General features: G+C 65.4%; 73 protein-coding genes, 3 pseudogenes and 1 riboswitch. Of the genes and pseudogenes, 32 read left to right on the forward strand and 44 right to left on the reverse strand.

Going from position 1 to position 82,465, the window contains the following annotated elements:
- From IN820_RS22620 to IN820_RS10595, 7 genes are all read right to left on the reverse strand, one after another.
- Positions 1-514, reverse strand: a 514-nt coding sequence (locus IN820_RS22620) for a gamma-glutamyltransferase (RefSeq protein WP_235989130.1), incomplete at its 3' end; no start/stop codon positions are given.
- Complete coding sequence (locus IN820_RS10570) at positions 514-765, reverse strand: YfhL family 4Fe-4S dicluster ferredoxin (protein WP_193680939.1); 252 nt, start codon at positions 763-765, stop codon at positions 514-516. The genes IN820_RS10570 and IN820_RS22620, both read right to left, overlap by 1 nt.
- Before the next feature lie 109 nt (positions 766-874).
- Entirely contained in the window at positions 875-1,357 is a 483-nt protein-coding gene (gene coaD / locus IN820_RS10575) for a pantetheine-phosphate adenylyltransferase (protein ID WP_193680940.1), read from the reverse strand.
- A gap of 175 nt (positions 1,358-1,532) precedes the next feature.
- The gene (locus IN820_RS10580; RefSeq protein ID WP_193680941.1) at positions 1,533-2,513 is read right to left on the reverse strand and encodes a hydrolase; all 981 of its coding nucleotides are present in this window, start codon (positions 2,511-2,513) and stop codon (positions 1,533-1,535) included.
- A gap of 145 nt (positions 2,514-2,658) precedes the next feature.
- Complete coding sequence (locus IN820_RS10585) at positions 2,659-3,693, reverse strand: isopenicillin N synthase family dioxygenase (protein WP_193680942.1); 1,035 nt, start codon at positions 3,691-3,693, stop codon at positions 2,659-2,661.
- A 27-nt stretch (positions 3,694-3,720) separates the two neighbouring features.
- Positions 3,721-4,779 carry a putative urea ABC transporter substrate-binding protein gene (locus IN820_RS10590; protein ID WP_193680943.1) on the reverse strand — a complete coding sequence of 353 codons (1,059 nt, stop codon included), beginning with the start codon at positions 4,777-4,779 and terminating at the stop codon, positions 3,721-3,723.
- Positions 4,776-5,663 carry a sugar phosphate isomerase/epimerase family protein gene (locus IN820_RS10595; protein ID WP_193680944.1) on the reverse strand — a complete coding sequence of 296 codons (888 nt, stop codon included), beginning with the start codon at positions 5,661-5,663 and terminating at the stop codon, positions 4,776-4,778. The genes IN820_RS10590 and IN820_RS10595 overlap by 4 nt, the downstream gene beginning before the upstream one ends.
- A gap of 205 nt (positions 5,664-5,868) precedes the next feature.
- Between IN820_RS10595 and IN820_RS10600 the strand changes: the two genes are divergently transcribed.
- On the forward strand, positions 5,869-6,228 hold the full coding sequence (locus IN820_RS10600) for a MarR family transcriptional regulator (RefSeq protein WP_193680945.1): 360 nt from the start codon (positions 5,869-5,871) through the stop codon (positions 6,226-6,228).
- Positions 6,229-6,255: 27 nt separating this feature from the next.
- On the opposite strand, the gene rsmD is transcribed toward IN820_RS10600, so the two are convergent.
- From rsmD to IN820_RS10615, 3 genes are read right to left on the reverse strand one after another with little or no spacing between them, the layout of a single operon-like run.
- Positions 6,256-6,855, reverse strand: coding sequence for a 16S rRNA (guanine(966)-N(2))-methyltransferase RsmD (gene rsmD, locus IN820_RS10605; protein WP_193680946.1), 600 nt, complete (start codon positions 6,853-6,855; stop codon positions 6,256-6,258).
- A complete protein-coding gene (locus tag IN820_RS10610; protein ID WP_193680947.1) occupies positions 6,855-8,387 on the reverse strand; it encodes a M16 family metallopeptidase in 1,533 nt (510 codons plus the stop codon). Before IN820_RS10610 ends, rsmD begins: the two co-directional genes overlap by 1 nt.
- Complete coding sequence (locus IN820_RS10615; RefSeq protein ID WP_193680948.1) at positions 8,380-9,732, reverse strand: M16 family metallopeptidase; 1,353 nt, start codon at positions 9,730-9,732, stop codon at positions 8,380-8,382. Before IN820_RS10615 ends, IN820_RS10610 begins: the two co-directional genes overlap by 8 nt.
- Before the next feature lie 231 nt (positions 9,733-9,963).
- On the opposite strand from IN820_RS10615, the gene ftsY reads away from it, so the two are divergent.
- From ftsY to rpoH, 4 genes are all read left to right on the forward strand, one after another.
- A complete protein-coding gene (gene ftsY, locus IN820_RS10620; RefSeq protein WP_193680949.1) occupies positions 9,964-11,232 on the forward strand; it encodes a signal recognition particle-docking protein FtsY in 1,269 nt (422 codons plus the stop codon).
- Positions 11,229-11,897 carry a cell division ATP-binding protein FtsE gene (gene ftsE, locus IN820_RS10625; protein WP_193680950.1) on the forward strand — a complete coding sequence of 223 codons (669 nt, stop codon included), beginning with the start codon at positions 11,229-11,231 and terminating at the stop codon, positions 11,895-11,897. Before ftsY ends, ftsE begins: the two co-directional genes overlap by 4 nt.
- Complete coding sequence (ftsX, locus tag IN820_RS10630; RefSeq protein WP_193680951.1) at positions 11,897-12,916, forward strand: permease-like cell division protein FtsX; 1,020 nt, start codon at positions 11,897-11,899, stop codon at positions 12,914-12,916. The genes ftsE and ftsX overlap by 1 nt, the downstream gene beginning before the upstream one ends.
- Positions 12,917-13,026: 110 nt before the next feature.
- Positions 13,027-13,881 (forward strand): RNA polymerase sigma factor RpoH, encoded by an 855-nt coding sequence (gene rpoH / locus IN820_RS10635; protein ID WP_193680952.1) that lies wholly within the window; start codon positions 13,027-13,029, stop codon positions 13,879-13,881.
- Positions 13,882-14,123: 242 nt separating this feature from the next.
- Here the strand turns inward: rpoH and IN820_RS10640 are convergent, their stop codons facing one another.
- From IN820_RS10640 to mtgA, 3 genes are all read right to left on the reverse strand, one after another.
- On the reverse strand, positions 14,124-16,682 hold the full coding sequence (locus IN820_RS10640; RefSeq protein ID WP_193680953.1) for a hybrid sensor histidine kinase/response regulator: 2,559 nt from the start codon (positions 16,680-16,682) through the stop codon (positions 14,124-14,126).
- Positions 16,683-16,887: 205 nt separating this feature from the next.
- A complete protein-coding gene (gene dibA, locus IN820_RS10645; protein WP_193680954.1) occupies positions 16,888-18,816 on the reverse strand; it encodes a phosphodiesterase DibA in 1,929 nt (642 codons plus the stop codon).
- 135 nt (positions 18,817-18,951) lie between these two features.
- The gene (gene mtgA, locus IN820_RS10650) at positions 18,952-19,680 is read right to left on the reverse strand and encodes a monofunctional biosynthetic peptidoglycan transglycosylase (protein WP_193680955.1); all 729 of its coding nucleotides are present in this window, start codon (positions 19,678-19,680) and stop codon (positions 18,952-18,954) included.
- A 71-nt stretch (positions 19,681-19,751) separates the two neighbouring features.
- Here mtgA and IN820_RS10655 point away from each other — a divergent pair, with 71 nt between their 5' ends.
- The 5 genes from IN820_RS10655 (at position 19,752) to IN820_RS10675 (ending at position 23,742) form a co-directional block, all read left to right on the forward strand.
- Complete coding sequence (locus IN820_RS10655) at positions 19,752-20,126, forward strand: DUF423 domain-containing protein (protein WP_193680956.1); 375 nt, start codon at positions 19,752-19,754, stop codon at positions 20,124-20,126.
- Between the two features lie 88 nt (positions 20,127-20,214).
- Positions 20,215-20,415 (forward strand): sulfur carrier protein ThiS, encoded by a 201-nt coding sequence (gene thiS / locus IN820_RS10660; protein ID WP_193680957.1) that lies wholly within the window; start codon positions 20,215-20,217, stop codon positions 20,413-20,415.
- An 83-nt stretch (positions 20,416-20,498) separates the two neighbouring features.
- A complete protein-coding gene (locus IN820_RS10665) occupies positions 20,499-21,293 on the forward strand; it encodes a thiazole synthase (RefSeq protein WP_193680958.1) in 795 nt (264 codons plus the stop codon).
- A 171-nt stretch (positions 21,294-21,464) separates the two neighbouring features.
- A complete protein-coding gene (gene trmB, locus IN820_RS10670; protein WP_193680959.1) occupies positions 21,465-22,181 on the forward strand; it encodes a tRNA (guanosine(46)-N7)-methyltransferase TrmB in 717 nt (238 codons plus the stop codon).
- A gap of 223 nt (positions 22,182-22,404) precedes the next feature.
- Positions 22,405-23,742 carry a DUF1329 domain-containing protein gene (locus tag IN820_RS10675; RefSeq protein WP_193680960.1) on the forward strand — a complete coding sequence of 446 codons (1,338 nt, stop codon included), beginning with the start codon at positions 22,405-22,407 and terminating at the stop codon, positions 23,740-23,742.
- Positions 23,743-23,789: 47 nt separating this feature from the next.
- Here IN820_RS10675 and arcC read toward each other — a convergent pair whose 3' ends face one another.
- The 5 genes and pseudogenes from arcC to IN820_RS10700 all read right to left on the reverse strand — a co-directional run.
- Positions 23,790-24,719, reverse strand: a complete 930-nt coding sequence (arcC, locus tag IN820_RS10680; RefSeq protein WP_193680961.1) for a carbamate kinase — start codon at positions 24,717-24,719, stop codon at positions 23,790-23,792.
- Between the two features lie 42 nt (positions 24,720-24,761).
- On the reverse strand, positions 24,762-25,772 hold the full coding sequence (locus tag IN820_RS10685; protein ID WP_193680962.1) for an ornithine carbamoyltransferase: 1,011 nt from the start codon (positions 25,770-25,772) through the stop codon (positions 24,762-24,764).
- Between the two features lie 49 nt (positions 25,773-25,821).
- Complete coding sequence (gene arcA, locus IN820_RS10690) at positions 25,822-27,081, reverse strand: arginine deiminase (protein WP_193680963.1); 1,260 nt, start codon at positions 27,079-27,081, stop codon at positions 25,822-25,824.
- 86 nt (positions 27,082-27,167) lie between these two features.
- Positions 27,168-28,262 (reverse strand): annotated as a pseudogene (locus IN820_RS10695) (basic amino acid/polyamine antiporter); the annotation flags it as partial.
- A 258-nt stretch (positions 28,263-28,520) separates the two neighbouring features.
- Positions 28,521-28,862: pseudogene (locus IN820_RS10700) on the reverse strand (amino acid permease); the annotation flags it as partial.
- 144 nt (positions 28,863-29,006) lie between these two features.
- Here IN820_RS10700 and IN820_RS10705 point away from each other — a divergent pair.
- Positions 29,007-29,411: a DUF5064 family protein gene (locus tag IN820_RS10705; RefSeq protein ID WP_235989131.1), complete on the forward strand. Its 405-nt coding sequence runs from the start codon at positions 29,007-29,009 to the stop codon at positions 29,409-29,411.
- A gap of 6 nt (positions 29,412-29,417) precedes the next feature.
- On the opposite strand, the gene IN820_RS10710 is transcribed toward IN820_RS10705, so the two are convergent.
- The 10 genes from IN820_RS10710 to IN820_RS10755 all read right to left on the reverse strand — a co-directional run bounded on the left by IN820_RS10710 (position 29,418) and on the right by IN820_RS10755 (position 38,181).
- Positions 29,418-29,741, reverse strand: a complete 324-nt coding sequence (locus IN820_RS10710) for a DUF3392 domain-containing protein (RefSeq protein WP_193680964.1) — start codon at positions 29,739-29,741, stop codon at positions 29,418-29,420.
- Positions 29,742-29,749: 8 nt separating this feature from the next.
- On the reverse strand, positions 29,750-30,964 hold the full coding sequence (hemW, locus tag IN820_RS10715; protein ID WP_235989132.1) for a radical SAM family heme chaperone HemW: 1,215 nt from the start codon (positions 30,962-30,964) through the stop codon (positions 29,750-29,752).
- Positions 30,961-31,554, reverse strand: coding sequence for an RdgB/HAM1 family non-canonical purine NTP pyrophosphatase (gene rdgB, locus IN820_RS10720; protein WP_193680965.1), 594 nt, complete (start codon positions 31,552-31,554; stop codon positions 30,961-30,963). The genes hemW and rdgB overlap by 4 nt, the downstream gene beginning before the upstream one ends.
- Positions 31,551-31,973, reverse strand: coding sequence for a DUF4426 domain-containing protein (locus IN820_RS10725; RefSeq protein ID WP_193680966.1), 423 nt, complete (start codon positions 31,971-31,973; stop codon positions 31,551-31,553). The genes rdgB and IN820_RS10725 overlap by 4 nt, the downstream gene beginning before the upstream one ends.
- 28 nt (positions 31,974-32,001) lie before the next feature.
- The gene (gene metW / locus IN820_RS10730; protein WP_193680967.1) at positions 32,002-32,601 is read right to left on the reverse strand and encodes a methionine biosynthesis protein MetW; all 600 of its coding nucleotides are present in this window, start codon (positions 32,599-32,601) and stop codon (positions 32,002-32,004) included.
- 9 nt (positions 32,602-32,610) lie between these two features.
- Positions 32,611-33,750 carry a homoserine O-succinyltransferase MetX gene (gene metX, locus IN820_RS10735; protein ID WP_193680968.1) on the reverse strand — a complete coding sequence of 380 codons (1,140 nt, stop codon included), beginning with the start codon at positions 33,748-33,750 and terminating at the stop codon, positions 32,611-32,613.
- Positions 33,751-33,828: 78 nt separating this feature from the next.
- Positions 33,829-35,796 carry a dynamin-like GTPase family protein gene (locus tag IN820_RS10740; protein ID WP_193680969.1) on the reverse strand — a complete coding sequence of 656 codons (1,968 nt, stop codon included), beginning with the start codon at positions 35,794-35,796 and terminating at the stop codon, positions 33,829-33,831.
- Positions 35,797-36,053: 257 nt separating this feature from the next.
- On the reverse strand, positions 36,054-36,644 hold the full coding sequence (locus IN820_RS10745) for a YggT family protein (protein ID WP_193680970.1): 591 nt from the start codon (positions 36,642-36,644) through the stop codon (positions 36,054-36,056).
- Positions 36,645-36,653: 9 nt separating this feature from the next.
- Entirely contained in the window at positions 36,654-37,478 is an 825-nt protein-coding gene (proC, locus tag IN820_RS10750; protein WP_193680971.1) for a pyrroline-5-carboxylate reductase, read from the reverse strand.
- Positions 37,479-37,491: 13 nt separating this feature from the next.
- A complete protein-coding gene (locus IN820_RS10755) occupies positions 37,492-38,181 on the reverse strand; it encodes a YggS family pyridoxal phosphate-dependent enzyme (protein WP_193680972.1) in 690 nt (229 codons plus the stop codon).
- Between the two features lie 66 nt (positions 38,182-38,247).
- Between IN820_RS10755 and pilT the strand changes: the two genes are divergently transcribed.
- The 3 genes from pilT (at position 38,248) to IN820_RS10770 (ending at position 41,006) form a co-directional block, all read left to right on the forward strand.
- On the forward strand, positions 38,248-39,282 hold the full coding sequence (gene pilT, locus IN820_RS10760; protein WP_193680973.1) for a type IV pilus twitching motility protein PilT: 1,035 nt from the start codon (positions 38,248-38,250) through the stop codon (positions 39,280-39,282).
- Between the two features lie 59 nt (positions 39,283-39,341).
- Positions 39,342-40,487 carry a PilT/PilU family type 4a pilus ATPase gene (locus tag IN820_RS10765; RefSeq protein ID WP_193680974.1) on the forward strand — a complete coding sequence of 382 codons (1,146 nt, stop codon included), beginning with the start codon at positions 39,342-39,344 and terminating at the stop codon, positions 40,485-40,487.
- Between the two features lie 120 nt (positions 40,488-40,607).
- Positions 40,608-41,006 (forward strand): NINE protein, encoded by a 399-nt coding sequence (locus IN820_RS10770; RefSeq protein WP_193680975.1) that lies wholly within the window; start codon positions 40,608-40,610, stop codon positions 41,004-41,006.
- Between the two features lie 125 nt (positions 41,007-41,131).
- Here IN820_RS10770 and IN820_RS10775 read toward each other — a convergent pair whose 3' ends face one another.
- From IN820_RS10775 to gshB, 7 genes are all read right to left on the reverse strand, one after another.
- On the reverse strand, positions 41,132-42,406 hold the full coding sequence (locus IN820_RS10775; protein ID WP_193680976.1) for a dihydroorotase: 1,275 nt from the start codon (positions 42,404-42,406) through the stop codon (positions 41,132-41,134).
- Positions 42,406-43,422, reverse strand: a complete 1,017-nt coding sequence (locus IN820_RS10780) for an aspartate carbamoyltransferase catalytic subunit (RefSeq protein WP_193680977.1) — start codon at positions 43,420-43,422, stop codon at positions 42,406-42,408. Before IN820_RS10780 ends, IN820_RS10775 begins: the two co-directional genes overlap by 1 nt.
- A 58-nt stretch (positions 43,423-43,480) precedes the next feature.
- Positions 43,481-43,996, reverse strand: a complete 516-nt coding sequence (pyrR, locus tag IN820_RS10785) for a bifunctional pyr operon transcriptional regulator/uracil phosphoribosyltransferase PyrR (RefSeq protein ID WP_193680978.1) — start codon at positions 43,994-43,996, stop codon at positions 43,481-43,483.
- A gap of 22 nt (positions 43,997-44,018) precedes the next feature.
- Positions 44,019-44,447 carry a Holliday junction resolvase RuvX gene (gene ruvX / locus IN820_RS10790; RefSeq protein WP_193680979.1) on the reverse strand — a complete coding sequence of 143 codons (429 nt, stop codon included), beginning with the start codon at positions 44,445-44,447 and terminating at the stop codon, positions 44,019-44,021.
- The gene (locus IN820_RS10795; RefSeq protein WP_193680980.1) at positions 44,444-45,013 is read right to left on the reverse strand and encodes a YqgE/AlgH family protein; all 570 of its coding nucleotides are present in this window, start codon (positions 45,011-45,013) and stop codon (positions 44,444-44,446) included. The genes ruvX and IN820_RS10795 overlap by 4 nt, the downstream gene beginning before the upstream one ends.
- Positions 45,014-45,079: 66 nt before the next feature.
- A complete protein-coding gene (locus tag IN820_RS10800; RefSeq protein WP_193680981.1) occupies positions 45,080-45,973 on the reverse strand; it encodes an energy transducer TonB in 894 nt (297 codons plus the stop codon).
- A 243-nt stretch (positions 45,974-46,216) separates the two neighbouring features.
- On the reverse strand, positions 46,217-47,158 hold the full coding sequence (gene gshB / locus IN820_RS10805) for a glutathione synthase (RefSeq protein ID WP_193680982.1): 942 nt from the start codon (positions 47,156-47,158) through the stop codon (positions 46,217-46,219).
- A 236-nt stretch (positions 47,159-47,394) separates the two neighbouring features.
- Here gshB and pilG point away from each other — a divergent pair, with 236 nt between their 5' ends.
- The 8 genes from pilG (at position 47,395) to IN820_RS10845 (ending at position 60,541) form a co-directional block, all read left to right on the forward strand.
- On the forward strand, positions 47,395-47,802 hold the full coding sequence (gene pilG / locus IN820_RS10810) for a twitching motility response regulator PilG (protein ID WP_003282729.1): 408 nt from the start codon (positions 47,395-47,397) through the stop codon (positions 47,800-47,802).
- Positions 47,803-47,845: 43 nt separating this feature from the next.
- Positions 47,846-48,211: a twitching motility response regulator PilH gene (pilH, locus tag IN820_RS10815; protein WP_021206021.1), complete on the forward strand. Its 366-nt coding sequence runs from the start codon at positions 47,846-47,848 to the stop codon at positions 48,209-48,211.
- Positions 48,212-48,252: 41 nt separating this feature from the next.
- Entirely contained in the window at positions 48,253-48,789 is a 537-nt protein-coding gene (locus IN820_RS10820) for a chemotaxis protein CheW (RefSeq protein WP_193680983.1), read from the forward strand.
- A 77-nt stretch (positions 48,790-48,866) separates the two neighbouring features.
- The gene (locus IN820_RS10825) at positions 48,867-50,915 is read left to right on the forward strand and encodes a methyl-accepting chemotaxis protein (RefSeq protein ID WP_193680984.1); all 2,049 of its coding nucleotides are present in this window, start codon (positions 48,867-48,869) and stop codon (positions 50,913-50,915) included.
- Positions 50,916-50,975: 60 nt separating this feature from the next.
- Positions 50,976-51,842 carry a protein-glutamate O-methyltransferase gene (locus tag IN820_RS10830; RefSeq protein WP_193680985.1) on the forward strand — a complete coding sequence of 289 codons (867 nt, stop codon included), beginning with the start codon at positions 50,976-50,978 and terminating at the stop codon, positions 51,840-51,842.
- Between the two features lie 11 nt (positions 51,843-51,853).
- Entirely contained in the window at positions 51,854-59,026 is a 7,173-nt protein-coding gene (locus IN820_RS10835) for an Hpt domain-containing protein (RefSeq protein ID WP_193681010.1), read from the forward strand.
- Complete coding sequence (locus IN820_RS10840) at positions 59,019-60,071, forward strand: chemotaxis protein CheB (RefSeq protein ID WP_193680986.1); 1,053 nt, start codon at positions 59,019-59,021, stop codon at positions 60,069-60,071. Before IN820_RS10835 ends, IN820_RS10840 begins: the two co-directional genes overlap by 8 nt.
- Positions 60,068-60,541 carry a chemotaxis protein CheW gene (locus IN820_RS10845; RefSeq protein WP_193680987.1) on the forward strand — a complete coding sequence of 158 codons (474 nt, stop codon included), beginning with the start codon at positions 60,068-60,070 and terminating at the stop codon, positions 60,539-60,541. The genes IN820_RS10840 and IN820_RS10845 overlap by 4 nt, the downstream gene beginning before the upstream one ends.
- A gap of 259 nt (positions 60,542-60,800) precedes the next feature.
- Here IN820_RS10845 and IN820_RS10850 read toward each other — a convergent pair whose 3' ends face one another.
- Both IN820_RS10850 and IN820_RS10855 read right to left on the reverse strand, forming a co-directional pair.
- Entirely contained in the window at positions 60,801-61,517 is a 717-nt protein-coding gene (locus tag IN820_RS10850) for a 16S rRNA (uracil(1498)-N(3))-methyltransferase (protein WP_193680988.1), read from the reverse strand.
- A 112-nt stretch (positions 61,518-61,629) separates the two neighbouring features.
- Complete coding sequence (locus tag IN820_RS10855) at positions 61,630-63,036, reverse strand: adenosylmethionine--8-amino-7-oxononanoate transaminase (protein WP_193680989.1); 1,407 nt, start codon at positions 63,034-63,036, stop codon at positions 61,630-61,632.
- Between the two features lie 164 nt (positions 63,037-63,200).
- On the opposite strand from IN820_RS10855, the gene IN820_RS10860 reads away from it, so the two are divergent.
- The 5 genes from IN820_RS10860 to adeC all read left to right on the forward strand — a co-directional run bounded on the left by IN820_RS10860 (position 63,201) and on the right by adeC (position 70,308).
- A complete protein-coding gene (locus IN820_RS10860) occupies positions 63,201-63,755 on the forward strand; it encodes a cytochrome b (protein WP_193680990.1) in 555 nt (184 codons plus the stop codon).
- Positions 63,756-63,781: 26 nt separating this feature from the next.
- Positions 63,782-64,357, forward strand: a complete 576-nt coding sequence (locus IN820_RS10865; protein WP_193680991.1) for a YceI family protein — start codon at positions 63,782-63,784, stop codon at positions 64,355-64,357.
- A gap of 244 nt (positions 64,358-64,601) precedes the next feature.
- Positions 64,602-65,741, forward strand: a complete 1,140-nt coding sequence (locus tag IN820_RS10870; RefSeq protein ID WP_193680992.1) for an efflux RND transporter periplasmic adaptor subunit — start codon at positions 64,602-64,604, stop codon at positions 65,739-65,741.
- A gap of 14 nt (positions 65,742-65,755) precedes the next feature.
- Complete coding sequence (locus IN820_RS10875; protein WP_193680993.1) at positions 65,756-68,890, forward strand: efflux RND transporter permease subunit; 3,135 nt, start codon at positions 65,756-65,758, stop codon at positions 68,888-68,890.
- Entirely contained in the window at positions 68,887-70,308 is a 1,422-nt protein-coding gene (adeC, locus tag IN820_RS10880; RefSeq protein WP_193680994.1) for an AdeC/AdeK/OprM family multidrug efflux complex outer membrane factor, read from the forward strand. Before IN820_RS10875 ends, adeC begins: the two co-directional genes overlap by 4 nt.
- Positions 70,309-70,445: 137 nt before the next feature.
- Here adeC and IN820_RS10885 read toward each other — a convergent pair whose 3' ends face one another.
- The 3 genes from IN820_RS10885 to ahcY form a co-directional block, all read right to left on the reverse strand.
- Positions 70,446-72,254: a DEAD/DEAH box helicase gene (locus IN820_RS10885; protein ID WP_193680995.1), complete on the reverse strand. Its 1,809-nt coding sequence runs from the start codon at positions 72,252-72,254 to the stop codon at positions 70,446-70,448.
- 232 nt (positions 72,255-72,486) lie between these two features.
- Positions 72,487-73,338 (reverse strand): methylenetetrahydrofolate reductase [NAD(P)H], encoded by an 852-nt coding sequence (gene metF / locus IN820_RS10890; RefSeq protein ID WP_193680996.1) that lies wholly within the window; start codon positions 73,336-73,338, stop codon positions 72,487-72,489.
- A gap of 97 nt (positions 73,339-73,435) precedes the next feature.
- Positions 73,436-74,842: an adenosylhomocysteinase gene (gene ahcY, locus IN820_RS10895; RefSeq protein WP_193680997.1), complete on the reverse strand. Its 1,407-nt coding sequence runs from the start codon at positions 74,840-74,842 to the stop codon at positions 73,436-73,438.
- A gap of 25 nt (positions 74,843-74,867) precedes the next feature.
- Positions 74,868-74,995: riboswitch (S-adenosyl-L-homocysteine riboswitch) on the reverse strand.
- 167 nt (positions 74,996-75,162) lie between these two features.
- On the opposite strand from ahcY, the gene IN820_RS10900 reads away from it, so the two are divergent.
- Together IN820_RS10900 and IN820_RS10905 are read left to right on the forward strand one after the other, a co-directional pair.
- Positions 75,163-75,600 (forward strand): hypothetical protein, encoded by a 438-nt coding sequence (locus tag IN820_RS10900; protein WP_193680998.1) that lies wholly within the window; start codon positions 75,163-75,165, stop codon positions 75,598-75,600.
- A 124-nt stretch (positions 75,601-75,724) separates the two neighbouring features.
- Positions 75,725-76,171: a c-type cytochrome gene (locus IN820_RS10905; RefSeq protein ID WP_193680999.1), complete on the forward strand. Its 447-nt coding sequence runs from the start codon at positions 75,725-75,727 to the stop codon at positions 76,169-76,171.
- Positions 76,172-76,180: 9 nt separating this feature from the next.
- Here the strand turns inward: IN820_RS10905 and IN820_RS10910 are convergent, their stop codons facing one another.
- The 3 genes from IN820_RS10910 to IN820_RS10920 form a co-directional block, all read right to left on the reverse strand.
- Positions 76,181-76,558 carry a DUF1090 domain-containing protein gene (locus IN820_RS10910; RefSeq protein WP_193681000.1) on the reverse strand — a complete coding sequence of 126 codons (378 nt, stop codon included), beginning with the start codon at positions 76,556-76,558 and terminating at the stop codon, positions 76,181-76,183.
- A gap of 114 nt (positions 76,559-76,672) precedes the next feature.
- Complete coding sequence (ligB, locus tag IN820_RS10915) at positions 76,673-78,340, reverse strand: NAD-dependent DNA ligase LigB (RefSeq protein ID WP_193681001.1); 1,668 nt, start codon at positions 78,338-78,340, stop codon at positions 76,673-76,675.
- A gap of 94 nt (positions 78,341-78,434) precedes the next feature.
- Positions 78,435-79,763, reverse strand: a complete 1,329-nt coding sequence (locus tag IN820_RS10920) for a ferredoxin reductase family protein (RefSeq protein WP_193681002.1) — start codon at positions 79,761-79,763, stop codon at positions 78,435-78,437.
- 160 nt (positions 79,764-79,923) lie between these two features.
- On the opposite strand from IN820_RS10920, the gene IN820_RS10925 reads away from it, so the two are divergent.
- The 3 genes from IN820_RS10925 to IN820_RS10935 all read left to right on the forward strand — a co-directional run bounded on the left by IN820_RS10925 (position 79,924) and on the right by IN820_RS10935 (position 82,251).
- Positions 79,924-80,853, forward strand: coding sequence for an ABC transporter ATP-binding protein (locus IN820_RS10925; protein ID WP_193681003.1), 930 nt, complete (start codon positions 79,924-79,926; stop codon positions 80,851-80,853).
- A complete protein-coding gene (locus IN820_RS10930; protein WP_193681004.1) occupies positions 80,850-81,611 on the forward strand; it encodes an ABC transporter permease in 762 nt (253 codons plus the stop codon). The genes IN820_RS10925 and IN820_RS10930 overlap by 4 nt, the downstream gene beginning before the upstream one ends.
- Before the next feature lie 70 nt (positions 81,612-81,681).
- Positions 81,682-82,251, forward strand: coding sequence for a DUF2780 domain-containing protein (locus IN820_RS10935; RefSeq protein WP_193681005.1), 570 nt, complete (start codon positions 81,682-81,684; stop codon positions 82,249-82,251).
- A 72-nt stretch (positions 82,252-82,323) separates the two neighbouring features.
- Here IN820_RS10935 and IN820_RS23110 read toward each other — a convergent pair.
- A pseudogene (locus IN820_RS23110) lies at positions 82,324-82,465 on the reverse strand (DUF2931 family protein); the annotation flags it as partial.

Consider the following 82,465-nt stretch of genomic DNA (forward strand, 5'->3'; position numbering starts at 1 on the left):
AGCCGTCGCGCGCCAGGGCGATGGCCGGTGCCAGCGTAGTTTTCAGCGGCAGGCGTCCGCGCTTCTCGGCGAGCTCGACCAGCGCCGCCGGCGTGCCGGGGATTGCCGCGGCGAGCGGGCCGTCGAGGGTCAGCTGGCGCTGGAATTCACCGTCGCGCAGGTACATCTCCGGCGTGGCGGCGCGCGGCGCGCGTTCGCGGGCATCGAGGAACAGGTGGCGGGCCGGCTCGCCCGCGTCGCGCAGGAGGAAGAAGCCGCCGCCGCCGAGGCCCGAGCCGTAGGGCTCGACCACGGCCAGGGCGGCGCTGACTGCGACGCTGGCGTCGAAGGCGTTGCCGCCGGCCTGGAGGATCTGCCGGCCGACCTCGCTGGCCAGCGGGTGGGCGGTGGCGACGGCGCCGTTCTCGAGGGGGCGGGCCTGGGCCGTGCAGACCAGCAGGAGCAGGAGCGCGAGAGAGGCCTGGAGGCCCGTCTGCAGGCGTGAGGTGCGGCGGGTCCGTCGCCGGTGAATCATCAGGCCTTGCCGGTGATGATCAGGTATTTCTGCATCAGTTCATCCTTGCTCTCGACGTTGTTTTCGTCGAGCGGGATGCAGTCGACCGGACATACCTGCTGGCACTGCGGCTCGTCATAGTGGCCGACGCATTCGGTGCAGAGGTTGGGATCGATGACGTAGATTTCCTCGCCTTGGGAAATGGCGCTGTTCGGGCACTCGGGCTCGCACACATCGCAGTTGATGCAGTCATCGGTGATTATCAGGGACATCCAGCGAACTCCAGCCGTGGCACGAGCCACGGCATAGCTAACATAACGACCGGCCAATTGTGCCGCATCGGCAGCGCGCGTGCACCTCGCTGCCGAGCAACGGCGCGCCTCAGGCCTGGCCGAAGCGCTCCTTCAGCGCTTGCATCACCGCTGGATGAACGAATTTGGAGACATCCCCTCCGAGCGAGGCGATTTCGCGCACCAACGTCGAGGAAATGTAGGAATACTTTTCCGACGGGGTGAGGAACAGGCTCTCCACTTCGGGTGCCAGCTGGCGGTTCATGTTGGCCAGCTGGAATTCGTATTCGAAATCGGAAACCGCGCGCAATCCACGCAGCAGGACATTGGCGTTCTGCTCCTTGACGAAGTGCGCCAGCAGGGTGGAAAAGCCCATGACCTCGACGTTCGGCAGGTGCTTGGTGACTTCGCGGGCCAGTTCCACGCGTTGCTCCAGGGGGAACAGCGGGTTCTTCTTCGGATTGGCCGCCACGGCGATGATGATGTGATCGAACAGGCGCGAGGCGCGTTCGACCAGGTCGGCGTGGCCCATGGTGATGGGATCGAAGGTTCCCGGATACAACACTCGATTCATCGCGGCGTCCTGACGCATGCGTGGGGTGTGGATGGTAGCGGCTCGGTGTCGGCAGCGTAAAGCCTGAATGGCCGTGCGGCGATCTGCCTGGATACATAGCCGATCTCAGGCCTTCTGCGGGCGAACGCTCGACTGACTGGTGAGTTCTACGCGATGGCGCGCGGCGATGGTGCATTCAGCCCTCGTACAGCCACTGCGGAATGCGCCGCTCCAGGTAGTAGCCTGGCCTGCTCGGCGGGCCCTCGATAAAGCCGACGTGGCCGCCCCGGGCATGCAGCTCGAGGGTGGTGGAGGGCGACAGTTCGGCGGCTTCCGGCACGCTATGGCGGAACACGAAGGGATCGTCGGCGGCCTGGATCAGCAGGGTCGGGATCGCGATGTCGGGGAGGAAATAGCGGCTCGAGGCGCGCCGATAGTAGTCCTGGGCGTCGCTGAAACCGTGCAGCGGCGCGGTGACGCGGCCGTCGAAGTCCCAGAAGGTGCGCATGCCCTGCAGCGGGCCGAGGCGGTGCAGGGCGCCGAGGTGCTCGGCAAGGCCTTCGCGCTGGAAGCGCTGCTGCTTGTCCTTCACGTAGGCGACCATGGCCTTCATGAAGTGCGCCTGGTAGATCCGCGAAAAGCCCAGGCTGATGCGGTCGGCGCACTGATCCAGGCGGAACGGTACGGATACCGCCACCGCCTTGCGCAATGGGCAGCCGGCCGCGGTTTCGCCCAGGTACTTGAGCAGCACGTTGCCGCCCAGCGAATAGCCCACGGCATGCAGCGGCGCCAGCGGGCGGCTGGCCTGCAGATGGGCGATCACCTCGGCGAGGTCGTCGCTGGCGCCGGAGTGGTAGGCGCGCGGCAGCAGGTTCGGTTCGCCCGAGCAGCCGCGCCAGTTGATCGCCACGCTGGCCCAGCCGCGCGCGGCCAGTTGCTGCTGCAGGCCGAGCACGTAGAGCGAGCTGGACGACCCGGTGAGGCCGTGCAGCACCAGTACCAGCGGCACCGTTGCGTCGTGCGGGCCATGCCAGTCGAGGTCGATGAAGTCGCCATCGGCCAGCCACAGCCGCTCGCGCCGACGCGCGAGCCGTGGCGCCGCACGGAAGAACGGGTTCCACAGGGTCTGCAGATGAGGGCCCGGCAGCCACCAGGCGGGTTGGAACGACGCTGTCATGGCATGGGGGCGACTGGCCGTGACGGGAGTGGCGTCAACATACGGCAACGGGAGGCAAGCTGCCACGTCGAACCATTCGCGGACGAACCCTCTCCCGTAAGGAAGAGGGAAGACGCTGGCCCGGCGGGCATCGGGCGGACGGTTTTCAATGTGCCAGCGTTTCCGCCTCACGGCCCAGCGAGTAGTAGGGCAGAGCCCCATCCGGCAAGGCTATTTCGCCACGTTCGAGACGTTCCAGCTGATAGCGGAAGCTTTGCATCGTTTGCGCCAGCAGGTGGTCGCCGGAAACCAGCCCTTCCTTGTCTGTGCTGCCTGGTTTCCTGAAGCTGTCGAGCGGGCTGACCACGGTTTCAAAGTCGACGGTGAAGAACAGCGGGAAGGCGTAGCGCTCTTCCTTGACCTTTCTGACGCGATGGCTGGTAGCCACGTAATAGCCGCTGGTCCACAGCTCGAGCAGGTCGCCGATATTCAGGACCAGCGCATCAGGGTTATAGGGTACCGGGATCCATTTCCCGTCGGTACTGAACACTTCCAGGCCGGGCGCCGTGGGTTTCAGAAGCGTGAAGCATTCGTAGTCGGTGTGCTCGCCGATGCCAGGGCGATCGACTGCCGCTTCGTTGGTGGGGTAGTGCAGCAGGCGCAACTGGGAGGGTGGTGTGGTCACATGGCGCAGGAACAACTCCGGGTCCTGATCGAGGCCGACCGCGAAGGCTCTGAATATCTCGCGGCCCAGCCCGAATACCGCGTCGTAATAGTCCAGTACGGCTTCCCTGAAACCGTCCAGCTCCGGCCATTGGTTCGGTCCGATCAGCGGTGTTCCGGCCAGCACGGCCGGGTGTTCAACTGACAGGTCCATGGACAGGTCGAAGGCTTCCTTGGTGTCCGGCTGGCCAGAGGCCATGATTTCTTCGCCGAACGGAACATATCCACGGTGATTGCTGGATTTGCCAATGTAGACCTTCATTTTTTCTTCTGCGGGCAGTGCGAAGAAGCGCTTCGTCACTTCCAGAAGACGTGCCTGTTTTTCACCCAGACCGTGGCCGGTCAATTGGGCGAAGCCTACGTGGTGTGCCGCGTCTGCGAGCTGCCGGACGGTTTTCAGGTAGTCCGGGCCGGTATGGCCCGCAAGCAGCGGGCCGATGTCCAGAGTCGGGATCTCTTTGAAAGATGTTGTGCTCATTGCAGGCTCCGGTGCTGGTGCGTTGCTCTAGAGTTCGCCGTCCGCCGCCAGGCGGGCGTAGGTATCGTCGAAACGCAGTTTGATGTTGTTGTGGTCCCCGCGGATTGCGCCGGCCGGGTAGGCGAGACCGATCGTCTCGGAGGACTGTGCGCCGCTGCCGAACAGCCCGTTCTCGAAGGAAAAGTCGGCGATGCTGGCCATGGTGTCCTGCAACCGGCGGTCGGCCATCAGCGCGACGACTTCGCCGGGATCGTCGTACAGATGGGTGGCCTGCAGCTGGGCTTCATAGCCGGCACGGTCGGTTCCTGCTGCCAGGCCCATGATTTCGCGGGCCTTGCGGCCTTCTTCGTCATCCTTTTGCATGACGGCGAGGGTTTCGAACCAGGCGCCGACCAGCGCCTTGCCGAGGGCTGGGTGTCGTTCCAGGGTCTTGCTGTTGACGACAATGCTGTCGGTCAGCTCGCTGGGCATCTTCCGTGAGTCGAACACGTTGACCGCGTCCTTGCTCTCGAGGATTTTGCTGGCCATCGGGTTCCAGGTCACCATGGCGCTGACGGAGGGCTGGGCGAACAGGGCTGCCATGTCGGCATCCGAGGTGTTGACCAGGGTGACGTCACGCTCGCTCATGCCGACGCTTTGCAGGGCCCGGGCCAGGAAATAGTGGGATATGGAGTACTCGATCAGGTTGACCTTCTCGCCGCGCAGGTCCTCCAGGCTCTTGCCATTCTTCACGATGATCACGTCGTTGCCGTTGGAATAGTCGGCGATGGCCAGTACGGTGGAATCCGTGCCGGCGGCAGCGGGGATGGTCAGGGCATCCATCGTCGCCATCATGCAGGCATCGAAATCGCCGGTGGTGTACTGGTTGATGGCCTCGACATAATCATTGACCTGTACGGCCTCGATTTCGATGCCATACTTCTTCGCCCATTTTTCCAGGATTCCGGAACCTTGCGCATACTCCCAAGGCATGTAGGCGGGGTAGAGGGTCCAGGCGATGCGGAATTGTTCGGCAGCCTGGGCGCTGACGGCCGACAGCCCCAGCATGAGGATGGCGACATGACGGGCGATGCGGGACAGGTTCATTGACAGGCACCTTTCTGGGAGACGGCAAGTGGGCGGAACGTGCTGGTGTACGTCTGGAAATGCGCTCGTTCGGTATCCCCGATCCAGCGATTGATCTGCCAGAGGTCGGCTATCGGCTGGTCGGTGAACGGCAGGGTGTGCAGGTAGCCGTCCGGACCGAACTCCGGGGTCAGGGTGCTGGTGCCGTAGCCGCGCAGATGCTGCGAGTGCCAGACGGCTTCCCAGAACCGCTGGTGGAAGGCCAGGCAACCGGCGTATTCGGGCGCTGCGGGGTGCGGTACCTGAGGCCCTTGCGGGTAGCCCACCCGGCCGTGTACGTGGTGTACTTGTGCGGCGACGGCCAGCAGGGTCTGCCAGTCCGAATCGTCGTCGAGCAGCCGCTCGGCGACCACGATCCAGTGGCTGATGTCGGCGGTGAGGCGCAGATCCGGCAGACGTTCGATCAATGCCTCGGTCAGCCAGGGGTTGAACGTCGAGCGGCTGCGATGCGTCTCGAAGCTCAGCACGACATCGTGGCGGGCGCCTAGCTCCTGGGCGGCGGCGAAAAAGTCGTACTGGACCTGCAATGGCCAGGCGTCGCAGCCGGCCATGACATTGATCAGGCGGGGGCGCAGGGGCCGCGCGATGCGGATCTTGCTTTCCAGATCGCTCAGGTGTACCGCAGGCGTGGCCTTGCGATCCGGCACATAAGACCCGCCGGTGCAGATCTCCGCGATGTAATCGAGGTGGTGCTCTTCCAGGACGGCAGCCAATCCGTCACGCGTTTCGGGGGCGGCGGGTGCCGGGCCTTCGATGCCATCGAAGCCGGCCTCTACCGCTTCCCGGGCCGCTTGCCGGGGGGGGCCGGAAAATCCCCAAAGGGTCTTGAATACCTTGAACTGCATTTTCTTCTCCACATCGAGCTGGCGAAGGAGAAGAGCAAGCCGTATGCCAGATAGTGGAGTTTTTTGCTAAGGTGTTAATTTACATGTATTTTTGCAGGAAAAGGCCAGGGGATGACGACGATGGAGATGCTCCCGCTGCTTTGATAGAGTGCTATTGCATGCATATTTGCACCATAGTGAGCCGCCACCGGAAGGTATCGACACCATGACTCGAGATAACCTCGGCCGTCGCCAAGCCATCGCCCAGGCACTGATTGCGATGGATGAGAGCTGGATTTCCCTGTTCGACGATATCGGCCTCCGGGACCTGAGTTACAGCGACCTGCTGACGCACATGTGGCTGCGTCGCGACCAGGCCTTGCATAAGACGGATCTGTACGCCTTCATGCCAAGTATCAGCAGGCGTACCGCCGTCAAGTACGTGCAACAGATGATCGATCAGGGGTTGCTGAAGGAAACCGGCTCGCGTGAGGACAAGCGCGTTCGGCAGGTGTGCCTTGGCGAACAGCTGATCGAGCGGCTGGAACGGTTCTATGATGAAACCGGCCGACATTTCTCCGACTGAGCGGAGCGCCCGGCCAGCTGCAGTAGATTACCCGGCCGGTATCCGCTCCCAGAGTGCGTAATGCACCTTGCCGGCCTTCTTTTCGCGGTGCAGCCGCCAGTTCCCCGGCAGGCCGAGGCTGGAGGGCACCGCTTCGCTCTCGGTATAGACCCAGGCGTGCTCGGCCAGCCAGCCCTTGCCTTCCAGCAGCTCGCATGCCGGTTGCAGCAGGTTCTTGTTGAACGGCGGATCGAGAAAGACCAGGTCGAAGGTCGCCGGCGACTGGGTTTCCAAGTAGCGCAGCGCGTCGCTCTGCAGCAGTTGCCCGTGGCCGCAGTTCAGCGTGTCCAGGTGTTTGCGCAGGCTGGCGATGGCATTGGCGTTGACGTCCAGCGCCAGGGCCATGCTGGCGCCACGCGACAGCGCTTCCAGGTAGAGCGCGCCGCTGCCGGTGAACGGATCGAACACGCGAGCGCCGGAGAGGTAGGGCGCCAGCCAGTTGAACAGGGTTTCGCGGACCCGGTCCGGGGTCGGGCGCAGGCCCTCGGCATCGGGGAAGCCGAAGCGGCGCGAGCGCCATTCGCCACCGATGATGCGCAACTGGCCCTGGCCGCCGTGGGCGCTGGGGCGAATGGGTGGATTGGCCATCAATGCTCCGGAACCGCGCTGGGCTGTTCGACTGGTTTCTCGGTGGGCGGCGGCAGCGGCTGCTGCTCGACGCTGGGGCCGGCGGTGACGATGACGAAGCCGTCGCTCTGCAGATGCTTGTTCATCGCTGCCTTCACCTGTTCGACCGTCAGCGCCTGGACTTCGCTCATGAAGTCCTCCAGGTAGCTCAGCGGCAGGTCGTAGAAGCCGATGCTGCCGAGCTGGCCGACGATGTCGGCGTTGCTCGCCGTGGACAGCGGGAAACTGCCGGCGATCTCGCGCTTGCTGCGCTCCAGTTCGGCCTCGGTCGGGCCGTCGGCGAGGTAGTCGCGCACCAGTTGCTGGACCAGCTCCAGGGCTCCGTCGGTGAGTTCGGCGCGGGTCTGCATGCTGATCATGAACGGGCCGTTGGCGCGCATCGGGCTGAAGCCTGAATAGATGCCGTAGGTCAGGCCGCGTTTCTCGCGCACCTCTTCCATCAACCGGGTGCCGAAGCCGCCGCCGCCGAGGATCTGGTTGCCCAGGTAGAGCGCCGCGTAGTCCGGGTCGCCACGCGGGATGCCGAGCTGGGCCAGCATCAGGTGGCTCTGGTTGGAGGGGAAGTCGATATGGTGCGTGCCGGCCACGGGCGCTGCGGGGGCGGGCGTCGGCGGCAACGCGGGGCCCTGCGGCAGGGCGGCGGAGACCTGCGCGGCCAGCGCCTCGGCCTCTTCGCGGGAGAGGTCGCCGACCAGAGCGATCACCGCATTGCCGGCCGCGTAGGCGCGGGCATGAAAGGCGCGCAGCTGCTCGACGCCGATCGCCGGGATCGACGCCGGCGTGCCTTCGCTGGGGTGGGCATAGGGGTGCTCGCCGTAGAGCTGGGCGAACAGCTCCAGGCTGGCCAGCTTGCCGGGATTCTGCTTCTGGAATTCGAAGCCGGCCAGCAGCTGGTTCTTGATCCGCTGCAGCGAGTCCTCGGGGAATGTCGGCTGGCCGATCACCTGGCTGAACAGCGCCAGCGCCGGCTCGCGCTTGTCGGGGGCGCTCAGGCTGCGCAGGCTGGCTACCGCCATGTCGCGGTAGGAGCCGTTGCCGAAGTCCGCGCCGAGGCCTTCGAAACCGCGGGCGATGGCGCTGACATCCTTGCCTTCGACGCCCTCGTTGAGCATGGCGTTGGTCAGCAGTGCCAGCCCGGGTACGTCGCCGTCCTGGCTGCTGCCGGCGGCGAAGGTCAGGCGCAGGTCGAACATCGGTAGTTCACGCGCCTCGACGAACAGCACCTTGGCGCCTTCGGCGGTCTGCCAGCTCTGGATGTCCAGGGTGCGGCGCGCCAGCGGCTGGTCGCCCAGCTTGGCCAGCGACTCCAGGCGCGGCTTATGCTCGGCAGCGTTCGGCACGGCAGGCTGGGTCGCCTCGCGGGCGACATCCTGCTCGACCGGTTGGCCCGGCTGTGGCAGCGCACTGGAGCCTTCGTCGCACCCCGCCAGGCCGAAGCTGGCCGCCAGCAACAGGCCGAACAGGCCATGGCGCAGGGCTTTGGATTCACTCATCACGGGCTTCCTCGGGCAGAACATGGGCGACGCTCAGGCGCGTGCGGGAAAAATAGCTGCGGGCGGCCTGCTGGATGTCCTCGGGGGTGACCGCCTCCAGGGCGCTCAGCTCCTCGTCCATCAGGCGCCAGGACAGGCCAACGGTTTCCAGCTTGCCGATGGTGGTGGCCTGCTGGGTGATGGAGTCGCGCTCGTAGACCAGCCCGGCGATGACCTGCGCACGCACGCGCTCGAGTTCGTCTGCCGAAGGCGGGTTCTGCTTGAGCGCGTTCAGCTCCTGCCACAGGCCGGCTTCGACTTCTTCCAGCGTGCGGCCCTTCTGCAGGTTCGGCGCGGCGCTGAGGACGAACAGGCTGTCGCCGCGGGCGTAGGCGTCGTACCAGGCCGAGGCGCTGGTCACCAGTTCCTCGCCTCGCTCCAGGCGCTCCGGCAGGCGGGCGCTGTAGCCGCCGTCGAGCAGGGCGGAGATCAGCCGCAGCGCGTGCACCTGGCGGGCGTTCTCCTCGGTGGCCAGGCTCGGTACGTTGAAAGCCATGAGCAGGGTCGGCAACTGGGTCTTGACGTGCAGCCTGAGCCGCCGCTCGCCCGGCTCGGCCAGCTCCAGCGGGCGCTTGGCGGTCGGCACGGTGCGCTGCTCGATCGGCCCGAAGTAACGCTCGGCGAGATCGCGCACCTCGTCCAGCGAGACGTCGCCGACCACCACCAGGGTGGCGTTGCCGGGCGTGTACCAGCGTTCGTACCAGGCGCGCAGTTCGTCGGCCTGCATGCGTTCGAGGTCGGCCATCCAGCCGATGGTCGGGTTGCGGTAGCCGCTGGCCGGGTAGGCGATGGTCTTGAAGCGTTCGTAGGCGAGCGAACTGGGCTTGTCGTCGGTGCGCAGGCGACGTTCTTCCTTGATCACCTCGATCTCGCGCGCGAATTCCTCGGGCGGCAGCCTGAGGCTGGCCAGGCGATCGGCTTCCAGCTCGAAGGCCACCGCCAGGCGGTCACGCGCCAGTACCTGGTAATAGGCGGTGTAGTCATCGCTGGTGAAGGCGTTTTCCTCCGCGCCCAGTTCGCGCAGGATGCGCGAGGCCTCGCCGGCGTCGAGCTTGCGGCTGCCCTTGAACATCATGTGTTCGAGGGCATGGGACAGCCCGGTCTGGCCGGCGGTCTCGTAGCTGGAGCCGACCTTGTACCAGAGCTGGGACACCACCACGGGGGCGCGATGATCCTCGCGAACGATGACCTTCAGGCCGTTGTCGAGGAAGAACTCGTGGGTCGGCTGGTTGTCTGCTGCTGCCAGCAGGGGCAGATAGAAGGCTCCGAGCAGCAGGGCGGCGGCGCGGCGTAACATCAGGGGCATAGTCGGGACTCGTCCAGGTGGGTATCCGCCACGGCAGACTGGCAGGGCGGCGACACGGCAGCCATGGTACTGGCGTGCGCGGATCAGGCAAAGCCGGGATATCCGCAGTGAGCGCCGGCCCTGATGCAGGAAACCGTGCTTAGCGCACCCGCTTTGCGAGGTGCTAGGATAGGGCCCGTTTGGCCGACGGCGTGGCCGCCGGCGTTTCGCACCTTTGAGAATACCTTCTCCATGTTTGGTTCCAACGACGACAAGAAGACGCCGGCCGAGCCCGGCGAGAAGAAAGGCCTGTTCGGCTGGCTGCGCAAGAAGCCGCAGCCCCCGGTGGCCGAGCAACCTGCCGCCGAGCCGCAGGAAGACGGCTTGCCGCGCGCCGAGCAGCCCGAGATCGAGGCTGAGCAGCCGGCGATCATTGCGCCCGAGGTGTTGCCAGAGCCGCCCGTCGCCGCCGAAATCCTGCCAGAGCCAGAGCCAGAGCCAGAGCCAGAGCCAGAGCCAGAGCCAGAGCCGGAAATCGCGCCGCCCCCGGCGCCCGTCGTAGCGGCCGCGCCTGCCGAAGCGCCCGCCAAGCTGGGTTTCTTCGCCCGCCTCAAGCAGGGGCTGTCGAAGACCAGTTCGAGCATCGGCGAAGGCATGGCCAGCCTGTTTCTCGGCAAGAAGGCCATCGATGACGACCTGCTCGACGAGCTGGAAACCCGTTTGCTGACCGCCGACGTCGGTGTCGAGGCGACCACGGCGATCATGCAGAACCTCACCCGGCGTGTCTCGCGCAAGGAGCTGGCCGACAGCGGCGCGCTCTACACGGCGCTGCAGGAAGAGCTCACCGGTCTGCTCGAGCCGGTCGAGCAGCCGCTGGTGGTCGACGGCGACAAGCGCCCGTACGTGATCCTGGTGGTCGGTGTGAACGGCGTCGGCAAGACCACGACCATCGGCAAGCTGGCCAAGAAGCTGCAGCTCGACGGCAAGAAGGTCATGCTCGCCGCCGGCGATACCTTCCGTGCCGCGGCGGTCGAGCAATTGCAGGTGTGGGGCGAGCGCAACGGCATTGCGGTGATCGCCCAGCACACCGGTGCCGATTCCGCCTCGGTGATCTTCGATGCGGTGCAGGCGGCCAAGGCGCGCGGCATCGACGTGCTGATCGCCGATACCGCCGGCCGCCTGCACACCAAGGACAACCTGATGGAAGAGCTGAAGAAAGTCCGTCGGGTGATGGGCAAGCTGGACGAGACGGCGCCGCACGAAGTGCTGCTGGTGCTCGACGCCGGCACCGGGCAGAACGCCATCAACCAGACCCGCCAGTTCAACCAGGCGGTCGAACTGACCGGCCTGGCGCTGACCAAGCTCGACGGCACCGCCAAGGGTGGGGTGATCTTCGCCCTGGCCAAGCAGTTCGGCACGCCGATCCGCTACATCGGCGTCGGCGAGGGTATCGACGATCTGCGCACCTTCGAGGCCGATGCCTTCGTCAAAGCGTTGTTCGCCCAACGGGACGGCGCATGATTCGCTTCGAACAGGTCGGCAAGCGCTACCCCAATGGCCACATCGGGTTGCACGAGCTTTCCTTCCAGGTACGCCGCGGCGAGTTCCTCTTCGTCACCGGCCATTCCGGCGCCGGCAAGAGCACCCTGCTGCGCCTGCTGCTGGCGATGGAGCGCCCCACCAGCGGCAAGCTGCTGCTGGCCGGGCAGGACCTGTCGCGCATCACCAATGCGCAGATTCCCTTCCTGCGCCGGCAGATCGGCGTGGTGTTCCAGAACCACCAGTTGCTGTTCGACCGCACGGTGTTCGACAACGTCGCCCTGCCGCTGCAGATTCTCGGCCTGAACAAGCGCGAGATCGGCCAGCGGGTGATGACCGCGCTGGAGCGCGTCAGCCTCAAGGACAAGGCGCTGCAGTACCCGGCGGACCTGTCCACCGGCCAGCAGCAGCGCGTCGGCATCGCCCGCGCCGTGGTGCACCGACCGGCACTGCTGCTGGCCGACGAGCCCACCGGTAATCTCGATCCGCGTCTGGCCGCCGAGATCATGGGTGTTTTCGAAGACATCAATCGCCTGGGCACCACCGTGCTGATCGCCAGCCACGACCTGGCGCTGATCGCGCGCATGCGTCACCGCATGCTGACCCTGCAGCGTGGCCGCCTGATCGGCGATGGGGAGGCCGGCTGATGAGTGCCGAACGCAAACCCAAAACGAACCCACGCACCGCCGAACGCGTCGGCGGTTCGGTGAAAAAGCCCGAGCGGCACAACGGCGACGAGCCGGAATTCAAGGCGCTGTTCCACGCCTGGCTGGAAAGCCATCGCGCCAGCCTGGTCGACAGCGTCAGCCGTCTGTTCAAGCAGCCGATCGGCAGTTTCTTCACCTGCCTGGTGATGGCCGTCGCGCTGAGCCTGCCGATGGGCCTCGCCCTGCTGCTGGACAACGTCGAGCGGCTCGGTGGTTCCTGGCAGCGCGCCGCGCAGATCTCGCTGTTCATGCAACTGGAGGTGGACGCCGAGGCGGGGACGAAGCTGCGCGATGAAGTCGCCGCCATGCCGGACGTGGCCGAGGCGCAGTGGGTCGGCCGCGAGCAGGCGCTGGAGGAGTTCCAGCAGCTCTCCGGGCTCGGCGAGGCGCTCAAGGAATTGCCGGAAAACCCGCTGCCCGGGGTGATCCTGGTGACCCCCGAGGAAGTCGACAAGGACAAGCTGGAGGCGCTGCGCCAGCGACTGGCCGACCTGCCGGGCGTGCAGCAGGCGCAGCTGGACCTGCTCTGGGTCGAGCGGTTGACTGCGATCCTCACGCTGGGCGATCGTTTCGTCTTCGGCCTGACCCTGTTGCTGGTGGCCACGCTGCTGCTGGTGATCGGCAACACCATCCGCCTGCACATCGAGAATCGCCGCACCGAGATCGAGGTGGTCAAGCTGGTGGGCGGCACCGACGGCTACGTGCGTCGTCCATTCCTGTACATGGGCGCGCTCTACGGTCTCGGCGCCGGACTGATCGCCTGGCTGTTGCTGGCCTACGGGCTGGGTTGGCTGAACGAGGCCGTGGTGCGTCTGGCCGGCCTCTACGGCAGCGATTTCGGGCTGCAAGGCGTTCCGGCGGGCGATGGCCTGTCATTGGTGGTCGGGGCCGTGCTGCTCGGCTATATCGGTGCCTGGCTGGCGGTCGCGAGGCATCTGAGTGAACTGGCGCCAAGGTAAAAAAGCTTTAAAAACAACCGGTTGTTCGTTGCGTAAGGGAACTTTTCCACTGGCTTGCAGTCTGATGCGGCAATGCTAAACTGCTGCAGCTTCATCATCGGAGGAACTGCATGACTACTACTCTGCAACCTGTTCAAGCCCTGGTCCCGGGAGCCAATCTCGAGGCCTACGTGCAGACCGTGAACAGCCTCCCGCTGCTCACCGTCGAGCAGGAGCGCGAGCTGGCCGAGCGTCTCTTCTATCATCAGGATCTCGAGGCCGCCCGGCAGATGGTGCTGGCGCACCTGCGTTTCGTCGTTCACATCGCCCGCAGCTACTCCGGCTACGGGCTGGCCCAGGCCGACCTGATCCAGGAAGGCAACGTCGGTCTGATGAAGGCGGTCAAGCGCTTCAACCCCGAGATGGGCGTGCGCCTGGTGTCCTTCGCGGTGCACTGGATTCGCGCCGAGATCCACGAGTTCATCCTGCGCAACTGGCGCATCGTCAAGGTCGCGACCACCAAAGCGCAGCGCAAGCTGTTCTTCAACCTGCGCAGCCAGAAGAAGCGTCTGGCCTGGCTGAACAACGACGAAGTGAGCGCCGTGGCCGACAGCCTGGGCGTCGAGCCGCACGAAGTGCGCGAGATGGAAAGCCGCCTGACCGGCCACGACATGGCCTTCGACCCGGCGACCGATGCCGACGACGACAGTGCCTACCAGTCGCCGGCGCACTACCTGGAAGATCATCGTTACGATCCGGCTCGCCAGCTCGAAGACGCCGACTGGAGCGACAGTTCCAGCTCCAGCCTGCATGAAGCGCTCGAGAGGCTGGACGAGCGCAGCCGCGACATCCTGCAGCAGCGCTGGCTGAGCGAGGACAAGGCGACCCTGCATGACCTGGCGGCCAAGTACAACGTCTCGGCCGAACGGATTCGCCAGCTGGAAAAGAATGCGATGAACAAGCTCAAGGGTTCGATGCAGGCCTGAGGCCCGTAGCCGAACGGCGAATCGCGGGATGGCTGGCGCCTCCCCGCGATTTTTTTTGCGCTGCAAGCCGGGTGCGACGTTGGGCTGGCCGGTTGTGCCGCAAGCATCGCCTGGTGTGGGGTGGGCTGAAGCCCGCACGATTTCCTGTAGGAGCGAGCCTTGCTCGCGATGCTCCTGCGTGGCCGGTGTTCGCGGGCATGGCCCGCTCCTACGGGGACGCACGATCGGTCCCGTGCGTCGCTTCAGATCCTGCTCCGGGCACGCTCCAGCGCCTTGTCGAGTGCCGCCAGCAACTGCGCATTGGTGATCGGCTTGTGCAGCCAGACGACCCGCTCCGGGAACAGCGCCTCGTCGAATTGATGGGCGGCGGAAATGACGATGATCGGCAGGCCTTGCATCGTCGGCTTGTCGCGTAATTCCTCGATCAACTGGACGCCGCTGCCGTCGGGTAGATGCAGATCCAGCGTCATCGCCTCGTAGCGCCCGCTGGCAAGCTTTTCTCGCGCCTGGTGCAGGCTTTGCACGCGCTCCGCGGCGTAGCCGCCTTCGCGCAGCATCAGGTGCAGCAGGCGACCGGTGTCCGGCTCGTCCTCCACCACCAGGATGCGCGGCAGCCCCTCGCGGCTCTCCGTCTCGCTGGAGGGCGTCTGGATCGGCAATTCGCACCAGAAGGTGGTGCCCCGGCCTTCTTCGCAGTCGAAGCCGACGGTACCGCCCATGCGTTCGATCAGTTCCTTGGTGATCGCCAGGCCGAGTCCGGTGCCGGATTTCTGCCGGCTGTCGGAGGCATCGGCCTGGGCGAATTTTTCGAATACGCGCGCGCGGAAGGCCTCCGGGATGCCCGGCCCCTGATCCGTGACGCTGATGCGCACCCGCGAACCGCGCAGACTGCTGTGTACCCTGATCTCTCCGCCTTCGGGGGTGAACTTGATGGCGTTGGAGAGGAAATTGCCCAACACCTGCTGCAGGCGCAAGCCGTCGACCCAGACCAGCGCATCCGTCGAATGCTTCAGCGTGCAGCGCACGCCGTGCTGTTCGCAGAGCGCCTGATTGTTCGCCAAGGCCTCTTCGAGCAGGCGGCCGAGGGGGTGTTCGCGCAGCTCGAAGGTCATCTTGCCGGCGGCGATCTTTTCCATGTCCAGCAGGTCGTTGATCAGGTGGCCCAGGCGCAGGCTGTTGCGATAGGCGATCTCGAGCATCTGCTGCATGGTCGGCGGCGTCTCGCCGAGTGCGCCGCCGACGATCAGCCCGAGTGCGCCGCTGATGGACGTCAGTGGTGTGCGCAGTTCGTGGCTGACGGTGGAGACGAAGTCGTTCTTCATCTGCTCGACGCGCTTGCGCTCGGTCAAGTCCATGAGGGTGCCGCTGATGCGCTGGGCCATGCTCTGGGCATCGCGCTGGATGTAGCCGCGGACCAGCACCGGGACGACGTGGCCCTCCTTGTGCCGCAGGCGCAGTTCGGTGGTGAAGCGATCGACTTTGGCGAGCATGGTCTGCGCCAATCGGGCCTTCTGTTGGGCGAGGTCTTCCTCGAGCATTACCCGCTCCCATAGCCTGAGATCGGACTGCAGCTCGTTCGGCCGGTAGCCGAGCATGTCCCAGGCGCGTGGCGAGGCATACATGGTGCCGGCTTCCAGGTCCAGGTCCCAGAGACCGTCGTTGCTGCCCTTGAGCGCCAGCGACAAGCGTTCTTCGCTCTGGCGCAGGTCATGCTTGCTCTTGTGGATATGCCGGGTCATTTCCTCGGCCAGCGCCTTGGCACGGCTGTGGCGCAGCGCGAGCGACGAGGTGAGGAAGAACAGCAGCAGGCTCAGGCCCAGCCCGAGGCCGATCACCAGCGTTTCGTTGGCGTGAAAGCGCGCCTCGAACGCCGGCAGGCTGTCCAGGCGCAGGGTCCAGGTCTGGCCGTAGAGATCCAGCCGCTGCACCTGGCTGTACTGCGCGGTCCCGGCTTCGGGTATTTCCTCGGTGGAATGGATCAGGTGCTGCGGCTGCTCACCGGGGCTGGCATAGATGCGCAGGGCCAGTGGCAGATTGGCCGCCTGAAGGATGCCGCGCATCAGGTCGTCGACCCGGTAGGGGCTGTAGACGAAGCCGAGCAGCGCCTGCATGCGCTGTTCCGGCGTGGTCAGAGGCAACCCGGGTTCATACACCGGCACGTAGAGCAGGATGCCGGCCTGTACCTCGCCATGGGTCTCCTGCATCAGCCTGACCTTGGCGGTGATGCTGGTTTCGCCCAGCCGCGCGGCGCGGCGCATCGCCTCGTGGCGGGTGGGTTCGGCGTACATGTCGTAGCCGAAGGCGGCCAGGTTGCGGTCGGCGAAGGGCTCGAGGTAGATGATCGAGGTATAGAGTTCACGCTGGCCGGGCGGGCGGATGTCGTAGTCGGGAAAGCCTTCGGCGCGGATCCCGGCGACGTGCGCGGGGCGCTCCTCGGGACGAATGGCCCGGGCGAACCCGACGCCCTGGATGCCGGGGTAGCGATCCGGCAGCCGCAGGCGCTCGACGTAGATGCGCCACTGCTCGCGGTCGACGTGCCCGGCGGCATCGAACAGGCCGGCACCGCCCAGCAGTATCTGTTCATGATCGACCAGGCGCTTGCGAATCGCTTCGGTGACTTTCTCGCGCAGCATGTCGAACTGTTGTTCGGCGGCGCGGTTTTCATAGGCGCGCAGGTTCTGCAGGACGACCAGCTGTACCAGCAGCGTGAACACCAGTACCACCCAGGCGATACCGTTTCGCCAGGTGAAGTACTGTCGTAGGCCCTGTTCCGGGCGGTGGTCCATCGCTGGGTCGCTCATCATCTTCGCTGCAGTATGCGGTGAAACCGGTTTGCTATCTGCCGAGGCGAGCGTTGCCGTTGGAGCGAACGCCTACTGGCAGGCCGAGGCCAGTATGCCGCAATGCGCGCCACCTCAGGCCCTTGCCGGGTCAGTCTGCGACTGGGCGCACTGTGGCAGGCTCGCTAGCTTACTTGTCGTGATGGCATTTTGATATATGAGTTTGTCAGCTCCGCGTCGCGTGGCAGTTCTGGCCATAATCAAGTTCAGCCGCTTGCCAGTCGATTTCGGCCGCCGGTTGCGGGCGGGCAAAGCCGTAGCCCTGGCCGAAGTCGCAGTCGTGGGCCAGGAGGAAGGCCGCCTGGTCGACTGCCTCGATACCTTCCGCGACCACTTGCAGGCCCAGGTTGTGGGCGAGGCTGATGACCGAGCGAGTGATGGCCGCATCCTCGCGGTCCTCCGGCAACCCTCTGACGAAGCCCTGGTCGATCTTCAGCTTGTGCACGTTCATCCGCTTGAGGCGCTGCAGTGACGAATAGCCGGTGCCGAAGTCGTCGATGGCCAGGCGCACGCCGAGCGCACGTAGCCGCTGCAGCAACTCCAGCGCGGCATCGGGGTCTTGCATCACCGCGCTTTCGGTAATCTCCAGTTCCAGGTGGCGGGCGTCCAGGCCGCAGTCGGCCAGAGTCGTGGCGACCTGCAGGTCGAGTTCGCCCAGCCCGAACAGCCGGCTGGAAATGTTCACCGCGACGAATCCCAGCGACCGGCCCTGCGCCAGCCAGTCGCGTGCCTGGTTGCAGGCCTGCGCGAGTACCCAGCGGTCGATGGCGCTGATCAGCCCGCTCTCTTCGGCGATGGGAATGAAGGCCGCCGGGGAGATCAGGCCCTTCTCCGGATGCTGCCAGCGTACCAGGGCCTCGAAGCCGGCGATCTCGCCCCGGCGCAGATCGTAGATCGGCTGGTAGTGCAGGCGCAGTTGTCCCTGTTCCAGCGCCTGGCGTAACGCGGTAGCCAGCTCGACCCGCTGGCGAGCCTGGCTGGTCAACTCCTCGGAATAGAACGCGTAGGTCGAACGGCCGCTGTTCTTGGCCTTGAACAGCGCCGAGTCGGCGTTGCGCATCAATTGTTCGACGTTCTGTATGTCGTTCGGGTAGGGGTACAGCACGATGCCGATGCTGGCGCTGCTGAACAACTGCTGGCCATCGATCTGGAACGGCTCGTTCAGCCTGTCGAGGATACACAGGGCCAGGGCGGTAGCTTTCTCGGCGCCATGACCTTCGCAGAGCAGGGCGAACTCGTCGCCGCCCAGGCGGCCGAGGGTCATGTCGTCTTTCAGGTATTCATTGAGGCGCGCGGTGACGGCCTGCAGCAGGGCGTCGCCGAGGCTGTGTCCGAGGCTTTCGTTGATGTCCTTGAAGTGATCGAGGTCGATCAGCAGCAGTGCGCCGCTGTGTCTTTGCGAACGGGCGCGCTCGAGCGCCTGCTTGGCGCGTTCGGTGAACAGCAGGCGATTGGGCAAATTGACCAACGGATCGTAATGGGCGAGCAGGTCCACCTCTTCGCGCGAGCGCTTGAGTGCCGAGAGGTCGGAAAAGACCGCCACGTAATGGCTGAGCTGGCCCTTGTCATCATGGATGCTGCGCAGGTTCTGCCACACCGGATAGATCTCGCCGCTCTTGCGGCGGTTCCAGATCTCGCCGCTCCAGGCGCCTTCGCTGCCCAGCGCCTGCCACATCCGCTGATAGAAGGCGGCGTCGTGCTTGCCGGAGGCGAACAGCCGTGGCGTCTGCCCGAGCACTTCTTCGGCGCTGTAGCCGGTGATACGGCTGAAGGCCGGGTTGACATGCACGATGTGCTGCTGCGGATCGGTCACCAGCACGCCTTCCTGGGTCGTGGCGAAGACCGCCGCGGCTTGCCGCAGGCTGGCTTCCTGCTGGCTCTGGGTATTCTGCTGCTCGGCCAGGCGGAGAAAAAGCCGGCGGCTGATCAGGTACAGCAGAATACTGGTGACCGCCACGAAGAACGCGCCTTTGCCGATATCCCAGGCCCGGCTGCTGTCGGCGGTCAGGTGCTCCAGCAGTACGTCGCCGAGCAGGACCCAAAGCATCGAAAGGACGAAATAGCCCAGGCTCAGCCGAAGGAGGTGCGTATTCATTTCTCTTCAAATCCGATCGAGGTGCTGCATGAAGAAACCCGCCTGCGCCAGGGCGCGCGGAGGTCGGTTGCGGCAGGCCGGCGATGTCTCACTAGACGCCGGGCCGGGAGTGGGTGTCACCGCCGCTCATCGCATTCAGAGCCAGGCGGGCCACCCGTTCGGGTGGTTCGGCGCGAGTCGCTGCAGATAGTGACTGCCGCCGAGCTGGCGCATCTGCTGGCGAATCCAGGCGGCACGGTTGTTCACATAGCCGCTCGGCTGGCCGGCGCTCCATTGCCGCGGGTTCGGCAGCACCGCGGCCAGCAGGCTGGCCTGGCGTGTCGACAGATAGGGGGCGGCCGTGCCGAAGTGATGCCGCGCCGCCGCCTCCGCACCGAAGATGCCCTCGCCCCATTCGACGCTGTTGAGGTAGACCTCGAGAATGCGCTGCTTCGGCCAGAACAGTTCGATCAAGGCGGTGAACCAGGCTTCCAGCCCCTTGCGCGGCCAGCTGCGGCCGGACCAGAGAAACAGGTTCTTGGCCACCTGCTGGCTCAGCGTGCTGGCCCCGCGCAGCGAACCACCGCTTTCGTTGTGGCTCAGTGCCGCGCGGATCGCGGCGATGTCGAAGCCCCAATGCTCGGCGAACTTCTGGTCCTCGGCGGCGATCACCGCCATCTTCAGATCGTCCGGCAGTTCGCGCCAGGGGCGCCAGTCACGCGTCAGGTCGATGGCCTGGCCGCTGCGCCAGGACTCGAGCTTGCGTTCGACCATCAGTGCGGTGAAGGGGGGCGGCACCCAGCGCAACAGCAACACCAGCAGCGCCGAGAGGGTGAGCAGCCAGAGCAGCAGTTTGGACAGGCGGCGCAGCAGGGGTCGGAGCATGTCGCAGATGGCCGTGGGCGAAAAGAGCGGGCATTATAGCGACCGCATTTGGCCATCGAACGGAAAAGGGAATGATTCGTCCTTATCTCGTGCTTGCCGCCCTGTTCGGCTTGAGCGGCGTCGCCCTCGGCGCATTCGCCGCCCACGGGCTGAAGAGTCGACTGAGCGCCGACTACCTGGCGATTTTCCAGACCGGCGTGCATTACCAATTGATCCATGCGCTGGCGCTGTTCGGTGTCGCGCTGCTGGCGCTGCACCTGCCGAGCCGCCTGCTGACATGGGCGGGTGGGCTGTTCATCCTGGGCATCGCACTGTTTTCCGGCAGTCTCTACCTGTTGACGCTGACCGGTGTCGGCAAGCTCGGCATCATCACGCCGCTGGGGGGCACGGCTTTCCTCGCCGGCTGGCTGTGCCTGGCGCTGGCCGGCTGGCGCGCGCGCCGCTGAGCGGGACGAACGGCCGCGGCCTTCGCCTTGGTGCAGGGGGTGGTTCGGGCTAGAATGCCGACCCCTTTCGCAATGGCGGCGGAACAGTATGCAGATTCAGTTGAATGGTGAACCTTACGAGCTGCCCGCCGGCCAGACGGTGGCCGAGCTGCTCGTGCGTCTGGAGCTGAGCGGGCGCCGGCTGGCGGTCGAGCTCAACCGCGATATCGTGCCGCGCAGCGCGCATGCATCGACCGCGCTTAGGGACGGCGACCAGGTCGAGGTGGTGCACGCCATCGGCGGCGGCTAGCCCGCCCGCGTCGGCATCCCTTACCCGAAGCGTCNGCGGTGCGGCGGGCGTTGTGCTGTACCACGTCTGAACGAGGATTTCCCATGCGCCCAGTTCCGAACGACAAACCCTTCACCCTGGCCGGTCGCACCTATCAATCGCGGCTGCTGGTGGGAACCGGCAAATACAAGGATCTTGAGGAGACGCGCGCGGCCATCGAGGCCTCCGGGGCGGAGATCGTCACCGTCGCGGTGCGTCGCACCAACATCGGCCAGAATCCCGGCGAGCCGAACCTGCTCGACGTGATCAGCCCCGAGCGCTACACCATCCTGCCGAACACCGCCGGCTGCTTCACCGCCGAGGATGCGGTGCGCACCTGCCGCCTGGCCCGCGAACTGCTCGACGGCCACAAGCTGGTCAAACTGGAGGTGCTGGCCGATCAGAAGACCCTGTTCCCCAACGTCATCGAGACCCTCAAGGCCGCCGAAGTGCTGATCAAGGACGGCTTCGACGTGATGGTCTACACCAGCGACGATCCGATCATCGCCCGCCAACTGGCCGAGATGGGCTGCATCGCGGTGATGCCGCTGGCCGGTCTGATCGGCACCGGGCTGGGCATCTGCAACCCCTACAACCTGCGCATCATCCTCGAGGAAGCGAGCGTGCCGGTGCTGGTGGATGCCGGGGTCGGCACCGCCTCGGACGCCACCATCGCCATGGAACTGGGCTGCGAGGCGGTGCTGATGAATAGCGCCATCGCCCATGCGCAGAATCCGCTGCTGATGGCCGAGGCGATGAAATACGCCATCGAGGCCGGGCGCCTGGCCTATCTCGCCGGGCGCATGCCGAAGAAGCTCTACGCCAGCGCCTCGTCGCCGCTGGACGGATTGATTCGCTGAAACGATTCGTGGCCGGCCCCGGCGGCATGATCGCCGGGGCCGGCTTTTTTATGGCGGTGTCTGAGTTGGCTGTTGTGGATAGACGTACCCTCCTACGGACTTTCAGAGCACCTCGGCACTTCGAGCAACACGCAATCGGGGCAGAGCCTTTTTATCCCCCGCAGGTACCCCATGACTGAGCAGACCCCCGCGGCCGAAGAGCTGCAAACCGAGCACCGCCGCACCATCAAGAGCTTCGTGATGCGCGCCGGGCGCATGACCGAGGGCCAGCAACGCGGGCTGGAGCAGGGCTGGCCGAAGTTCGGCCTGGCCCTCGAGGATGGATTGCGCGATTTCGACGAAGTATTCGGCCGCAGCGCGCCGCGGACATTCGAAATCGGTTTCGGTATGGGGCACTCCACGCTGGAAATGGCGGTGGCGGCGCCGGAACAGGACTTCATCGGCGTCGAAGTGCATAAACCGGGCGTCGGGGCGTTGCTCAGCGGACTTCTGTCACAGAAATCGACCAACGTCCGGGTCTACAGTTGTGACGCCCTGGAGGTGCTGCGCGATTGCGTGGCCGACGCCAGCCTGGACCGGGTCCTGCTGTTCTTTCCCGACCCCTGGCACAAGAGCCGCCATCACAAGCGGCGCATCGTCCAGCCGGCCTTCGCCGAACGGGTGCGCAGGAAACTGAAGATCGGCGGCGTGCTGCACATGGCCACCGACTGGGAGCCCTATGCCGAGCACATGCTCGAGGTGATGAACGCCGCTCCGGGCTACCGCAACCTGGCTGAAGATGGGCGCTGCGTACCGCGCCCTGCAGAGCGGCCGGTGACCAAGTTCGAGCGTCGTGGTGAACGCCTCGGGCATGGCGTCTGGGATCTGAAGTTCCAGCGCGTCGACTGAACGAAGCGATGAGAGGCAGTAGCCGGAGCTACTGCTGTCACGCCGCCTGCTGGCGGTACCAGGTCAGCAGCGCTGGCCGGATCCAATCGAAGAGCCGCGACAGCGGTCAGGGACGAGTGTCGGCCAGGAAGGCATGCCTGCCCACGCCATATAACAATGCAACGCCGATGCCTGGGCATGCCTGGCAGTGCCCATCATCGTGCGTAATTGGGGGGAGTAGACGATGGACGCAAAGATTGGAATCTTCCTGCTGGCGGTCTGCGCCGCGCTGCCGGTACAGGCCAAGGTGGACAGTACCCAGGCCGCCCGGCTGGGGCAGGACCTGACGCCGCTGGGGGCCGAGCGAGCCGGGAATGCGGCCGGCACCATCCCGGCCTGGACTGGAGGGATCACCCCGCCGGCCAGCTACGAGCGAGGCATGCACCACCCGGACCCTTTTGCCGCCGATTCGATGCTCTATCGAGTCGACCGCAACAACCTGACCGCGTACAGCGAGCAGCTCTCCGAAGGGCTCAAAGCACTGCTTGAGCGCAATCCCGAGTACTACCTGCGGGTGTTTCCGACCCGGCGCAGCGCGTCGGTACCGCAGCGCATCTATGACGCCACCCGCTTCAACGCGATGAGCGCCGAGCTGATCGCCAACGGCAACGGCATCCAGGGTGCGGCGGCCGGTATTCCCTTCCCGATACCGCAAAGCGGAATCGAGGTCATCTGGAACCACATCCTGCATTACAAGGGTGACCAGAGCCACATGATCAACAACCAGGCGGTGGTGATCGGCGGCAGGGCCCACTACATCAAGCGCGACCGCCATATCTACTACGTCTACAACCGCGAGGGGATGACCCATGCGGATCTGGACAACACCGTCCTGTATTACAAGTACCGTGTCACCGCGCCGGCCAAGCTCTCCGGCACCGCGTTGGTGGTCCAGGATCCGCTGGACCAGGTGCTGACCACGCGCAAGGCCTGGCGCTACAGCGCGGATGATCGACGGGTTCGCCGTCTGCCTTCGCTGGCATACGATTCCCTGCAGCCGGATACCAGCGGCCTGGCGACCGCCGATGTGGTCGACTCGTTCAATGGCGCACCGGACCGCTATGAGTGGCAGCTACTCGGCAAGCGCGAAATGCTGGTGCCGTACAACAGCTATGCGGTGCATCAGCAAGGCATCCCCTACGACGCCATCGTCCAGCCGCGTACGCTGACCCCGGAACTGCTGCGCTATGAGCTGCATCGCGTATGGGTCGTCGAGGCCACGCTGCGCAAGGGCTTCAGCCATCTCTACGACAAGCGCCGGTTCTATATTGACGAGGACAGCTGGGCGATCCTGGCGGTCGATCTGTATGACGAACACAACCAACTGATCGGCCTGCAGGAAAGCCATCCGGTCAGCTATTACGAGGTGCCGATGTTCAACAGCACGCTCGAGACGCTCTATCACCTCAAGGAGGGGAACTATTTCGTCGATGGCCTGGACAACAACGAGCCGATGTACGACTTCGACGTCAAGCTCAGCCCGCGTGACTTCTCGCCTCAGGCGCTGCGCCGCGGTAACTGAGGCCCCTCCCTGGAAAAAAAAGAAGGGCGTCGCAGGCGCCCTTTTTTTCATGCGTGACGCAGGCCAGCGGCCGCCAGGCTGACGCGGGTGCCAGCTTCGCCTCGGACGATGGCCTCGATCTGTCCGAGCGAGCCGATCACCGCGACCTTGCCGGTATTGCGGGCGAACTGACAGGCTGCCTCGACCTTCGGCCCCATGGAACCGGCGGCGAAGCCAAGGTATTCCAGCTGCTGGGGATGGGCTTCGGCGATCCGCCGCTGCTGGGGAGCGCCCCAATCCAGGTAGGCGCCGTCGACATCGGTGGCGATCACCAGCAGATCGGCACCGAGCTGCTCGGCCAGCAGCGCCGAACACAGGTCCTTGTCGATCACCGCTTCGACTCCTTGCAGTCGCCCGTGCTGGTCGTAAACGGTTGGAATACCTCCGCCGCCGGCGCAGATCACCACGCAGCCCTTCTCAAGCAGCCAACTGATCGGTCTGATCTCGAAGATCCGCTTCGGACGCGGGCTGGGCACCACGCGGCGGAAACGCTCGCCATCGGGTGCGATGCTCCAGCCCCATTGTTCGGCCAGACGCTGTGCCTCTTCGCGATCGTAGACCGGGCCGATCGGCTTGCTCGGCGCCTGGAAGGCCGGGTCTTTCGGGTCCACTTCGACTTGGGTCAGCAGGGTGGCGAAGGGCACCTCGAACGGCAGCAGGTTGCCCAGTTCCTGCTCGATGATGTAGCCGATCATGCCTTCGGTTTCGGCACCCAGTACGTCCAGAGGATAGCTGGGAACATCCTTGTAGGCGGCCCCCTGCAGGGCCAGCAGTCCGACTTGCGGGCCGTTGCCGTGAGCCACCACCAGTTCGTTGCCCGGTGCGATCTGCGCGATCTGCGCGCAGGCCAGGCGGATGTTCTCACGCTGATTCTCGGCGCTCAGCGGCTCCCCCCGGCGAAGCAGGGCATTGCCGCCCAGTGCGATGACGATGCGCATGTCGCGTCCTCCGTGCGCCCCCGACCGCGGACAGCGGTCGGTTCAGATATCGGCAAGGGTGGAGACCAGGATCGCCTTGATGGTGTGCATGCGGTTCTCCGCCTGCTCGAAGGCGATGCAGGTCGGGGATTCGAAGACCTCCTCGGTCACCTCGATGCCGTTGGCCAGGTGCGGATAGCGCATGGCGATCTCCTTGCCGACCTTGGTTTCGCTGTTGTGGAACGCCGGCAGGCAGTGCATGAACTTCACCCGCGGATTGTTACTGGCCTGCACCAGCGCTGCGTTCACCTGGTAGGGCAGCAGCTGCTGGATACGCTCGGCCCAGGCTTCCATCGGCTCGCCCATCGAAACCCAGACGTCGGTGTGGATGAAGTCGACACCCTGCACCGCTGCCTGCGTATCTTCGGTGAGCAGCAGGCGCGCACCGCTCTGCGCGGCGAATTCCTCGCAGGCCTTTACATGCTGTTCGCTGGGCCACAGCGCACGCGGCGCGGCGATGCGGACGTCCATGCCCAGCTTGGCCCCGATCAGCAGCAGTGAGTTGCCCATGTTGTTGCGTGCGTCGCCCAGATAGGCATAGCTGATCTGCTGTAGCGGCTTGTCGCTGTGTTCGCGCATGGTCATGACGTCAGCGATCATCTGCGTGGGGTGGTACTCATCGGTCAGGCCGTTGAATACCGGCACGCCAGCGTAACGGGCGAGTTCTTCGACGATTTCCTGGGCGAAGCCGCGGTACTCGATGGCGTCGTACATCCTGCCGAGCACCCGGGCGGTGTCTTTCATCGTTTCCTTGTGGCCGATCTGCGAGGAGTTGGGATCGATATAGGTGACATTCGCGCCCTGATCGTAGGCCGCCACCTCGAAGGCGCAGCGGGTGCGCGTCGAGGTCTTCTCGAAGATCAGCGCGATGTTCTTGCCCTTGAGGTGCTGGCGTTCGGTGCCGCTGTACTTGGCCCGTTTGAGATCGCGGGACAGGTCGAGCAGATAGCGCAGCTCGCGCTCGCTGTGGTGCATCAGGCTGAGCAGGCTGCGGTTGTGCGTGTTGAAAGGCATCGTTCGCTTCCTCTTTCCACGGGGCACCGGAAGGTGCCGCCTGGCGCTGTCAGTAGTCGATGGCGTCGCGGATGATCGGGCAGGTCATGCAGTGCCCACCGCCGCGGCCGCGGCCCAGTTCGCTGGCGCTGATGGTGATGACCTCGACGCCGGCTTTGCGCAGCAGGGTATTGGTGAAAGTGTTGCGGTCGTAGCCGATGACCACGCCGGGTTCCAGAGCGACGACGTTGTTGCCGTCGTCCCACTGTTCGCGCTCGACTTCATAACTGTCGCCGCCGGTCTCCACCACTCGCAGCGCCGGCAGACCGAGCGCCTGCGCGACCACGTCGAGGAAGGGCGCTTCTTCGCGCCGCAAGTCGATGCCGTCCGGCTTCCGCTCATCGGGGCGCAGACTGAACGCGACGATGCCTTGCACCACGTCGGGGAAGATCGTCACCAGGTCGCGATCACAGAAGCTGAAGACGGTGTCCAGGTGCATGGCCGATCGCGAGCGGGGCAGACCGGCGACGATCACCCGCTCGGCGGCGCCGTTGCGGAACAGTGACTGGGCCAGCTGGCCGATAGCCTGGCGAGAGCTGCGCTCGCCCATGCCGATCAGCACGACGCCCTTGCCGATCGGCATGACGTCCCCGCCTTCCAGCGTGGCGAGGCCGTGATCGCGTTCAGGATCGCCGTACCAGACCTTGAAGTCCTGATCGCGAAACTGCGGATGAAAGCGGTAGATGGCGGCGGTCAGCAGGGTTTCCTGGCGCCGCGCCGTCCAGTGCATCGGATTGAGCGACACGCCGCCATAGATCCAGCAGGTGGTGTCGCGGGTGAAAAGGGTGTTGGGTAGCGGTGGCAGGATGAAGCTCGAGTGGCCCAGGTAGTCGCGGAATAGGCTGACGATCTCGCCGCTCCGGGTGCCCGGAATATCACTGCCGGACACGCCGCCGATCAGGTAGTCGGCAAGCTGTCTGGGTTGCTGTTCTTCAAGCCAGCTGCGCACCTCGCCCTGCAGGCCGATGCCGACCTGGTTGGCGGTGATCTTGCGGTCGAGAATCCATTTCAGGGCCTCTGGATTGCTCACCGTCTCGGTCAGCAAATTGTGCATTTCCAGCACCTCGACGCCGCGCTCGCGCATCTTGCTGACGAAGTCGAAGTGGTCGCGTTTGGCCTGGCTCACCCAGAGCACGTCGTCGAACAGCAGCTCGCCGCAGTTGGTGGGCGTCAGTCGCTGATGGGCCAGGCCGGGCGCGCAGACCATCACCTTGCGCAGCTTGCCTGCTTCGGAGTGAACGCCGAGCTTCGGTAGTTGCAGCGTCGTCATCGTATTGCCTCCATGAGCGGCGCACCTGTAGGGCGCCAGTGACTTGCCGCGACTCGTGGTCGTGGCAAGTGGGCGCGGTAGTGTCTTCAGAGAGAGAGGAAGCCGTCGTAGAGCCCGTAGGCGGCGATCGCCGCGCCTATGAGTACCGCCACGAAGATCAGCTTCTCGATAGTGGTGAACAGCTGCTGTCCCAGCTCATGCTTGGCCTTGGCGAAGAACAGTACGCCCGGGGCATAGAGCAGTGCGGACAACAGCACGTACTGCAAGCCGCCGGCGTACACCAGCCACAACGCGTAGAGCGTGGCGATGGCGGCTATCACGCCCTCCTTGCGGCGCTCGCCCGGGGCGCCCTCGTATCCTTCGCCGCGTATGCCGAGCAGCAGCGCATAGGCCGCCGACCACAAGTAAGGCACCAGGATCATCGACGTAGCGAGGTAGAGCAGGCTCAGGTAGGTGGATGCGTTGAACAGGGTGATGACCAGGAACAGCTGGATCAGCCCGTTCGACAACCACAGCGCGTTGACCGGAACCTGTCTGGCGTTTTCCTTGCGCAGGAAGCGCGGCATGGTGTGGTCGCGCGCCGCGGCAAACAGAATCTCGGCGCACAGCAAGGTCCAGGACAGCAGGGCACCGGCCAGCGAAACCACCAGCCCGACACTGATCAGCACTGCGCCCCAGCGTCCGACCACCTGTTCCAGCACGCCCGCCATCGAAGGGTTCTTCAGGCCCGCCAGTTCGGCCTGGCTCATGATGCCCATCGACAGCACGTTCACCAGCACCAGCAGGGCGAGCACGCTGCAGAAACCGATCACCGTGGCCCGGCCGACATCGCTGCGGCGTTCCGCACGGGCCGAGAAGATGCTGGCGCCTTCGATGCCGATGAATACCCACACCGTCACCAGCATCATGTTGCGCACCTGCTGCATGACGCTGCCGAGCTCGAGGTTGCCGCGGCCCCAGAAGTCGGTGGTGAATACCTCCAGGCGGAAGGCCAGCACGGTGATCACGATGAACAGGATCAACGGCACGATCTTGGCGATGGTGGTGACCAGGTTGACAAACGCCGCTTCTCGGATACCGCGCAGGACCAGGAAGTGCACGCCCCAAAGCACCAGCGAGGCGCCGATCACCGCCGGCAGGGTGTTGCCCTCGCCGAACATCGGAACGAAGTAGCCTAGGGTCTGCTGACGTTTCAGCGCGAACCGCGTTGCTGCGCCAAATGGCGCCAGGCAAGGCGCGGGACGCAGGTAATGGTCGTTTCCTTGCCAAGTCCCGCAACGCCGCATGGCGACATTTGCCGCGCAACCCTTTGGGCCGGGCCTGTTTTTGCGCGATGCGGCGTTACTCGTCGCTTATTTGGAATGACCAAACTTCGCTCCTCGTGCCTTGCCTCGCGCAAAAACAGGCTCCGGCGCGGCCGCGAACGAAACGTCAACAGACCCTAGCGTGCTGAACAGCAGCACGAAGTAGCTGACGTTGCCGATCCACGCGCTGATCCAGTAGCCCCACGCCGAAGAGAAGCCCATGTAATCGCCGAAGCCGGCCTTGGCATAGGCGTAGACGCCAGCATCCAGTTCCGGCTTGCGGTTGGCCAGGCTCTGGAAGACGAAGGCCAGGGTCAGCATGCCAATGGCCGTGATGGCCCAGCCAATCAGAATGGCGCCGGCACTGGCACTGGCTGCCATGTTCTGCGGCAGGGAAAAGATTCCGCCACCGATCATCGAGCCCACGACGAGAGCCACCAGCGCTCCGAGCTTGAGTTGCTTCGAGTCTGCGGCCATGGCTACCCTCCTGGAAAGTTTGCGGCACTGGCTCGATTAAAGTCCGCGGCGAATGGCTACGTAATGATCTCGCTCAAGTAGTCGGGACTTGGTTGCAGGGATGATCGCCCCCGGAAACCGTCGCGATAACCGCTGGAAAGCGCCATGAGCGGCGTGCCAGCCAAAAGCAACAGAGGTGTTCATTGCGTGTTCAGACCTGGTCATCTGCAGCTGCACGACCTTCCTTCGCCGGGAAGGCCAGCCTATCGCCTGCTGCTCGATTACCGTGTGGAGGGTGGCCCGGAGGCGCCGCAGTGGGCCTGTTTCCATCTGCGCGGTGAGATCGGCCAGATCCGGGTAGACGAGCAGTTTCGCATGCACCGGGATGTGGCCTGCAATTTCCTGCAGCGGATTCGCCAATGCCTGCGCCGACACGGCGTGCCCGTCCGCTCGGACGTCGTGTTCGGTTTTCACCGCCTATACGATCCGCTGTTCGAGGATCTGCGCCGGCAGCTGCATTGCCGTGCCGGTGAGCCTGTGGACCTCGACCGCTTCCTGCGTGAAGGCTGAACGGCGCTAGTTGCGGTCGGCGATCACCCCGATGATGAACAACACCAACAGCAACACCGGGGCCAGGGTGTAGTTGTTGAAGTGGGCCAGCCCCTTGGCCAGCCAGGGGCTCAGGTAGATGATGCCGAGGCCGTAGACCAGCGCGCAGAACAGCACGAACAACAGCGTGCGCAGTATGAAGTTCAAGCCGCCGATGTTCTTCTGCACCCAGGCATTGAGCGCCGGGCCGAACAGCACGAACAGGGTGGCCATGATCGCCAGGGAGATATCGGACAGGTGGCTGCGGCTCCAGCGCGACAGGGTGGCGATCAGGTCGAGTAGCAAATCCATGCGGGGTCCTATGGCAGAAAGCGTTGCAGCAGGTCGTTGAGGAACAGCTGGCCCTTGGGCGTGGCGACCAGGCGCTGCGGATCGGCGAGCAGCAGCCCGCGGGTCTCGGCCTCGCGACGGGCCGAGGCGAGCGCGCTCAGCGGCAGGCCGGTGCGCTGAGTGAACAACAGCGCGGGCACGCCGTCGGTGAGGCGCAGCACATTCATCAGGAATTCGAAGGGCAACTCGTCCGCCTGCAACTGTTTTTCACCGGCGCGGAAGGCCTTGGCCGGGTCGAGGTAGTCCTTTGGCAGGCGGGTCTTCCAGCTGCGCAGGATGCGCCCGTCGGCCTGGCTGAGCTTGGCGTGGGCGCCGGCGCCGATGCCGAGGAAGTCGCCGAAGGTCCAGTAGTTCAGGTTGTGCCGCGCCTGCCGTCCGGGCTGCGCATAGGCGGAGGTCTCGTACTGGCGGTAGCCCTGCTCGGCCAGCAGCGCCTGGCCGGCCTCCTGGATGTCCCAGAGGGTGTCGTCTTCCGGCAGTTGCGGCGGCTGGCTCCAGAATACCGTGTTCGGTTCCAGGGTCAGCTGGTACCACGACAGGTGTGCCGGCTGCTGGGCGATGGCGATGCGCAGATCGCTCAGCGCATCGTCCAGGCTCTGATTCGGCAGGCCGTGCATGAGGTCGAGGTTGAAATTGTCGAAACCGGCGGCGCGCGCCATGTCTGCGGCGCGGATGGCTTCGTCACCGTCGTGGATGCGTCCCAGCGCCTCGAGCTTGTCGGCCTGGAAGCTCTGCACGCCGATGGACAGCCGGTTGATACCGAGCTGGCGATAGTCGCGGAACTTGGCCTGCTCGAACGTTCCCGGATTGGCTTCCAGGGTGATCTCGATATCCCCGGCGAAACCGACCCGTCGCTCCAGGCCGTCGACGATGGCTGCCAGTGCCTTGGCGGAAAACAGGCTCGGCGTGCCACCGCCGAAGAAGATCGAGCTCAGCCGGCGGCCCTGGACGTGTTCGAGGTCAGCGCGAAGATCGGCCAGCAGCGCGGCGACGTAGGCATCCTCGGGCAGCTCGGGACCGGCGGTGTGGGAGTTGAAATCGCAGTACGGGCACTTGCGCACGCACCAGGGGATATGGATGTAGGCCGCCAGGGGCGGCAGCTCGAAGCGGCAAGCCTCAAGCGGCAAGTTGTCGGAGTCGCCTTCTCTTGTTGCTTGCAGCTTGTCGCTTGCAGCTTCTTTCATATTTCCAGCCGCGCCTTGAGCTGCGCCATGGCGCGGGCGCGGTGGCTGAGCTGGTTCTTCTCGGCGGCCGGCAGTTCGGCGCTGGAACACGCGCGTTCCGGCACCCAGAACAGCGGGTCGTAGCCGAAGCCGTGTTCGCCGCGCGGGGCATGCAGGATGCGCCCGTGCCAGAGGCCTTCGCAGAGGATCGGCAGCGGGTCGTCGGCGTGCCGCACCAGCGCCAGGGCGCAGACGAACTGCGCGCCGCGCTCGGCGTCCGGGACGTTCGCGAGCACCTCCAGCAGCTTGGCATTGTTCGCCGCATCGCCCTGGCCGCCGGCATAGCGCGCCGAGTAGATGCCCGGCGCGCCGCCCAGGGCGTCCACCGCCAGGCCGGAATCGTCGGCCAGCGCCGGCAGCCCGGAAATCCGTGCTGCATGGCGTGCCTTGAGAATGGCGTTCTCGACGAAGGACAGGCCGGTTTCTTCCGGCTCGATGTCACTGAATTCGGCCACCGAGCGCACGCGCACGGCGTCGCCGAGCATGGCCTGCAGTTCCTTGAGTTTGCCGGCGTTGTGGCTGGCCAGCACCAGTTCGTGGAAAGGCGTCATCGGTCGGGGAAGAATTCCTGGTTGAAGTCGAAGCTGAACGGCTCGGCACCGGTCGGTTGCACGGTCAGGCTGAAGCGCAGGGTTTCCTGCGAATCGAAGGGGAACTGGGCCAGGTAGTAGATCGCTTCATCGCCTTCCTTGAGCTGCTTGAAGCTCAATGGCCGATCCTGGCCGAGCAGGTTCTTCACCTGGCCGCTGACCTGCGCCGCGACCGGCGTGCCGCCCTTGAGCACCGAGACGTTGACCACGCCCCGGGTCTTGCTGCGTACCAGGCCCGCGGCGGCGGCGATGTCGGGCTGCAGGAAGCCGGAGTTGAAGGCGATGTAGTGGATATCGTATTCGCCGACGCTGTGCTTGCGTTCGGCGAGCGCCGGCAGCGTGAGTAGCGCGGCCAGCAGCCCGATCAGGACAGCTTTCATGATGATTTACCTCCAGCGTTGAAGCCGCTCAGCGGGACGGTCCCGTGACGCGGTAGATGCCGATCTCCCCGAGCAGATTCGGCCACAGGCGACTGGCCCAGCCATGCTTGTGCTCACGGTCGACGGCCAGGCGTTCGAGCACTCTGGCGCCGCGCTCCTGGCACAGTCGCTCGAAGTCCTCGAAGGTGCAGAAGTGAATGTTCGGCGTGTTGTACCAAGTGTAGGGGAGGAACTCGGAAACCGGCATGCGACCCTTGCTCGCAAGGTACCAGCGACAGCGCCAGTGGCCGAAGTTGGGAAAGGTGATGATGCATTCGCGGCCGACCCGCAGCATTTCCTTCAGCAGTTTGTCGGGGTAGTGCACGGCCTGCAGGGCCTGGGTCATCACCACCATGTCGAAGCTGTCGCTGGCGAAGTTGCCCAGGCCCAGGTCGAGGTCCTGCTCGATGACGTTGACGCCTTTTTCGATGCAGGCGGCGATGTTGTCGGGGTCGATCTCCAGCCCGTAGCCGCTGACCTGCTTGTGCTCGCGCAGCCAGGCCAGCAGCTCGCCGTTGCCGCAGCCGAGATCCAGCACTCGGCTGCCGGCCGGAATCCAGTCTTGGATGATGTCCAGATCGGCGCGCATCTTCGTTCCTTATACGGCTATGCGGTTCATGTAACCGCGGAAAGCTTGCAGATAGCGGGGATTCGGGATGAGGAAGGCGTCATGGCCCTGGGGCGCTTCGATTTCCAGATAGCAGACGTTCTTGCGCGCGGCCAGCAGCGCATCGACGATCTCCCGCGAGCGCTCCGGCGAGAAGCGCCAGTCGGTGGTGAACGACATCACGCAGAAATTCGCCTTGGCTGCCGCCAGGGTCTTGGCCAGGTCGTCGTCGTGGGCCGCTGCCGGGTCGAAGTAGTCCAGCGCCTTGGTCATCAGCAGGTAGGTGTTGGCGTCGAAGCGGCCGGAAAACTCCTCGCCCTGGTAGCGCAGGTAGCTCTCGACCTGGAATTCGACGCTGTTGAAATCGTAGTTGAGCTTCTCGCTCTTCAGTCCGCGACCGAACTTGGTGCCCATGGCATCGTCGGACAGGTAGGTGATGTGCCCGACCATGCGTGCCAGCATCAGCCCACGCTTGGGGATCACGCCCTGTTCCTGGAAATGCCCGCCATGGAATTCGGGGTCGGAGAGGATCGCCTGCCGCGCGACTTCGTTGAAGGCGATGTTCTGTGCCGACAGCTTGGGCGCCGAGGCGATCGCCAGGCAGTGGCGCACCCGCTCGGGGTAGCTGATGGTCCACTGCAGGGCCTGCATGCCGCCAAGGCTGCCGCCGACCACGGCGGCCCACTGCTCGACGCCAAGACGGTCGGCCAGGCGTGCCTGGCTGTGCACCCAGTCCTCCACGGTGACCACCGGAAAGTCCGCGCCGTAGGGCTTGCCGGTCGCCGGGTTGGTACTGCAGGGCCCGGTCGAGCCGTTGCAGCCGCCCAGGTTGTTCAGGCTGACGACGAAGAAGCGCTCGGTGTCGATGGCCTTGCCCGGGCCGATGCACGAATCCCACCAGCCCGGCTTGCGGTCGTCCAGGCTGTGGTAGCCGGCCGCGTGATGATGGCCCGACAGGGCATGGCAGATCAGCACGGCGTTGCTGCGCGCGGCGTTCAGTTCACCGTAGGTTTCATAGATCAGCTGGTAATCGGCCAGCGTGCGGCCGCAGGCGAGTGACAATGGTTCGGCGAAATGCGCGACCTGCGGACTCACCAGGCCAACGGAATCGGCGGGAATTGCAGTGGGCATCGACCCTGGCTCTTGCTTGAAGAAGGCGGCAAAGTCTAAAGGTATGCGCGCTGCAATTCATCCTGAATCGCAACGGCGCTACCCGATCTGGGCGTTGCCCAGGCTGACCACCTTGCCCTGGCGGCGGATCGGTGCCGGCCGGCGTAGGGCCCGGAGCATTTCCGCGGCCTGCGCCAGTTGCTGCTCCAGCTCGCCGCTGTAACGGGTCAGCAACTGTCCGCGCTGGCTGTTCTGCTGGCTTTCCTGGGCCAGGGTCTTGAGCCGCAGAATGTGGGTTTCCAGCTGTTGCTTGTGCTCCAGGGAGAACTGCAGCAGTGGCGTCAGGGCATCGCCGGACCATTGTTCGGCCTCCTGGCGCAGGCGCTGGTGCAAGCCGATGACCTCCTGTACCAGGGTGGCGAAGAAGCGCCGGGTCAGGGTGCGCTGCTCGGTGAGCAGGGTCTTGAGCTGCAGGCGGAATTGATCGGCCTTGCCCTGCAGGCTCCTGAGTTCGTGCTGATAGGGCCGCAGCAGGAACTGCGGCGGATCGATGCCGTGCAGTGGGCTTTCCTCGTTGTGCCGACGATAGATGGCCGCGACCATCTTGTTGGCGCGCTCGGCTTCCTGTTCGAGGATGCTCAGGTCCTGCTCCATGGAGCGGAAGAAGTGCAGGATGGCGAGATTGATGCCCAGCGTGGTCAGGCTGCCGGTGAGGCTGCGACGCAGGCGCGCCAGATGTTCCTCCAGGCGCTCGGCACGAATCGCCGTCCGCAGCAGTTCGCCCTGGCGCTGCAGCAGGCGCTGGTTGGTCTTCAGATCGAGCAGGCGCTTGTGGTGGCGGTTATGGTCGTGGCGAGTGCGGGCGGTGAGTTCGAGGAGCATCTGGCCGCTGCCCTGCTGGTGGCTGGCCAGCAGGTCGCGCTGCTCGATGACTTTTTCCTGGCGCAGCTTGAGCACGTGCTGGCTGTTCTGTACCAGCGCCAGCACCTGGCGCACCACCTGGTCTTCCAGCAGGCGTTCCTTCTGCGTCAGGATGCGCTCGGCAAGCAGCTTTTCCAGTCGCTCCAACTGGCTGCGGTCGAGCAGCGCCTGATCGCCGCGAATCTTCGCCATCAGTGCCTGCTTGGCCGACAACGGCAGCACGTCGGCGCTGTCGATGCCCAACTGTTGGGCGGTGGCGGCCTGGATTTCACCGATGGCGTCGTGCACGAAGTCCTCGCCGGCCAGGTCGTCCCAGAGCACGTCGATCTTGTTCAGTACGGCGAACAGGCTGTTCTGGGTGTTTTCGTCGAGCTGGCGGATGTGCTGCTGCCAGATCTGCATGTCGCTGGCGGTGACCCCGGTGTCGGCCGACAGCAGGAATATGATCGCCTGGGCATTGGGCAGCATCGACAGGGTCAGTTCCGGCTCGCTGCCCAGGGCGTTGAGGCCGGGCGTGTCGAGAATGCGCAGGCCCTGGCGCAGCAGCGGATGGTCGAAGTTGACCATGGCATGTCGCCAGGCCGGCACCAGCACCCTGTCCGCGCTGCCGGCGCTCTCCAGCGCGCCCGGGTCGAAGCCGAGCTGGATCGCCTGCTCCACCGGCATGGCCTTGGTCAGCGCGACCTGGGTGAAGGCTTCGACCATGCTGTCGGGGTCCTGCGGGTCCAGCGGCAGGTTCAGCCAGTGCCGCGGGGTGCGCTTGAGCTGGGCGATGCCGGTGTCTTCCAGGCGTGACTCGATGGGCAGCAGGCGGATGTAGGAGCGCTCCGAGCGCGGATCGAACAGCAGTTCGGTCGGACACATGGTGGTGCGTCCGGCGCGCGACGGCAGGATGCGCTGGCCGTAGCTGGAAAAGAACAGGCTGTTGATCAGTTCGGTCTTGCCGCGCGAATACTCACCGACGAAAGCCAGCGTGATGTGGTCGGTGCGCAGTACCCGCAGTGCGCGTTCCAGGCGGGTCTCGACGGCCTCGCTGCTGAGCCGGTTGTGCACCAGCCAGCTGCGGTAACGGGTGATCTCGCGAATGAGGTCGCGCTTCCAGGCTACGTAGGCATCCACCTGTCGATCGAGTCGTTCCATGCTCATCCTGCCCCTGGGGAAGTGGGTCGGCGAATTATCGGATTCGCTCTCGCGCGGTCAATCGAGCCGGAGTCGCTAGCCGCCGAAAGGGCCGGGAAGGCGCCTGGGCGGTCGCGGCCCGCTCGAAAAGTCCTGTCGTCCTCGTTCACCCCGCCAGGCAGGTTGGAAACAGCCGAGAAGGCCGAGTCTAGGTGCTACCAGGCGGCAATCCGAACGGGTTTCTCGTTTCCGTCGCCGCTTGGCCGCAAAGCATGAGCGGTGTCTCAGATCAGCATGCGCAGGATGTTCGGCATGTGGGTCATGGTGGCCAGGTTGTTGATCACCAGCATGTCCAGCAGCTTGATCGCGAGGAAGGCGAAGATCGGCGAGATGTCCAGTCCACCGAGGTTCGGCAGCAGCCGGCGGAAGGGTGCCAGCACCGGTTCGCAGAGCTGGTTGACCAGTTGCGCGCCGGGGTTGTGGCTGCCCGGTGCGACCCAGGAGAGGATCACGCTGATGATCAGCGCCCAGAAGAAGATGTTGAGGAACAGCCCGGTGATGCCGACCAGCCCCCAGATCAGCAGCAGCGCCGGATTGCCGGTGGTGCCGTAGGCCACCAGCAGGATCAGCGCCATCAGCACCATCTGCACGATCAGCGCCAGTACCAGCGACGACAGGTCCAGCGTGCCCATGCTCGGAATGATGCGGCGCATCGGCCGCAGCAGCGGGTGGGTCGCCTTGACGATGAACTGGCTGAGCGGGTTGTAGAAGTCGGCGCGCACCAGTTGCAGGATGAAGCGCAGCAGTACGATCAGCAGATAGAGGCTGCCCAGGGTCTGGATGACGAGGATCAGGGCTTGCGAGAGTTGGGACATGAATGCTCCTTATTGGCCCAGTTGTTCGGCGAGTTCGGCCGAGCGTCGCGCGGCGGCGTTCAATGCCTGTTGCACCAGCTGCTCGAAGCCGCCGGCCTGGAAGGCTTTGATCGCCGCTTCGGTGGTTCCGTTCGGCGAGGTGACGCGACGGCGCAGTTCGGCGGCGTCGACGTCGCTCTCGCAGGCCATGCGCGCCGCGCCGAGGGCGGTCTGCAGGGTCAGCTGGGCAGCGGTCTCCCTGGGCAGACCGAGCTGCTCGCCGGCGGCGGTCATGGCCTCGACGAGCAGGAAGAAGTAGGCCGGACCGCTGCCGGAAACGGCGGTCACCGCATCGATCAGGCGCTCTTCTTCGAGCCACAGCGCCAGCCCGACGGCGGACAGCAGTTGCTCGGCCTGCCGGCGCTGGGCATCGTTGACCCGGGCGTTGGCGAACAGGCCGCTGACGCCCTGGCGCAGCAGCGCCGGGGTGTTCGGCATGCAGCGCACGATCGCCTGCGGCTGCGGGCCGAGCCAGCTTTGCAGGCTGTCGCAGCTGATGCCGGCGGCGATGGAGACGATCAGCGGGGCGTGGCCGAGGTGCCGGGCCAGGTCGCGGCAGACCGCCTGCATCACCTGCGGCTTGACCGCCAGTACGACCACGTCGGCGCCCGCCAGCGCCTGGGCATTCTCGGCGAAGGCCTGGATGCCGTGCTCGGCGGCGATCTTCGCGCGCTGTTCGGCGCCGGGGTCGCTGGCGCGGATGGCGTCGGCGGCGACGCCCTGGGCACGCAGGCCGCCGATCAGACTGGCGGCCATGTTGCCGGCGCCGATGAAGGCGATGCGGGGAGTGCTCATGGAGGGGGTTCCTTCATTGGGGGCGGCCGTAGTCACGGGCGCCGAACAGGGCGGTGCCGATGCGGACCCAGGTCGCGCCTTCGGCGATGGCGGCTTCCAGGTCCTGGCTCATGCCCATGGACAGGGTGTCGAGATCGAGCCCGAGTTCATCGCGCAATGCCCGCAGGCGGGCGAAGGCGGCGTGCTGCTCGGCGGGATCGTCGCTGGGCGCCGGGATGCACATCAGCCCGCGCAGGCGCAGGCGCGGCAAGGCGGCGATGGCCTGCGCCAGCGGCTTCAGTGCTTCCGGCGCGCAGCCGGACTTGCTCGCCTCGCCACTGACGTTCACCTGCAGGCAGACGTTCAGCGGCGGCAGCTCTGCGGGACGCTGGTCGGACAGGCGCTGGGCGATCTTCAGCCGGTCGACCGAATGCACCCAGGCGAAATGCTCGGCGATCGGCTTGGTCTTGTTCGACTGGATGGGGCCGATGAAATGCCAGGTCAGCGCCAGGTCGGCCAGCTCGGCCTGCTTGTCCAGGGCTTCCTGCAGGTAGTTCTCGCCGAAGTCGCGCAGGCCGGCGGCGAACGCTTCGCGGATGGCGGCGGCCGGCTGGGTCTTGCTCACGGCGAGCAGGCCGACGCCAGCGGGCTCGCGCTGCGCAGCTTGCGCCGCCTCACGGATGCGCGCTGCGACCTTTGCAATATTCTTCTCTATCGTGGACATTACGTGCGCCCGCCGCCTCAGGGTCTGCGCGGCATTCTACCTGCTTGCTTGTAATTGGGGAGTCCCATGGATATCACAGAACTGCTGGCCTTCAGCGCCAAGCAGGGTGCGTCGGACCTGCACCTTTCCTCCGGCCTGCCGCCGATGATTCGCGTCGACGGCGACGTGCGGCGGATCAACCTGCCGGCCATGGACCACAAGCAGGTGCATGCGCTGATCTACGACATCATGAACGACAAGCAGCGCAAGGATTTCGAGGAATTCCTCGAGACCGACTTCTCCTTCGAAGTGCCGGGCGTGGCGCGCTTCCGGGTCAACGCCTTCAACCAGAACCGCGGCGCCGGCGCGGTGTTCCGCACCATTCCCTCCAAGGTGCTGACCATGGAGGACCTGGGCATGGGCGAGGTCTTCCGCAAGATCACCGACGTGCCGCGGGGGCTGGTGCTGGTCACCGGGCCGACCGGTTCGGGCAAGTCCACCACCCTGGCGGCGATGCTCGACTACCTGAACAACACCAAGTACCACCATATCCTCACCATCGAGGACCCCATCGAATTCGTCCACGAATCGAAGAAGTGCCTGGTCAACCAGCGCGAGGTGCACCGCGACACCCTCGGCTTCTCCGAGGCGCTGCGCTCGGCCCTGCGCGAGGACCCGGACATCATCCTGGTCGGCGAAATGCGTGACCTGGAGACCATCCGCCTGGCGCTGACCGCCGCGGAAACCGGTCACCTGGTCTTCGGCACCCTGCACACCACCTCCGCCGCCAAGACCATCGACCGGGTGGTCGACGTGTTCCCGGCCGAGGAGAAGTCCATGGTCCGCTCGATGCTCTCCGAATCGCTGCAGGCGGTGATTTCCCAGACGCTGCTGAAGAAGGTCGGCGGCGGTCGGGTGGCGGCTCACGAGATCATGATCGGCACCCCGGCGATCCGTAACCTGATCCGCGAGGACAAGGTCGCGCAGATGTATTCCTCGATCCAGACCGGCGGCTCGCTGGGCATGCAGACCCTGGACATGTGCCTCAAGGGGCTGCTGGCCAAGGGCCTGGTCAGCCGCGACAGCGCCAGGGAGAAGGCCAAGCAGCCGGAAAACTTCTGAGTGCCTGAAAAAACGGAACGCCGCTCGATGCGGTTCTTGCCACGACTGCGAGTACGACGATGGAATTCGAGAAACTGCTGCGCCTGATGGTGGAAAAGGGCGCCTCCGATCTGTTCATCACGGCCGGCGTGCCGCCGTCGATGAAGGTCAACGGCAAGATCCTGCCGGTGAGCAAGACCGCGATGTCGCCAGAGATGACCCGCGAAACCGTGCATGGCGTGATGAACGAGCAGCAACGCCGCGAGTTCACCGAGAACCACGAGTGCAACTTCGCCATCAGCGCCCGTGGCATCGGCCGCTTCCGCGTCAGTGCCTTCTACCAGCGCAACCTGGCCGGCATGGTCCTGCGGCGCATCGAGACCAACATCCCGACCATCGAAGAGCTCAAGCTGCCGGACATCCTCAAGAAGCTGTCGATGACCAAACGCGGCCTGGTGCTGTTCGTCGGCGCCACCGGCACCGGCAAGTCGACGTCGCTGGCCTCGATGATCGGCTACCGCAACAAGAACTCCAGCGGGCACATCATTTCCATCGAGGACCCGATCGAATTCATTCACCAGCACCAGAACTGCATCGTCACCCAGCGCGAGGTGGGCATCGACACCAGTTCCTTCGAGGTGGCGCTGAAGAACACCCTGCGCCAGGCGCCGGACGTGATCCTCATCGGCGAGATCCGTACCCGCGAAACCATGGACTACGCCGTGGCCTTCGCCGAAACCGGCCACCTGTGCCTGGCCACCCTGCACGCCAACAACGCCAACCAGGCGCTGGACCGCATCATCAACTTCTTTCCGCCCGACCGTCACAACCAGGTGTGGATGGACCTGTCGCTCAACCTCAAGGCCATCGTCGCCCAGCAACTGGTGCCGACGCCCGACGGCAAGGGTCGCCGTGCGGTCATCGAGGTGCTGATCAACACGCCGCTGGCGGCCGACCTGATCCGCAAGGGCGAAGTGCACGAGCTCAAGTCGCTGATGAAGCGCTCCACCGAGCAGGGTATGCAGACCTTCGACCAGGCGCTGTACAACCTCTACGAGCAGGGCGAAATCACCTACGAGGATGCGCTGCTGCATGCCGACTCGGCCAACGACCTGCGCCTGCTGATCAAGCTGGGTTCGGAAACCGATGGCGAGCATTTGACCAGCGTGTCGCAGGGGCTGAGTCTGGAGATCAGCGAGGAAGACCCGGGCCTGCGCTTCCGTTAGAGACGTTCGATAAAAGCGCTGAAGGCTCGAGGCTGGACGATAGAGAGCCGAACCGACGCTTTTACGTCCAGCCTCCAGCGCTGTTTTCGGCTCTTCGAGCCTTCTATTGGGAGATCACCCATGCAACGACAGGACACCCATAGCAAGGTCATCGGCTATCTTCTGTGGATCTTCGGTTTCCTCGGCTCGCACCGTTTCTATTACGGCAAGCCGGTGACCGGGACCATCTGGTTCTTCACCCTCGGCCTGTTCTTCATCGGCTGGATCATCGACCTGTTCCTGATCCCGTCGATGGACCGCGAAGCCGACCTGCGCTTCACCGCCGGGCGCATCGACTACAACGTCGCCTGGATCCTGCTGACATTCCTCGGCGTGTTCGGCGTGCACCGCATGTACCAGGGCAAGTGGATCACCGGGATCATCTACCTGTTCACCGGCGGGCTGTTCTTCCTCGGCGTGCTCTATGACTTCTGGACGCTGAACACGCAGATTTCCATCCGCAACAACGAGCGTGGCTGACGCTGGACGGGAACGCCGGGCCGGGCTTGTGCGCCGCGGTTCGCGAGCATGGCTCGCTCCTACAGGTTGCGCGAGCTTGCCGGCCCGGTGTTGCGGAGGATGATCCTCTGAAGCTTGAAGCTTCTTCAACCCTCGTAACTGATCCGCCCGTCGACGATCGTGTAGCGCACCGCGCCGGGCAGGCAGTGGCCCAGGAACGGGCAGTTGCGGCCCTTGGAGTACCAGCGTTCGCCGGCCAGGGTCGAACTCTGCGGGTCGAACAGCACCAGGTCCGCCGGCTGGCCGGCCTGCAGTTTGCCGACGGGCAGTTGCAGTGCCGCCGCCGGGCCGCTGGACAGGCGCGCCAGCAGCGTCGGCAGATCGAGCAGACCATCCTGAACCAGCGTCAGTGCCAGGGGCAGGAGGATTTCCGCACTGCTGATACCCGGTTCGGTTTCGCCGAACGGCGCCAGCTTGGCGTCGGCTTCATGCGGTTGATGATGACTGGATATGGCCGAGATCACGCCGGCCTTGACCGCTTCGCGCAAGCCGTCGCGATCTGCCGCGCTGCGCAGCGGCGGCTGCACGTGATAGAGGCTGGAGAAACCGTGCAGCGCCTCGTCGGTGAGAATCAGCTGGTACATCGCCACGTCGGCGGTGACCGGCAGGCCGCGCGCCTGGGCGTCGGCGATCATCTCGGCGCCCCGGGCGCTGCTCAGCTGGCTGAAATGCGCGCGCACGCCGGACTGTTCGACCAGCAACAGGTTGCGCGCCAGCGCCACGGTTTCCGCGGTTTCGGGAATGCCCGCCAGGCCGAGAAAGCTGGCGGCCGGACCTTCATGGGCGAGCCCGCCCTCGGCCAGGTCGCGGTCCTGCGAGTGGAAGATCACGCTGAGATCGAAGGTGGCCGCGTATTCCAGCGCGCGTCGCAGGTTGCGGTTGCTGGCGAAATCGGCCAGGCCGTTGCCGAAGGCGACGCAGCCGGCCTCGCGCAGCGCGACCAGTTCGGAGAGCTGGTCGCCGGCCAGGTTGCGGGTCAGCGCGCCGATCGGGAAGACTTTGGCGTGGCCGGATTCGCGGGCACGGTCGAGGATCAGTTCGGTGACGGCCGCGGTGTCCAGCACCGGGCGCGTCTGCGGCGGGCAACACAGGCTGGTGATGCCGCCTGCAGCCGCGGCCAGGGTTTCGCTGGCGATGGTGCCCTTGCGGCTGTAGCCGGGCTCGCGCAGGGCCACGGCCAGGTCCACCAGCCCGGGGGCGGCGCTCAGCCCCCGGGCATCGAGCATCCGCTGGGCATCGAAGCCGGCCGGCGCCTGGCCGATCGCGGCGATCCTGCCGCCCTCCAGGAAGATGTCGGCGACTTCGTCGCGCCCGCTGGCGGGGTCGATAACGCGCGCGTCGAGGATTCGGGTTGCCACCATCACTGCTGCTCCTCGGATACGGTTTCGGAATCGATCTGGCGCTGGGCGGCCTGGCCGCTCATCGCCATGGACAGCACCGCCATGCGGATGGCGATGCCGTAGGTGACCTGGTTGAGGATGACCGACTGTGGACCGTCGGCCACCGCCGACTCGATTTCCACGCCGCGGTTGATCGGGCCGGGATGCATGACGATGGCGTCGGGCCTGGCCAGTGCCAGGCGCTGGGTGGTCAGGCCGTAGAGCTTGTAGAATTCGCCTTCGCTGGGCAGCAGCCCGCCCTGCATGCGCTCGCGCTGCAGGCGCAGCATGATCACCACGTCGACGTCGCGCAGGCCTTCGTTCATGTCGTTGAACACACGTACACCGTACTGATCGAGCCCTTCGGGCAGCAGGGTCTTCGGGCCGATCACGCGGATGTCCGGGCAGCCCAGGGTTTTCAGTGCCAACATGTTCGAGCGCGCCACCCGCGAGTGCAGGATGTCGCCGACGATGGCCACCGAGAGGTTCTCGAAGCCGCCCTTGTGACGGCGGATGGTGAGCATGTCGAGCATGCCCTGGGTCGGGTGGGCGTGCCGCCCGTCGCCACCGTTGATCACCGCCACGTCGGGGCAGACGTGCTCGGCGATGAAGTGCGCGGCGCCGGAGTCGGCATGGCGCACCACGAACATGTCCGCCGCCATGGCTTCGAGGTTGCGCAGGGTGTCGGTGAGCGTCTCGCCCTTGCTGGTCGAAGAGGTCGAGACGTTCAGCGTGATGACGTCGGCCGACAGGCGCTGCGCCGCCAGTTCGAAGGTGGTGCGGGTGCGCGTGGAATTCTCGAAGAACACGTTGCAGACGGTCTTGCCGCGCAGCAGCGGAACCTTCTTCACCGCGCGCGCGCCGACCTCGAGGAAGGAGTCGGCGGTGTCGAGGATCTCGGTGAGCAGCTCGCGGGGCAGGCCGTCGAGGGAGAGAAAGTGGCGCAGCTGACCGTTGTCGTTCAGCTGTAGCGGGCGCTTGGCGTCGGTGGGCGTCATCGCAGGATCTCGGTTGGCGGCGGGAGATGGGCGGATTGGTGGTTGTGCTGCGTAACGATCAGGGCTGGCTGGCTCCCATCAGCTGCGGTTCGAGCGCCAGCGGGGCGGGACCGAGCAATTTTATCCGCTGCTCGGGTGCCAGCGACAGCGTGGCGCCGACCACATCGGGGCGGATCGGCAGTTCACGGGCGTTGAGGTCGAGCAGGCAGACCAGCGTCACGCTGGCCGGGCGGCCATAGTCGAACAGCTCGTTGAGCGCTGCGCGGATGGTGCGGCCGGTCATCAGCACGTCGTCGATCAGGACCAGGTGCTGGCCTTCGATCTCGAAGGGCAGCTCCGAGGGCTGCACCTGCGGATGCAGGCCCTTCTGGGTGAAGTCGTCGCGGTAGAAGGATACGTCGAGGATGCCGAGCGGTTCGTTCTGTCCGCGCGCCTCGAGCAGCGCCTGGGCGACCCAGACGCCGCCGGTACGGATGCCGATGAAGCGCGGCGCCTGGATGTCGCGTTCGTTCAGGTGCCGCTTCAGTGCTTCGGCCATCTCTGGCAACAGCTGCTCGGGATTGGGCAGGTTCATGCAAATCTCCTTCAGGTCCGGATCAGGCTGGCGCGTGGTCGCTCAGCCAGCCCTCCAGTAACAAGGCGGCGGCCAGCGCATCGACCGGGCGTTCGCGATAGCCGCCGTGCTGGCCCTGGCGCAGACGCTCGCCCTTGGCCTCGAACGTGGTCAGGCGTTCGTCGTGGGTGTGTACCGGCAGGTTGAAGCGGCCGTTGAGCCGGCGGGCGAATTTTTCCGCGCGGGCGCTCATCTCGCTCGGGCTGCCATCCATGTTCAACGGCAGGCCGACGACCAGGGCATCGGGTTGCCATTCACGCAGCAAGGCTTCGACCCGCTGCCAGTCCGGCACGCCGTTCTGCGCCTTGAGCACGCACAGCTCGCGGGCCTGGCCGGTGACGACCTGGCCGACGGCCACGCCGATCTGCTTGGTGCCGTAGTCGAAGCCGAGCAGCAGGCGGGGCCCGTTCATGCGTGGCCGACCTGAGTGCTGAGCAGGCGCAGGTCGATGCCGAGGGACGCCGCGGCAGCGTTCAGGCGCTGATCGTGCGGCAGGTCGAAGAGGATGTCCGGGCGGGCCGGGCAGCTCAGCCAGGTATTGTCGGCCAGTTCGGCTTCGAGCTGGCCGGCATCCCAGCCGGCATAACCGAGTGCGACGAAATAGCGCTCGGGCCCCTGGCCGTCGGCGATGGCGAACAGTACGTCCTGGGACGTGGACATGCCCAGCGAGCCGAGCGACAGGGTCGCCTGGAACTGCTGGTCGGCCGGGTGCAGGACGAAGCCGCGGTCGGTCTGCACCGGGCCGCCGGAGAAGATCGGCAGGTTCTGGCAGAGCGCCGGTATCGGCGCGTCCGGGCGCAGTTGCTCGAGGATGTCGGCCAGGCTCAAGCCGCTCGGGCGGTTGACGATCAGGCCCATGGCGCCTTCCGGGCCATGCTCGATCAGGTAGATCAGGGCCTGGGCGAAATTCGGATCGGCCATTTGCGGCATGGCGATCAGAAAGTGATGCTTGAGGTAGCTGGGCGCGGTGTTTTTCATGCGCGTTAGCTTAAGCGTTGCACCGCTTTCCGGCTACCGCTGCGACGGTTCGTCCGGGAGGCCGGCTCAGCGGCTCGACAGCCTGTCGCCGCGCTCGAAGCGCCAGGTGCGGATGATCTCCACCTGGTCGAACTTCTGCGCCAGTTCACCGGTGAACGGCGCGAAGGGGGCGGCCAGGCGCACGATGCGCAGCGCGGCTTCGTCCAGCACCGCCTGCCCGGAGGATTCGATGACGCGCAGTTCCTGCACCGTGCCGTCGCGGTTGATGGTCACCAGCATGCGCAGGCTGCCGTAGATCCGCTGGCGGCGGGCCTCGTCCGGGTAGTTGAGGTTGCCGATGCGCTCGACCTTCTTGCGCCATTCGTCGCGGTACCAGGCGCTGATGTCGCGCATGGTGGCGGCGCTGTTCTGCCGGCTGACCCGCGGCCGTTTGGCGTAGCGTTCGACGTCCTGCGCCAGTTCCGCCTCGAGGCTGGCGATTTCGGCGCTCAGCTGCGAGCTGTCGAATGCCGGCGCGGGTTGCGGCTTGGGCTGCGGCTGGTTCTGCTGCCTGACTTCGGTCTTGTCCGGTTGCGGGCTGCGCGTGGCGACGGCGGTCTTGGCCGGCTCGCGGTGAGCGCTGCGCGGCGGCATGGCGGGCGGGGTGACCTTGCGCACCTCGGTGTCCTGGAACGGCGCCTGCTCGGTGGTCTTCGGCGAGGCCTTGTGCTCGAGGGTGCCGCTGCCCTGCTGGTTGTCCTGGGCGAGGAAGTCGGCTTCCTTCGGCTTTTCCTCGCTCTTGAAGGTCGAGAGGGTGATTTCCAGTGTCTTGCTGATCTGCTCCGGCTCGGCCAGGGTAAAGCCCAGGCCGAGGATCAGCGCCAGGTGCAATACGGTAGCCAGGAACAGGGTGAAGCCGAGCCTGTCCGCCGGACGGACTCGGGCGGATTCAGGTGCGGGATGGCGAATAGCGGCGTTCATCGCATGTCGGGTCGGCTCGGAGTGCCGCGCAGTCTGCCGGCTTTGAGCGCGCAGCCGCAAGCTTCGCGCTCAAAGCTGTTAGCTCGGTCATAAAAGCAGCGGCAAGCTGCAAGCCGCAAGCTTCAAGTAAAAGCGAGAAAGGCAGCTTGCAGCTGTAGGTCGGGTCACGCTTCACCGACCCGACGGGCGGAGTCGCGGTGGGTGTAAAAAGCGACATCCACCCTACGCTGGCTTGCAGTTCGCTCAGTTTTTCAGCCTGGTGGCGATGGCGTCCATCAGCCGCTCGCCGATGCGGGTATCGAAGGCGTTGTCGATTTCGCGGATGCAGGTCGGGCTGGTGATGTTGATCTCGGTGAGGTAGTCGCCGATCACGTCCAGGCCGACGAACAGCAGGCCGCGCTTGCGCAGTTCCGGGCCGACGATGGCGGCGATCTCTCTATCGCGGTCCGACAGCGGTTGCGCGACGCCACGGCCGCCGGCGGCCAGGTTGCCNCCGGCCGCCGGTATCCGCGCCAGGCAATAGGGCACCGGCTCGCCGTCGATCATCAGGATGCGCTTGTCGCCGTCCTTGATCGCCGGAATGTAGCGCTGGGCCATGATTTGCCGGGTGCCGTGCTCGGTGAGCACTTCGAGGATGACCGAGAGGTTCGGATCGCCTTCGCGATGGCGGAAGATCGAGGCGCCGCCCATTTCGTCCAGGGGTTTGAGAATGATGTCACGTTGTTCGCGGGCGAACTCGCGCAGAATGTCCGACCGCCGGCTGACCAGGGTCGGGGGCGTGCACTGCGTGAACTGCGTGGCGAAGAACTTCTCGTTGCAGTCGCGCAGGCTCTGCGGGCGGTTGACCACCAGCGTTCCGGCTTTCTCCGCCAGTTCGAGCAGATAGGTCGCATAGACGTATTCGCTGTTGAAGGGCGGGTCCTTGCGCATGAGGATCACGTCCAGATCGGCGAGGGCCGCGTCGATTTCCTCGTCCGTCTCGAACCAGTGTTCGGGGTCGTGGAATACCCGCAATGGCCGCATGCGACCGCGGGCCTGGTCGCCGAGCTGATAGAGGTCGCGCTGCTCCATGTAGAACAGGGTCCAGCCGCGGGCTTGGGCGGCCAGCAGCATGGCCAGCGAACTGTCCTTCTTGAAGGCGATCTGCGCGATAGGGTCCATGATGATCCCGACGCGAACGGTCATGAGGTTGCTCTCCGGCAGTGGGCAGCAGGGGCTGCCAAATGGCTGAAATGTCGCCGCAGATTGGCGGCGGTTGTGCACTGGGTCAAGGAAAATTCCGCTGCTTTTGCGGTTGATAGCGTGTGCATGAGGAGTGTGCTACAAGGGGTTCGCGATTGGGTGCAGCCCATCGGTGGCAGGGCCTCCGGCGCACTGACATAACGATAAACTACGACTCACCAAGGCGATGGTAGGGCGAAATGGAACAGCACTCCGAGGGCTTGAAGGTCATGGTGATCGACGACTCGAAAACGATTCGTCGCACCGCTGAAACCCTGCTGAAGAAAGTAGGTTGCGATGTCATCACCGCAGTGGACGGTTTCGATGCGCTCGCCAAGATAGCGGATACCCATCCCCGTATCATCTTCGTGGATATTATGATGCCGAGGCTGGACGGTTATCAGACCTGCGCTCTGATCAAGAACAACAGTTCCTTCAAGTCGACGCCGGTGATCATGCTGTCCTCCAAGGACGGTCTGTTCGACAAGGCGAAAGGGCGTATCGTCGGTTCCGACCAATACCTCACCAAACCGTTCAGCAAAGAAGAGCTGCTCGGTGCGATCAAGGCGCACGTGCCCGATTTCGCGCCGGTGGAGCAAGCATCCTGAAGTTCGGCATAGTGTGCCGCTGAAGCCTTCCTATGGAGAAAACATGGCTCGCGTTCTGATTGTTGATGATTCGCCCACCGAAATGTACAAGCTCACCGCCATGCTGGAGAAGCATGGTCACGTGGTGCTCAAGGCCGAGAACGGCGCCGACGGCGTCGCGCTGGCTCGCCAGGAGAAGCCGGACGCGGTGCTGATGGATATCGTCATGCCGGGTCTGAATGGCTTTCAGGCCACTCGTCAGCTGACCAAAGATGCGGAAACCAGTCACATTCCGGTGATCATCGTCACCACCAAGGACCAGGAAACCGATAAGGTCTGGGGCAAGCGTCAAGGGGCGAAGGATTACCTGACCAAGCCGGTGGACGAAGCCACATTGCTGAAAACCCTGAACGCCGTTTTGGCGGGATGACGCCGGGGCGACCCAAACTCGGACAAAGGGATATGGCCAGCATGGCTGACATGCAAACGCCGTTTCAGCGACTGCTGGAGCTCGACAACCGCTGCCGTGCACTCGCGGCCGGCCTGCCTTCTCAGCAGCAAGCCGTACAGACCTGGGGAGGGATCGGTTTCCGTATGGGGGGGCGTTTGTTCGTCGCGCCGATGGGGGAGGTCGGCGAGATTCTGCACGAGCCTCGCTACACCCTGTTGCCCGGGGTCAAGAGTTGGGTCAAGGGTGTCGCCAACGTCCGCGGCCGGCTGTTGCCGGTGATGGATCTTTGCGGCTATTTCGGCCTGGAGCTTTCGCCGTTGCGCAAGCAGCGGCGGGTGCTGGTGGTCGATCATCAGGAAGTGTTCGCGGGCCTGACCGTCGACGAAGTCTTCGGCATGCAGCATTTCCCGGTGGAGACCTTCTCGGAGCAGTTGCCTCCGATCGAGGCCTCGATCCAGCCGTTCATTCATGGTGTGTTTCAACGCGAGCAACCCTGGCTGGTCTTCAGTCCGCACGCATTGGCCACGCACCAGGCGTTTCTTGACGTCGCTTTTTAAGTGGTAGGTGGGTCGACCGAGGTCGGCCTTTTGGTTCTTGGATGGAAGCGCACGGGGGTCCAGGCGGGGGCCGGATAATGAGAAAAATGAATGCAAATGCTTTGTTGGGCGGTGTGCGCAGCACGACGCTGACGACCGGTCTGTTCATCGTTCTGATCGTTTCGATCGTGCTGCTGTTCGCGAACTTCGCGTACGTCAACACGCAGGCGGATCACGACAACGAGTACATCGCTCACGCCGGAGAGCTGCGCGTTCTGTCCCAGCAGATCGCCAAGGACGCCGTGGAAGCGGCGGCGGGCACCCAGGAGGCCTTCGCCTCGCTGAAGCAGGCCCGCAACGAGTTCGACCAGCGCTGGGGCTATCTCTCGCAGGGCAACGAGAGCATCGGCCTGCCGGCCGTGCCGCAATCGCTGCGCAGCGAGGCCGAGGCGGTGGAGCGTGACTGGACCACGTTGCGTCGCGGCACCGACGCCATTCTCGCCAGCGAGCAGACCGTTCTCTCGCTGCACCAGGTGGCCAGCACCCTGGCCGAAACCATTCCCCAGTTGCAGGTCGAGTACGAAGAAGTCGTCGACATCCTGCTCGAGAGTGGCGCGCCGGCGGCCCAGGTTTCGGTCGCCCAGCGCCAGTCGCTGCTGGCCGAACGTATTCTCGGCTCGGTGAACAAGGTGCTGTCCGGTGACCAGGACTCGGTTCAGGCCGCGGACATGTTCGGTCGCGATGCCAGCCTGTTCGGTCGGGTCATGAACGCGATGATCGAAGGCAACGTGGCCATGGGTATCAGCGCGGTGGCCGACGAGGAAGCGCTGGACCGGCTGGCCGAGATCGCCGAACTCTTCCAGTTCGTTTCCGGCTCGGTGGACGAGATCCTCGAGACGTCGCCGGAGCTGTTCCAGGTACGCGAATCGGCGAACAGCATCTCCGAGGTCTCGCAAACGCTGCTGGACAAGACCTCCGCCTTGTCGCAGGGCCTGCAGAATCGCGCCGACGCCCGCTATCTCAACACCATCATCGGCTATGTACTGGGCGCCCTGGCCCTGGCTTCGATCATCCTCATCGGTCTGGTCATGGTTCGGGAGGCGCGCCGCCGCCTGAGCGAAACCGCCGAGAAGAACGAACGCAACCAGGCCGCGATCCTGCGTCTGCTCGATGAGATCGGCGACCTCGCCGACGGTGACCTGACCGTGGCCGCGACGGTGACCGAAGACTTCACCGGCGCGATCGCCGACTCGATCAACTACTCCATCGACCAACTGCGTGAACTGGTGGCGACGATCAACCAGACCGCGGTACAGGTGTCCGGTGCGGCGCAGGAAACCCAGGCGACCGCCATGCACCTCGCCGAAGCGTCCGAGCACCAGGCCCAGGAGATCGCCGGTGCTTCGGCGGCGATCAACGAGATGGCGGTTTCCATCGACCAGGTATCGGCCAACGCCGCGGAATCCTCGGCGGTAGCGGAACGTTCGGTAGCCATCGCCAACAAGGGCAACGAGGTGGTGCACAACACCATCACCGGCATGGACAACATCCGCGAGCAGATCCAGGACACCTCCAAGCGGATCAAGCGCCTCGGCGAATCGTCCCAGGAGATCGGTGACATCGTCAGCCTGATCAACGACATTGCCGACCAGACCAACATCCTCGCACTCAACGCGGCGATCCAGGCCTCCATGGCCGGCGACGCGGGCCGCGGCTTCGCGGTGGTCGCGGACGAGGTGCAGCGTCTTGCGGAGCGTTCCTCCGCGGCGACCAAGCAGATCGAGGCACTGGTCAAGACGATTCAGACCGACACCAACGAAGCGGTGATCTCGATGGAGCAGACCACCTCGGAAGTGGTGCGCGGTGCGCGTCTGGCCCAGGACGCCGGTGTAGCGCTGGAAGAGATCGAGAAGGTATCCAAGACGCTCGCGGCGCTGATCCAGAACATCTCCAACGCGGCGCGTCAGCAGGCGTCGTCCGCCGGCCACATCTCCAACACCATGAACGTGATCCAGGAGATCACCTCGCAGACCTCGTCGGGTACCACCGCTACCGCCAAGAGCATCGGTAACCTGGCGAAGATGGCCAACGAGATGCGCCATTCCGTTTCCGGCTTCACCTTGCCGGATGCTCAGGATCAGGCCTGACTTGACGAGCGCGGCAGTCGCTGAAGGCTGCCGCCGATGATCATGCGCGAGGGGCAGGGCATGCAGCCGAGGTTTGACTGGGCATTGGAGCCCTTGGCCGATATGTCGCCGGCGGAATTCCATGACTGGCAGGCGCTTCTCGAAGAGCGCTCCGGCATGGTGGTCACCGAGCGCAGGCGCACGTTTCTGCAGACCAACCTGAGCGTCCGCATGCGTGAGGTCGGGGCGCGCGATTACGCCAGCTACTATCGCCAGGTCACCTCCGGCCCGCGTGGCGCGGTGGAATGGTCGACGCTGATGGACAGGCTGACGGTGCAGGAGACACGGTTCTACCGCCATCCGGCATCTTTCGAGTTGCTCGAAGGGCATCTGCGCCAACGCCTCGAGCAGGGCGCTGTCGAGCGCCCCTGGGCCCTGTGGAGCGTGGGCTGCTCGAGCGGTGAGGAGACCTATTCGCTGGCCATCACCGCCGCCGAAGTGTTGCGCGATGGCGAGGCTGATGGGCGTTTCGGCGTCACCGGTACCGATATCAGCCTCAGTGCCCTGGAAAAGTCGCGTGCGGCCACCTACGGCACGCGCAGGCTGGAACAGGTCGCTGCGGGCTTGCGCGAGCGCTATTTCCAGCCGCTGCTGGCGGATCGCTTTCAAGTCTTGCCCAGCCTGGCTGCACGCGTGTGCTTCGCCAGGCTCAACGTGCTGGAGCTGGCGAATGCGCCGCTTTCCGGCATGGACGTCATTTTCTGTCAGAACCTGTTGATCTACTTCCGCCGCTGGCGTCGCCGCGAAATCCTCAACCGCCTGGCCGAGCGCCTGGCGCCGGGAGGCCTGCTGGTGATCGGGGTGGGTGAAGTGGTCGGTTGGCAGCACCCGGAGCTGTTGCCGGTGGCCAACGATCAGGTTCTGGCCTTTACCCGGAAACGTTTATGAGCGGAGTCGCTATGGGTGATCGGCATGATTATGTCGCCCTGGAGTGGGTGAAAGGCGAGATTGCCGAAACGCTTAAGCAGGCGCGTCAGGCGCTGGAAGCCTTCGTCGAGAATCCGCAGGACTCGACACGGATGCGCTTCTGCCTGACCTACGTGCACCAGGTTCATGGCACTCTGCAGATGGTCGAATTCTTCGGCGCGGCATTGCTTGCCGAGGAGATGGAACAGCTCGCGCGGGCGCTGCTCGACGAACGTGTGGCCAACCAGGCCGAGGCGCTCGAGGTACTGATGCAGGCGATCCTGCAGATGCCGGCCTATCTCGACCGCATCCAGAGCGCGCGCCGCGACCTGCCGATGGTGGTGTTGCCGCTGCTCAACGATCTGCGCGCGGCCCGGGGCGAGAAACTGCTTTCGGAAACCAGCCTGTTCTCGCCGGACCTGTCCGGGCGCACGCCGGTGTTGTCGGGCGAGTCGGTGGAGCGCCTGCGCACCGAAGACCTGCCGGTGTTGCTGCGCAAGCTGCGGCAGATGCTGCAAGTCGCCCTGGTCGGGGTGATCCGCAACCAGGATCTGCCGACCCATCTGGGCTATATGGCGCGCGTGTTCGCCCGTCTGGAGACCCTCTGCAAGGATGCGCCGCTGGGCGCGTTGTGGCAGATCGCCTCGGGCATGGTCGAGGGCCTGGCCAGTGGCGGCGTGGCCAATGGCACCTCGGTGCGCACGTTGTTGCGCCAGGTGGACAAGCAGCTCAAGCGCCTGGTCGAACAGGGGGCCGATGGTCTCAATCAGGCCGCGCCCGACGAGCTGATCAAGAATCTGCTGTTCTATGTTGCCAAGGCGCCGGGGCAGACGCCACGCATCCAGGCGCTGAAGGCTCACTACCGGCTCGATGACGCACTGCCCGACAGCGCCGTGGTCGATCAGGAGCGCGCCCAACTGGCGGGGCCCGACCGTGGCGCGATGCGCTCCGTGGTGGCCGCGCTGTGCGAGGAGCTGGTCCGGGTCAAGGACAGCCTCGATCTGTTCGTACGCAGCGACCGCAAGGTCATTGCCGATCTCGCCAGCCTGGAGGTGCCGCTCAAGCAGATCGCCGATACCTTGGCGGTCCTCGGTTTCGCGCAGCCGCGCAAGATCATTCTCGACCAGATCGCCCTGGTTCAGGCGCTTGCCCAGGGCCTGCGCGAGCCCGACGATGCCGTACTGATGGATATCGCCGGGGCGCTGCTGTATGTCGAGGCGACGCTGGCCGGCATGGTCGGCGGGCCGGCCGAGGAGCGCAACGAAGACAGTCATCTGCCGACCACCGACGTGGCGCAGATCCATCAACTGGTCATCAGGGAAGCGCGTACCGGTCTGGAGCAGGCCAAGGACGCGATCATCGAGTTCATCGCCTCGCAATGGAACCATGAGCACCTGGCCCGGGTACCGGAACTGCTCACCCAGGCGCGCGGCGGTCTGGCCATGATTCCGCTGGAGCGTGCCGCGGCGTTGCTGGCGGCCTGCAATGGCTACATTCAGGACCAACTGCTGGCACGCCAGGCCGTGCCCGACTGGCAGAGCCTGGATACGCTCGCCGATGCGATCACCAGCGTCGAGTACTACCTCGAGCGCCTGAGCGAAGACTGTGGCACCCAGGGCGACCTGATTCTCGACGTGGCCGAGGAGAGCCTGCAGAACCTCGGCTATCCCCTGTACGGCATGGAGCCGGCGCAGGACGTGCAGCCGCTGGCCGATGCCGGCCCCCTCGATCCGCTGGAAGAGATCGAGGTGTTGCCGGAGGAGCTGGAGGCGAGCGCCGAGGAGCTCGATTTCGTCGCGTTGCCGCAAAGGCATGGCTTGCCCCGGGCTGAGCCCGAAATCCTGTTCGGGTCGGAGCCGGCTTCCGAGGCAGAGACCCGGCCTGCGGATGAGGCGAGCGCCGAGTCGTACGCGGAAGAGATCGTTTTCGGCCTGCCCGAAGAGCCGCAGGCAGCGCAGCCGAGCATCGCCGGGGCTGCCGTGCCGGCTGAGGACGACGAGCAGGCAGTGGCTGACTGGGGCGAGGCGCAATTCGCCGAACTCGATCTGCCGGAGGTTACCCTGCCAGCCTTCTGCGAACCGGAGCTCCCGCAGCCCGGCAGCGCCGAGCCTGCTGTCGGCCTGGAGCAGGTCATGGCCGCCCCGGTTGCGGCGATCAACCCGCCTGCCCAGGACGTCCCGGCGACTCTGCTGCCGCCGCCTGCCGATGAAGAGCCGGTCGATGAAGATCTGCTGGACGTGTTCATCGAGGAAGCCGCCGAAGTCCTGGAGACCATTGGCGAACACCTGCCTGGTTGGGCCGCCGATCCAGAGGACAAGAATGCGCTCGGCGAGGTGCGTCGCGCGTTCCATACACTCAAGGGCAGCGGCCGGATGGTGCGGGCGCTGGTCATCGGCGAGCTGGCCTGGTCGATCGAGAATCTGCTCAACCGGGTTCTGGATCGGAGCATCGAGCCCGCCGAGCCGGTCAAGCAGGTGGTGACGGATGTCGTCGCGCTGATGCCGGCGCTGGTCGAGGAATTCGCCGCCAAGGCCCAGCGCCAGCGTGACGACGTCGATCGCCTGGCCGCCACGGCGCATGCGCTGGCCAAGGGGCAGCCGGTCCAGCCGCTGCCGGCCAGCGAGACGCAGTCGAGGCCCGGAACGGTCGGTGCCAGCGCGGCGGCGCTCGGCGAGGAAGCACTGGATCCGCAGTTGCTGGAGATCTTTCGCAATGAAGCCGAATCGCACCTGACCACACTGGTCAGCTTCCTCGCCGATTGCGCGCAGCGTCTGCCCCAGCCGGTGACCGACGCCCTGCAGCGCGCCCTGCATACGCTCAAGGGCAGCGCGCACATGGCTGGCATCCTGCCGGTGGCGGAAATCGCGATGCCATTGGAGAAGATGGTCAAGGAATTCAAGACCAACCTGATCCAGATGAACCTGGCCGAGGCCGAACTGCTGCACGACGCCGAACAACTGCTGCGCCAGGGCCTGGCCAATCTCGACCATGAACCGCTGGCACCGATCGACGGGGCGACCGCGTTCCTCGAACGGGTGCATGCTCTGCACCAGGCCAGGCTGGCCGAGGCGGGCGCGCGCAACGAGAGCGAGCCCGGCGAGATGCGCGATCCGAGCATGATCGCGCTGTTCCTCTCCGAAGGCATGGACATTCTGCTGGATGCCGAGGACCTGTTGCGCAGGTGGCGTGAACATCCCGCCGAGCGTCAGGAGCTCTCCGCGTTGTTACAGGAGCTGACCACGCTGGGCCAGGGCGCGCGGATGGCCGATCTGCCGCAGATGGACGCGCTCTGCCAAGTATTGCTGCGGTTGTATGCGGTGGTCGAGGAAGGGCGCCTGGCCGTCAGCGAGCGTTTCTTCGATGACGCCCAGCAGGGCCATGAAGCGCTGGTTGGCATGATGGATCAGGTCGCCGCGGCGCTGCAGGTGAGCGAGCAATCGGAGCTGGTGGCCCGGCTGGAAGCGCTGCTCGATGAGGCCGTCGACCCGTTGCTGCTCGAGCGAGAGGCGTCGGCAGGTGAACCGGAGCAGCCGATCCTCGAACCGCTGGTGCCGATGGCAGACTCCCTGGCCGAAGCCGAAGCCGAAGCCGAAGCCGAAGCCGAAGCCTGGCCGGCCGCCGATACGCCCGCTATGGAAAATGAAGAGGATCTCGACCAGGAAATGGTGGAGATCTTCCTCGACGAGGCCGTCGATCTGATGGAAAGCGCGGGTCATGCGCTGGATCGCTGGCTGGCCGATCCAGCCAACCAGCTGGCGCTCTCGTCGTTGTTGCGCGACCTGCACACCCTCAAGGGCGGCGCACGGATGGCCGGCATTCGTCCCATAGGCGACCTGGCGCATGAGCTGGAGTCGCTCTACGAAGGACTGTCCGACGGCCGCTACGCACATTCCGCGCCGCTGGCCTCGTTGCTGCAGCGCAGCCATGATCAACTGGCGCTGCAACTCGAACAACTGCAACGCCAGCAACCGATGACCAGCGCCGGCGAGTTGATCGAGACGATGCGTGCCTTCCGTCAGGGCATTCTGCCGGCACTCGATGCCGCCGACATGGAACAGCCCGGCGAAGTCACGGCGTGTGAAACCGGTGAACCGGTCGAGCGGGATTCGGTCGAGGTTGCGGATGACGCGGCAGGCGAGGGCGACGCCGACGATCTGCTGTCGGAGCCCGAGCCTTTGGAATTCTCGGCGGTCGATCCCGTAGAAGCTGTGGACGGCTTGGACGATGTCGCTGAACAGCTCATGGACACGCCTGAAAAGAGGCCGCCGGACGACCATCCGGCGATACCTGATCTTTCGCCGGAGCCCGACGAGCCCAGGCGGCCGGCTGCGAATGTCCAGGCCGGGCTGCAGGAGGCTGCGGACGAGCGCGATGCCGAGCTGGTGGAAATTTTCCTCGAGGAAGGTTTCGATCTTGTCGAAAGCGCCGCGGGTGGTTTGCAGCGCTGGATGGCCGACGTCGACAACAGCTTCGAACTCGAGGCGCTGCAGCGCGACCTGCATACCCTCAAGGGCGGTGCGCGGATGGCCGATATCCGCGAGATCGGCGATCTGGCGCATGAGCTGGAGTACCTCTACGAAGGCCTGTGCGCTGGTAACTACCGCGCCAGCGCCGAGCTGTTCGGTCTTCTGCAGGCTTGCCAGGATCGCCTGGCCGAAATGCTCGAGGCGGTGCGGGACCACCGGACCGTACCCGCTGGCGATGGCCTGATCGACACCGTCCGGCGTTTTCGCAACAACCCCGATGAACGGCTGAGCATGCCCAGCAGCGTTTCGCTGAAGGCGGCCCAGGAAGATGCCCAGCAGGCGGCTGAAGCGGAGATTCTGGACATCTTCGTCGAGGAAGCGGATGACCTGCTGGAGGAAATGGAATCGGCCCTCGGGCGTTGGGATGCCATGCGCGAAGATGCGGCCCCGCTGAGCGACATGCTGCGGGTCCTGCATACTCTCAAGGGGGGTGCCCGGCTCGCCGGGCAGGGGGCGCTGGGTAACCTGGCGCACGATCTGGAGCAGCGGCTGAGCGAAGCGCAGCTGCAGGGTGCACCCTGGCCGGACAGCCTGTTTCTCGACGTACAGCAGGGCTACGACGCGTTGCTCAAGGACATCGAGCGACTACGTGCAAGCCTCGCCGCGGACGGCGTCGATGAGCCCCTGGCGGAACCTGTCGAACAGGAGCGCCCGAGTGCTCCGCTGGCGCTGCAGCAACCGATCGTCGCGGCCAGTGCCCAGCCGTCGCCGACCAACGCGCCGGCCAAGGTGCTGCCGTTCATCCGCCGTGCGCAGCAGGCCGCCCAGGAAGCCGCCGCGCGCCGCGCGCCACAGGAGTTGGTCAAGGTTCCGGCGGAGTTGCTGGAAGGGCTGGTCAACCTCGCCGGTGAAACCTCGATCTTCCGCGGCCGTGTGGAACAGCAGGTGAGCGACGTCGGCTTCACCCTCGGCGAAATGGAAGCCACCATCGAGCGTGTGCGCGATCAGTTGCGCCGGCTGGATACCGAGACACAGGCGCAGATCCTCAGCCGCTACCAGGCCGAGGCCGAGCGGGCCGGCTACGATGATTTCGATCCGCTGGAAATGGACCGCCATTCGCAATTGCAGCAGCTGTCGCGGGCGCTGTTCGAGTCGGCGTCGGACTTGCTCGATCTGAAAGAAACCCTGGCGGCGCGCAACCGTGACGCCGAAACGCTGTTGCTGCAGCAGGCGCGGGTCAACACCGAGCTGCAGGAAGGCCTGATGCGCACGCGCATGGTGCCGTTCGAGCGCCTGGTGCCGCGGCTGCGGCGGATCGTTCGGCAGGTCGCCGGCGAGCTGGGCAAGCAGGTCGAGTTCCTCGTCGGCAATGCCACTGGCGAAATGGACCGCAGCGTGCTGGAGCGCATCGTCGCGCCGCTGGAGCACATGTTGCGCAACGCGGTCGACCACGGCATCGAGTCGGTGGAACGCCGTCGCGCCGCCGGCAAGCCCGAACAGGGTCGTATTCGCCTGGATCTCGCGCGCGAGGGCGGCGATATCGTCCTGACCCTGGCCGATGACGGTGCCGGCATCAACTTCGACGCGGTACGCCGCAAGGCGATCGAGCGTGGGTTGATGACCGCCGATGGCGATCTCACCGAGCACGAGATCCTGCAATTCATCCTCGAGGCCGGTTTCTCCACGGCCGAACGGGTCACGCAGATCTCCGGCCGTGGCGTCGGCATGGATGTGGTGCATTCGGAGGTCAAGCAGCTCGGCGGTTCGATGAGCATCGAGTCGACGCTGGGCCAGGGCACCCGCTTCCTGATCCGCCTGCCGTTCACCGTATCGGTCAATCGCGCCTTGATGGTCTATTCCGGCGAGGACCTCTACGCGATCCCGCTGAACACCATCGAAGGTATCGTGCGGGTTTCGCCCTACGAGCTGGAGGCCTACTACCAGCCCGGTGCACCGCGCTTCGAGTATGCCGGCCAGGCCTACGAGTTGCGTTACCTGGGTGAGTTGTTGAGCAACGGGCAGAAGCCCAAGCTGGTCGGACAGAGCCTGCCGCTGCCGGTGATCCTGGTGCGCTCGAAGGAGCACAGCGTCGCGGTGCAGGTCGACAGCCTGGCCGGCTCGCGGGAAATCGTGGTGAAGAGCCTCGGTCCGCAGTTCGCCGGCGTCCATGGGATTTCCGGCGCGACCATCCTCGGTGACGGGCGCGTGGTGGTGATTCTCGACCTGCTGGCGACCATCCGCGTCCTCCACGCGCACCTGCTGACGCAACTGCAGCAGCCGCGCCTGCTCGACCAGTCGCCGGAGGCCGTCGAGGCGGAAAGCGAGCGGCCGACGCTGGTCCTGGTGGTGGACGACTCGGTCACCGTGCGCAAGGTCACCAGCCGCCTGCTGGAACGCAATGGCATGAACGTGCTGACCGCCAAGGACGGGGTCGATGCCATTACCCAACTGCAGGAACGCAAGCCGGACGTCATGCTGCTGGATATCGAGATGCCGCGCATGGACGGCTTCGAAGTGGCCACGCTGGTGCGCCACGACGAACGCCTCAAGGATCTGCCGATCATCATGATCACTTCGCGCACTGGCGAGAAGCACCGCGATCGGGCGCTGGGCATCGGCGTCAACGACTACCTCGGCAAGCCGTACCAGGAGTCGCTGCTGCTCGAGACCATTCAGCGGCTGGTCAAGGCCGATGGCTGAAACCATGTCCGCCCGCATCGCGGTTCTCGCCGACACCTCGCTGCAGCGCCATGTGCTGCAGCAGGCGCTGAGCGCCAATGGCTACCAGGTGGTCCTCAACAATGACCCGGGACGCCTGGAGCCGGCGGATCTGGACGGCACCGAGGCCGACCTCTGGCTGGTCGATCTGGCGCAGACCGAGGATTCGCCATTGGTCGATGCCCTGCTCGAGCGTGATCGCACGCTGGTGCTGTTCGGCGAGGGGCATGCCCCCGAGCGCCACTCGGAGCATTACCCGCGCTGGGAACGGCGCCTGTTCGGCAAGCTCAAGCGGCTGGTCGGCGATTCTACCCACGCAGTAGGGCCTCGCCTGGAGGTGTTGAGAGGCGAGGCCCCGCGTCCTGTCCCCGTGGCGTTGCCGAGAGCATTGGCCGGCAACGAATCGCAAGCCGGTACACCCGCGGTCCAGGTGTGGTTATTGGCCGCTTCGCTGGGCGGCCCGGAAGCGGTCAAGGCCTTTCTCGACGCCCTGCCCGGGGAACTGCCGCTGGGCTTCATCTATGCCCAGCATATCGAAGCCAGTTTCGAGCCCGCCTTGTCCCAGGCGGTCGGACGGCACAGTCAGTGGCAGGTCCGGCAGGCGCGTGAGGGCGAGCCGGTGCGCTGTGGTGAGGTGATCATCGCACCGATCGGCGAGGAGCTCCGTTTCGCTCCCGACGGGAGCCTGCACCTCAGCGGTCGTTGCTGGCCCGAGCCCTACAGCCCATCGATCGACCAGATGATGCTCAACCTGGCCCAGCAGTTCGGTCAGCGCTGTGGGGTCATCGCATTCAGCGGCATGGGCCGCGACGGGAGCGCTGCCGCGGCCTACGTGCTGCGCCAGGGCGGGCGAGTCTGGACCCAGCGCGCCGATTCCTGCGCCTGTTCCAGCATGCCCGACAGCCTGCGCGAAGGGGGCTACAGCTCGTTCAGCGGCGATCCGCGCGAGCTGGCGCAGGCCCTGGTCACTCATCTCGCGAAGCAGGCCGGTCCGGTCGTCGCGACCCTCGAACAGGATATTTCATGAGCCAATCGGTTGTTTCCCAGGAGAGCCAGAGCAGCCTCACCGGGCTGCTGGTGCCCCTGTCCGATCGCACGTTGCTGCTGCCCAACGTGGCGGTGGCCGAGCTGATCCCCTACCGCGCGCCGCAGGCGGCGCAGGGTGCGCCAGCATGGTTCCTCGGCCAGGTGCGGTGGCGCGATCTGAGCCTGCCGCTGCTGTCCTTCGAGGCGGCTTCGGGCGGTCAGCCGCCACCGGTCGGCAGCGGCGCGCGGGTCACCGTGCTCAACGCGATCGGTGGCCGCGAGCACGTCAAGTTCGTCGCCCTGCTGGTGCAGGGGATTCCGCGCTCGATCAAGGTCGATGCCAGCCTGGCGCGGGTGGACGTCGAGCTTGCGCCGCTGGAGCTGGATGCGGTGAACCTGGGCGATGTGCAAGCACGGATTCCCGACCTGATCGGGCTCGAGCAGAAACTGGCGGATGCCGGGCTAATTTGATCCACCTAGCGGGCGACACATGGGTAGGTTGGCGCTGAGCGCAGCGAAGCCCAACGGGACCGGCGTGTAGGTGTTGGGCTTCGTCGCTGCGTTCCTCAGGCTATGTGCCCCCGACCCGGATTACGCGTCCCGCCCCCCTGTGGGAGCGGGCCATGCCCGCGAATATTCCCGCGCACAAAAGCTTCGCGGGCATGGCCCGCTCCTACGGACGTTCAAAACACCTCGGCACTTCGAGCAACACGCCATTGGGACATGGCCTTTAGAAGTCGCCCCACAGCTGCTGCGCCACGCTCAATGCCACCACCGGCGCCGTTTCGGTACGCAATACCCGCGGGCCGAGACGGGCGGCGTCGAAGCCGGCTGCGCCGGCACGTTCGAGCTCGTCATCGCTCAGGCCGCCCTCGGGGCCGATGAGAAACGCTAGCGTCTGTGGCCTGGCATGGCTGGTCAGTGGCGCAGCGACCGGATGCAGCACCAGTTTCAACTCCGCTTCGACGCTCAGCCAGCCGTCGAGGCTGCGCGGCGCATGGATGACCGGCAGGACCGAGCGGCCGCACTGCTCGCAAGCGCTGATGGCGATCTGCCGCCAGTGCGCCAGGCGCTTGTCGGCGCGCTCGTCGTTCAGCCGTACCTCGCAGCGCTCGCTGACGATCGGGGTGATCTGCGCGACGCCCAGTTCGGTGGCCTTCTGGATGGCCCAGTCCATTCGTTCGCCACGCGATAGTCCCTGCCCGAGGTGAATCCGCAGCGCTGATTCCGCCATCCCGGGCCGTTGCTCATGCAATTGGACGACAACCGACTTCTTGCCGACGTCGGTGAGCACGCCACGAAATTCGCTGCCGCTGCCGTCGAACAGCTGCACTGCGCTGCCTGCGGATAGCCGCAACACGCGGCTGATGTAGTGGGCCGACGACTCGGGCAGGGCGTGCTGGCCGAGGGACAGCGGGGCATCGATGAAGAAGCGGGAGAGGCGCATAGAAGCAGCTGCAAGCGGCAAGTTGGAAGCGCCAAGTTTAAAGCATTGGCGGCCCGTCCGGCCCGCCCGTGCCGTCCAGCGGGCCGCATTTCTTTGAAGCTTGCCGCTGCCGTCAACCCGGATCCCGGAATCCCGGATAGCGTCCGGCCGGTACCGCCACGCTCACCGCTTCGCGGGTCGCGATATCGATGCCTTCGCTGGCGACTTCGGCGAGGAAGTCGATCTGTTCTTCGGTGATGCAGTAGGGCGGCAGGAAATACACCACGCTGCCCAGCGGGCGCAGCAGCGCGCCGCGTTCCAGGGCGTGCTGGTAGACCTTGAGGCCGCGCCGTTCTTGCCACGGATACGGTGTACGGCTGGCCTTGTCCTGGACCATCTCGATGGCCAGCGCCATGCCGGTCTGGCGCACCTCGGCGACCTGCGGGTGTTCGGCCAGGTGCGCGGTGGCGCTGGCCATGCGTGCCGCCAGCGCCCTGTTGGCCTCGATCACGTTGTCCTCGGCGAAGATGTCCAGCGTCGCCAGCGCGGCGGCGCAGGCCAGCGGGTTGCCGGTGTAGGTATGCGAATGGAGGAAGGCACGCAGGGTCGAATAGTCGTCGTAGAAGGCCTGGTACAGCCGGTCGGTGGTGAGCACCGCGGCCATCGGCAGGTAGCCGCCGGTCAGGGCCTTGGACAGGCAAAGGAAATCGGGGGTGATGCCGGCCTGTTCGCAGGCGAACATCGTTCCCGTGCGGCCGAAGCCGACGGCGATCTCGTCATGGATCAGGTGCACGTCGTAGCGGTCGCAGGCCTCGCGCAGCAGTTCGAGGTAGACCGGATGGTACATGCGCATGCCGCCGGCACCCTGGATCAGCGGCTCGACGATGACCGCGGCGATTTCCCGGTGATGCTCGGCAAGGGTCCGCTCCATGTGCGCGAACATGTTGCGCGAGTGCTCTTCCCAGCCCATGCCTTCCGGACGCAGGTAGCAGTCCGGGCTCGGCACCTTGAGGGTGTCCAGCAGCAGCGGCTTGTAGGTGTCGGTGAAGAGCGCGACGTCGCCCACCGACATCGCCGCGACGGTTTCGCCGTGGTAGCTGTTGGTCAGGGTGACGAAGCGCTGTTTCTCCGGCCGGCCGCTGTTGCGCCAGTAGTGGAAGCTCATCTTCAGCGCGACCTCGATGCCGGTCGAGCCGTTGTCGGTGTAGAACACCCGCTCCAGGCCCGGCGGCGTGAGCGCCACCAGCCGCTCCGACAGCTCCACCACCGGCTGATGGCTGAAGCCGGCGAGCATCACGTGTTCGAGCTGGTCGAGCTGGTCCTTGACGCGCTGGTTGATGCGCGGGTTGGCATGGCCGAATACGTTGACCCACCACGAGCTGACCGCGTCCAGGTAGCGTTTGCCGTCGAAATCCTCCAGCCAGACGCCCTCGCCGCGGCGGATGGGAATCAGTGGCAGCTGTTCGTGGTCTTTCATCTGGGTGCAGGGGTGCCAGAGTACGGCGAGATCGCGTTGCATCCAGCTGTGGTTCAGGCTCATCGTTGCTCCTCCGCAGTGAGACGGCGCAGCCTAGCAGAAGCTCGCCGTTGCGACCGAGGCGAAAAGTGTTATCGGTCCATTCGATGGTTCGAAGCGAAAAAATTCGCTCTACGCCGATAGATAACTGGCTAGGCTTGTTGCCACGAAATTGAAGGGACAGGCCGATGCGCTGGCGCAACTCCTCCGCCCACTATGGGCTGATCAGCATCGTGCTCCACTGGCTGGTCGCCGTCGCGGTATTCGGGCTGTTCGCCCTGGGGTTCTGGATGGTGGGGCTGGACTACTACAGCAGCTGGTACCGCGCCGCTCCGGACATTCACAAGAGCATCGGCATCATTCTCTTCACCGTGATGCTGTTGCGGGTGTTTTGGCGCTTTCTCAGCCCTGGCCCCGTCGCGTTGGCCAGCCACGGTCCGTTGACCCGGCTGGCCACCAAGGCCGGTCACGGCGTGCTTTACCTGGGGCTGTTCGGCGTGATGATCTCGGGCTATCTGATCTCCACCGCCGACGGCCGGCCGATCAGCGTGTTCGGCTGGTTCGCGGTTCCGGCGCTGATCACCGGCATTCCCAGCCAGGAGGATATCGCCGGCCTGGTGCACGAATATCTCGCCTGGGCGCTGGTTATTCTCGCGGGGCTGCATGCCCTGGCGGCGCTCAAGCACCACTTCATCGATCACGATGCGACGCTCAAGCGTATGTTCGGTCGTGCCGATGGCTGATCTCAACCCAAGTAGGAGAATTACCGATGCTGAAGAACACCCTCGCAGCGTTCGCTCTGGGCTCGGCCCTGTTCGCCGGCCAGGCCATGGCCACCGACTACGCCATCGACAAGCAGGGCCAGCATGCCTTCGTCAATTTCAAGATCAGCCACCTCGGCTATAGCTGGCTGTGGGGGACCTTCAAGGACTTCGACGGCAGCTTCAGCTTCGATGCCGCCAAGCCGGAGGCGAGCAAGGTCAACGTCACCCTGAAGACCGCCAGTGTCGACACCAACCACGCCGAGCGCGACAAGCATCTGCGCAGCGATGATTTCCTCAACGTCGGCAAGCATCCGACCGCGACCTTCGAATCCACCGCGGTGAAGGCCACCGGCGAGGGCACCGCCGAGATCACCGGCAACCTGACGCTGAACGGTGTGACCAAGCCGGTGGTGATCGCCGCCAAGTTCATCGGCGAAGGCGACGATCCCTGGGGCGGCTACCGCGCCGGCTTCGAGGGCAGCACCACGCTGACGCTCAAGGATTTCGATATCAAGATGGATCTCGGCCCGGCCTCGCAGACGGTCGACCTGATCATCTCCGTCGAGGGTGTACGCCAGTAAGACGCAAGGGAGTGCCATGGACGCCGGCGTATGCCGGCGTTCTGTTTTATGGCGCGAACGAGCGAGAGGCCTGCGCCGAATGCCTGTCGAGGTCCATCTGGATCAGAGGTCTCGGAATATTTAGTCGGTTCTGAACGGTTTACAGACAGTCTTGGATGTAAGTATATTTCCGTCACTCTGCTCTCCGCGCGTCTGCGGTCGGCTGTCACCCTTTAAGCGCCTGCAGCTTTTCAAGAGGTTTTCCATGTCAATCAAGCCAGCCAATGCTGCCCTGATGTCCATTCTTGCCGTGGCCGTTTTCCTCGGTGGCTGCGAGGAACAGGAAGCGCCGTCCGCCCAGGAGATACCGCGGGTCGGCATCGTCACCCTGCAGGCCGAACCTTTCGCGCTGACCACCGAGCTGCCGGGGCGTACCCGCGCCTACCGCATCGCCGAGGTTCGCCCGCAGGTCAACGGCATCATCCAGAAGCGCCTGTTCACCGAGGGCAGCGATGTGCAGGCCGGCCAGCAGCTGTACCAGATCGACGCGGCGGTGTACGACGCGACGCTCAAGAGCGCCCAGGCCAGCCTGGCGTCGAGCAAGTCGCTGGCCGACCGCTATGCCGAACTGGTCAAGGACCAGGCCGTCAGCAAGCAGGCCTATGACGAAGCACGCGCGGCCGCGTTGCAGGCCGAGGCGGACGTCGAGCGTGCCCGCATCGACGTGCGCTACACCAAGGTGCTGGCGCCCATTTCCGGGCGCGTCGGCCGCTCCGCCGTCACCGAAGGGGCGCTGGTCAGCAATGGCCAGGCCCAGGAACTGGCGACCATCCAGCAACTCGACCCGATCTACGTCGATGTCACCCAGCCGGCGCGCGAGCTGCTCGCCCTGCGCCGCGACCTGGCCGAGGGCCGTTTGCAGAAGGCTGGCGAGAATGCCGCCAAGGTGACCCTGACGCTGGAAGACGGCAGCGCATACCCCCATGAAGGCACGCTCGAATTCAGCGAGGTCACGGTGGATTCCGGAACCGGTTCGGTGACCCTGCGGGCGGTATTCCCCAATCCGGACAAGAACCTGCTGCCCGGCATGTTCGTGCATGCGCAACTGATGGCCGGCATGAAGAACGAGGCGATCCTGGTGCCGCAGCAGGGCGTGACCCGTAATGCCAAGGGTGAGCCGACCGCGATGGTGGTCAATGCCGAGAACAAGGTCGAGTTGCGTCGGATCAAGACCGAGCGCACGGTGGGCAACCGCTGGCTGGTGGGCGAAGGCCTGCAGCCGGGCGACCGGGTGGTTACCGAGGGACTGCAGTTCATCCAGCCGGGCGTCGAAGTCGACGCCGTTCCCGCGACCAATGTCGACAATGCTGGGGCGCCTGTCGGGCCCCAAGGCCAAGAAGGCTGAGGGGTTCCTAGTTCATGTCCAGATTCTTTATCGACCGGCCGATCTTCGCCTGGGTGATCGCCTTGGTGATCATGCTGGCCGGTGGCCTGTCCATCCTCAATTTGCCGGTCAATCAGTATCCCAGCATCGCCCCGCCGGCGATCGGCATTCAGGTCAACTACCCGGGTGCCTCGGCGCAGACGGTGCAGGACACCGTGGTGCAGGTGATCGAGCAGCAGCTCAACGGTATCGACGGGCTGCGCTACATCAGCTCGTCGAGCAACTCCGACGGCAGCATGGAAATCACCGTCACCTTCAATCAGGGCACCGACCCGGACATCGCCCAGGTCCAGGTGCAGAACAAGCTGCAGTTGGCCACGCCGCTGTTGCCGCAGGAGGTCCAGCAGCAGGGCATCCGCGTGACCAAGGCGGTGAAGAACTTCCTGATGGTGGTCGGGATGGTTTCCATGGACGGCAGCATGAGCCAGAGCGACCTGGCCGACTACATCGTCTCCAACATCCAGGACCCGCTGTCGCGTACCCGTGGCGTCGGCGATTTCCAGGTGTTCGGTTCGCAGTACGCGATGCGCATCTGGCTGGACCCGGCCAAGCTGAACAATTTCCAGCTGACTCCGGTGGATGTGAGCAATGCCATTGGCGAGCAGAACGTGCAGATTTCCTCGGGCCAGTTCGGCGCGTTGCCGGCGGTGCCGGGGCAGCAGCTGAGCGCGACCATTGTCGGCAAGACCCGCCTGCAGACGCCCGAGCAGTTCCGCGAAATCCTGCTCAAGGTTAACAACGACGGCTCCCAGGTGCGCCTGAAGGACGTCGCCCGGGTCGAACTCGCCGCCGAGCGCGCGGCCATCACCGCCCAGTACAACGGCAATCCCGCGGCCGGTATCGGTATCAAGCTGGCCACCGGCGCCAATGCGCTGGATACCGCCAAGGCGGTGCGTCAGACGCTGGCCGAGCTGCAGCCTTACTTCCCGCAGGGAATGGAAGTGGTCTACCCCTACGACACCTCGCCGGTGGTGGCGACCTCGATCAACAACGTGGTGAACACGCTGTTCGAGGCCATCGTGCTGGTGTTCCTGGTGATGTACCTGTTCCTGCAGAACTTCCGCGCGACCCTGATTCCCACCCTCGCGGTTCCCGTGGTGCTGCTGGGAACCTTCGGCCTGCTGGCCGCCTTCGGCTTCAGCATCAACACGCTGACCATGTTCGCCATGGTTCTGGCCATCGGCCTGCTGGTGGACGATGCCATCGTGGTGGTAGAAAACGTCGAGCGGGTGATGGCCGAGGAAGGGCTGTCGCCGGTGGAGGCCACGCGCAAATCCATGGGGCAAATCCAGGGCGCGCTGGTGGGCATCGGCCTGGTGCTCTCCGCGGTCTTCGTGCCGATGGCCTTCTTCGGCGGCTCGACCGGCATCATCTACCGGCAGTTCTCCATCACCATCGCTTCGGCGATGGGGCTGTCGGTGCTGGTGGCGTTGATCTTCACTCCGGCATTGTGCGCCACCATGCTCAAGGCCAGCGATGGCGAGCATCAGCAGAAGCGTGGCTTCTTCGGCTGGTTCAACCGTACCTTCGACCGTGGGGTGAACCGCTACGAGCGGGGCGTGGCCGGGGTGCTGCGGCGCAAGGTGCCCTATCTGATTGTTTATCTGGTGATCGTCGCGGCCATGGCGCTGCTGTTCACCCGCCTGCCCAGCGCCTTCCTGCCGAACGAAGACCAGGGCGTTCTGTTCGCCCAGGTACAGACGCCGGCCGGCTCCACTGCCGAGCGGACCCAGAAGACCGTGGATTCCGTGCGCCAATACCTGCTGGAGGAAGAAGGCGATGTGGTCAATTCGGTGTTCACCGTGACCGGCTTCAACTTCGCCGGTCGCGGGCAGAACTCGGCCATGGCCTTCATCGGCCTCAAACCATGGGATCAGCGCACCGAAGCCGGCACCAGCGTCTTCGACCTGGCGCAGCGTGCGCAGGAGCGCTTCTTCCAGTTCCGCGACGCGCAGGTATTCGCGTTCGCGCCGCCGGCGGTCATGGAGCTGGGCAACGCCACCGGCTTCAACTTCTTCCTGCAGGACCAGGCGGGACTCGGTCACGATACCCTGATGCAGGCGCGCAACCAGTTCCTGCAACTGTCGGCACAGAGCCCGCTGCTGCAGGCCGTGCGGCCCAACGGGCTGAACGACGAACCGCAGTACCAGTTGTTGATCGATGACGAGAAGGCGCGTGCGCTGGGCGTTTCGTTGAGCGACATCAACAACACGCTGGCGATCGGCTGGGGCTCCAGCTACGTCAACGATTTCATCGACCGCGGCCGGGTGAAGCGGGTCTACATGCAGGGCGATGCGCCCTCGCGCATGACGCCCGAGGATCTGGACAAGTGGTTCGTGCGCAACGCTCAGGGCGAAATGGTGCCGTTCAGCGCCTTCGGCAGCGGCGAATGGGTCTATGGTTCGCCGAAGCTCTCGCGCTACAACGGTGTGCCGGGGATGGAAATCCTCGGCGAGCCGGCCGCGGGCTACAGCACCGGGGATGCCATGGCCGAGGTGGTGCGCCTGGCGCAGCAACTGCCGTCCGGGATCGGAGTATCGTGGACCGGGCTTTCCTTCGAGGAGATCCTGTCCGGCGGCCAGGCGCCAGCCCTCTACGCGCTCTCTTTGCTGGTGGTGTTCCTCTGCCTGGCGGCGCTGTACGAGAGCTGGTCGATTCCCTTCGCGGTGATGCTGGTGGTGCCGCTGGGCGTCATCGGCGCGGTGCTGGCGACCACCGGTCGTGGCTTGACCAACGACGTGTTCTTCCAGGTCGGCCTGCTGACCACCATCGGCCTGACGGCGAAGAACGCCATTCTGATCGTCGAGTTCGCCAAGGACCTGCACCGGGACGGCATGGACCTGTTAGAGGCCACCGTGCAGGCCTGCCGCATGCGCCTGCGTCCGATCATCATGACCTCGCTGGCCTTCACCCTTGGCGTGGTGCCGCTGGCCATCGCCAGTGGTGCCGGCGCCGGCAGCTCACATGCCATCGGCACCGGGGTGATCGGCGGGATGGTCACCGCTACCGTGCTAGTGATCTTCTGGGTGCCGTTGTTCTTCGTGCTGGTGACGTCGCTTTCCAGTCGCAAGTCCGAGGTGGGTGAAGACGCGAAGGGGGATGCCCAGTGAACAAGTCCTTATTGAGCCTGGCATTGCTGGCGGCCCTGAGCGGCTGTTCGCTGATACCCGATTACCAGCGACCGCAGAGTCCGGTCGCCGACGCCTGGCCCGAAGGGCCGGCCTATGCCACGGGGGCGGCGCAGGCGCAGCGCGAACTGGGCTGGCGCGAGTTCTTTCGCGACCCGGCACTGCAGCAACTGATCGAAGTGGCGCTGGAGAACAACCGCGACCTGCGCGTGGCGGCGCTGAATGTCGATGCCTACCGTGCGCTGTATCGCATCCAGCGCGCCGACCTGCTGCCGGCGGTGAGCGCCGACGGTGCAGGCAGCCGCAGCCGCACCCCGGGCGATCTGAACGTGACCGGCGAGCCGGCGATCAGCAGCCAGTACAGCGCCACCTTCGGCGTGTCCTGGGAGCTGGACCTGTTCGGCCGTCTGCGCAGCCTGCGCGACCAGGCGCTGGAGGAGTTCTTCGCCAGCGAGGCTGCGCAGCGCAGCGCGCAGATCAGCCTGATCGCCAGCGTCGCCAACGCCTGGCTGACGCTGCAGGCCGACCAGGCCCTGCTGCAGGTCACCCGCGATACGCTCAAGACCTACGAAGAGAGCTTCGGCCTGACCCAGCGCAGTTTCGACGTCGGCGTCGCCTCGGCGCTGGAGCTGCGCCAGGCGCGCAGTGCCGTCGACAGTGCGCGGGTGAGCATCGAGCAGTACACGCGTCTGGTGGCGCAGGACCGAAACGCCCTGACGCTGCTGCTCGGGCAGAGCCTACCCGCCGGCCTGCCGAGCGAGGGTGGCCTGGAACGTACCCAGCTGGCCGCGTTGCCGGTCGGTTTGCCATCGGATCTGCTCTACAAGCGCCCGGATATTCTCCAGGCCGAATATCAGCTCAGGGCGGCCAATGCCAGTATCGGCGCGGCGCGTGCGGCGTTCTTCCCGCGCATCAGCCTGACCGGCGCGGCGGGTACGGCCAGCAGCGAGCTGTCCGGCCTGTTCGACGGCGGGTCGGGCTACTGGAATTTCGCGCCAAGCATCAGCGTGCCGATCTTCAATGCCGGCCAGCTGCGGGCGAATCTGGATTACGCCCGGATCAGCGAGAACATCCAGGTGGCGCAATACGAGAACGCCATCCAGACCGCGTTCCGCGAGGTCGCCGATGGCCTGGCCGCCCAGGCCACCTATAGCCGTCAGGTTCAGGCTCAGCGCGACCTGCTCGAGACCAGCGAGGCCTACTACAACCTCGCCGAGCGCCGCTATCGCACCGGCGTGGACAGCTACCTGACCCTGCTCGATGCCCAGCGCCAGCTGTTCAGCGTACAGCAGCAACTGATCGGCGATCGTCTCGCGCAACTGGTCAGCGAGGTCAATCTGTTCAAGGCGCTGGGCGGGGGTTGGCAGGAAAGCGCGCAGGCGCAGGCCGGCGAGGGCTGAGTCTCGTGGCCGGCTGCCGATAGGCGCCCTCCTGTAGGACCTTCAGAACACCTCGGCACTTCGAGCAACACGCAATTGGGGCAGAGCCAAACGAAAACGCCGCCCATCCGGGCGGCGTTCTTGTTTCCCGCTTTGGCTCAGCGGTTGCGCGTCAGCAGCGCGGGTTTCTCGCCACGCGGCCGGCTTGGCAGCTGCTCGAGCTGATCCAGGCTGGGCAGGCGGTCGATCTTCGATTCCTTGTGAATGATCACCGGCTGCTTCTCGCGCGGCTTGGCGGACTCCTGGCGAGTCACCACCGGCTCGTCGATCCGACGGCTTTCATTCTTGCGTCGCGGCTGGCCGTTGCGCCCCTGGCTCTGGCCACCACGGGTGGCCTGTCCCTGACGCTTGCCTTTGCCTGGCGCAGCACCCGCGCCGGCCCCGCGCCCCGCGCTGGCTGCGCGCGGTTGGGCGCTGCCCGGCTGGGCGGGGGCGCCGGGGCGGCGGCCGCGGTTCTGCTTGTTCTGATACGGACTGACGTAATCGACGCGATTGCCGAAATTGTCCACTTCGTCATCGAGGAACTCGTCGGGCGCGCGGTCCGGAGGTAGCTGCGGCGGCCGGATGGCCGTCTGCGCCTCGCTGGTCGAACCGTCGCGAGCGGGCTTGCGGGCCTTGCTCTTGTTACGGCGGTTGCGTTCCTTCTGCTCGGCGCCTTTCTCGGCCGGCTTGTCCCGCTCGCTGCGCGCCTTGCGCTCGCCGCGCTGCGGACGCGGCTGGTGCGGCTCGCGTACTTCAGGCTTCTCCGCTTCGATGCTGCTGGCATCGAAGCCCATCGGGTCACCTTCAGGAATGCGCTGCTTGGTAAGGCGCTCGATGCCCTTGAGCAGCTTCTCTTCATCGGGCGCCACCAGCGAGATGGCCTCGCCGCTGCGTCCCGCACGGCCGGTACGGCCGATACGGTGCACGTAGTCTTCCTCGACATTGGGCAGCTCGAAGTTGACCACATGCGGCAGTTGGTCGATGTCCAGCCCGCGCGCGGCAATGTCGGTGGCCACCAGGATGCGTACCTGGTTCGCCTTGAAGTCGGCCAGTGCCTTGGTACGGGCGTTCTGGCTCTTGTTGCCGTGAATCGCGGCAGCCGGCAGGCCATGCTTTTCCAGGTACTCGGCCAGGCGGTTGGCGCCGTGCTTGGTGCGGGTGAAGACCAGCACCTGTTCCCAGGCGCCCTGGGTGATCAGGTGGGCCAGCAGGGCGCGCTTGTGGCTGGCGGCGACGCGGAACAGGCGCTGTTCGATGCGCTCGACCGTGGTGTTCGGCGGGGTGACCTCGATGCGCTCGGGGTTGTGCAACAGCTTGCCGGCGAGATCGGTGATGTCCTTGGAGAAGGTGGCCGAGAACAGCAGGTTCTGGCGCTTGGCCGGCAGCTTGGCCAGCACCTTCTTGACGTCGTGGATGAAGCCCATGTCGAGCATGCGGTCGGCTTCGTCGAGCACGAGGATTTCCACGTGCGACAGGTCGATGGCCTTCTGGTTGGCCAGATCGAGCAGGCGGCCCGGGCAGGCGACCAGCACGTCGAGCCCCTTGGCCACGGCCTGGATCTGCGGATTCATGCCGACGCCGCCGAAGATGCAGGTGCTTTTCAGCGGCAGATCGCGGGCGTAGACCTTGAAACTGTCGTGGACCTGGGCGGCGAGTTCGCGGGTCGGTGTCAGCACCAGCACGCGCGGCTGTTTCGGGCCGTAGCGATGTTCGCGGTCCGGGTGACCACCCGGAAACAGTAGTTCGAGTACCGGCAGGGCGAAGCCGCCTGTCTTGCCGGTTCCGGTCTGGGCGGCAACCATCAGGTCGCGGCCTTGCAACACGGCGGGAATGGCCCGCTGTTGCACGGGAGTAGGCTGGGTATAACCGGCGGCCTCGACGGCACCGGCCAAAGCCTCGGAGAGACCGAGGGAAGCAAAGGACATGAGTAATCCTGTCTTGTTAGGGGCGAGGCCCTGGGATGATCATGCCTGGCTTGAATCGCGACTGGCGTGCGATCCCGTCCGGTCCTGCCGCGATTTGCTGATGGCGGCATCCGGGCGTAAGCCTGGCGGAAGCGCGGAGTATAACAGAGCCTGTCAACGCCGCATTGCTCTGACAGTGTCGCAGGTCACGGGTTCATTAGCCAGCTCCGTATTGCTACGGAGCCGGGAAACGTCAGCGTGGCAGCTTGAGGTTGTTCCAGATCGCCAGGCTCGGCTCGGCCTGGTTGAGGGTGTAGAAGTGCAGGCCCGGCGCGCCGCCGGCGAGCAGTTTCTCGCACATCTCGCTGATCACCAGCTCGCCGAAGGCCTGGATGCTGTCGATGTCGTCGCCGTAGGCTTCCAGTTGCTTGCGGACCCAGCGCGGTATCTCGGCGCCGCAGGCATCGGAGAAGCGCGCCAGCTTGCTGTAGTTGGTGATCGGCATGATGCCGGGGACGACCGGGATGTCGACGCCCAGCTTGCGTATGCGCTCGACGAAGTAGAAGTAGCAGTCGGCGTTGAAGAAGTACTGGGTGATGGCGCTGCTCGCGCCAGCCTTGGCCTTGTGCACGAAGTTGGCCAGGTCGTCCTCGAAATTGCGTGCCTGCGGGTGCATTTCCGGATAGGCGGCGACTTCGATGTGGAAGTGGTCGCCGGTTTCGGTGCGAATGAACTCCACCAGGTCGCTGGCGTGGCGCAGTTCGCCGCTGGCCATGCCCATGCCCGAGGGCAGGTCGCCGCGCAGCGCGACGATGCGCTGGATGCCGGCGTCCTTGTAGAGGTTGAGCAGTTCACGCAGCTCCTGCTTGCTATCGCCGACGCAGGACAGGTGGGGTGCGGTGGGCACCTTCACCTCGCCGTCGAGCTGCAGCACGGTGTTCAGCGTGCGGTCGCGGGTCGAGCCGCCGGCACCGTAGGTGCAGGAGAAAAAATCGGGTTTGTATTCGGCCAGCCGGCGTGCGGTGACCAGCAGTTTTTCATGCCCGGCTTCGGTCTTGGTGGGGAAGAACTCGAAGCTGATCGACGGGCGATTGGGAGGAGTCATTTGTTTTTCCAAGCTTGAAGCTTGAAGCTTGAAGCTTGAAGCCAGAAGCGACGGGGATTCCCGGACCGCTTCCAGCTTCCAGCTTCCGGCTTCCGGCTTAGTAACGATAGGTATCCGGCTTGAACGGTCCGTCGACCGCCACGCCAATGTATTCGGCCTGCTTCGCGGTCAGTTGGGTGACCACGCCGCCGAAGCCCTTGACCATTTCCAGCGCCACTTCCTCGTCGAGCTTCTTCGGCAGGACCATGACGGTGACGTTCCGGGTCCTTTCCGCCACCGGCAGGTCGGCGAACTTCTCGTTGTACAGGTGGATCTGCGCCAGCACCTGGTTGGCGAAGGAGCCGTCCATGATCCGGCTCGGGTGGCCGGTGGCGTTGCCCAGGTTCACCAGGCGGCCTTCGGCCAGCAGGATCAGGTAGTCGTCATTGGTCGGGTCGACGGTCTTGCCGGTGCGGTGGATCTTGTGCACCTGCGGCTTGACCTCTTCCCAGCCCCAGTTCTGGCGCATGAAGGCGGTGTCGATCTCGTTGTCGAAGTGGCCGATGTTGCAGACCACGGCGCGCTTCTTCAGCGCCTTGAGCATGCCGGCATCGCAGACGTTGACGTTGCCGGTGGTGGTGACGATCAGGTCGATCTTGCCCAGCAGGGCGGCGTCTACGCTGGCCTCGGTGCCATCGTTGAGGCCGTTCTTGTACGGCGAGACCAGCTCGAAGCCGTCCATGCAGGCCTGCATGGCGCAGATCGGGTCGACTTCCGAGACCTTGACGATCATGCCTTCCTGGCGCAGCGACTGCGCCGAGCCCTTGCCCACGTCGCCGTAGCCGATCACCAGCGCCTGCTTGCCCGACAGCAGGTGGTCGGTGGCACGCTTGATGGCGTCGTTGAGGCTATGGCGGCAGCCGTACTTGTTGTCGTTCTTGCTCTTGGTGACCGAGTCGTTGACGTTGATCGCCGGGACTTTCAGGGTGCCGCCCTTGAGCATGTCGAGCAGGCGGTGCACGCCGGTGGTGGTTTCCTCGGTGATGCCGTGGACCTTTTCCAGCACCTGCGGGTACTTGTCGTGCAGGATCTGGGTCAGGTCGCCACCATCGTCCAGCACCATATTGGCGTCCCACGGCTGGCCGTCCTTGAGGATGGTCTGCTCGATGCACCACTCGTACTCTTGCTCGGTCTCGCCCTTCCAGGCGAACACCGGGATGCCGGCGGCGGCGATGGCGGCAGCGGCCTGGTCCTGGGTGGAGAAGATGTTGCAGGACGACCAGCGTACTTCGGCGCCGAGGGCGATCAGCGTCTCGATCAGCACGGCGGTCTGGATGGTCATGTGGATGCAGCCGAGGATCTTCGCGCCCTTGAGCGGTTGCTCGGCGGCATACTTGCGGCGCAGGCCCATCAGTGCGGGCATTTCCGATTCGGCAATGATGATTTCGCGGCGGCCCCAGGCGGCCAGGGAAATGTCGGCGACCTTGAAGTCGGTGAAACCGGCAGGCGTCATGACAGCACTCATCGAAGAGTTCTCCATTCGTAAAAGGTGCGAATGGGCGCCGTTGATGCGTTTCAGGAAACGCCCCATCCGAGCCTGACAGGCAAGGGCCCGAGCGGGTTGCGGTTCGCAAGCTCCGGAACGGGCTCTTCGTCTGCTGCAGCGCCCCTCGGACGGGTGGCGGGCACGGCCGAAGCGGAGTCGGCCGGGAAAAGCCCGGCGATTATAGCCGCGCCGGCGGGCAATCCCAAGCCCGGCGCCGGCGAACTCGTCCGCGCAGTGGGGGGTCGAAATTTCAGGTTCGGCGCGAAGGCGCCGGGCGAAACCGCTTCAGGAGAACGCCAATGAACCTTTTGCTGCGCATTGCGCCCCTGTTCCTGCTCGGCGCCTTCAGCCTGCCCGCCGCCGCCCAGTCCTGTTATGTGCATACCGAAACCTCCGGGGCGGTGCCGGCGCCAGTGGTGACCGAGCAGTGCTTCGAATTCCATGGCCTGGACAAGGACGATGCCATCGACTGGGTCTGCCAGGACAACGAGGCGGTGGAGAATTCCCGGCGCGAAATCCGCGACAGCTGTCCCGAGGGCCACTTCGGGATCTGCACCGCGCCGATGACGCCGGAAACCCTGGCCAACGAGCGTGCCGCCGGTTCCCAGGCAGCCAATGGCACCTGGCCGACCACCGTCGATGACGATGCGCGGGTCGTGACCTACCACTACCACGCCAGCGATCGGGCACAGGCGAAGGTCGACTGCGAAAGCTCGGGCGGCACCTGGTCTCGCTGACGTCAGGTGACGGGCTGGTGGACGAGCGTGCAGCTTTTTCTTACGAAGCCGATGCCCGACCGATTTGTTCAACCGCGCCGGGCCGGGGATAATCCCGCGCTTTGCATCGACGAGTGGTTGAACCATGAAGCTGAGACTGCTGAGCCTGTCCCTGATCGCCGCCTTGGCCCTGAGCGGTTGCGATCGGATCGATCCCGACTCACCGCTCGGCAAGCGCAAGGCGATCTATCAGCAAATGCTCGATACCAAGGAGGACCTCGGCGGCATGCTCCGTGGCCGCATCCCCTTCGATGGCGAGGCCTTCGCCGTCGGCGCGGTCAAGCTCGACGAGCTCTCGCGGCAGCCCTGGCAGCATTATCCCGAGGCCAGGGAAAAGCAGAGCGATGCCCGCGATGACGTCTGGCAGCGTCAGGAGCGCTTCAACGAGATGGCGCGCAAGCTGGAAGGCACCACCGCCGCGCTGGTCGAGGTGACCTCTGCCTCGACGCCGACGCCCCAGGGCGTGGCGCCGGCCCTGCAGCGGGTCGAGGACGCCTGCGAGGCCTGCCACAAGGAATTTCGTGCCTACTGACCGGCAGGCTCACTGGCGCAAGGATTCGAGCTTTGCCCGCGCCTCGGCCAACTGATTCCTGCGCAGTTCGATCAATTGCGCATCGCCGCTGCCCAGGGCCTCGCGCAGCAGCGTTTCACGGCGTTCCACCTGGAGGGCGGCATGCCCGTGCCCGATCTGGCGCGGGTGTAGCGCGACCAGCCCCTGGCATTGCTCGGTCAGGTTCTGCAGCTCGGTGTTGAGCTGGTTCTGGCGCGGCTTGTCGCCCTGCAGACGCGCCTGCTGCAACTGCGCGCGCAGGGACTGGCGTTGTTCGTTGCAATGCGAGTCGGGTTCAGCCGCCGCCAGCGTCGGGCCGATGACGGCGCAGGCGAATATCAGGGCAATCGGTACATGCCAGGCAGACATGCCTCGCCTCCATGATTGTTATGAGCTTCTATCGACCGCGGCGTCAGACGAAAGTCCCTCGGAGCCTGTTTTTAACGCAGCAGGGCCGACGCGCAGCAGATCGTGAGCAGGCTCTCAGAAGCCGGCTACCCCGGCTGTCCGCAGACGATCACGCAAGGCTTGCAGCTCCTCGACGGCGAAGAAGGCCTGCAGTTGACGCGCCCGTATCGGCCCGATGCCGGATCCCGTCTGCCACTGCTCGGCGCTGCGAGCAGCCAGCGCGTTCCAGTCGGAGGCGTCGTCGAGCGGCACGCTGGCGGGCAGGCCGAGGGCCTGTAGCCATAGCGCCAGAGACCTGTTGCGCGCCAGGGCGAAGCTGCGGGCCATCGCTTGCGCCCGCTCCACGCCGACACCGGGTACCTGCTGCAGTGCCGCAGTGTCCAGCTCCAGCCAGGCGAGCAGGTCCGGCAGCAGACCGGCATCCAGCAGCGCCCGCCAGCTGCCGGCGCCGATGCCGGGCAGATCGAGGCCCTGCCTGCCGCTCAGCCAGGCCAGGCGGGCGAGGAACTGCTGGCGACAGCCCGGCGTTGGCCGCCAGCAGCTGTGGGCATGATGCAGCGCCGGATCGGGCACGCTCACCGCCGCGCGCTCGCGGGCGCGCCAGACCACGGCACCCAGTTGCGGGATGGTCTGGCCGGCGAGCACGACGGAGATCTGGTCGCCGGGGCGGATATCCAGCGCCTGCCAGCGCCGCAGGGAACCCAGGCCGAGCGTGCGGATACGACGGCCGTCCAGTTGCACCGGGTCGAGCTGCAGCAACGGCGTGATCCGGCCGCTGCGGCCGATGCGAAACTCCACGGCGCGCACCTGCGCCAGCGCGCTACGCAGCGGATATTTCCAGGCTGCCGCCCAGTGCGGCTCGGCCTGCCAGCGTTCGGCCGGCGGTCGCTGGCCCTGGCGCAGCACCACACCGTCGGTGGCGAAGGGCAGCGGCTGACGATACCAGCGCTCGCGCAAGCGACTGGCCTGGGCGAAGTCCTGCAGGCGCAGGGTGAAGCGCTGGCTGTCAGCGAAGCCCAGCGTCGCCAGGCGTTCGAGTCGTGCGGGCATGGCTTGTGGGCCGTTGGGCCAGTCCCAGACGAACAGGCCGATCCGCGCGGCGCTGCCGGCTTCGAGCCGCTCGCTCGCCATGGCCCCGGCGACCCGACTGCGCGCGCCGCCGCTGCCGGCCTCGGCTTGCACGTGCCGCTCCAGCCGCCAGTAGAGTTCGCCCTGCAGGATCACCTCGCCCGGTTCCGCCAGTTGTTGTGGGATCGCCGGCAACTGCCGGGCCCTGGCCGTCCAGTCCTGGCCGCTGCGCCCATCGCCACGGCTTATGGCCTGTTGCAAGCGACCGTCGCGATAGACCAGGCTGACGGCCACGCCGTCGACCTTGGGCTGGATCCACAGGTCCGTGCGCCGCGCGATCCAGTCGCGAACGGCGCGTTCGTCGGTGAGCTTGGCCAGCCCGGTCTGCCTGACCGGATGAGGCAGCGGCCCGCCGGCATGGGCCAGCGGAACGGCCGCCGGGTAACCCCGCGCGGGAAAACAGCGCTGCCAGTCGGCCAGGCGCGCACGGCTCTGGTCATAGATTTCGTCGTCCACCAGCGACAGGCCGCGCTGGTGATAGGCCTCGTCCCAGCGGTCGAGCTGCTGCTGCAGATGAAGGACTTCCTGTTGCGCCCGCACGCTGCTCCAGTCCGGGCAGGCGGCGGCGAGGAAAGGCGAGACGAGGCATAGCGATAACGCGATCAGGCGTTGCATGGCGAGCTTCCTTGCTCCGGTAGGGGGGCGCGGCCTGTCGTCAACGGCAGGCCGCGTTGCCATTGTCGCCGGCACGCGGCTGGCTGACTGTGCGTCAGCGCATATTGAACAGTTCCTGGTGGAAATCCTTCGGCAGCAGGCCATGGCGCTGCAGATCCTTGCGCAGCGCCAGGCCGAAACCTGCCGGGCCGCAGAACCAGACATCACAATCCGGCCAGTGCGGCGCCAGCTGGCGCAGGCGCTCGGGGGTCAACCGGCCGTCCTCGCCGGCCACCAGCACGTGTAGGCGTACGTGGGCGCGCTCGGTAAGCTGCTGGATGCGCTCGATGAAGCCGCGGTCCGGCGCGCTGGTGCTGTAGAACAGATCGACGTTGCCGCCCTGGCCGCTATCCGCCAGGGCCTGCAACCGGCCGATGAAAGGGGCGATGCCGATGCCGCCGGCGACCCAGAGCTGGCCTGGCTTGTCGCCATGGAAGTCGAAACAGCCATAGGGCCCTTCGATCTTGACCAGGTCGTCCTGCTTCAGGGTGTCCGGCAGGTTACGGGTATAGTCACCGAGGCCCTTGATGGAGAATGCCAGCCGGCCATCATCGCGCCAGGCGGAGGAGAGGCTGAAGGGGTGCGGACCTTCCTTGTCGTCGAAGGTGACGAAGGCGAACTGTCCGGCCTTGTGGCCCGGCCAGGCACCGTCGAGCTGGATGTCGACCCGCAGGACGCGGTTGTCGCGGTGATGGGTCAGCGCTGCTATGCGGCCGACCACCTGGTGCTTGCGGCCGATTCGGCGCGACAGGGAGATGCACGCCGCCACCGAGCCGGCGGCCAGCATCAGTGCCAATACCAGGCCCAGCGGCGAGCGCCAGTATGTCGGCGGGATCAGCACCAGCGAATGCAGCACGAGCAGCAGATAGACCAGCGCCAGCCAGCGGTGCGTCTTGAAGAACCAGCGGTAGGGGAAGCGCTTGACCAGCGCCAGCACGATCAGGATCGCTCCGGCGTAGAAGGCCCACTCGCCGAGGTCCTCGGCCGGTCCGCGCAGGCTTTGCAGCATGCCGGCGATGCCTTCGGCGGCCTGTTCGGCGCCGCGTCGCGCCGGCCGCTCCAGCCAGCCGAAGCCGACCAGCCATTTCGGTATCTGCCCCCAGCCCCAGTGGACGATGGCGATCGCCAGGGCGCTGATGCCCAGCCACTTGTGCAGCCGGTAGGTCTTGTCCAGGCCGTCGAAGAAACGCTCGAATCTTTTCGGTCGGGCGGCCAGCACCATCGCGACGCTCATCGCGCCGATGGCCAGCACGCCGCTGTAGTCGACCAGCATCTTGCGCAGCGGCCAGAACGGGTAGCGCGCCATGAACACATCCTCGACCAGCAGCCAGAGCAGGGTCAGGCCGATGAACAGGGCCGCATAGGTCAGTTTGATCGATCTCATTCGACAGGCCTCCTCGCCGGCTTGTGGTGTCAGCCCCCGGAGCATGCGCACGCAGCCATGCGGCCGCCATGATCCTGATCAGTACCTGGAAAAGGCGGCGACCGCTGGTTGCGCTTTTTATCTACAATTCGGCCCTTCAATTCCTCGAAGAGACGAGCCCGTGCATCCCGTGATCTCCATCGAGCAGCTCACCAAGACCTATGCGTCCGGCCATCCGGCGCTGAAACGGATCGACCTGGATATCCGCAAGGGCGAAATCTTCGCCCTGCTCGGCCCCAACGGCGCCGGCAAGACCACGCTGATCAGCATCATCTGCGGCATCGTCAATCCCGGCACTGGACGCGTGCGGGTGGATGGCCACGACATCATCCGCGACTACCGCGCCGCGCGTTCGAAGATCGGCCTGGTGCCGCAGGAGCTGTACAACGAGGGCTTCGAGAGCGTCTGGGCGACGGTGCGCTTTTCCCGCGGGCTGTTCGGCAAGGCGCCGGACGATGCCTACCTGGAACGACTGCTGCGCGACCTGTCGCTGTGGGACAAGCGCGATGCGCGCATCCTGGAGCTTTCCGGCGGCATGAAGCGCCGGGTGATGATCGCCAAGGCGCTGTCCCACGAGCCGTCCATCCTGTTCCTCGACGAGCCCACTGCGGGCGTCGACGTCGAGCTGCGGCGCGACATGTGGGAGATGGTCCGCGGCCTGCGTGCACGCGGGGTGACCATCATCCTCACCACCCACTACATCGAGGAAGCCGAGGAAATGGCCGATCGCATCGGGGTGATCAGCAAGGGCGAGATCATCCTGGTCGAGGACAAGGCCGTGCTGATGCACAAGCTCGGCAAGAAGCAATTGACGCTGCAACTGCAGCGCCCGCTGGCGGCGATCCCGCCCGAGTTCGCCGACTATCCGCTGGAACTGGCGAGTGAAGGCAACCAACTGGTCTACACCTTCGACGCCCAGCACGAGCACACCGGCATCGCCGAGCTGCTCAAGCGCCTCGCCGAGCACGGCATCGACTTCAAGGACCTGCAATCCAGCCAGAGTTCGCTGGAAGAGATTTTCGTCAGCTTGGTAAAGGGCAGCCGCACATGAATTTTTATGCAATCCGCGCCATCTACCTGTTCGAGCTGGCGCGCACCTGGCGCACCTTGCTGCAGAGCATCGCCACGCCGGTCATTTCCACCTCGCTGTACTTCGTGGTGTTCGGCTCGGCCATCGGCGCACGGATGGAGGCCATGCACGGCATTCCCTATGGCGCCTTCATCATTCCCGGCCTGATCATGATGGCGTTGCTCACCGAGAGCATCTCCAACGCTTCGTTCGGCATCTACATGCCGCGCTATTCCGGGACCATCTACGAGGTGCTGTCGGCGCCGGTGTCGTACATCGAGATCGTCGTCGGCTACGTCGGTGCGGCGGCAACCAAGTCGATCATCCTCGGGGTGATCATCCTGCTCACCGCCCGGCTGTTCGTCGATTACGAGGTTCAGCATCCGCTGATGATGGCGCTGTTCCTGGTGCTCACCGCGGTGACCTTCTGCCTGTTCGGCTTCATCATCGGCATCTGGGCCGACGGCTGGGAGAAGCTGCAGATCGTCCCGGCGCTGATCGTCACGCCGCTGGCGTTCCTCGGCGGCAGCTTCTATTCGATCGAGATGCTGCCGCCGCTGTGGCAGAAGATCACCCTGTTCAACCCGGTGGTGTACCTGATCAGCGGTTTCCGCTGGAGCTTCTACGGCGTCTCGGACATCAGCGTTGGCATCAGCCTGGCGATGATCCTGGGCTTTCTCGCTGCCTGCCTGCTGGCGGTGTGGTGGATCTTCAGGACCGGATACCGGCTGAAGAACTGATACGGCCTGATCTCATTCCCACCGGCAGCGCAGGTACTATGGCGGTACATCTTTCATTTTCGAGGCAAGCATGAAACGCGTTCCTTCTCTCGCCCTTCTGGCCGCTCTCGGCCTGGCGGCCGGTTCCGCCAGCGCCTTCAACCTCGGCGAGGCCGCCCGGGCGGTGTCGGGCATCGCCGGCAGCGGCGCCACGCAGAACACATCGCAGACCCAGGCACTCGGCCTGATCGGCCAGCTCGACGCACTCGACGTCACACCCGAGCAGGCACTGGGCGGCAGCGGTGCGCTGCTGCAATTGGCCAAGCAGCAGCTGAGCAGCACCGACTATGCCCAGCTCGCCAAGTCCGTGCCCGGTATCGACAAGCTCACCGGCGACAGTGGGCTGGAGCAGCTCGGCCAACTGGGCGCGCTGACCGGCCTGCTGGGCAAGTCGGATACCGCCGTCGATGCCCAGGCGGCCGCTGCGGTGGACGACGTGCAGAGCCTGGCCGACGTCAACCAGGCGTTTTCCGCGCTGGGCATGGATGCCGGCATGGTCGGCCAGTTCGCACCGATCCTGCTGCAATACCTGGGCAGCCAGGGTGTAGGTGGCTCGCTGTTGCAGAGCCTGGGCAGCATCTGGGGCGTCGGCGGCGCCTGACTCGCGTCCTCGGAAAGAAGGAAGCCCCGTCCGGCATTGCCGACGGGGCTTTTTCATTCCATCGAGCGCGCGCTACCAGGAGCCATAAGGGATGCCGTGTTTTTCGATATAGGCTCTGGGGGTTTCCGAGAGGAAGTAATATTCGCCATCGGATTGCCCGCCATACGGCCCCTTGGGCTCGATTTCCGCCTGGGCGCGCAGGACTTCGATGGGC

The sequence above is a fragment of the Pseudomonas lopnurensis genome, assembly GCF_015070855.1.
Lineage (GTDB): Bacteria > Pseudomonadota > Gammaproteobacteria > Pseudomonadales > Pseudomonadaceae > Stutzerimonas > Stutzerimonas lopnurensis.

Bases quoted from the DNA above. Each gene is read 5' to 3' on its own strand.
- IN820_RS10920 (WP_193681002.1), bottom strand. From the start codon at position 79,763: ATGAGATCGATCAAACTGACCTATGCGGCCCTGTTCATCGGCCTGACC.
- arcA (WP_193680963.1), bottom strand. From the start codon at position 27,081: ATGACGACGCTGCAACTACCGAAGCTCGGCGTTCACTCCGAAGCAGGC.
- metW (WP_193680967.1), bottom strand. From the start codon at position 32,601: ATGCGCGCCGATCTGGACATCATCCAAGACTGGATTCCGGCCGGCAGC.
- IN820_RS10845 (WP_193680987.1), top strand. From the start codon at position 60,068: ATGAGCCAATCGGTTGTTTCCCAGGAGAGCCAGAGCAGCCTCACCGGG.
- IN820_RS10725 (WP_193680966.1), bottom strand. From the start codon at position 31,973: ATGAAAGCTGTCCTGATCGGGCTGCTGGCCGCGCTACTCACGCTGCCG.
- IN820_RS10875 (WP_193680993.1), top strand. From the start codon at position 65,756: ATGTCCAGATTCTTTATCGACCGGCCGATCTTCGCCTGGGTGATCGCC.
- rsmD (WP_193680946.1), bottom strand. From the start codon at position 6,855: ATGGCCAATCCACCCATTCGCCCCAGCGCCCACGGCGGCCAGGGCCAG.
- IN820_RS10860 (WP_193680990.1), top strand. From the start codon at position 63,201: ATGCGCTGGCGCAACTCCTCCGCCCACTATGGGCTGATCAGCATCGTG.
- pyrR (WP_193680978.1), bottom strand. From the start codon at position 43,996: ATGAACCTGCCCAATCCCGAGCAGCTGTTGCCAGAGATGGCCGAAGCA.
- hemW (WP_235989132.1), bottom strand. From the start codon at position 30,964: ATGAAAGAAGCTGCAAGCGACAAGCTGCAAGCAACAAGAGAAGGCGAC.
- pilT (WP_193680973.1), top strand. From the start codon at position 38,248: ATGGATATCACAGAACTGCTGGCCTTCAGCGCCAAGCAGGGTGCGTCG.
- IN820_RS10585 (WP_193680942.1), bottom strand. From the start codon at position 3,693: ATGAGCACAACATCTTTCAAAGAGATCCCGACTCTGGACATCGGCCCG.
- IN820_RS10675 (WP_193680960.1), top strand. From the start codon at position 22,405: ATGGACGCAAAGATTGGAATCTTCCTGCTGGCGGTCTGCGCCGCGCTG.
- trmB (WP_193680959.1), top strand. From the start codon at position 21,465: ATGACTGAGCAGACCCCCGCGGCCGAAGAGCTGCAAACCGAGCACCGC.
- IN820_RS10855 (WP_193680989.1), bottom strand. From the start codon at position 63,036: ATGAGCCTGAACCACAGCTGGATGCAACGCGATCTCGCCGTACTCTGG.
- IN820_RS10685 (WP_193680962.1), bottom strand. From the start codon at position 25,772: ATGCCTTTCAACACGCACAACCGCAGCCTGCTCAGCCTGATGCACCAC.
- IN820_RS10795 (WP_193680980.1), bottom strand. From the start codon at position 45,013: ATGAAAAACACCGCGCCCAGCTACCTCAAGCATCACTTTCTGATCGCC.
- IN820_RS10930 (WP_193681004.1), top strand. From the start codon at position 80,850: ATGAATTTTTATGCAATCCGCGCCATCTACCTGTTCGAGCTGGCGCGC.
- rdgB (WP_193680965.1), bottom strand. From the start codon at position 31,554: ATGACGCCTTTCCACGAACTGGTGCTGGCCAGCCACAACGCCGGCAAA.
- IN820_RS10835 (WP_193681010.1), top strand. From the start codon at position 51,854: ATGGGTGATCGGCATGATTATGTCGCCCTGGAGTGGGTGAAAGGCGAG.
- dibA (WP_193680954.1), bottom strand. From the start codon at position 18,816: ATGAATACGCACCTCCTTCGGCTGAGCCTGGGCTATTTCGTCCTTTCG.
- ruvX (WP_193680979.1), bottom strand. From the start codon at position 44,447: ATGAACGGGCCCCGCCTGCTGCTCGGCTTCGACTACGGCACCAAGCAG.
- mtgA (WP_193680955.1), bottom strand. From the start codon at position 19,680: ATGCTCCGACCCCTGCTGCGCCGCCTGTCCAAACTGCTGCTCTGGCTG.
- ftsX (WP_193680951.1), top strand. From the start codon at position 11,897: ATGAGTGCCGAACGCAAACCCAAAACGAACCCACGCACCGCCGAACGC.
- ahcY (WP_193680997.1), bottom strand. From the start codon at position 74,842: ATGAGTGCTGTCATGACGCCTGCCGGTTTCACCGACTTCAAGGTCGCC.
- IN820_RS10905 (WP_193680999.1), top strand. From the start codon at position 75,725: ATGAAGCTGAGACTGCTGAGCCTGTCCCTGATCGCCGCCTTGGCCCTG.
- IN820_RS10705 (WP_235989131.1), top strand. From the start codon at position 29,007: ATGAGCGGCGTGCCAGCCAAAAGCAACAGAGGTGTTCATTGCGTGTTC.
- IN820_RS10640 (WP_193680953.1), bottom strand. From the start codon at position 16,682: ATGAGCGACCCAGCGATGGACCACCGCCCGGAACAGGGCCTACGACAG.
- IN820_RS10820 (WP_193680983.1), top strand. From the start codon at position 48,253: ATGGCTGACATGCAAACGCCGTTTCAGCGACTGCTGGAGCTCGACAAC.
- IN820_RS10910 (WP_193681000.1), bottom strand. From the start codon at position 76,558: ATGTCTGCCTGGCATGTACCGATTGCCCTGATATTCGCCTGCGCCGTC.
- IN820_RS10745 (WP_193680970.1), bottom strand. From the start codon at position 36,644: ATGTCCCAACTCTCGCAAGCCCTGATCCTCGTCATCCAGACCCTGGGC.
- IN820_RS10900 (WP_193680998.1), top strand. From the start codon at position 75,163: ATGAACCTTTTGCTGCGCATTGCGCCCCTGTTCCTGCTCGGCGCCTTC.
- thiS (WP_193680957.1), top strand. From the start codon at position 20,215: ATGCAGATTCAGTTGAATGGTGAACCTTACGAGCTGCCCGCCGGCCAG.
- IN820_RS10610 (WP_193680947.1), bottom strand. From the start codon at position 8,387: ATGAGTGAATCCAAAGCCCTGCGCCATGGCCTGTTCGGCCTGTTGCTG.
- ligB (WP_193681001.1), bottom strand. From the start codon at position 78,340: ATGCAACGCCTGATCGCGTTATCGCTATGCCTCGTCTCGCCTTTCCTC.
- IN820_RS10870 (WP_193680992.1), top strand. From the start codon at position 64,602: ATGTCAATCAAGCCAGCCAATGCTGCCCTGATGTCCATTCTTGCCGTG.
- IN820_RS10770 (WP_193680975.1), top strand. From the start codon at position 40,608: ATGCAACGACAGGACACCCATAGCAAGGTCATCGGCTATCTTCTGTGG.
- IN820_RS10665 (WP_193680958.1), top strand. From the start codon at position 20,499: ATGCGCCCAGTTCCGAACGACAAACCCTTCACCCTGGCCGGTCGCACC.
- IN820_RS10775 (WP_193680976.1), bottom strand. From the start codon at position 42,406: ATGGTGGCAACCCGAATCCTCGACGCGCGCGTTATCGACCCCGCCAGC.
- IN820_RS10865 (WP_193680991.1), top strand. From the start codon at position 63,782: ATGCTGAAGAACACCCTCGCAGCGTTCGCTCTGGGCTCGGCCCTGTTC.
- IN820_RS10935 (WP_193681005.1), top strand. From the start codon at position 81,682: ATGAAACGCGTTCCTTCTCTCGCCCTTCTGGCCGCTCTCGGCCTGGCG.
- IN820_RS10740 (WP_193680969.1), bottom strand. From the start codon at position 35,796: ATGAGCATGGAACGACTCGATCGACAGGTGGATGCCTACGTAGCCTGG.
- proC (WP_193680971.1), bottom strand. From the start codon at position 37,478: ATGAGCACTCCCCGCATCGCCTTCATCGGCGCCGGCAACATGGCCGCC.
- IN820_RS10780 (WP_193680977.1), bottom strand. From the start codon at position 43,422: ATGACGCCCACCGACGCCAAGCGCCCGCTACAGCTGAACGACAACGGT.
- IN820_RS10885 (WP_193680995.1), bottom strand. From the start codon at position 72,254: ATGTCCTTTGCTTCCCTCGGTCTCTCCGAGGCTTTGGCCGGTGCCGTC.
- pilH (WP_021206021.1), top strand. From the start codon at position 47,846: ATGGCTCGCGTTCTGATTGTTGATGATTCGCCCACCGAAATGTACAAG.
- IN820_RS10580 (WP_193680941.1), bottom strand. From the start codon at position 2,513: ATGACAGCGTCGTTCCAACCCGCCTGGTGGCTGCCGGGCCCTCATCTG.
- metX (WP_193680968.1), bottom strand. From the start codon at position 33,750: ATGCCCACTGCAATTCCCGCCGATTCCGTTGGCCTGGTGAGTCCGCAG.
- coaD (WP_193680940.1), bottom strand. From the start codon at position 1,357: ATGAATCGAGTGTTGTATCCGGGAACCTTCGATCCCATCACCATGGGC.
- IN820_RS10590 (WP_193680943.1), bottom strand. From the start codon at position 4,779: ATGAACCTGTCCCGCATCGCCCGTCATGTCGCCATCCTCATGCTGGGG.
- ftsY (WP_193680949.1), top strand. From the start codon at position 9,964: ATGTTTGGTTCCAACGACGACAAGAAGACGCCGGCCGAGCCCGGCGAG.
- IN820_RS10710 (WP_193680964.1), bottom strand. From the start codon at position 29,741: ATGGATTTGCTACTCGACCTGATCGCCACCCTGTCGCGCTGGAGCCGC.
- IN820_RS10655 (WP_193680956.1), top strand. From the start codon at position 19,752: ATGATTCGTCCTTATCTCGTGCTTGCCGCCCTGTTCGGCTTGAGCGGC.
- IN820_RS10850 (WP_193680988.1), bottom strand. From the start codon at position 61,517: ATGCGCCTCTCCCGCTTCTTCATCGATGCCCCGCTGTCCCTCGGCCAG.
- IN820_RS10830 (WP_193680985.1), top strand. From the start codon at position 50,976: ATGCAGCCGAGGTTTGACTGGGCATTGGAGCCCTTGGCCGATATGTCG.
- pilG (WP_003282729.1), top strand. From the start codon at position 47,395: ATGGAACAGCACTCCGAGGGCTTGAAGGTCATGGTGATCGACGACTCG.
- ftsE (WP_193680950.1), top strand. From the start codon at position 11,229: ATGATTCGCTTCGAACAGGTCGGCAAGCGCTACCCCAATGGCCACATC.
- IN820_RS10840 (WP_193680986.1), top strand. From the start codon at position 59,019: ATGGCTGAAACCATGTCCGCCCGCATCGCGGTTCTCGCCGACACCTCG.
- IN820_RS10615 (WP_193680948.1), bottom strand. From the start codon at position 9,732: ATGCCCCTGATGTTACGCCGCGCCGCCGCCCTGCTGCTCGGAGCCTTC.
- IN820_RS10570 (WP_193680939.1), bottom strand. From the start codon at position 765: ATGTCCCTGATAATCACCGATGACTGCATCAACTGCGATGTGTGCGAG.
- IN820_RS10800 (WP_193680981.1), bottom strand. From the start codon at position 45,973: ATGAACGCCGCTATTCGCCATCCCGCACCTGAATCCGCCCGAGTCCGT.
- IN820_RS10755 (WP_193680972.1), bottom strand. From the start codon at position 38,181: ATGTCCACGATAGAGAAGAATATTGCAAAGGTCGCAGCGCGCATCCGT.
- IN820_RS10600 (WP_193680945.1), top strand. From the start codon at position 5,869: ATGACTCGAGATAACCTCGGCCGTCGCCAAGCCATCGCCCAGGCACTG.
- metF (WP_193680996.1), bottom strand. From the start codon at position 73,338: ATGACTCCTCCCAATCGCCCGTCGATCAGCTTCGAGTTCTTCCCCACC.
- IN820_RS10825 (WP_193680984.1), top strand. From the start codon at position 48,867: ATGAGAAAAATGAATGCAAATGCTTTGTTGGGCGGTGTGCGCAGCACG.
- IN820_RS10595 (WP_193680944.1), bottom strand. From the start codon at position 5,663: ATGCAGTTCAAGGTATTCAAGACCCTTTGGGGATTTTCCGGCCCCCCC.
- IN820_RS10765 (WP_193680974.1), top strand. From the start codon at position 39,342: ATGGAATTCGAGAAACTGCTGCGCCTGATGGTGGAAAAGGGCGCCTCC.
- rpoH (WP_193680952.1), top strand. From the start codon at position 13,027: ATGACTACTACTCTGCAACCTGTTCAAGCCCTGGTCCCGGGAGCCAAT.
- arcC (WP_193680961.1), bottom strand. From the start codon at position 24,719: ATGCGCATCGTCATCGCACTGGGCGGCAATGCCCTGCTTCGCCGGGGG.